Below are 115,343 nucleotides of genomic sequence, written 5' to 3'. Positions count from 1 at the left end.
CCGGAAACAGCGGCGCCCCAGGACTTGGTGCGGCTCCTTCAGGACTTCACCCTCGAAGCCAACCACTATGTCGACGCAGCAGGCGGCCGGAACGATATGCACCGGACGGATCTCAATGCCCTTGCCGTGATCATGCGCCATTCTGCCGCAGGTCGGGTCGTCACGCCTGGCGTCCTGCGCAACGAACTACGCCTGAGTTCGCCCGCCACTACCGCGTTGGTGGACCGGCTTCACGCGTCGGGACACGTAGTGCGCGAACGTGTCGGCACGGACCGGCGCCAGATCCAGCTGGTTATGACTCCAAAGGCCTACAAGGATGGAAGTGCCATGTTCATGCCGCTGGCCATCCGTATGGGCCAGGCCATGGGCGCGTACAACGCTGACGAACTGGACGTTGTCCGGCGCTTCATGACAGACATGATCGAGGCCACCATAGCGGCCCGCACGGGAACCGCGGAGAACGGCAACTAACCGCATTCCGCCGAAATCCCCTGGCGAAGTTGTAGCGTTTCCCTATGAACGCGCAGCAGCCTGAAGATGTTTACACTCACGGGCACCACGAGTCGGTTGTCCGGGCCCATGCCTCGCGGACGGCCGAGAATTCGGCCGCGTTTGTCATTCCGCATCTCACCCCGGGGACGTCGGTCCTCGACGTCGGGTGCGGACCGGGCAGCATCACGTGCGATTTCGCGGGGCTGGTTGCACCCGCGCAGGTCATCGGCTTGGATCGCTCGGCGGACATCGTCGCCCAGGCAACGGAACTGGCAAAGGACCGCGGCGTAGACAACGTGGAGTTCCGAACCGGCAACATCTACGATCTCGAGTTTGAGGACGAGACCTTCGACCTCGTCCACGCCCATCAAGTCCTCCAGCACCTCACCGATCCCGTCGCCGCGCTGCGTGAGATGCGCCGCGTGGCAAAACCGGGCGCGATCGTGGCCGTCCGCGACGCCGATTTCCACGGCATGAGCTGGTACCCGGAAGTCCCCGAGCTCGATGACTGGATGGAGCTCTACCAGAAGATCGCACGGCGTAATGGTGCCGAACCGGATGCCGGCCGTCGATTGGTCTCGTGGGCGCAGCAGGCAGGCTTTGCCCAGGTGGCGCCCAGCAGCAGCAACTGGCTCTACGCCACAGCCCAACAACGGGCATGGCAGTCCCGCGTGTGGAGCGAACGTGTCCTCCACTCCGCCTTTGCCGAGCAAGCCCTCGAATACGGGTTCGCCAATGAGGCCGACCTCGCCCGGATCGCTGCGGGCTGGCACCGCTGGGGAGCCACGGACGATGGCTACTTCCTCATTCCCAACGGCGAGGTGATCGCCCGGGCATAGGTTGCGCGTGAAGGAACTTTCCCAAAAAACTTTGCCGAACCATGTAGAAAAGCGCCCCGCAGTTCCGACCCATGAGTGAAAGCACCCAAACAGGGTGCCACTTCATAAGGAGTTTGAGATGAAATACATGATCATGATGTTCGGGTCCGCCGAGGGCATGATGGAAACCGCCGATCCGGAGTGGGTCAAGGAAATGATCGGGTTCATGATCCAGATCGACAAGGACCTCCGCGATTCCGGTGAACTCGTCTTTAACGCAGGGCTGGCTGATGGCAGCACCGCGAAGCTCGTCAAGCAGACCCCGGACGGCGTCATCACCACGGACGGCCCATACGCCGAGTCGAAGGAGTCGCTGATCGGGTACTGGGTGGTGGACGTGGCCAGCGAGGAACGCGCCGTGGAAATCTGCTCGAGCATCGTCAAGTACTCGCAGGTGGTGGAGCTGCGCGCTATCCCGGACGGTCCCCCGGAGGTCTAGTTTGGCCGTTCTCCCACGCGAGGTTCCCCCACGCGACATTGAGGACCTGCTGCGCACCTTGGCGCCGCAGGTCCTCGGCGTGCTTGCACGCAACCACGGACAGTTCGACGCCTGCGAGGATGCAGTGCAAGAAGCCCTCATTGAGGCCGCCCTGCAATGGCCATCCGGGCTGCCAACAAATCCCAAAGGATGGCTGCTGGCTGTCGCATCGCGCCGGCTGGTTGATGTGTGGCGCAGTGAAAGCGCACGGCGTGCGCGGGAAGAACGCGTCGCCGCCATGGAGGTCAACTTCCAGGACAGCACCGTGTCCGAAGCCGACGACACCCTGACCCTGATGTTCCTGTGTTGCCACCCTTCGATCAGCGCACCGTCGCAAATCGCCTTGACGCTCCGGGCCGTAGGAGGACTCACGACGCCGGAAATCGCCTCCGCTTTCCTCGTCCCCGAAGCGACCATGGGACAGCGCATCAGCCGTGCGAAACAAGGGATCCAGAAGGCGGGCGCCCGCTTCGACATGCCGCCGGCGTCCGAGCGCAAGGCGAGGCTCGGCGTCGTACTTCACGTCCTGTACCTGATCTTCAACGAAGGCTACGCCGCGAGCTCGGGCGACTCACTGCAACGCGAAGACCTCACCACCGAAGCGATCCGGTTGGCACGCCTGCTGGTGAGCGCGGCGCCGGCCGAGTTCGAGGCCACCGGTTTGCTCGCTCTGATGCTGCTGACGGACTCCCGTCGTGCCGCGCGAACCCTGGCTGACGGGATGCCCGTGCCGCTGTCCGAACAGGACCGGAGTTTATGGAACCGCGGGCAGATAGAGGAAGGGATCGCACTCCTGTCTTCCGTACTTGGACGTGGCGCGGCTGGGCCGTACCAACTCCAAGCCGCCATCGCCGCCGTTCATGCGGAAGCGCCGTCTGACGCCGAAACCGACTGGCCGCAGATCCTCGCCTTGTACACGGTCCTGGAAGCCGTAGCGCCCAGTCCCGTGGTGACGCTGAATCGTGCTGTGGCTGTGGCTATGGTCAATGGGGCAGCCGCTGGGCTTGAGCTGCTCGTCGGGCTGGATTCGGCGATCGGTCGGTCGCACCGCCTGGATGCGGTGCGGGGCCACCTATACGAGATGGCGGGCTCATATAAGGAAGCCCGTGCCGCCTACCTCGCCGCCGCCAAGAAGACGGGCAGCCTGCAGGAGCGGCGGTACTTGATGGGGAAAGTGGCGCGAATGGACGAGCACTGACCCCATATAGTCGAATCCATGGAACAGCGCATACTTGGTAAGACCGGCCGGTCGGTGTCCACCGTTGGACTGGGCACGTGGCAACTCGGAGCGGACTGGGGCGACGTCACAGAGGAAGACGCACTTGCCGTCCTGGAAGCCTCGGTTGACGGCGGCGTCACTTTCTTCGACACAGCCGACGTCTACGGCGATGGCCGAAGTGAGCAGCTGATCGGACGCTTCCTGCGCGCCAACCCCGGGCTGGACCTGATGGTTGCCACCAAGATGGGCCGGCGCGTGGACCACGTGCCCGAAAACTACACCCTCGCCAACTTCCGTGAGTGGACGGACCGTTCGCGGCGGAACCTGCAGCAGGACACCCTGGACCTCGTCCAACTTCATTGCCCGCCCTCCGCCGTCTACACGCGGGATGAGGTGTACGACGCACTGGATACTCTCGTCAGCGAAGGCGTTATCCGTAACTACGGGGTCAGTGTGGAGCGGACTGATGAAGCCCTTGAAGCCATCAACCGCGGGAATACGGCGTCCGTTCAGATCATCCTGAACGCCTTCCGGCTGAAGCCGCTCGATGAAGTTCTCCCGGCAGCCGAGCAGGCCGGAGTCGGCATCATCGCCAGAGTGCCGCTGGCCTCCGGGCTATTGTCCGGAAAGTACACGCCGGAAACCGAGTTCGCGGAGAACGACCACCGCAACTACAACCGCGACGGCTCCTCATTCGACGTCGGCGAGACCTTCTCGGGCGTCGATTTCACCACCGGTGTAAAAGCCGCACAAGAGTTCAGCGCGTTAGTGCCCGACGGCGTCAGCACCGCCCAGGCGGCCCTCGCCTGGGTGATCGCCCAGGACGGTGTCAGCACGGTCATTCCCGGTGCTCGTTCGTCAGTCCAAGCACATGCGAACGCTGAGGCGGGAGCCATGCAGCACGTCGGGGCAGGGCTCACCGCCGGGGTCCGGGACATCTATGGTCGGTATTTCCGCGAAGCGATCCACCCGCGCTGGTAGCCGGCCTACCGCCGTCGTGCCTTGCCCAGGCGCTGTGCTGTCACCATCCGCTGCGGGTGGGGGTGTGTCCCTTTCGGGCGTCATCGGGCATCGACATTTCGGCGCGTAGTCCCAGAAGCCGGATGGGACGGTCCGGCTCGATCCGCGCCGTGACGTCCAAGGCTTGCGCGAGGACTTCGTCGCGGTCGAAGGTCTCTGGAATCTTCCTTGCGTAGGTCTTGGTGAAGAACGGGGCGTACCGGACTTTGAGGGTCAGCCCGACCACGGGTCGCCCCTCGGCTGCCACGTCTTCAAGGACCCGCGCTGTCAGCTCCTTGATGGCGTCGCTGATCTGGGAGGGTTCCGTGAGGTCCTGCTGGAACGTGGTCTCGCGGCCGTGTGCGCGGGCAACCCACGGGGTGTCGTCCACCTCGTTGGCGCCCTCGCCTCGTCCGAGCTGCGCATACCAAGGGCCCATCTTGGGGCCGAACTCCGGGACCAAGTCCTGGGGATCGGACGCGGCAAGCTCGGCGACTGTGGTGATGTGGTGCTTTGCCAGCCGTTGCGACACTTTGGGCCCGACGCCCCACAGCTCCTTAGTGGGCTTGCTGCCCATGACGTCGAGCCAGTTCTCTTTGGTCAACCGAAAGATGCCCGCTGGTTTGCCAAAATCTGTCGCATTCTTTGCGCGGACCAACGTGTCGCCGATGCCCACGCTGCAGTGCAACCGGGTTTGCTCCAGGACGGCAGCTTGGATCTGCCGGGCATATGCTTCCGGGTCCTCAGCCTCGATGCCAACAAAGGCCTCATCCCAACCGAGCACCTGAACCTTGGCGCCCGGCTGTGCGCGCAGGGTGGCCATCACTACGTGCGACGCCGCCAGGTAAGCCTCCTGGTCGACGGGAAGGATCACGGCGTCCGGCACTTTCCGGGCCGCTATGCGCAGTGGCATTCCAGAACCCACGCCGAACGCCCTGGCTTCATATGATGCCGTGGATACCACAGCACGTTCCGTGGGGTCCCCGCGGCCACCCACAATGATCGGTTTTCCCGCAAGCTCGGGGCGTCGGAGGACCTCGACAGCCGCAATGAACTGGTCGAGGTCAACGTGCAGTACCCATGGGATTCCGCTCACGGCACCAGTTTGCCCTAAGCCGTGGCCTCCTGACCCTGTTTGGGCTCACGATGCCGGGAAATCAACCCATTTGGGCTTCAACCGGCAGTCTTGGCGGCCAAACAAGGTCAGGACCCAACGCTGGGATTGTCCACATAGGCCAAGAGCATTATTTTCTGCCTGCCAGTCAGGCCATAGCGTCAAATTATGATTATTCAAGCTGGCTTCGACATCCAGGTGCTCGCGCGTCCATACATAGTTCCCAATGAGATACCGCTCAGCAGGCTTGTTGTCATCGGCCTCAATTCCGACATGTGTTTAACCAGCATTGGCATCGCCAGTTATCAGTTTGATGGTTCGCTGGAGCCGCTCTTCGACGACATTTTCGAGGTTCTTACGACGGAAGGGATCAAGTACTTTGCCATCGCCTACGGCGGTTGTTGGCAACATTTCGATTTTGAAAGCGCTGAGCCTTCGCCTGCTGAGACGGAGAAGCTTCGGAGACTGGCAATAGCACGTGGGCTACTCATGATCGGGAACTACGGCATCGATGAGTCGCGGGCAACGGCCGTCGAGCTCCACTCCTTCTTTGACCAACACCGAAGGGATCTGCCTGAAACCATGCTCCACTGGCGCCATTCGAGCCTGTCCAAGTATCCCGAATGCCACTGGTGGCAGGATTTCGTGAAGAGGTACGGACACCTATTGAACTCAAACGGCAACTGAGTCAACGCCCTGGGGTCATTCTGTTGTCCCGAGCGCCAGACTATGTCAGGAAGCAACGCGTCCAAACCACGCACCTCACCGGCATAAGCTGAGATGGTGCAGTTTTCACTTTGGCTGGCCCTGGTTGGCGCCGGCACCCTGATCAGTTTCACTCCCGGCGCCGGAGCCATCTTCACCATGAGCAACTCGCTGAATTCCGGTTTCCGACGCTCCATCTGGGGCATCCTCGGCCAGCAATTGGCCTTGGTGATCCACATCGTCATCGTGGCCTTGGGCGTCGGCGTGCTCGTCTCGAATTCGCCTGTGATCTTCAACATCGTCCGCTACGCCGGCGCGGCGTATCTGGTGTACCTCGGCATCCGACAGTTCCTGCGCAAGCCGGACCTGGACGAGGAAAAGGTGGACAGCCGAAAGAACGAGTCCGGCCTTTCCATGTTCCAACGCGGCGTCTGGGTGAACCTGCTGAATCCCAAGGCAATCGTGTTCTTCCTGGCCTTCATGCCGCAGTTCATCCGGCTGGACCAGCCGCTGCTTCAGCAATATGCCGTGCTGACGGCCACCGTCCTCGTTATCGACATCTTGGTTATGTGGTTCTTCTTCGCTCTGGCCGCGCGTTCATTCCAGCGTTTCACCCACGACGAGCGCGGCCAGAAGGTCCTCAACCGTGTGTTCGGCTGCCTGTTCGTGCTGGTTGGCATCTTGCTAGCGACCATCCACTAGGCACGGCGGCCGGGACACGCTGCTACCGTCGAGGTATGGAAGCGGACTGGATCGAGCACCGACGTTCGGACGATGGCGAGCACGTGGGGTGGATGAAGCCCGCAGGTGACGGATTCGTCGCAATCGACATGCTGGGACGTCCACGCACGGACGAAGTGGATTGGTTCACCGCTGAGGAAACACTCGATGACCTCGGCCTGCGCTACCTCGCCGACCCCCACGAATTGCTACTCGACGACGGCACGTGGCTGCGCGTCCGGATCGCCGAAGTAACACCTGACGCTGTACGGGTGAAGAAGGAAGACTGGGGCGATATGACGGCGCCCCAGATCTATTTCACGGTGTCGCTGCCCGTGACCGATGACCAGCTCCGCCCGCTCTCCCCTCACCCACAGCGGTCACTGCGCTGAACCCATTCGTCAGATGGTGCGGCGCCCGCTCTCGTAGGGCCCGCCTTAGGCAATTGCGTCAGCCGTGGATCGAGGACAAGGGAAGATAAGGCCTTGCCCACTCCGCCGACGGGTGATGCTCCGCTTGCTCCAGACATATTCGCCGCGATTCCACCTTCATCGCGAGCGGCGAGTTTCTGTTATGAGTGTCCAGGGGTCATCTGTTGTCAGCCTTTATTAGCTGACTTACGAACCCACCAGGGCTTTCTGTGGATGTCTGGGCGAACGTGTTCGAGTAGAGCTTCTCGATGTTCTAAGTACCTCTGGCCCGCGATCTTGAAGTCCTCGGAGGGGCCACCCGAGTTATCGTGGACCCAAACATCCGCGGCGCGGCTGACATCGGTTGAGGCATTCGCCAACTCTTCGACCTTTACCCGGATTTTATAAGGCGCCGTTAGTTGCAGATACTGCGCCTGATGTCCCACCTCCCCTATGGCCGCGGTAAGGTCACCCGCCACTTCTCGGGCCTTTTCCTTGTTCTGCAACCGTACTAGCCGTTTCAACCGTCTGGCCGACAAATGGACGTCATCGCAGGCCTTCAAGAGACTGGCGATTCGTTCGAGCAGGTCTTTGCGTCTCTGCTCTTTTCGGTTGCTTCCCTGACCCAACAGGCCGATGCAGGCCCCGACGACAGCACCTATGATTCCGACAAACGGCACGAAGTCCACTAACCCACCCTTATCCCAAGCTGCCGTCCCTCGGCCCAACTTGATCCTAGCCAACGACATCGACCCGGCCTGGGCGATCAAACCTCCTTTATCGAGCCCATCAGGTCAGATGGGTGTCCGGTCAACTCTCACGCTAGCCCCAAGGCAGACGTGAGCTCGGAGATGTAACGGCCCGCGATTTTACTCACGCGGTAACCAAATCAAAACCAGGGGCCGAACTCAGCCAGACGGTTCCCACGACGACGGGCTACTGCGTGAGATGTGGTCGGCTCCCGAGTACCACCTCCGCTGCTAGCCGGCGTTAATCCATGTCGACCCGAAGGCCTCCGTATTACCGTTACCGAGGGATGAGACCCGCTCCGGTCTCGGGCTGAGGAAAGGGACACTGTGTTTGGGCTTCTATCAAACCCGATTTAACGACCCTCTGCGAAGCCGGCGGGACTATCCACTTCGGCCATCCTCCGTAACATTCGACGTGTACCGAAAACGATGAACATGTCGACCAGAATTTACTGTCTCTAAAGGAATCTCTGGCTCACCCCTCGTCTCCCACGCGCCTTTGTTGACGTCGTGGACTTTTACGTAGCTAAGACGTAGAACCCCGCACCACCAGCGAGCTCTCCAGCGTCACGTGCGGCTCCTCCAAATCCAGGCCTTCCATGAGTCCGCGGAGTTGCTCCCCGGCCTTTCGTCCAAGCGGCGTCGCCGGCAGGTGCACGCTCGTGAGGCTGGGATTGCTGGTGGCCGAATACGGGAGATCGTCGAAGCCCGCAACGGCCAGTTCGGCAGGAATCAGGACGCCCGCCACACGCGCTTCCTGCAGCACGCCATACGCATGGGTATCGGTACCGCAGACGACGGCGGTCACCCCCTCACGCTGCCAGGTGGGCCAAGCGTCGGCGAACGCGGCGGCGGCAGCACCGACGTCGATCGCGGTGCTGATGACATGCCCATCGGCAACCAAAAGCCCGCACGCTGCGGCCTCCTCCAGGAAGGCTTCCCTGCGCAGGTGGAAAGTGGTGGTGCCGGTAATGCCGTCCACGTAGGCGGCCCGGGTATGTCCGGACGCGGAGAGGTGCCGGGCCAACTCACGTGCGCCTTGGGCGACGTCGAGGTTTACGGACGGGGCATAGGACTCGAGGCCCGGCGCGTCAAGGAGCACAAGCGGTGCAGCCGCGGACAGGTCCTGAAGAAACTCAGCACTGGGGGCGCCCACGAGCAAGCCGGCCGGACGGAGTGCCAACAACCTGCGGACATCCTCGGCCTGCGGCGACTCCCCTGCGTCGGTCACCGAGAGCAGCAGTTGGTAAGCCGGGCCGAGTGATTCCCGGACGCCTGCGATGACGTTGGCGAAGAACGGGTTGGACACGTCCGGCGTCACGAGGATGACGATGGAGCTGACTCCGCGAGCCAGCGAACTCCCAATGCTGTCAACCACATAGCCAAGTTCGGCGATCGCTGATCGGACGCGTGAGATGTTGTCCTCGGATACTCGTCCTTGCGTCTTACCGTTGGCTACCAATGAGACGGTGGCAGTGGAAACCCCGGCCCGGGCAGCCACCATCGCAGCCGTTACACGGGGCGAGCGGGGGTTCCGCCGATCCAAGGTATCCATGCATCGATCGTAGCGTTGCTGCAGCGCGAACAAGTGGCTCAAGGCATTAAGCGCTTAACTCTCGTCACGTTAAGCGTTTGACGTAACCCCTGAAGCAGTGCCAGAATTCCCATGAATGCTTACCGCCCTGCTTCGGGCAAGAACCTGGCAGGCCCCAATGACGTGGAGACAAACGTGGACCCCAATCCCATGACATCACGCAAGAAGATCATTCTTGACTGCGACCCCGGCCATGACGACGCAGTGGCATTGCTGCTGGCCCACGGCAACCCGGACATCGAGCTGCTCGCAGTGACAACGGTGGTGGGCAACCAGACCCTCGAAAAAGTCACGCGCAACGCCCTCTCGGTAGCCACCATCGCTGGCATCACCGGCGTTCCGTTCGCCGCAGGTTGTGACCGCCCCCTGGTTCGAACCATCGAGACGGCCCCCAGCATCCACGGCGAATCCGGCATGGATGGTCCGGAACAGCCCGAGCCCACCATCGAACTGGACCCGCGCCACGCCGTCGACCTCATCGTTGAAACCGTCATGGCACATGAGCCGGGCACCATCACCCTGGTGCCTACCGCGGGCCTGACGAACATCGCCATGGCTGCCCGCAAGGAGCCGCGCATCGTGGAGCGCGTGAAGGAAGTTGTCCTCATGGGCGGCGGCTACCACGTGGGCAACTGGAGCGCAGTGGCGGAGTTCAACATCATCATCGATCCCGAGGCCGCGCACATTGTGTTCAACGAAAAGTGGCCCGTGGTGATGGTCGGCCTGGACCTCACGCACCAGGCACTGGCCACAGATGAGGTGGTGGACCGCATCGCAAAAATCGGAACCAAGCCGGCCAAGTTCGTCATGGAACTCATGGACTTCTTCCAGAAGACCTACAAGGATGCCCAGGGCTTCGATTTCCCGCCGGTCCACGATCCCTGCGCAGTTGCCTACGTCATCGACCCCACCGTGATGACCACACGCAAGGTGCCGGTGGACATCGAACTGCAGGGCAAGCTCACCCTCGGCATGACGGTGGCGGACTTCCGCGCGCCCGCCCCGGAGGACTGCCATACGTCCGTGGCCGTGGATCTGGACCACAAGAAGTTCTGGGATCTTGTCACCGATGCGATCGAACGGATCGGTGAACCAACCCTCGACGGCGGGGCTGACGCCACCGCCGCGGTTAACGTCGCAGCCGGAGAGGCAAAGTAATGTCCATCCTCGTACCAGAAACCAAGTCCACCCGGGGTAACGTCACCGCGCTTATGGTCGCCCTTCTGGCAGCCTGTGTTGCCTTCCAGCTCAACGCCTCCATGCTCAGCCCCGCCTTGGTCACCATGGGCAATGAGCTCCAGACGGACCAAGCCACCATCGGCCTGTCCCAGACCTGGTTCTTCACCGCCGCAGCACTGTTCTCCCTCTTCCTCCCCCGGCTCAGCGACATCGTGGGCCGAAAGAAGATCCTTGTGGGCATGATGCTCCTGATGGCTGTCGGTTCGGTCATCGCGGCACTCGCACCGGATGTCACGTGGCTCTTCGTAGGCCGCATCATCCAGGGCGTCAGCGGTCCCACTGTCCCCCTCTGCCTCATCATGCTCCGCTCTGCAGTGAGCAACCCGCGCAAATACGGCACCCTCATGGGCCTCATCACCGCAGTGAACGGTGGCGTGGCTGGTGTCGACTCGTTCGTGGGCGGCTACTTCGCCGAGAACTTCGGATTCCGCAGCATTTTCTGGCTCATGGTTGCCCTGGCCCTTGTGGCAACGGTCCTTATCGCCGTCCTGGCAGGAGAGAGCAAACCTGCTGCCGGAACCACCATGGACTGGCTGGGCGTGTTCTTCATCGTGATCGCGGTAGGCGCCCTCCTGACAGCCTTGAACGAAGGCTCCAAACTGGCCACGGCCTTCAATGCGGGGACGTTAACGTTGGCCATTGGCCTGATCCTGGTTGCCGGCGTCGCGTTCTTCGCTTTCTGGACTGTTGAAAAGCGCGCCAAGCAGCCCATGGTGGAAACCGTGCACCTGCGGCAGCGTTCCACATGGGCGCCGCTCTTGACCACCACACTGACCATGACCGGTATCTTCGCGGTCATCAATGGGATCGTCCCGGCGTTCGTTCAGGCGGCCGAACCCGGCTTCGGCGTGGGCCCCACCGAGATGTCGCTCATGATCCTTACGCCCTACGCACTGCTGGGTTGGCTCTTCGGCCCGATCAGCGGCAGGCTCGCCCCGGTCCTCGGCTACACGAAGGTCCTTCGTATCGGACTGCTGGGCAGCCTCGTGGCCTTGGCGATCATCGCGTTCTTCGGCCTGAACAACCTGCCGATGATGATCGTGGGCACAGCCTTGCTGGGCATCATGTACGCCGGTACCGTCAACATCATGCTGAACGGACTGGGCGTGGTCCTCTCGCCCCAAGGCAACCCGGGCTTCCTCCCCGGAATGAATGCGGGCGCCTTCAACCTCGGCGCCGGCCTGAGCTTCCTGGTCCTGCCCGCGGTCCTCGTTGCGACGTCCACACTGGGTGACGCAAAGGCGTCGTACCTCACTGTTGTGGTGGCGGGTCTCGCCATCACCCTTGCCGCCTTCGCCGCCTCACTGTTGATCCCGAAACCTCTGGATGCAGAAGTCGCAGAGGTCGCAGAGGCAGAGGCGGCGAATGTGGAGGCAAGCAAATGAGCACAGAAGCCGGGGCACCCACGGCGGGGATCGTCGTCGTCGGCTCCCTGAACGCCGATCTGACGATCTACTGCGACCGCCTTCCCAAGCCCGGCGAGACGGTCCACGGAAATGGTTTCGCGGTCAACCCCGGCGGCAAGAGCGCCAATCAGGCGGTGGCGGCCAGCAAGCTCGGCGCCCAGGTCAGCCTGGTGGGCGCAGTGGGCGATGACGCCAACGGAAGCATGCTCCTGGACTCGACCGCCAACGCCGGAGTGGACGTCACCCGCGTCCGACGCTCGGACGCCGCGACGGGCGTCGCGGTCATCTCGGTGGATGCCAGCGGCGAGAACAGCATCATCATCTCGGCCGGGGCAAACGGGACTCTAACCCCGGCAGACGTGCGCGCGGCAGCGGACGCCATCAACAATGCTGCGGTGGTCTGCCTCTGCCTTGAAGTCGCGATCGATACTGTGATCGCCGCTGCACAAGCAGGGCACGACGCCGGCGCTACCGTCATAATGAACCTCTCGCCTTACGCGGAGGTACCGGAGATTCTGGCCGACTTGACCGACGTGCTGCTGGTCAATGCGCACGAGGCCTCCCTGTTCCTGGGCGGGGAAGCCGACGTTCCTGACGCCGACGCGGAGGCCGAAGCATGGGAGCCGGTACGGAGCCAGTTTGCCGACAGGGGTTTGCAGCGCGTGCTGGTAACGCTGGGCGCCCACGGGTCTGTTGTGCTGGATTCGTTGGCCCGCGGGAGCCAGGACCAGATCACGCGTATCGCCCCGACCCGCGTTTCGGCCGTAGACACCACCGGTGCCGGTGACGCATTCACGGGAGCTATCGCTGCACGCCTTGCTGCAGGCGATTCCCTCGCGGACGCGGCCTCCTTCGCCTCGGTAGCCGCAGCGTTGGCCGCCACGAAGAAGGGCACCCAGGCCGCCTACCCCAGCATCGCGGACGTCCAGCGCCTGCGGGGCGTTTAGTCCCAGCGCTCCCACCCAACTGACTGGCAGTTGTGGTTGTTCCCAGCGCTGAGAACAACCACAAATGCCAGTCAGTTGGTTTTTAAGCGGACCTACGGGCGGCGCGCTCAGCGGCCTTGCGGCTCAGTACACCGTGGCCGGCAAACAGCTTGGGGACCACAAAATAGACTGCTGCCGGAACCACAAGCGCAGTCAGCACAAGTGCCCGCAGAACCGGGTGCCACGGCTCCATGATCGGCCCCAGCAAGAGCATGCCGATGGAGACAAGGGGGAAGATCGCGATCCATGTGATGAGGGCCCGCATGTGCACGGACGGTGCCTTCGGGGCTTGCGAGGGTCCATGTGCACGGACGGGGGCAGCGGCCTCACCGGGGTCGATTTCGGTAGTAGCTTGAGCGTTCATGGCATTCTCCAACCAGATAGTTGCAATTGGCTTTGTCTCACAATAACCACACTCGCCAACAATTACAACTACTTAGTTGGAAAATGGTAATCTGTACTTATGGCATGGGACACAGAGCGCACCAAGTCACTGCTTCTCGAGGCGGCGACGTCCGAGTTTTGCACGCGGGGACTTGCTGGGGCCCGGATTGATCGCATCGCCGCAGAGGCGGGCGTCAACAAAGAACGCATCTATCAGTACTTCGGCAACAAGAACGGCCTTTTTGACGCGGTCATCGTAGCCGCTCTCAGCTCCCTCATGGATGAAGTGCCCATCCACGGTGAGGGCCCAGAGGCCATGGCGAACTATGCGGGCCGCCTGTTCGATCATCATCAAGAGGACGCCACCGCGCCACGCCTCCTCTTCTGGGAAGGCCTGGAACGCGGCACCGAAGTTGTGGGCCTGCCCAAGCGAATGGCGAACTGTGCATCCAAGGTCAACAGCACCATTGCAGCCCTTCCCGGAATCTCAAAGGAAGACGCCGGTGATCTCCTCATCACCATCGTGAGTCTTTGCGATACCGCGCCCGTGCTGCCTGCACTCGATGGCCTCATGGCCGGGAACGACCCCGGCCGCCTCGAGAGGCGACGCGCCGCCGTCGTACGCACCGTCTACTTGGCTGCCTCCGCGCTGGCTGCCGAAGCAGCGTCTGCCGGGTCGGCGACCGGGCCAGCGGCCCCGGAAACGGCGCCTGCTCCAGCGGTCCAGTAGCCACCTTCACCGCCCGCCCCTACACCCTGTGACAGCTTTGACAGGAAAAGTGACTCCGTTGTGAAGTGGCCCCTAGCCAAGAAGGGGTGCCATCAACCATGCTTGCTGCATGTACTCAACGACGAGCCCATACCGCATCATCACGGTCTGCACTGGAAACATCTGCCGCTCGCCCATGGCAGCGCTCATGCTTACCGAAGCCTTCGAAGCGGAAGGGCTCGGCAAGTTGGTAGTGGTCGACTCAGCGGGCACCACCGGGTACGAGGTGGGGCACCCGATCGATCCCCGGGCGGCCCGCAAACTGACCGCCCACCACATCGCTTCGGAGGACCACGTCGCACGCCAGTGGAGGCGCGAGTGGTTCGCTGAGCGGGACCTCATCCTGGCACTGGACGTCGATCATTTCGGCTGGCTTCAGGAGGGCGCTCCGGATCGCGAATCGCTGGCCAAAGTCCTAATGCTGCGCAGCTTCGATCCCATGATGGTTGGACGCAGTTCACTGGATTTGGGCATCGAGGATCCTTGGTACGGCGGCCACACCGACTTCGACAACACCTGGACCCTTATCAAAGCCGCTATTCCAGGCATTGTGCGCTACGTGAGCGATGCACTTGCGCAAGACTCCGGGAGTAGCGCCAGCGACGTCCGAAACGGAGCCACCGAGCACCAGCAGGTAACCTCTATGTCATGACCCCTGCACCCGTGATCATCGCCGTCGACGGGCGGTCCGGCGCGGGCAAGACCACGCTGGCCGTCGAGTTGGCGGCCCGCCTTCGGGAGCACCACAAGGTTTCCCTTTTCCATCTGGAAGACATCTATCCCGGATGGAACGGCCTTGCCACAGGCATCGAAAGGTACGTCGCAACGGTGTTGACGCCTTTGAGCCAAGGCGAGGCAGCAGAGTGGGTCAGCTGGGATTGGGAACGGCACTACGACGGCGCGCTGCACGTAACGCTGCCAGCCGAAATCGTGATCGTGGAGGGCGTCGGCGCCGCAGCAGACGCCGCGCGTCCCATGCTGGACGCCATCGTCTGGGTCGAATCCCCCGGCGACGACCGCCGTCGTCGGGCTTTGGCCCGTGACGGAGACACCTACGAACCTTATTGGGACAGCTGGGCGGCCCAGGAGGATGTTTGGCTGGAAGCCGACGCTGTCATCGGCGCAGCAGACATCCGTGTGCAGAACCTCGCGGATGGCAACGCCCCGGATGATGTCCTGCAGGCCATGCGGTACCTGCCGTCGTTGTCAGCGATCCTCTCGCCGGAACTCAGCGCGCGCCGAGGCTTGCAGCTCCGGTCTGAAAAGATCAGCGCCGCTCCTGATGCCGAGGCCCTCTTTCAGGACCTCTACGGCTCCTCGACCAATGCTGTCTGGTTGGATTCCTCCAACGCGTCCGCGGTTTCAGGGACGTCCCAGGCTGCTGCCCGCAGCCGCTTCAGTATCCTGGCGGACGACGGCGGCACGTTCGGCCAGTCCGTCCAACACCGCGCGGGAACCACCCAAGTAACCGCCGGAACAGCCACTGTTGAAACCTCCGGCCCCTTCTTCCGCTGGCTCGATTCCGTATGGGGACGCCGGGCCGTGCGGGCACCCCGGGGCTACGATGGCCAGTTCACGCTCGGCTGGTTGGGCTATCTGGGCTACGAGCTCAAACGGGAAACCGGGGGCAACGACGTCCAAGCCGGTACCCCCGACGCCGCCCTGCTCTTCGCTGGGCGGGCCGTGGTGCTGGATCATCGCGAGCACACTGTGTGGCTGCTCGCCTTGGACGCACCCGACGCCGATGAGTGGTTGCGCGAGGCTCGCACCGCCGTCGGAACTGCTTCAGCCGCTCAGGCTTCCGCCGTCGAGCCTGTTTCCGAGGCGGCTCCGGAATTCACTTGCCGTGACAGTGCAACGGACTATAAGCGCAAAATCGCCGACGCCCAGCATGAAATCAGCGAAGGCAACTCGTACGAGGTCTGCCTGACCACCATGCTTGAAGCCCCTGCCGGCGGGCTGGACCCGTGGCAGAGCTATCGGGCGCTGCGACGCCGCAATCCAGCACCGTTTGCCAGTTACCTTCGGTTCGGCGAGCTGGTTGTCGCGAGCACTTCTCCTGAGCGTTTCCTGCGGATTCTCTCCGACGGCGGCATGCGGGCCGAGCCGATCAAGGGGACGCGTGGGCGTTCCGCCGATCCCACTGAGGACGCGGAGCTGCGCCGCGACCTGGAGACCTCGCTGAAGGACCGCGCGGAAAACATCATGATCGTGGACTTGTTGCGCAATGATCTGAGCCATTTCGCCATTCCCGGCTCGGTGACGGTCAGCCGGCTGTGCGCGATCGAAAGCTACGCCACGGTGCATCAGATGGTCAGCACCGTTGACGCGCACCTTCGCCCTGGCGCTCCGCGTGCAGAGGCACTGGCTGCGGCCTTCCCGGCTGGGTCCATGACCGGGGCGCCGAAGATCAGCACCATGGACATTCTTGACCAGCTTGAGGCGGGTCCCCGCGGTATCTATTCGGGAGCAATCGGCTACTTCTCGCTGAATGCGGCCACGGACCTCGCCGTCGTGATCCGTACCCTTGTGGTAAATCCCGACGACGACGGCGGGCGCACGCTCAGCCTGGGTATCGGAGGGGCAATCACCGCCGATTCCGTGGCCGACGACGAGTACGAAGAGATCCGGACCAAGGCTTTTGGCGTGTTGTCGACGCTCGGGGCTGACTTCCCCGGCTGAGCACCCTATTGGAGCGTCGCGGTCAATCTCGCGACGTTATCCACATACTTGGCCAACGGGGGTCTGTCCATCCAGTCATCCAACGTAAGCTCACGGGATACCTCGCGATACGTGGACTCCACGGCCCGCATGAGGTTCACGGTTTCGGCGCCCAGGAGCATCACCGAGACCTCCATGTTCAGGGAGAAGGAGCGCATGTCCATATTGCTGGAACCAAGAACCGCAACCTCGTCGTCGATGGTGAAGTGCTTGGCGTGGAGTACATACGGCGCGCGGTACAGGTAGATGCGGACGCCTGCTCCAAGGAGCGCTTCGTAATACGAGCGTTGGGCGTGGTGGACGAGGAATTGATCACCCTTTTCGGAGACGAAGAGTTCCACATCAACGCCTCGCTGGGCCGCCGTGGTGATGGCATAGAGCAGGGAGTCATCAGGCACGAAGTAGGGGCTGCAAATGGAGATCCTGTGCTGCGCCGAGTAGATCAGCGTATTGAACAAGCGCAGGTTGTTCTCCGTGGCGAACCCCGGACCGCTTGGGACCACCTGGGCGGTGACGTGCCCCGGGGAGGGTTGGGAGGGCAGGCGAAGCTGGCTTTCGAGTGACTCGTCGGTTTCGCTGAGCCAGTCCGTGGCGAAAACTACGTTCAAGGTGGCTACGATGGGGCCCTCGAGCCGGGCCATGAGCTCAACCCATTGACGACCCGCACGGCGATGCTTGGGGTTGTTGTAGGACGGCTCGATCAGGTTCTGCGAGCCCGTGAACGCCAGTGTCCCGTCGATGACCAGGATCTTGCGGTGGTTCCTGAGATCCGGGCGGCGCCATTGGCCGTGGATAGGCAGCAGCGGCAACATTCGCTTCCACTGGATCTGGCCTGCCTTGAGCCGGCGGACCAGGCGACGGTAGCCCTTGATGCGCAGCGTTCCAATGTGGTCGAAGAGCAACCTGACGGTGACTCCGCGCTCGGCAGCCTTCTCGAGTTCGGTGAGTAACTCGTCCGTCACGGAGTCGCTGCTCATGATGTAAAACTCCGCGTTGACATACTCTGTGGCGCCCCGCACGGCCTCGGCCATGGCTTTGATGGACTCCTTGTAACCAGGAATGAGCTCCACCTTGTTGCCGTCGACCATGGGCAGCGAACCAAGGCGGTGGTTCAGCTCACCCGCTGATTTCACCCACTCCGGACCGGAATAGGTGCTCACGGGATCGGACAGGTCAGAGGTGACGGCGCGAACGCGATGATTAACTTGTTCCTGCTGTTCACGCCGCCGCTTGGACAAGCGGAAATTGCCAAAAAGCAGGAAGAGCACGAACCCAATGGTCGGGACGAGGAAAACAGCCAGGAGCCAGGCCATGGCTGTTGTGGGGCGACGGTTGCCGGGGATGATCCCCAGCAGCACGATGCGCATGATGACTTCCGCAATGGCCCAAGCACCTAGAAGCCAGGTCCACTCCAAGCCAATCGGAAAAGGAAAAAGCACTCCATAACCCCCACGGTCCAAGAACTAACGGTGACCACAGCCTATCGGCCCGCCCCTTTGGAGGGCCGCACTAAGCTGGGAACATGACTTCTCCTGCCCCCACGGTCCTCGTTTTCCTGGACCCGGCCTTCGAAAACGGCCGCATTGCCGATTCCAGCCAGCCCCAGCTCATGGCCACTGACCTCGGCGCTACCCGTGGCGACGGCGTGTTCGAGTCCCTTCTGGCCGTCCAGGGCAGGGCGCGCAAAGTGCAGGCACACCTGAACCGGTTAGGCACTTCCGCAGCGGCTTTGGACTTGGCGATCCCGGAGCAGGACGTCTGGCGAAGGGCGATTGACACGGCGATCACCGAGTTCCGGGCCTCCTACCCGGCGCCGACGCCGGAAGAGGACGAAGTCGTCGTCAAGCTGATCGTGACCCGTGGCATTGAAGGTGCGGCGAGCCCCACATGCTGGGTACAGGCTTCGCCTTCACCCGCGGGAAGCCGCCGGCAGCGCGAGACGGGTATCGACGTCGTACTTCTGGACCGCGGCTTTGATACTGAGGCCGGCGAGCGCGCGCCGTGGCTGCTGTTGGGAGCCAAGACGCTGTCCTATGCCGTGAACATGGCCGCGCTGCGCTACGCGCACAAGCAGGGTGCCGATGACGCCATCTTCACCTCAACAGATGGCCGTGTTCTTGAGGGGCCAACGTCCACTGTGTTGCTCGCCCATCTGGAAACAGTAGACGACGGCGACGGTTCCGTCAGGACCGTTCGACGGCTCATCACGCCGCAGCACGATAGCGGGATCCTTCCGGGCACATCGCAGGGCGCGCTGTTCGCCGCCGCGAAGGCTGCAGGGTGGGAGCTGGGCTATGGGCCGCTGGTGCCGCAGGACCTGTTCGACGCAGACGCCGTTTGGCTCATTTCGAGCATCCGTTTGATCGCGCCGGTGAACCACATTAACGGCCACGAGATCGGTACTCCCGCTGTCCGGAAGCAGCTCACGGAGGAACTGAACGAGTTGTTTGCCGGAATCGAGTAATTCCGGCCGGCCAGACTGGGGCCTACTCTGCTCCGCTTGGAACTTAGCAGATGACAAGTAGAGTAATTGCTCGCATGACTCATTGATAAGGAACTCTTGGCCTCAGCATTGAGCTTCACAGGGGTTCAATCGCGTTCCTTATCCTCCTTGAAATGGGTGTCCGTCATGTGATGAATCTTGTTCTCGTGTTAGTTGGATCACGTCCTCCCGACACCATTTCAGACTTTGCTGGCTAACTTCCCGGAGGGAATATGGGACACAGCTCCCCCACAACAGCCGAGGCATCGGCACCCGAGGCGCAGTCGGAGACTGGCGCCTCACAGACAGGACTTCGCCGGTCCATGGAGGCCCGGCACCTGGTGATGATTGCCATGGGCGGCGTCATCGGCTCAGGCCTGTTCGTCAGCTCGGGTTACACCATTGCCACCGCGGGCCCCTTGGGCGCCGTTCTCGCGTTCCTCATCGGAGCCGTGGTGGTCTACCTGGTGATGGCATGCCTCGGGGAACTCGCCGTTGCGTTCCCCGTTTCAGGTGCCTTCCACATCTACGCCGCCCGAACCATCGGACCCGCCACCGGCTTCGCCACAGCCTGGCTCTACTGGCTTTGCTGGGCGGTGGCGCTGGGTTCGGAATTCACTGCTGCCGGCCTGCTCATGCAACGCTGGTTCCCGGGCGTCGACGTCTGGATCTGGTGCTTCATATTCGCCAGCGTCCTGTTCACACTGAATGCCATCTCATCGCGCGTCTTCGGTGAATCAGAGTTCTGGTTCGCGCTCATCAAGGTTGCCGCCGTCGTCGGCCTGATTATCCTGGGCGGCGCCGCTTTGATGGGCTTCCACCCGCTCGCCGCAGGCGAATACCCGTCGCTCACCAGCAACTTCAGCACACCCGAGGGGCTGTTCCCCAACGGCTTCACGGGCGTCTTCGTCACCTGCCTGGCAGTGTTCTACGCCTTCTCAGGCTCCGAACTGATCGGTGTGGCCGCCGGCGAAACATCCAATCCCGGCGCCAACATCCCCAAGGCCATGCGGACCACGGTCATCCGTCTCATGATCTTCTTTGTCGGCGCGATTACCGTCATCGCGGCGACCATCCCCTACGAGAAGGTCAGCGTGGACGAAAGCCCGTTCGTCACCGTCTTCTCCATGCTCGGCATTCCGTTCGCTGCAGACATCATGAACTTCGTGATCATCACTGCCCTGTTGTCTGCTGGAAACTGCGGACTCTACTCCTGCGCCCGCATGCTCTTCTCGCTGGCCGATGAAGGACACGCACCCAAGGCATTCAGGAAGCTGACCAAGCGTGGGATCCCGATGATTGCCCTGTGCGTCAGCATGCTCGGCGGCCTGGCGTCCCTGATCAGCAGCATTGTTGCGCCGGCAACCGTGTACCTGGTGCTTGTCTCGATTGCCGGCTTTGCGACCGTGGGCGTGTGGATGTCCATTGTGGCCTCGCACTTCGTGTACAGGCGCACGTTTATCAAGAACGGCGGCGATCTCAGCACGCTCCCGTACAAGGCGCCACTCTTCCCCTTGGTTCCGATCCTGGCGTTCGCCCTGTGCGTTGTGTCCTTGATCGGCATCGCGTTCGACCCCAACCAGGTGGCGGCACTGCTCTTCGGCGTCCCGTTTGTGGGGGCATGCTACGCGTTCTTCTACTTCAAGTACGGACGACGCCGGTCGCTCAAGAAGGCCGTCGGCGCCTAGCCGCCGTAGCTTCCTGACCTTCTTTGCCTGCAGATCAGCCCCTCGGCAACCTTTTCGGGTTGCCCAGGGGCTGATGCTGTTTGAAAGTAGGTCAGGTCCCCACAGGGCCCGCTGAATTCAGGACTTGGGCTTGACCACACGCACAGGGTGCTCGCTCAGAATCGACAGCCGGTTGAAGGCGTTGATCCCAATGGCTGCCATGCAGAGGACACTGATTTGCTCGTCGTTGTAGTGTTCACGGGCCCGCTCGAAGAGTTCGGGGCTCGGCCGTGACGTGCTCATCCGGGTAATCTGCTCAGTGATTTCCATGGCCACCCGCTCAGCCGGCTCAAACAGCGTCACTTCCTTATAGACAGCTACCAAGGACAGACGCTGTTCCGTTTCGCCGTACCCCAAGGCCCGGCGATGGTGCAGGTCCAGGCAGAATGCGCAGCCGTTGATCTGCGACGCAAGGTAGTTGAGAAGTTCGATGGTCCGGCGTGGGACACCTGTGCGGTCGGCTTCCCCAATCACCTGCTGGGCATAGTGGCTCAGCGTTGCGTAGAGCTCGGGCTGTTGCTTATCCAGATAGCCGGCGAGACGTGCTTTTGTTTCCTGTTCAGGCATGCTTGGAGCCTAGCGCAACAGGCACGGGGTGCTGACTGCACAGAGACATGCTCCCGCTGGGCTGCCCCACCGTCCCGCAGCGGGGGGAAGCGGGAGAAGAACCGTCAGAAAGCCGTTGGATGTGAGAGAAGATCCGCCCGAAAGCCGGTGGATGTGAGAGAGGGTGCTATTCGGTGGCGTCGCGGGCCAGGTGGATTCCGTTCTCTGCCAGCCACACCGGGTTGAAGGCCTTGCTCAGGTAGTTGGTTCCGGCGTCGGGCGCTATGGCCACTACTACTGAGCCGTGGGGTGCGGCCCGGGCTACCCGCAGGGCAGCGGCCACAGCGAGTCCGGATGATGGACCCAGCGCAAGCCCTTCTTCGTCGAGGAGCCGGTGCACGGTGGAGTAGACCTCGTCGTTGGGGATGCGCAGGAAGCGGTCAACAATGGAGCGGTCAAAGGCCTTGGGCCATTCAGCCTGGGGCCAGGAGTTACCCACACCGTCCACCAGGATCTCGCCGGGGTGTCCACCACTGTAGGCGGAGCCGTAGGGGTCGGCGCCCACAACTTCAAGGTGCCCACCGGGCCGCGATGCTGCAACCTTCTCCTTCAGGAACCTGCCATTGCCGCTGATGGTCCCGCCGGTTCCGATTCCAGCCACGAAATGCGTCACCAGTCCGTTGGTCTGCTCCCAGATCTCCGGCCCGGTGGTTTGGTAGTGCGCGGCCGGGTTGGCAGGGTTGTCGAATTGCATGGGCCGCCAAGCACCAGGCGTCTCGGCCGTGATTCGCGCTGCCACAGCGCGGGCGTTCTCCGGCGATTCGGAGGGCGCGCTCCAGTCCGTCAGGACCACGCGCGCACCGTAGCTGTGGAGCGCGGCGAGTTTCTCCTGGGAGATGGTGTCGCCGGTAACCACCACCACGGGATGCCCCGTCAGCCGCCCGATGAGCGCCAGCCCGATCCCGGTATTGCCGGAAGTGCTCTCCACAATGGTTGCGCCTGGCTGTAGCTCTCCTGATTGCTCGGCCGCCCGGACCATGCTCAGCGCAGTACGGTCCTTGATGGATCCGCCGGGGTTCTCGGACTCAAGCTTGATGTGGATGGTGCTGCGCAATCCACGGCCCAAGGCCTCCAATTTCACCAGCGGAGTGTTGCCCACTTTGTCCAGGACGCTGGCATCCAGGCCGTCCGGCAGCCCTGCCGCCGGGTGTGCGCCTTGTTTGCGGATTGCGGTACTCACGTGGTCCCCTCCCCTTCAGCCGTAGCCGGCAATTCCTGCGCCACCACATCACGCAACTCACGTCGCGCACGCTCCACAAGGTCCGGAGCCGACGGCCGGTCTGCCAGCACATCAGCCAGCCGGCCCGCGACGGCGCCAGTCCCCTTCCCGAGCGGCTGCGCGGCGCCCGCTTCAAGCAGCAGATACGACGCCGTCAGCGCCTCAATCGCAAGCAATTTCTCCAAGGCCTCCAACGACCTTTCGAGTTGCTGCAACGCCAGCGGCGCCAAGGTGGAGTGGTCCTCGACGTCGGCCGAGAGGGTGGGTGCCCCGAGCGTCGCCGGCGCTGCCAGGAACTTCAGTTCGGACAGCAGTCCCGCTGCTGAGTACCAGAGCAGCCCGGGCAACTCCTCCTGCACAAGGCCTGCGGCCGGTCCTGATTCAGAAACCGCATTCGACGACGAGGCCTCCAGGTGCCTGGCGGCAGCCTCCAGATGCCTGGCGGCAGCCTCCAGATGTCTGGCCCGGATCACCCGTTGTGGCGGATACAGCTTGGCGATGCGCCGCTCGCTGGAAATCCCCACGTGGGCCAGGGCAAGCCGCAGGCCCTCAAAGGAAAGAGCCAACTGCATCGGTTGGAAGTTCCCGCCGGACACCATGTGCCCGGTTTCGACATCAACCAAGGGGTTGTCGCCACGTCCGTTCAGCTCCACCGTCAACGCAGCGCCGAGCTGTGAAACCAAGGAGCGAAAAGCCCCATGAGTCTGGGGCGCAGAACGGAATGACAAAGCGTCCTGCACCGAGGCTTCGGGACGAACGTCCTCCAACCACCCGCCGCGCAAAAGGTAACGTACCGCGGCCGCCGAATCCTTCTGCCCGTCCACCGCCTTGCCCGCTTGGATAGCCGGCGAAAACGGACTGAGGTTTCCGCCGCCGTCGTACCTTGCAATGGCCTCAAGCGAGAGGGAAAGCGCGACGTCGGCTAGTTCCGTCAGCTGTTGCAGGCGCGCGAAGGCGAGGGTGCCGGCCCCTACCGAGTAGGCGTTGGCGCTGACCAGGGCCAGGGCCTCACCGGGCGCGAGCCGCAGCGGCTGGAGACCGGCGTCGGCGAGCGCTTTCGCCCCGGGTACCAGGGTGCCGTCCGCATCGATCGCTTCACCTTCACCGATGGCGACGGCGGCGACGGCGGCGAGCTGGGTGAGGTCCGACGAGCCGACTGAGCCTTCGCGGGGGATGGCGGGAAGAACTCCACGGTTGAGTAGTTCCGCATAGAACTGGGCGGTCTCCGGGCGCACACCGGAGCCGCCGCGGCTGAATCCGATGAGCCGGGCGAGGATCACGGCGCGAGCGGAGGGCCGGTCCAGATGGTCGCCCACACCACTGTTGTGGTATCTGACTACTTGGATTTGATAGGCAAGAACCGACCTCTCCTCCACAGCCGTATCCCGTCCGGATCCGAGGAGTGTGTTGAGGCCGTAGATTTTCTGCCCTGAGGTCGACGCGCGCTCCAGTACTTCGCGTGAGCGGCCGATTAAAGACAACGCATCGTGGTTGAGTTTCACGTGAAACGCCGGATCCAGCGCAGCCTGCGCCACGCTTTCAGGGTCCACCGGCGATGTGCCGATCAGCAGGGTTCTGGACTCGGAGGAAATGTGCTCGGAGGCCATCGTCAGAAGTCCAGAAGATTCTGGCGGAAGCCGCCATCGCCGTAACTCTTCCTCAACAGGCCGCGGCGGCGCAGTTCGGGAGTGAGCTTGTCCAGCACGCCGTGCACGGTGACGGGGTCCACGAAGCCAGAGAAGAGGAAGCCGTCGCCACCCACGGCCTCCCCGGTCTCCTCAAGGTAGTCCGCGATTTCGTCAACCGTGCCGATGATTGAATCACCGGCACCACCGCTGCGTGCCTGAAGGATCTGGCGCAGGGTAGACCCCGGAGGGGCTGCCTTGGCGAAGTGCTCCAACGTGCCTTGGTTGCTGTTGGTGCTCAATTCAGGCAACGGCGCATCGAGGTCGAACTGCTTGAAGTCGATCACGGACAGGTAGGAGATCGAGTTGAGTTGGCTGTCGATATCACGCTGGGTAAGCTCCCGGCGCTGTGCACGCAGCTCCTCGGCCTCGGCTGATGAACCAACTACGGTGGGCTTCAGCACGAAAAGGACCTTGAGGTCGTCGGGGTTCCTGCCCGCCTTGGCAGCCTCGGCACGGATGGAATCCCGGTAGGCCTTCATGCCGTCAACGCCACGCGCCAAGGCGATCGCCACATCTGCATGCCCGCCCGCGAACGCTTTGCCCCGAGGAGAAGCACCGGCCTGCACCAGTACGGGCTCCTCCGGCAGGGGTGCAGTGTTCAGCGGACCGCGGACCTTGAAGAAGTCACCCTGGTGGTTAATGGGGTGCACTTTGGTGTGGTCGGCGAACACGCCGGCCTCAACGTCCTCAAGCACAGCGCCGGGTTCCCAGCTGCGCCAAAGCTGCCGGACGACGTCGACGAATTCCTCCGCCTTCTCATACCGAAGGTCGTGTTCAATCTGCTGGTCCAACCCGTAATTCTGTGCCGCCAGGTCACTGCCGGAGGTGACAACGTTCCAGCCGAGCTGGCCCTCGGAGAAATGCTGCAGCGTGGCCAGGAGTCGTGCGGCTGTGAAGGGCGGATAGAACGATGCGCTGACCGTCGGCACAATCCCAAGGTGCTTGGTGGCGGACAGAAGGTACGGGACCAGGGCCAAAGGGTCATGCTTGGGCGCAAAGGAGGCGTGTGCCAGCGAAACCTCGGCAGTGCCGCCATAAGTATCAGGAACAGTAAGGGAGTCCTCGATGATGAAAAGGTCAAGGCCGGATTGCTCAAACGCGCGGACGGCGTCTTGATACAGGGCAGGTTTCTTCCAGTCGAAACCCAGGCTGTAGCCGGGAGTTCCCCACCCCTGGACACCAAAACCGTGCCCCACGAACCATCCAAAATGCAGCATGGGCTTGAGTGTAGAGCTGCCTTGTCCGTTCACCGCGACCTGATTTCTTGCGAAGTTACAGGGGGTCGTACTGCGTCAATTATGCTCCCGGGACGTCACATTTGGGCTGCTACCCCAGCGCCGGCCGGTTACGCAACATGACGAGCGCGTAACCGCTTGCAAGTGCGGGCCGCCGCCGCGGGATGTTACGTTTTTCTTGAGTAATGAGCACCAGCGCCAAGCCCTGACTTGCTGGTCGGCAACCCTCTCTCCGGCGGGGTGCCTCAGGTGACTACTCGGCGTATCGACACTTCGAACTGCAAGCGTGACTGAGGAGCACCAGCCAATGCCTGAACCCACTGAAGAAAAACTCTCCTACCGCCTGATTACAGGTCCGGATACCCGTGAATTCTGCGAGCGGATCACCACCGCCCTCGCCGACGGCTACGTGCTCCACGGCAGCCCGGCAGCCACGTTCAATGGCACGGATGTCATCGTGGCCCAGGCAGTCGTCCTGCCTGCTGCCATCGCCAACGCAGACGCCGCCGTCGCGAATGCTGTTGACCAGTTGGAGAACGACGACGACGAAGAAGCATTCGAGGGACACGCATGAGTTACGCAGGTGACCTGACCCCGCAGGACGCGTGGGCCAAGCTGGAAGAAGGCGCCATCCTGGTAGATGTCCGCACCGAGGCCGAGTGGGCCCACATCGGCATTCCGGACACCAAGGCCACCGAGAACGATCCCCTGTTCATTCAGTGGAACCTCGCCGGTGGCATTCCCAATTCCCGCTTCCTTGAGGACCTGCAGCAGCAGGCACCCGAAGGTGACGGCGTGGAACTCGTTTTCATCTGCCGCTCAGGCCAGCGCTCCATCTCGGCCGCCATCGCCGCGACGCAGGCCGGGTTCACCGCCTACAACGTGCTCGAGGGCTTCGAAGGTGACCCGGACCGCTACGGCGAACGCACCATCAACGGCTGGAAGAACCGCGGCCTGCCAACCAACCTGGGGAACGACTAAGTGACTTTCAATCCCGATGCCGCCAGCTGGAGCCCTGACACCCAGGCAGTTCGCGGTGGCCTTGACCGTACCAACTTCCAGGAGACGTCCGAACCCGTCTTCCTGAACTCCGGCTTCGTCTACGAATCCGCTGCCGCCGCCGAACGCGCCTTCACCGGCGAGGACGAACGCTTCGTTTACTCCCGCTATGGCAACCCGTCCGTAGCCACGTTCCAGGAGCGGTTGCGGTTGCTCGAAGGAACCGAAGCGTGCTTTGCGACGGCGTCCGGCATGTCCGCGGTGTTCACCGCCTTGGGTGCCCTCCTGGCTGCCGGTGATCGCGTGGTTGCCGCCCGGTCCCTGTTCGGCTCGTGCTTCGTGATCCTCAACGAGATCCTGCCGCGCTGGGGCGTAGAGACCGTGTTTGTCGACGGTCCCGACCTCGACCAGTGGCGTGCTGCCCTCTCCGAACCGACCACCGCCGTGTTTTTCGAGTCGCCCTCCAACCCCATGCAGGAAATCGTGGACATCGCCGCCGTCAGCGAGCTGGCGCATGCTGCGGGAGCGACCGTCGTCGTCGACAACGTCTTTGCCACTCCCCTGCTGCAGCGTTGCGGTGACTTGGGCGCGGACGTGATCGTGTACTCCGGCACCAAACACATCGATGGCCAGGGACGTGTCCTTGGCGGGGCGATCATGGGCACCAAGGAATTCATCGATGGCCCGGTCAAGCAGCTGATGCGGCACACCGGACCGTCGCTCTCCGCGTTCAATGCCTGGGTGTTGACCAAAGGCCTGGAGACCATTGGCTTGCGCGTGAACCACAGTTCAGCCTCCGCTTTGAAGATCGCGGAATGGCTTGAGCAGCAACCGGCCATCAGCTGGGTCAAGTACCCCTTGCTGAAATCGCACCCACAGTACGAGCTCGCAGCCAAGCAAATGAAGGCCGGCGGCACCGTGCTGACGTTCGAGTTGCTGCCCTCTTCGGGGCGTTCGGCCAAGGACGCCGCGTTCGCGTTGCTGGACGGCCTGCGCGTCATCGATATCTCCAACAACCTGGGCGACTCCAAGTCCCTCATCACCCATCCGGCCACCACCACCCACCGGGCCATGGGGCCCGAAGGTCGCGCGGCGATCGGGCTGAGCGACGGCGTGGTCCGTTTGTCCGTGGGCTTGGAAGATGTAGACGATCTCATCCTGGATCTGGAGAAGGCCCTCAAACAGGTCTAGCCTTGCTGCCATGAGCGGGAATCATCCCTATCGCCGTGCCGGAACGGTCATCGTTGCCGGCACGGCGGTGTGGTTTGCAGGGATCTCGCCGGTGTCGCGTGTCTATATCACTCCCGACGCCGCCGAACGTCTTCGTATGCTCAAGGCCGGCCAGCGTGGCTGGGTGATTGGGCAGCACCTCGCTGCTGCTGGAACCGTCGCGGTGCCGGTGGGATTCGCCGCCTTTGCCCGCAGTGTTCCGGGCGGTCGGGCGAAGCGATGGGCTACTGTCGCCGCGGCCGCTTTGCTCGCAGGAGCCCCGCTCTTTGTTTCCAGTTTGTCCCGCCGGGCCTCGGACCTGGAACGCTTTGCCTATGGCCGGGGTTCCAATGCGCCATTCCTTGCCTACTCCGGGCTCCACGTTCTTGCCTTGGCGGCGCTGGGCGGAAGTCTCCTGGCATCGCCCGCCAAACGATGGATCGGGGTCACGGCCGCAGCCAGCGCGCCCATCTACGGCGCCATCCTTGTGGCCAAGAAGGACATCCCGCCGCTCGTGTTCTACCTCGTTGAAGGCTTAGCGGGGGCGTACCTGATGACGTGGGAAGAGACTGACTCTGCAGAAGCCTAGGGCCTGCGGACCCTGGTCAGGATGGGCGCCGGATCCTTGTGCGAGTCTGCGGTAGCGCCACGAATCGTCGCCTTCACCGCATGCCCAACCACCGCCCCCAAGGCCTCATTGCTGGGCGGACTCCCCGGCGGATTTTGTGCTTCACCTTGCCGATTGTTGAAACGCTCCGCTGCCTCGCGTTGCTCCCGGGCTCCGTTCCCGCGCTCAAGAATGTCCGCGATTCCGGCCTTCACGAGCTCCAGTTCACCTTGGTCGTCCAGGACAGGACTCAGGTAATCCACCAAAGCCCAGACCACGTCCGCTGCCGGTTGGGGACGGAAGTCGCCAAAGTCCAGGAGGTCTCCGCGAAGTCCCGAATTGCTCGCTTGCCAACTCGCCATCCGGAGCAGGGCCGTCGGCACCGAGGCGGGTTCGACGCCGTCGAGCATTTCCAGGGAAGCGGTCTCAACCAATGCCCTCACAAGCACCGCAATCAATGCCGCGTCTTCCGAGCGGAGGCACACGTCAGCCACCCTGACTTCCACGGTGGGATGGTTACGGGAGATGCGGGCGTCGAAGTAGATCATGCCCTCGTCAAGGAGCACTCCCGTTTCCAGGAGGCGCTGAACCATGCGCCGATAGGCAGTCAGCGAGCCAAACACGGCAGAAGGCCCGGACGTCGGCCACCGGTTCCACGCCTGGATCCGGTAGCTTTCGAAACCCGTGGGCAACCCACGCCAGTATGGGGAATTGGCGCTGATGGCCGTCAAAACAGCAAGTTTGTCGCGGATGTGATCGAGGACCACGACGCCCTCTTCGGGTGACTCCACGGCGGTGTGTACATGGAAACCGCAGGTCAGTTGCTCGTGGGCCGTCAACCCGAAGCGCTCAAGCATCACGGCGAAGCGGGGATCCGGGGTGGTGTGGGTGTTCTTGGCCAGGGGCGAGGTGGCAATCGCGGCTACCCGGGCGTTGTGTTTCCTGGCGGCGTCATTGGCCATCGCACGTCCACGCCGGATCTGCTGTAGGAGCTCGCCGTAGCTATGGCAGGGACGGGTCTGGGTTTCGATCTGTTCCAGCTTCAGTTCGTGGCTGAGCCCCATCCCGGTTTCAGGCGCCGCTTCCGGTCCTGCAAGCAGAGCATCCGCGAGCAGAGCGTCCGCGAGGGCCAAGGGCTCGCCCGTCACAGGATCGACGATGAGTAGCTCTTCCTCCACCCCGAAAGTCCGCATGGCACCATTCTGCTTCATGCGGCCGGAGAAATTCTGCTGGATCATCTCTCCATTGCCGACGTGGCGGCCCCTAAAACCAGGCTCCCCGCCCCGTGGCGAGCAGGATGATCCAGCAGAAACGCGTGCCTAGTCCTGGAAGTACTCCACCTTGGCGCCAATGGTGTTCAGACGTTCGGCCAGGTCCTCGTAGCCGCGTTCGATCACGTAGATGTTGCGAAGCTCCGAGGTTCCACGGGCAGCCAACATTGCCAGGAGCAGGCAAGCGGCCGGACGCAGGGCGGGCGGGCAGCCGATCTCCGCGGCCCGCCACTTGGTGGGTCCGTTGACGTAGATCCTGTGGGGGTCCAGGAGTTGCACTTGGGCGCCCAGCTTGTTGAGCTCCGTCAGGTAGATGGCGCGGTTCTCGTAAACCCAGTCGTGGATCATGGTCTGGCCCTCGGCGTTGCCCGCGATCACGGCGAAGAAGGGCAGGTTGTCGATGTTGAGCCCCGGGAACGGCATGGGGTGGATCTTGTCCTGTGGCGCGTGGAGCTCAGAGGGCTTGGTGGTGACATCCACCAAGCGCGTCCTGCCGTTGCGGGCCATGTATTCACCCGAGATTTCCAGCTTCTGGCCCATCTGTTCCAGGGTGGCCAGCTCGATTTCCATGAATTCGATGGGAACACGGCGGATGGTGACCTCGGAGTTCGTCACGATACCTGCGGTGATCAGGCTCATGGCTTCGATGGGATCCTCGGACGGGAAGTATTCGATGTCCACGTCTATGGCTGATCGGCCCGTGATCTTCAATGTCGTGGTCCCGACGCCCTCGATGGTCACACCCAAGCCCTGCAGGTAGAAGCAAAGATCCTGGACCATGTAGTTGGGGCTCGCGTTGCGGATCACTGTGGTGCCCTCGCGGTGCGCGGCAGCCATGATCGCGTTCTCGGTGACGGTGTCGCCACGTTCGGAGAGAACGAAGGAACGGTCGTGCCCATCGGCAGGGGGTGCCACCACGGAGTAGAAGCCGGACTTTGCCCCCACCGTGAGGCCGAACTGGCGCAATGCCTGCATGTGGGGCTCAACGGTGCGCGTGCCGAGGTCGCATCCACCGGCATAGGGAAGCAGGTACTCGGCGGTCTCGTCAAGGAGCGGGCCGAGCAGCATGATGACGCTGCGTGTGCGGCGAGCCGCCTCCACGTCCATCGATTCAAGGTCAAGGACTTCGGGCCTGCGGATACGGAGGTCGCTGCCGTTGAGCCAGGTGCATTCGACGCCGATGGACGTCAGCACCTCAACGATCCGGTTGACTTCCTCAATGCGGGCCAAGCGTCGCAGCGTGGTGGTGCCCCGGTTGATCAGGCTGGCACACAACAGGGCCACGCCGGCATTCTTGCTGCTGTTGACATCCACTTCTCCGGAGAGCGTATGGCCGCCTTCCACGCGGAGGTGCGTCATCTGCGGCTTGCCGACCTTGACGATGGAGCGGCCGAAGATGGCCTCCAACCGTTCGATCATTCGGAGGCTGAGATTCTGTTTGCCCTGTTCCATTCGGGCGATAGCGCTCTGGCTGGTTCCCAGCTCAGAAGCCAACTGCCCCTGCGTCCAGCCCTTTTCGCTTCGCGCGTTGCGGAGCAGGAGGCCTACATGTTCGGCGGTAGGTTGCGTCATACTCAAGAAATATCACAAATGAGTTAGAAGTGGACAACAAATCTCCGATTGAGCGGCAAACATCACACTCTACCCGTATCGTGCGATATCTGGTTCGAGAAGGTCCAACAGAAGCGCTAACGCCAGACGAAACTCCACGTTCCAGCGCCGACGGCCGTCAGTACCGCAGCGGCAGCGATGACGAGGCCGCCCAGGAGCACCCAGACGTCCAGGAGGGAGTAGGTGGATTCACGGGCCCACGTTCTCTGCCCGCCGCCGAAACCACGTGCCTCCATCGTGATGGCCAGCCGGGAGGCCCGCCGGACTGCCTGGACCAACAGTCCGAAGCTTTGTCCAAGTGTTGCCTTCAGCCGTTGCAGCGGGCTGCCCTGCGAACCCACTCCGCGGGCGCGCCTGGCCATGCCGATGGTCTGCCATTCCTCAGCCATTAACCCCACCAGGCGCATGGCGGCCAGCGAACCGAGGACAAAGCGGTGTGGCAGCTTCGCCTTCTGCGCCAGCGCGTCAGCAAGGTCGGTGGGGTCGGTGCAGGTCATCAGCAGGATTGCCGGCAGTGCTATCGCCAGGCCGCGCAGCGTGAATCCCAGTCCCAGCTGAAGGGAACCTTCGCTGATGGACCAGAGTCCGACGTCGAGCAGTACGGCCCCGCTGTCAGCCGCCACGATTGCGGTGCTCCAGCCACCAATCGCCGCAGCGATGATGAGCGGCCAGGCCCGCTGCCATAGAATCCCCAGCGTGAGGCCAGCCAACGGGAACAGGGCCAGCTCGGCGACGAGCGCCGTTGAAGCGGACACCCAGTCGATCGACAACGCCAGCACCAGCGAAATGAGAAAGACGGACACGAACTTCACCAGAGGATTGGCCCGCGTGAGGAGGGCGTGGTTGCCGCGCAGGTTCAGGGCGTCCCTCATGCGGCACCGGCTTCCTGGCGGGCTGCGTTGCTGTGCGGGTCCGGGACGTGCGGGTCCGGGACGCGCTGTGCCGCCGGATCCAGCCGCAGCTCTGTACCGCCAAGGACCGCACTGAATTCTTCGTCGTGCGTCACGGACACAACGGCCGTTCCGGCGTCCAGCAGTTCCGAGAGGAACGATGCCAACTCTGCCCAGGTGTTGGCGTCCTGGCCGAACGTGGGCTCGTCAAGCACCAGCACCTTAGGGTGGGCCGCCAGGACCGTGGCCACGGACAACCTGCGCTTCTCGCCACCGGACAATGTGTAAGGGTTCGCGTCCACCAAATGCGTGAGCCGCAAACGCTCCACCAATTCATCCACGCGTTCTTCACCGTGTCCCAGATGCTTTGGTCCGAACATCAGCTCGTCCAGGACCTTGCCCGTCACGAACTGGTGCTCCGGTTCCTGGAACACGGTGCCAATGCGCGAAATCAACTGATCCGCCTTCCACTTGAACGGGTCGATTCCAGCTCCTTCTGAAAGCTCGACGGCGGCACTCACTTTGCCGTCCACGGGCGCCAGAAGGCCGGCCAATGTGAGCGCAAAAGTAGATTTGCCGGCACCGTTCGGACCCGTGATGGTGAGTGCCTGGCCAGCCCGTACTTGTGCGCTGATACCCGATTGCACGGGGACGGGTGGGATGGTTTTGAAGCGGCGACGGCGCGACTTCTCACGGGAGACAGCCAGGTCCTGTGCAACGAGGAGGAGCTGCGCTGCGGATTCAGCGCCGCCCACTTCCTGGGTTGTGGTCCTGCGGGCGCGAGTAGCCGGAACGTACCCCGGCACCCACACTCCCGCTGCCATCAACATGGTGCGGGCCTCTGTGAGCACCTGATCCGGCGGGCCGTCCAGGAGCACTCCGCCGCCGGCCGAGGGTGGCTGGAGGACCACGATCCTGTCCACCAGGTCCTTCCAGACGGACACACGGTGTTCCACGACAACCAAAGTGGCACCGGTCTTTTCCAGGCACCGCTGCACGGCGTCGCGAACCTCAAGCACGCCCACCGGATCGAGGTTGGCCGTGGGTTCGTCAAGCAGGATCAGCCCCGGCCGCATCGCCAGGATGCCAGCCAACGCAAGGCGCTGCTTCTGCCCGCCGGAGAGTGCCGCCGTCGGGTGATCCAGTGCCAAACCGCCGCCTGCAGCCGTGCGCAACCCAACGTCGTCGAGCGCTTCATGGACGCGGGCCCAAACTTCATCCCGGGGAACGGCAAGGTTTTCGGCGCCAAACGCGACGTCGTCACCCACCCGTGAGAGCACCACCTGGGTTTCCGGATCCTGCTGCATCAGACCTGCACGGCCGCGTTGTTCGCGGGGAGCGAGGCCGTCGATCAACAGCGAGCCGGTCTCGTCCGAATCGTCTTCCTCGTCACCCAGCACACCGGCGAGGGCATGGAGCAGTGTCGACTTCCCTGCGCCCGATGGACCCAGCAAGAGCACACGCTCGCCGGGCTCGATCCGGAGATCGAGGTCCTGGATGGCGGGTGTGGAACGCCCGGCATGCCGCCATCCCCACCCTTGGGCGGTGATGGCGGCAGGCCGCACCTGGCCGCTGCCTTCTTTCGCAGGCATTAGTTGAAGACGGGCTCCGAAGCAGCCTTGCGCGACGCGAAGGAGCTGAGGACGCCGGTCTTGGCCAGCCCGCGGGTGGCAACCCAGGACAGCGCGCCGGCGATGATCGCACCGGAGAGCGTGGTGAAGGCGATGTAGGCCAGCTTGTCGATTGCTTCGTAGGCGATGTTCCAGCCCCAAGGCAGGAAGGAATCGTTGAGACCGCAGAAGAGGCCCGAGCCCGCACCTGCGAGGAGTGCAGCGGACAGGTCGAACTTCTTGTACCGGAACGCAGCGAAGACGAGTTCCGCGCCCAGCCCCTGGAGGATGCCGGAGATGAGGACGGTGGTGCCGTACTGGGAACCCATGATGAGTTCGCCGGTGGCGGCGACGGCTTCGCAGAACAGGGCTGCGCCCGGCTTGCGGATGATGAGCATGCCCAGGACGGCGGGGATCATCCAGCCACCGGCAATCAAACCGGTAAGCGGCGGATACGTGGCGTTCATGGGGATGGATACGATTGCGGCGCCCTGGGACCAGGCCCAGAAGATCACGCCGCCGGCGATGGCAATCAAAGCTGCCACCACGATGTCTACAACACGCCAGTTATAACTGGTTTTCTTCACGCTTGCCGTGGTCATTTTTCTGCCTCCTGAGGTACAGGAGGGGAAAGTGCTCCCCGGAAACCCCCGGTCGGCCTGCGCCGCCCGGATCCGGACACTCTGAGAAGCTCGACTCCCTTGCGCCGGTACTAACCGGATCAGGTTCGAGGGTCTGCGGCTGTCCGCACTCTCAGCGCCCTCGCGTCTCCTGCATCTCTGCAAGGTCCGACGGCGGCGCTCCCCTGTCGTTATTAGATCTGCCCTTATGGGCGTGGTTCAGTTTACACCTGTGGGTGTTCGTGGGAGGTGGGGGTTAGTCACAAAGCGGCTGGCAACCACACCTGAGAGAATGATCCAGCAGAATCGACGCGGCAAAGGGGTATTTCATGACGGACCTTCCCACGACGGACATCCCAGTTCCCCAAGCCCGCCTTGCCGCGAGCGTCATCCTGCTCCGCGACTCCCCGGCCGGGCTCGAAGCCTTCGTGCAGCACAGGGTTGCCACCATGGACTTCGCCGCCGGCATGGTGGTCTTTCCGGGAGGCCGGGTTGACGCCGCAGACCAGGACGGATGGGATTACCCGGCTGAGCTGCTGGAACAGCACGCTGCAAACTGGCATCTGAGCTCCATCGCCGTTGATCCCGAACAGGCCCCGGCAAAGTCAGGCATGGTGCTTACCGCTGCACTGCGGGAGGTTTGGGAGGAGGCCGGACTTCGCCTTGATTCCTCAGACCTTCGCCCCTGGGCCAACTGGGTCACGCCGACGGACATGCCCAAGCGCTTCGACACCTACTTCTATGTTGCCAAGCCTGCTCCGGAAGCAGCACCCCAGCACCAAACCACTGAAGCTTGGCAATCACTCTGGATGCCGGTGGATGGGATCCTGGCGGCCGAGGCGGCCGGTACATTGCAGCTGATGCCACCCACGTATTACCTGCTCAAGGAAATTGCCGGTCTCGGAACAGTAGATGCCGTCTGGGAAGCCGATCACGATGTTGTCCCTGTCCTTGCACCACGCGGTTCCATGGCAGCTTTCCTCAAGGAACGGGAAAACCGCCGCTAGTCCCAAGCCGCCTGCATGTGAGGCTAGGCTGGGGGCATGAACCTCTTTTTCAAGCTGCTGGGTGCCGGAGTAAGCCTTGCAGCCGGATTCGTCGGCACCAAGTTGGTCAACAAGGGCTGGGAAAAGGCCACGGGCAACAAGCCGCCCACAGGCCACGACGATATGGAAACGAGCCTTCGCTCAGCCTTGTCGTTCGCGCTGATTTCGGCCTTCGTCAGTACGCTCATCCAGGTTTTCGCGAGCCGTGGCACACAGCGTGCCATCGCCCGCTTCGCCAAGACGCAGGATATCGTCTAGGCCGCGCATAGGCATTCCAACGCGGGAATCCTAAGCGTCCGGCGTGGAACCGTCGCCGGCCGCCCTTTGGACAACCGCTTCAAGCTCATCCTTGGTGAGCAGTTCGCGGTGCCCATGCTTGGTTCGGTAAGCGGAGCGGCCCACCATGTGTGCGGAGACCGGTGCGGTGAGTAGCTGGAAAATCCAGGCCACCACGAGAACCGGCCAAACCCACCATGTGCGCATTTGCAGACCCATGGCCGCAAGCATGAGAAAAAGGCCCAGGACCTGCGGCTTGGTTGCCGCGTGCATGCGGCTCATGAGATCGGGAAAACGCAAAAGACCAATCGCGGCGCCGAGCGACATCAGGGCACCCACCACAAGAAACACGGCCGTCACGGCGTCGATCACGGCATCCACACCAGTGGTTTCAGGAGTCATTGCTGTGATCCCTCCGATCGGCCACAAATCGAGCAAATGTTACGGAGCCGACGAAGCCGATCACCGCGAGAGCCACGAGTAACACCAGGTTATTCAGGTGCCGGTTCATCGCCATATCGATCGCAAGCGCGGCGCCAAGAATGGCCAGCAGGACATCCGATGCCAAAACGCGGTCCAACAAAGAGGGGCCGATGGCGATGCGGATGATCGCTCCCACAGCAGCCAAGCTCAGGATGACAGCCGTCACCAGCAGAACGAGTTCTTTCACAGAGCTGCCCCTTCCAAGCTCGGACCGGGTTCAGCCTGGAGTGCGTCGAGTTCCTCGCGCGTTCCCATGATCCGGATCAGCGTGGCCTCGATGTTCTGGACTTCCTGACGGATCTTGGCGATTCCGGCTTCCTCGTAAATATTGAGCGCGTGCAGGTAAAGCGTGGACGTCGAGCGGTCCACTTCCACCACCAGCGAGCCCGGGATCAGGGAGATTACGTGCCCGGTTGCCGTCACGATGAGGTCCGAATGGCTGCGCAACGGAACAGCGACGACGGCGCTACGCACCTTTGGCCCCTTCACTACGGCCAGGTAGAGGACCAGGAAGCTCGCTGCCGCCACTTTGCCCAGGAATACCATGGCGAAGGAAATGGCTCGGAGAACATTGAACCTGCCGCTAAGCTCCACCGGCGGAAGATAGAAGAACTTGGCGACGAGCACAGCGATGAGCACACCGAACAGCAGGTTGCCCGGGCTGAAGTCCCGCCACAGGGCTCCCCAGACGATGACCAGCCATACCAGCAGTGGCAGTTCAGTGCGGAAGGAGATTGGTTTTCGGCTCATTTGGCAGCCCCTGACTGACCCACTGCTGGCACCTGTGCGGAGTCCCCCAGGACTGAATGGATGTAGGCAGTGCGGTCCAACATGATTTCCGCCGAGCCGTCGGCGAGGTGGAAGAGTGGGCCCGCAAAGACTGTGAGCGCAACACCGAAGGCCACAAGGCCCGCGGTGGAGCCCACCATTGTCCGGGGAAGTACCCCCACGTTGCCTGGGGCCTGAAGCACCGGATCAGGGTACTCGGCGTCCTCGGGCTTGCGCCAAAATGCCCTGTTCCAAACACGGGCAATTGCCAACAAGGTCAGGAGGCTGGTGACGACGCCGCCCACTACCAAAACGATGGCCAGCGGCGTACCCAGTTGCACGCCCGCCTGGAGGAGCCCGAGCTTGCCCAGGAAACCCGAGAACGGCGGGATGCCCGCAAGGTTCATCGCCGGGACGAAGAACAACAGGGCAAGGAGTGGCGAGAGCTTGGCCAGGCCACCCAAGCGGTCAATGGACGAGGAACCGCCCCGCCGCTCAATCAGGCCGGTTACCAGGAACAGGCTGGTCTGCACGGTGATGTGGTGCGCCACGTAGAAGACGGCCGCGCCAAGGCCCATGACAGACGACATTGCCAAGCCGAACACCATGTAACCGATGTGGCTGACCAGGGTGAAGGACAAGAGACGTTTGATGTCGCTCTGCGCCAAGGCACCCAGGATGCCCACCACCATGGTCAGCAGCGCCACCACCATTAAGGGCACGTTGAGGGTGTCGCCGGGAAAGAGGAGCGTCTCGGTGCGGACCATGGCGTAAACACCCACCTTGGTCAGCAAACCGGCAAACACGGCTGTGACAGGGGCGGGTGCGGTTGGATAAGAGTCTGGAAGCCAGAACGACAGCGGGAACACGGCCGCCTTGATTCCGAACGCCACCAGCAGCATCACGTGCAGCAGATTCTGGGTTCCTTGATCCAGCTCGGCCAGCTTGATGGCGAGGTCCGCCATGGTGATGGTCCCTGTCGCTCCGTAGATCATGGCGATAGCGATGAGGAACAGGACCGACGACACCACGGACACCACCACGTACGTGACGCCGGCACGGATGCGGGGCCCCGTCCCGCCAAGGGTCATCAGCACATAGCTCGCCGTCAGCAGGATTTCGAAACCCACGTACAGGTTGAAAAGGTCACCTGTCAGGAAGGCATTGGATACGCCCGCCACCAGGATCAGATAGGTGGGGTGGAAGATCGAGACGGGCGCTTCCTGGTCGCCGTCGGCCATGCCTTGGCCGGTGGCGTAGATCAGGACGGCGAGGCTTACCACGGTGGAAACCACCAGCATGAGCGAGGAGAACTGATCCACCACCAACACCACGCCCCACGGCGGCAGCCAACCACCCAGCGTGACGGATGTAGTGCCTCCCTCCCACACGGACGCCAGGAGCAGGCATTCGAGCAGGAGTGTCGCGCTGAGGATCACGATGCTGACTACCCGCTGCGCAGCCGTGTGCCGGATCAGCACGAACGCCAGGGCTGCGCCGAGGATCGGTAGGAGGACAGCCAGTGGCGACAGGTTTGCGAGATTCACGCGCTGCCTCCTTCCTTGGTTCTTACCGTGTTGGGCTTTTCGGTCGCGTCCGGTTGGGCACGGTCTTCGGGGCTGGCCGGAGTGATCGCGAACTCCGATGTTTCCAGCGGGACAATGGCGTCGTCTTCCGCGTCGAAGCTCGGAGTCCGGGCTACGCGGCGGTCTTCGATGTCATCCTGGATCTCGTCTTGCCGTGCCAGGGCCCAGGTCCGGTAGATGATGCCAAGCATGAAGGCGGTGACGGCGAATGAAATGACGATGGATGTGAGGATCAACGCCTGTGGCAGGGGGTCGTTGTACTCACTGGAGGCTGTTTCCTTGTCGAACAGAGGAGCCAGGCCGGCGTACCCTCCCGTACTGAGGATCAGCAGGTTGGTGGCGTTGGCAAGCAGCATCAAGCCAAGCAGGACGCGCGTCAGGCTCCGCTCCAAAATCAGGTAAATGCCGCAGGCATACAGCACACCCATGACGATCAGGAGGGTCAGGTTGATGCTCATGGGTTGCCCTTCCCGGACGCGGCAGTTTCAGCGGGCGCAGACTCGGCGACTCTGGTCTTTCCGGCCTTCGCCCCCTTCTCTTCAAAATGTTCGTCGATCTCGGCGCCCAGGCTGCGTAGAACGTCGAGCGCCAAGCCCACCACCACGATGTAGACGCCGATGTCGAAGATCGTGGACGTGACGAACTTGACGTCCCCGAATACGGGCAGCCAAAACTCGATAATGGCGCTCTGGAACACCTGTCCGCCCAGGAGGAGAGGCACGAAACCGGACGCTGCCGCCGTCGCAAGTCCCGTCCCCAACAGCGTTCCGGCACTCACTGTCGCCGCCTCGCTCAACTCGAAGCGTCCCCCGGCGAGGTAGCGGATGGTGAGGGCTAGGCCTGCGGTCAGGCCGCCTGCGAAGCCGCCCCCGGGCAGGTTGTGGCCCGCAAGGAGAAGATAGATGGAAAAGACGATCATGGAGTGGAAAATCAGCCTGGTGACCACTTCGAAGATGATGGACCTCCGCTCGGGGGCCAGCGTCCTGCCTGCAACGAGCCAGGCATCCCGGGTTACGTCCGTGAACTTCCTCGCAACGGCCAGCCGGGCACCGTCGCGGGAGTCACGGTCGACGCCGGTGCGCCGCCCCACACTGCCTTCCGGCACCGCCTCTGAGGTTTTGATGCGATCGCCGCGGCTGCGCACGAAGATCAGGCTTGCAACGCCGGTTGCGGCTACGGCAAGGACCGAGATTTCGCCGAAGGTGTCCCATGCGCGGATGTCCACGAGGGTCACGTTGACCACGTTCAGGCCACCGCCGCCTTCGTAGGCCAGGCGTGGGAATTCAAGGGAGACAGGCGTGGCAACACGGGCACCCATGGCGTAGATGGCAACAAAGATCATGGTGATGCCGAAGGCGGCACCTACGATCACGCGGATTACCCGGAGTCGGCCACCCGTTCGGTCCCGTAGTTCGGCGGGTAGGCTGCGCATTGCCAAAACGAAGGCCACCAGCACGATGGTCTCCACCAGCATCTGGGTCAGTGCGAGATCAGGCGCACCTTGCAGGGCGAACATGAGCGCGATGCCGTAGCCAGTAACAGACACCATGAGCACCGCCAGGAAGCGCTTGTTGGCGCGGACAGCAGCCAAGGCGCCCACCACGATGCCCACTCCCGCGATCAACTGCAACGGAGAGTTCGGATCGATGAAATAGACGCCGTCGGGTAACGGCTTGTTGTTCAGAAGCAGAGCCGCGAGCGGCACTGCGAAGGCAACCGTGAGGATGACCGTCAGATAGAAATACAGCGAACCACGCTGGGTGCGTCCCGTCACCCACACTGCGACGTCGTCCAAAGCGCCAATCGTGTGTTGGTAGGCGCGGTCGCCATCCACCCAATCGGGAACCAGGCTTTGCAGGCGTGAAACAACGTTGCGGCCGTAGAACATTGCGGCACCGGCTACGAAGGTGATCGCGGTGAGGCCCAAGGCGGGAGTGAGCCCATGCCACAAAGCCAGATGTCCGGCGTCGACGGCTTCCTCTCCGCCCCCAAACAGCGCTGCGTAAGGCTGGATCCAACTATCCACCGGCGCGGGCCACAGCCCGTAAACAATGGTGAGGAAACTCAGGAGCGCTGGCGCGGCAAGGAAGGCGGGCTTGATGGCCTTGAATGGCGTGCGTTCAATACCCGGCTTCGTGGCAAAGGCACCCCACATGAAGCGGGCGCTGTACGCGAAGGTGAGGATGGAACCGATCACGAGCCCGACGAGGATCCAGATGCCCCAGACAGGCGCGTCCTGGCCATTTCCATAGTGCACGAAGGCTTCAAAGACGGACTCCTTGGCCACGAAACCCGCCAGCGGCGGCACCCCCGCCATGGAGGCGGCCGCAATCGCGGCCACAACCCCGAGGGCTCGTGAGGAGCGGAAGACGCCGGAGAGTTTCCGGATATCGCGTGTCCCGGACTGGTGGTCGATGATGCCGACCACCAGGAACAGCGCAGCCTTGAACAAGCCGTGGGCCAGCAGAAGACCAAGCCCGGCAAGGGCGGCGTCAGGTCTGCCCAGGCCCACCACCATCGTGAGGAAGCCCAGTTGGCTCACCGTTCCGTAGGCCAGGATGAGCTTGATATCGGTCTGGCGGAGGGCTCGGTATCCGCCCACCAACATAGTGGCCAAGCCGAGGCCCAGGACCATCGGGAGCCAGAACTGCGATTCCGCGAAACCCGGCGCCAGGCGCGCGACGATGTAAATACCGGCCTTCACCATGGCTGCGGCATGCAGGTAGGCGCTCACCGGCGTTGGAGCCGCCATGGCACCCGGAAGCCAGAAGTGGAAGGGGACCAGCGCCGATTTGGTCACGGCACCCACCAGGACGAGAACGACGGCGGCCCCCACCATCCCACTTGTGGTGCCGTTAACGAGCGTCCCGGCTTGGTCCAGGATGGTGGAGATCCGGTAGGTTCCTGCGGCTTGGCCCAGGATGATGAGACCCACCAACATCGCCAGCCCGCCCGCCGTGGTAACCATCAGCGCCTGCAGGGCAGAACGCCGAGCGGCCAGGCGGGTGCGGGCATAGCCGATGAGCAGGTAGGACAAGACAGTGGTGAGCTCCCAGAAGATGAACATCATCAGGAGGTCATCGGACGTCACCAGGCCGAACATGGCGCCGGCAAAAGCCAGGAGTTGGGCGCCGAACCCACCGAGCCCAGCGTCCTTGTTCGTGAAGTACCTGGCGCAATAGACCAGCACCAGGGAGCCAACACCGAGGATGAGAAGTGACATGACCCAGGCGAGTGCGTCCATCCTGAAGGCAAACTCGAGCTTCAGGTTCGGAATCCAGGGGAATACTTCTTCTATGCCGCCACCGGAATATACGGGAGCGTGCTGGAGAACCAGCCAAACGAAGGCCGCGGCAGGAACCGCTGCCAGGACATAGAAGGCGTTCCGACCAAGTTTGCTGAAGATCAAGGGCGCCACAGTTGCCGCTACAAAGGTGATGGCGAGAACTGTGATCACTGTTTTCTCCGCAAAGTCAGAAACGAATTGTCAAAAGTTGGAGCAGGCGGTCATACGTTGGGTTCAGTTGGACCAGTTTATCAAGGGGCCCGGACAGTTTTTGGCCGGAGCCGATGGGGCCAGGGGATGAATTCCCCCTGCGTTATTCACATAGCGGTCTGTCATCTGCCCGCCACTGTCAGAGTCCCGATAGCATTCAGGCTATGAACGCGGCCGCAGTTCCCGAAGCCTCCCACCCAGCATCCGAGCTTGCCTCCGGACCTGCTTCCTCCAAGAAGGGCCAAATCCTTGCGTGGGCGTCCTGGGACTGGGGCTCGGCTGCCTTTAACGCCATCATGACCACGTTCGTCTTCACCGTTTACCTGACCTCGTCTGCCTTCGGCGGCGAGGACGCTGCATCTGCCGCACTTGGTGCTGCTTTGGCCGTAGCGGGCTTGGCCATCGCGTTGCTGGCACCGGTGACCGGCCAACGTTCGGATGCCGGCGGCCGGCGCAAGCTCTGGCTCGGAGTCAACACTGCGGCCACAGCCGTCCTCACGGCCCTGTGCTTCTTCGTGTTCCCGCAGCCGGGATTCCTTCTCCTTGGTGTCTGCCTGATCGCGCTCGCCAACATCTTCTTTGAGTTCGCCGGCGTGAACTACAACGCCATGCTGGCCCAAATCTCCACACCCAAAAACATCGGCAAGGTCAGCGGTTTTGGCTGGGGTATGGGATACCTCGGTGGGATTGTGGCGTTGTTGCTGGTCCTGCAACTCTTCGTCCAGCCGTCTTTCGAATGGTTCGGTGCATCCACTGAAGAATCACTGAACATCCGGCTTGTGGCCATTTTCTCCGCCCTGTGGTTCTTCATTTTCGCCCTGCCCGTGCTGTTCGCCGTTCCGGAAGTTTCCGTGAAGAAGGACACCGCGTCCTTGGGCTTCATAGCGTCGTACAGGCTGCTGCTGCGGCGCATCGTGGCGATCTATCGCACCAGTCCCCACACCATTTACTTCCTGCTGTCCAGCGCGATCTTCCGCGATGGCCTTGCTGCAGTCTTCACGTTCGGCGGGGTGATCGCGGCCGGGACCTTTGGTTTCGAACTTAAGGAAGTGATCTTCTTCGCCATTTTCGGCAACGTCGTGGCAGCGGTTGGCGCCATCATCGGGGGCTTCCTTGACGACAAGATCGGTCCCAAGGCAGTCATCGTGCTTTCCTTGGTGGGTCTGCTGATCGCGGGAACGTTCATCCTGGTTCTCGGCAATGGAAACTACGTGTTCTTTGGAAACAGCTGGCCTGCCGCCAATACGTTCTGGATCTTCGGCCTGCTGCTGTGCCTTTTTGTTGGCCCAGCCCAGTCTTCGTCAAGGGCGTTCCTGGCCAGGCTCGCCCCCGAGGGCGAGTCGGGAGAACTCTTCGGGCTCTACGCCACCACGGGCCGGGCTGTCAGTTTCCTGGCACCCACCCTCTTCACCCTGTGCATCACAATTGCCGCTCCGATTGTTGAAGAAGGTGGAGCCCAGCGATGGGGCATCCTCGGCATTATGGTTGTCCTGCTTGCCGGCCTCCTGGTGATCCTGCCAGTGAAGCCGCCCACCAAGGTGGAAATAGCCGTGGTACCAGAACGTTAACTACATAAGACCGGCTGAATACGAACTCCGTACCAGACGGTACAACAGAGTTAGGGTGGAGATATGAACGTGGATGAGACTGAACTCCCGGGCCTTGGGGTCCGTAAGGATTTCGTCACGGCCTCGGGCCGTCGCATCGGTGTCGTGGAGCTTCGCGAAGGCGAAACCGAGCTCTTCGTGTCCACATGGGATGACCCGGACACCTGCCAGGCTTCCATTCCCCTCACGGCCGATGAAGCCGCAACCCTGGGCAACCTCTTGGGCGGGCAGCACATCGCCATGCGCCTGGCAGAAGAGCACCGGGAGATACCCGGCATCGTGACCCGCCAGTTCTCCATTACGCCTGATTCCCCGTTCGTGAACCAGCCCATGGGCAAAGCCCAGGTGCGTACCCGCAGTGGCGTTTCGATCGTTGCGATTATGCGCGAAGGCGAGGTCGTCCCCTCGCCCGCACCCGACGTCGTACTTCACATAGGTGATTTGCTCGTTGCGGTTGGCACCCAGGAAGGCCTCGACTCGGCGGCCGATATCCTCCGCAACGGCTGACCCGCAATGGATCCGCTCGCACTAGCCCTCGTTGAACTGGGGGCCGTCGTCTTCTGCCTCGGTCTCCTTGCTCGACTAGCGGGCCGGATCGGCATGTCTCCCATTCCGCTTTACCTGGTGGGTGGCTTGGCCTTCGGTGCAGGCGGCTTCGTCAAATTGGATGGCATGCATGAATTCGCCCATCTTTCCGGCGAAATCGGCGTCATCCTGCTGCTGTTGATGCTCGGGTTGGAATACACCGCATCTGAACTGGTCACCGGACTCAGACGTTCATGGCAGGCCGGCGTCCTGGACTTCGTCCTGAATTTCCTGCCCGGCGCCGGGATTGCCGTTCTTCTGGGCTGGGGACTTGTGGGCGCCATCGTGATGGGTGGCGTTACTTATATCTCGTCCTCAGGAATCGCGGCGAAGGTCATCACTGACCTCGGCCGGATCGGTAACCGCGAAACTCCCGTGGTGCTTTCCATCCTCGTTTTCGAGGACCTCGCCATGGCCATTTACCTGCCCATTCTTACTGCCATCCTGGCGGGTGTCGGGTTCCTGGGTGGCCTGCAGACGGTGGGCATCGCGCTGGCGGTGGTCACGGTGGTCCTGATGATCGCGCTCAAACATGGGCACCGCGTCTCCCAAGCCGTTCACAGCGAGAACTCGGAAGTGTTTCTGCTGAACGTGCTCGGCCTGGCGCTCCTGGTAGCCGGCATCGCCTCCGCCCTCCAGGTCTCAGCCGCAGTGGGTGCATTCATGTTGGGCATCGCCATCTCCGGTGCCACGGCCCACAACGCTACCCGCATCCTTGAACCCCTGAGGGACTTGTTTGCCGCAATCTTCTTCGTCGCCTTCGGCCTCAACACGGACCCCACGTCCATCCCACCGGTCCTGGGCTGGGCACTGCTGCTCGCCCTGCTGACAACTGCCACCAAAATGTTCACGGGATTCTGGGCAGCCAAACGTGCAGGCATCGCAATGCCGGGCCGCTTCCGTGCGGGAGCGGCCCTGATTGCGCGTGGTGAATTCTCCATCGTCATTGCTGGCCTGGCGGTGGCCTCGGGAGCCGTACCGGACGAGGTCGCAGCCTTGGCTACGGCTTACGTCCTCATCATGGCCATCACGGGTCCGCTGGCCGCTCGCTTCGTGGAGCCTGTGGTCAAGGCACTGCGCAGGAGCCCCCGCACACCGCCGCGGGCTGCCGAGCGCGCCACGGCCTGACTGGTCAGCGCCTGACGGTTTGCGCCTGACGCCCAGTCTGTTTCCGGCTAGATGGCAGTCCGGTGGAAATTCTGGTGGCTTCGGCTGGCGGTCGGTCCGCGCTGGCCCTGGTAGCGGTTGCCGTACTCACCGGAACCGTAGGGGTGTTCCGCTGAGGACGTCAGGCGGAAGAAGCACAACTGGCCGATCTTCATGCCCGGCCACAGCTTGATAGGCAGCGTCGCCACGTTGGAAAGTTCAAGCGTGACGTGTCCGGAGAAGCCCGGATCGATGAAGCCGGCGGTGGAGTGCGTCAACAAACCAAGCCGGCCGAGGGAAGACTTGCCCTCAAGCCGGGCAGCGATGTCATCGGGCAGGCTGACGGTTTCGTACGTTGAGCCCAGTACGAATTCACCCGGGTGAAGGATGAAAGGCTCATTGCCTTCCACCTCCACCAGCCGGGTCAGTTCGGGCTGCTCCTCGGCGGGGTCGATGTGGGCATATTTGTGGTTGTCGAAGAGCCGGAAAAACCGGTCAATCCGCACGTCCACGGAAGACGGCTGAACCATCGCGGGATCGTACGGTTCAAGGACAATCCGTTGGGAGTCTATTTCGGCACGAATATCGCGGTCAGAGATCAGCACAGCATCAAAAATACCCCATGCATTGTCCGGGCCATGCATTGTCCGGGCCGCCCCATGGGACTATAGTTCCCGGACATGTAAAGCCGCGCCCGTACTTGGGGGCAACGAGCATTCGCGGGGTAATTGTGGGGAAATTGTCAGCGCCTGCGGCTATCGTGCTGGCTGGCGCGCTTGCCATATTGGTAGCCGCGTCCAGCCAGATCCTGCCAGCGACAGAGTCCCTACCGGGCGGCGGCACTACTTCTTCGGGCAGTGTCCCTTCCAGCCTCACGGTTCCTGAAACAAATACGACGCCGGACCCCGCCCCTTTGGACGCGACCCCCACCGCCAGCGAGGAAGCTGACGACGGCCCTACGCCGGGCCCGGGTTCGGGGACGAGTCCCGGTTCCGAAAACATTGTGCCGACTAGACCAATCGCAGTAGATCCGACTGTTGAGACGCCCCCTCCGGTGCCCAACATCGGGCCTTCATGGGGCCCGGACGGTCCCTCCTCGGACGGCACTCCCTCCGGGAATCCAGAGGCCACCGAACCAGCCGCCCCCGGTCCTCCCGCCGCGTCTGCACCGTCGTCGGCTTCCCCCACGTCGGTTCCGACGCCAACTGCACCCGCTGCAGGACCTGGCCCGTCGGAGTCACCCACGCCAACGCCGCCACCGACTCAAACGCCATCGCCAGCCCCCTCACAGACTCAAACGCCGTCCCCGTCACAAACGGCATCCACTCCGTCACCAACGCCAGCCCCACCCACGCCCACTCCATCTTCACCGACCTCCACGCCCACACCCTCACCCACCCCCTTCCCCGGGAAGACCCCGACCAGCGATGCGGATCCGGACAACGGTGCCCTCGCGCTTCTCCCGGACGACAACACCGCGGCCATCCTGACCGTGTTCAACGCCATCAACAGCTACCGCGCTTCTTTGGGCCTGGCCCCGGTGAAGTATCACGCAACGGTGGCGAGCATGGCGCAGGAATGGTCGAACAGCATCGCCAGCCGTGAAGTGATCCAACACAGGGCGAACTTTTGGACGGATCCGCGTGCGCTCAACCCGAACAACGGCGCTGGTGAGGTCATTGCCGTCCGATGGGATCGTGACGCTGCCCAACTGGTGGAGTGGTGGAAGGGCTCCCCCGGTCATGACGCCCTGCTGCGCGATCCACGCTTCAATGTGATGGGCATTGGAATCACGTACACCGACGGCAATTGGCAAACGACGCCCAACCGCTACACGCTGTGGGGTGTGGTGAACTTCTTCGGCTACACCACGCTGCCCGCCGGAACCACCACGCGGCCTGGCGGGACGGTCACGCCGCCCACGGATCCTGTGGGTGTGTGCGAACCCGGCGGCAAGTACCAGCCGCCTACCGTGGATCTCAGCGCGGCGGCCATCCGCAGCGCTGCAGACCTTGTATCCATCAGCCCGGAGGGAACGGTTTATTCCTACCCATCGTTGGGTAACGCCAAGTACGGCGCCGCCCGCAAGATAGGAGTCGGTTTCACCGGACTCAAGGAGTTGTTCGTATCCGATTGGGACCGCGACGGCGTCTTTGACCTCATCGCCCAACGTCTGGACGGAGCGCTCCTGGTGTACCCGGGCAGGCAGTCAGGCGGCTTCGGATCGCCCGGAGTCCTGGGCCAGGGGTGGGAGTCCCTGAACATAGCCGTGGGTAATTGGTGCGCAAACAACCGCCTCCCACAAATTGTGGCCATGGATCCATCCGGCGGGCTCTGGTTCTACAAGAATTCCGGAATGACGTACATACGGACCCAGGCGGCAATCGGAACAGGGAACAAGGCCGTCCGGCTCAGCATGGTGGACTACAACGCCGATGGTTTCCAGGATCTCCTCACGGTCGAGCCCAACGGATATCTGAGGCTGTATCGCGGCAGTGGGCTGGCCATCCCGAAGCAGGAGGCCAGGCCTGTGGTGGGTGCGGCCTGGACCGACTACTCCGGCTTGCGTTCACTTCAAGGAGTGACTGGCGCAAACACGACGGGCGTCGCGGGCCTGGGCACCAATGGAGTATTGGAGTATTGGGACCTCACCTCGGGAGGACTGACGACGCCGGTCAGCGTCGGTGGCGGTTGGAGCGGCTTCAAGCTCGCCCAGTAGGCAATCGCCCAGGAGTCAAACCGCCGGATCGGACTCAATGACAGTCTTGAGTTGCTCCAACTGGGCAACTTCGCTTTCCATGGTCTTCTGGATCATGCCGTTCATGAGTTTTTGCAAGCCCTTGGGATGGTACTCCAGCGCGAACCTGAGCCGCGTCGTCTTGCCCTCGGTGCTGAGGTAATAGCCGCCCGTGGGCCGGGCGGGTCCGGCCACCACTGCGAAGCGCACTTCCGCGCCCGGTCGAGCCTCGGTGATCTGGAAGTCAGCCGCGATGGGCCGTCCTCCCGGCCCAGTCAGCGTCTGCTGATAGACCGCGCCCTTCTGGCCGCGAACACCGGATCGGAGCGAGATGCTGCGGATGCCGGAACGCCAGAGGGAGTTGTTCATACCATCCATCAGGAATCCATAAACGGTCATGGCATCCCGGCTGATCACCACTTCGTAAGCTGCAAATGCCACGGAAACCTCTTTCGGCGTACGGTTCGAATGTCGTAGCCCGGTTCCCCATACACTGCAGCTAACACCTTCAGAATAGTCAGCCGCGCTTCCCTGCGACACACGACAAACGAGCCTTGACCGAATGGTTACCTGGCGGCGTATCTGAGACACAGCTGACACATAGTCCCGGGCCGGGTAGAGTTCGTGCCGCTGGCAAAAACCAAATTGGGGGCGTAATGCGAGTACTGAAACATCCGTTTGTCCACGGCAACGCACGACGACGGCTGGCTGCTTGCGCGGCATTCCTCATCATGGCTGTGGCTGGCGGAGTCATGACCGCTGCGCCTGCGTCGGCAAGGCCGCTTCCAACAACCGCGCCCATGGCAGCGGCATCTACCGTGGCATCCACAAGCGCGAACAAAGTGGCAGCGCCCACCACGGTGAATCCCCTGCCCAGCGTGGATCCCATCGGTAACCCTGCAAGCTTCTCTGTCCTGGTCAATAAATCCAGGCCGCTGAATCCCGTCAGCTACGCCCCCAACGACCTCATCAATGCCCGTGGCTCCGGCCAGTACATGCGGGCCGAAGCCGCCGCCTGGCTCAACGGCCTGTTCCAGGGAGCCGCCGATGCTGGTACCGGTGGCCTGTCGATAGTGAGCGGCTACCGTTCGTATGCCCAGCAGCAGGAAGTGTATGCCTACTACGTCAGCATTTACGGCCAAGCCTATGCGGACACCATCTCGGCACGTCCCGGGTACAGCGAACACCAGACGGGCCTCGCCATGGACATCGGCAATGCTGCTGGTTCCTGCGGCCTAAGCACCTGCTTCGGAGATACAGCGGCCGGCAAATGGGTGGCAGCGAACGCGCACAAATACGGCTTCATCGTCCGGTACCCCAACGGCTACACGGGCACCACCGGGTACAGCTATGAGCCTTGGCATTTGCGCTACGTTGGCGTCGCGCTGGCCACTGATATGAACCGGCGCGGATTCCCGACGCTGGAGCATTACTTCGCTGGAAACCCGGCGGCCGCCGCGAGCATCAAGTCCGGCGCCGACCTCGTGGCCACCGACTCTTCAGGCCGGATGCTGCGTTACCCCGCGACGGCGGCAGGCGGGTATGCGGCGCCCGTCCAGATCGGTTCGGGCTGGACCGGCTTGAAGCAGGGCTTCGTGGTGGACTGGGACATTGATGGCGTTTACGACATCCTTGCGCAGTGGAACAACGGCGTCCTGGGCGTTTACCGCGGCCTTCCCGACGGCGGCTTTGCTGGCCAGGTTGTTGTAGGCAATGGCGGCTGGGATCGCATGACCATCACCGTGGGCAAGTGGACGCACGCGCACCCCCGGCCCGGCGTCGTCGGGTATTTTCCGGATGGTGTGCTGCGCTACTACCCCAACACCTTCGGCGGTGCGCTGAGCGCTCCGCAGGTTATCGGCAAGGGCTGGAACGGCATGGAACTGACCATGGCCGACTGGGAGGGCGATGGAGCCAATGACATCCTGGCGAGGACAGCTTCCGGTTCGTTGATCAATTATCGGGGAGACGGCTGGGCTGGTTTCTTTGGCCCGGCCACCACCGTGGGCACGGGTTGGCAGTACATGCGCACGCTGCTGCCGAGCTTCGGGCTGACCGGCGCGGGCACTCGCGGCATCACTGCGCAAACTGCTGATGGCGGCCTCTACAACTACGGCCTCGGCAGGGGTTCCTGGACTACCTACGCGCAGGTTGGATCCGGTTGGAACGGCCTGAAGCTCTTCAAGTAGACATGGTTGCGCGCCTGTCATGAGGACCCCCGCAACTGCGCTAAGCTAGGACTCGCTCCGGCGAATAGCCGACAGCGACGCGGGCGTAGCTCAATGGTAGAGCGCTAGCTTCCCAAGCTCGATACGCGGGTTCGATTCCCGTCGCCCGCTCCATCATGACCCCTTGCCTCCGGGCAGGGGGTCATCTTGTTGAAAACCCTGTATGGTCCTGACCTTTTTTGCCGGTGAAACTCGGCGATATCCGGGGAAATCAACGCATTGCGGTTGCCGTCGAATTCACAGTGGGTCAGGAAGCCACCAAGCTGAAAATTACGACGGCGGCGCTCACCAGATAAGGCCCCGCACCCGTCGACCCGGGCGGCCACCGAGCCTAAACTCGTAGATACATCCACCTATCCGGGAGGTCCTCCAATGACTCTCACCGACGATGCTGAGGCGGCTCCACTCGCCGTCATCCACCGCCTGCTGGAAGCCACGAACAAGCATGATTTGGAAGCCTTGGCCGAATGCTTCGCGCCTGGCTACGTCAATGAGACGCCTGCCCACCCCACCAGGGGCTTCACGGGCAGGGACGCTATCCGCAGCAACTGGGAGCAGCTCTTCACAGGGGTGCCGGACATCAAGGTTCGAATGGTGTCCCATAGCGTGACCAGCAGCCAGGTCTGGACGGAGCTGCACATGCAGGGCGCGTGGCGGGATGGCACGCCGCATGAGCTCACCGGCGTCATCATTTTCGGCGTGGAAGAAGGCGTCATCAACAGTGCCCGGTTCTACATGGAGCCGGTGGAGCACTTCGTTCGTGTTGACGACACCGCGGATCGCGTCAGCCACCGGGTAACCCATGGCCGGCCCGCCGTCGAGCCGGCACAGTGAGCCGGCCCGATACACAGCGGCTCAGGTGCTGGGTGTATCGTCAGAAGTCAGGAGCCATTTCGGCTCCGCTCTAGGGAGCGATCATGGGCGACAAATCACCGCGCCAAGCTGCATCGAAGAAGTCCAGTAAATCCATCAAGGAAAAGCGCGCGGACAAACGGGCCGCCGAGTCGCCGGACACTGCGGCCGCGAAACCCGCAACCGGCAATAAAAAGTGATTGGGGCGCAAAGTCCGCTAAGCATTGGCGTCCTGGGTTCTTCGCTGAAGCCCAACGAGCAACGGCTACCGATCCACCCGCAACATCTTGAGCGCATTGCTCCGGAACTGCGCCAACGGCTCCATCTTGAATATGGCTATGGCGAACGCTTTGGTGTTCCGGACAGCAAACTCGCCGGGCTTGTGGGCGGGCTGGGCACGCGGCGCGAGCTCATTGCCCAGAACGACGTTATTCTGCTGCCCAAGCCGCAGGCCGAGGATCTTGCTGAACTCCGGGACGGGCAGACCCTCTGGGGTTGGCCGCACTGCGTTCAAGACGAAGTCATCACCCAGCTCGCGATCGATAAAAAACTAACGCTCATCGCTTTCGAAGCCATGAACCACTGGGCTGCTGACGGCGGCTTCGGACTTCACGTCTTCCACAAAAACAACGAGCTTGCCGGATACTGCTCCGTGCTGCATGCGTTGGCTTTGACCGGTTCCACGGGTGATTACGGTCGTCGCCTGACGGCAGTGGTCATTGGTTTTGGTGCCACTGCCCGCGGAGCGGTGACAGCGTTGAATGCCCACGGCGTCCATGATGTCCAGGTGCTGACGAACAGGGGTGTTGCCGCTGTCGGTTCCCCGATCCACTCAGTGCGGATCGTGCAGTTCGACCACGACAACAATGCACCGTTCCTGAGCGAAGTCATCACAGACGGTGGCCGCAAGCCACTGGCCCCGTTCCTTGCTGCCGCGGACATTGTGGTCAACTGCACCTTGCAAGACCCAAACTCGCCGCTGACGTACCTACGAACCGAGGACCTGGCCGATTTCCGGCCGGACAGTCTGATCGTGGATGTGTCCTGCGATCCCGGCATGGGATTCAGCTGGGCAAGGTCCACAACATTCGATGAGCCCATGTTCCGGGTGGGCGGGCATGTGAACTACTACGCCGTTGATCACAGCCCCTCCTACCTGTGGAATTCGGCCAGCTGGGAGATCAGTGAGGCCTTGTTGCCCTTCCTGGAGACAGTGGCCGCCGGTCCAGACGCATGGGACGCCAACGAGACGATCTCCCGTGCCATCGAGATTCGCGACGGCGTCATCCGCAACCCGGATGTGCTCGAGTTCCAGGGACGCTCAGCGGAGTACCCACACCTGCCGGCTGCGGTCCAAACGCCCGTAGCCTAAAGGCTCCACGAAAAAGGCAGTGCATGCGGGCTTCACCGCAGGCACTGCCTTTCTGTTTGCGTGCGGTTATGCCGCTGCGTCCGTTATGCAGTCTGTGTCCGGTCCACAATCCGGAGCACCCGACGCCTGTCACGCAGGTCCACCTTGATGTGCAGGGATGCCTTCCGGGCCAGCACGACGGCGACAACAGCCGCCGCCGCTGCCGGCACACCGCCGGCCACAAGGATGGCCAAGTGCGGTCCCAGGTGCTCGGCGAGCCAACCCATGACGGGGCCGCCAATTGCCTGGCCGCCGATGAGCACCACTAAGTACAGGCTCATCACCCGGCCTCGAATGCTCATGTTGGAACTGGTCTGCACCATCTGGTTTGCGGCTGTGAGGAACATGAGGCACCAGAATCCAGCCAGGACCATCGAGACGCTGAACCAGACCATGGACGGCATCACGGACGATAGGCAGAGCGTCAGCCCATACAGTCCGGCCAGAGCACCACCGACCGCAACCGGAGCTGACGACGTCGAGTGGACGTCACAGCGCCCGTCAGTGCACCGAGCGCAACCATCGCGTTCAGCAGGCCGTAGCCTCCGGCCCCGGCGTCGTACACGTGGTCCGCAAAGGCGGCCAGCAGCACCAGGGAGGCTCATAGCGAAAACGGCCACGAACCCGGCCATCAACCATGGCCAGTAGATGGTGGGTTTGCTGAGCGCGTACTGGAGGCCTTCGCGCAGCATTCCCTTCTTGCGCGGCGTCGGCCGGCTAAGGTGCAGCTGGTCTTTGCGGAGGATCAGGAGCATGGCCACGGTGGAGCAGCATGCCACGGCATTGGCCGCGAATGCCCAACCAGCGCCCACAGCAGTGAGCAGCCATCCCGCCAGTGCCGGGCCGATCAGGCCACCGAGCTGGAAGGTTGTTGAGTTGACGCTGATGGCGTTGCGCAGGTACTTGGGACCCACGAGTTCATTGACGAACACCTGCCGCGCCGGCTGGTCCAGGACCGTCACAAAGCCCAGAACCAGGGCGATTGCGTAGACGTGCCAGACTTCCACGCGCTGGCTGAGGGAAAGTGCCGCCAATGTGGCAGCAAGCACGGCTGCCGCTGACTGGCAGATGATGAGGATCTTTCGCTTTGGCGAAGCGGTCGGCCATCATGCCGCCCCACGGGCCAAGGAACAACGAAGGCATGAACTGCAGCGCCACGGTAATTCCGACGGCGGTGACGGAGCCTGAGAGCTGGAGCACCATCCAGTCCTGGGCGATGCGTTGCATCCAGATCGCAATCACGGCAATGAAGTGGCCTATTGCGAAGATCCTGAAGTTGGGTACCTTCAGGGAGATAAAGGTGTGCCGCCAGGGCAGCTTTTCGCTTACGACGGCGAGTGGCTGGGTGACGGTGTCCGGCGTCTGCGGCGCGGACAGGGAATCGATGACGGGCTGGCTGACATTTGCCGCTGAAGGCGGTGGGGGTGCCAAAGGTAGTCCTCGGATCGAGAGTTTCGGTGGGATGCCTTAACGCTATGGTTGCCAGCAGCAATTATGGAAGCGTATTGCGCCTATAACTAGCATTGCAGATCGCAATGAGGCTCCCGCGCTTCCGCAGCAATTCGACCCAGTGCTTGAGGAGTTCCGTGTTTGAACCTGTCCAGCTCCGCTCCTTCCTTGCCGTCGCTGAAACGCTGAGTTTCACCAAGGCGGCCGAGCGATTGGGGCTTGCCCAGCCAACAGTGAGCCAGCACGTTCGCAAGCTCGAAGCCGCTGCAAAGCGGGTCCTCGTGGCCCGTGACACCCGGGAGGTCCGGCTGACGGACAACGGTGACGCCATGGCTGGTTTTGCCCGGAGCATCCTCGCAGCCCACGACTCCGCTGCACGCTACTTTTCCGGTTCCGCAATGCGGGGCCGCCTCCGGTTTGGCACTGCGGACGACCTCGCCATCACAGGCCTCCCTCGGATCCTCCGCGAATTCCGGCAACTGTATCCACAGATCAACCTTGAATTGACCGTCAGTCAGAGCGACCAACTCTACAAGCGCCTTAACGCGGGTCAGCTGGATCTCGTATTCGTGAAGTGGGTGGCTGGCGCCAAGGAAGGCACCGTGGTCCGGCATGACAACTTCGCGTGGGTCGGCGTTGAGCAAACCGTCCTGGAACCCGGCGCGCCCGTGCCGCTGATTGCCTACCCCGCGCCAAGCCTGAGCCGAAAGTTGGCCATCGATGCTTTGGAAGCCGCCGGCCGCACATGGCGCATCACGTGCAGCACCAAGCAGATCAGCGGCGTGCTGGCCGCAGTCCGGGCAGGCATTGGCGTTGCCGTGATGCCCGCGTCCCTGGTTCCCGAAGACCTCAAAGTCATCACCCAACGGTTCGACCTCCCGCCCGTGGGAGACGTCGACTTCACGTTGATCCGGAATCCCCTGGCCAACGCTGAAGTCATTGATGCGTTGACCCAGGCGATCATGGGCAGGGCGCTGAGTAAGTCGAACTAACGCGCAACATTCAATGAAGTTCTTAGATCTCTTCGCGTCACGCCTATTTGGGTAAGCGCATTCCGGCTATCCTGAACCAATGATCGACCTCACTACGTTGGCGGACCTCACGCCCGGCATTTGTTCCGTCACCCTTCGGGACTCGGGGATCGACGACGTCGTCCGCATTTCTGCCGACGCAGGCTTGGCAGGCATCGAGTGGGGCACTGATGTCCACGTCAGTGACGCCGCATCCGCGGCCCATGCCAAGGAAGCCACGGAAGCGGCTGGCCTCACGGTCCTTTCGCTTGGTTCGTACTACCGTGCTGGCGACTTCGGCGATTTCGGCCCAACTTTGGAGCTGGCGGCGACCTTGGGCGCACCTCGAATACGCATCTGGGCTGGGGAGCTTGGTTCGGCAGACGCCCAGGACAATCATTGGGATGCTGTCGTAAAGGACGCGCAACGGGTGGCAGACCTGGCGGCCGAGCGAGGAATAGCCATCGCCTTCGAGTATCACGGCAACACCCTCACCGACTCCCCCGAAACAACACTTGAACTCCTGCGCCGCGTAAACCACGCCAACGTCGGCACTTACTGGCAACCCGCCGTCGGGCTTTCCGACCAACAGGCGCTTGAGTCGCTCCACCGGGTGTTGCCTCACGTCATTGGCGTCCACTGCTTTTCCTGGGGACCCAAAGCCGAACGGTTCCCGCTCCGGAACAGGAAGCTGTTGTGGCAGACAGTGTCGGATGCCCTGCGGGGAAACGGCAAGGACATGGACATCATGTTGGAATTCGTCGAGGACGACCTCCCGGACAACGTGCTCAACGACGCAGCATTCCTGCACACCATCACGCTCGGGGAAGACTAGCGCCACTTCGATTCAAAGGTCGGAGGCCCGGACCCACTTGCGCCGATTACATATTCCTAGCAGTTTCGCCACAAATGTGTAATCCCTGGCCAAAGAGCGCTGCGAACAAGCACCGGCGCCGTCAGCATCTTCTTTTCGACGGCCTACGCCTTAATGAACTCAGTGGACCATCACCGCGGGGGGCTCCGGTTTGGGCCAACTGCAGCAACTAGCCTGCTTGGCTCTCCACCGGCAATTCCGTGCTGCGGCGGAGCTTGACGGAACCAACAACAGAACCACCGTCCGGGTCGCCGGCCGCAAGCCTCCCAATGTCCTCCAGCGGCAGATACACCGTGGACAGGGCTGGGCGGAAGTCCCGCAGGGTTTCGATGTCGTCAAAACCGGCGATGTTTGCGTCACGGGGAATCCACACGCCCTCTGACCGCAGTGCGGCGGTCACGCCGATGGCCATGACGTCGTTCACCGCGAAGATGCAGAGGCGTTCTTCGGAGGCCTTGATTCGTTCGGCAAGCGCCAGCCCAGCATCGTATCCTCCCGCACGGTTGAAGCCTGTACGGATAACCTCGGCACGGGGCCGACCGGCGTCGGCGAGTCCACGCTGGAAGCCGCGGATCCGGTCATCGGAGGTAAAGAGCCCTTCAGGGCCGCCAACAATGACGAAGGCGCCCTCGTGCGACGCGGCCAACTCGTCAGCGAGCTCCGCGGCGAGGTCCTCGTTGGGCACCTCAACTACGTGGTAGCCCTCGTCGGTGGTGGAGCCCACGATCGGGTGACCTACTACGCCGACATGCCCGCCATTACGGCAATAGCGATCCAACTCGGCAGCGAGCTCCAGATTGCTTTGCTCGTCCTTGAGCCGTGCCGAGCGTGAACCTGCAATGACGATTGAATCTGCGCGGCGGGCAGCGAAGGCTGCCACAGCTTCCCGCTCATCCGAAGGAGCGCCGGAGGTACTGGCCAACAGCACCATGCGGTTCTGTTGGCGGGCCGCCTCCTGGACACCGCGCGCAATGGCAGAGAAGTAGGGGTCTGCGATGTCGTGGACAATCAGGCCGATCAGTCCTGAGCTGGACTTTGCGAGCGCCTGGGCCTGGGCATTGGGGACGTAGCCAAGCTTTTCCGCGGCCTCCCGGACGCGCTCCGCAATATCCTCTGCGGGTTTACGCGTGGAACCGTTGAGGACACGGGACGCCGTGGCCAGGGAGACCCCTGCCAAACGGGCAACTTCACTCAGTGTGCTGGCGGCCACGAGGCCCTCCTTTTCTGCAAGCCTTCGAGACTGGCGCTAAAGAAATTATGGCAGTCTTCACCCATTTTTGGGAAAGCGCTTGCCAAGCCAGCGCGGCATAGTGCATGATCGATCCAGCGGGAATGCGCTTTCCCACACTCTCGAATTGCAAACACCGGCAACCTACAGAGGCCGGCACAAGGACCTGGAGAAAACATGGGCTACGAAACAAAGACGATCCGCATCGCCATGAACGGCATCACCGGCCGTATGGGTTACCGCCAGCACCTGCTGCGGTCCATCCTCCCTATCCGCGACGCCGGTGGCTTCACGCTCGAAGACGGCAGCAAGGTTCAGGTCGAACCTATCCTCGTTGGCCGCAACGAAGCCAAGATCCGCGAGCTCGCCGAACTCCACCAGGTCTCCGAATGGTCCACCGACCTGGACGCCGTCATCGCCGACCCCACCGTGGACATCGTCTTTGACGCCTCAATGACCAGCCTCCGCGCCGCCACCCTGAAGAAGGCCATGCGCGCCGGCAAGCACATCTTCACCGAGAAGCCCACGGCTGAGACCCTCGAGGAAGCAATCGAGCTCGCCCAGATCGGCAAGGAGTCCGGCGTCACCGCAGGCGTCGTGCACGACAAGCTGTACCTCCCCGGCTTGGTCAAGCTCCGCCGCCTCGTGGACGAAGGCTTCTTCGGCCGCATCCTCTCCATCCGTGGCGAATTCGGCTACTGGGTCTTCGAAGGCGACGTCCAGGCAGCCCAGCGTCCGTCATGGAACTACCGCAAGGAAGATGGCGGCGGAATGACAACGGACATGTTCTGCCACTGGAACTACGTGCTCGAAGGCATTATCGGCAAGGTCAAGAGCGTCAACGCCAAGACCGCCACCCACATCCCCGCACGCTGGGACGAGGCCGGCAAGGAATACAAGGCCACCGCTGACGACGCTTCCTATGGCATCTTCGAACTCGAAACTCCGGGCGGCGACGAGGTCGTCGGCCAGATCAACTCCTCCTGGGCCGTTCGGGTCTACCGCGACGAACTGGTTGAGTTCCAGATCGACGGCACGCACGGTTCCGCCGTCGCCGGTTTGAACAAGTGCGTTGCGCAGCAGCGCGCCCACACCCCCAAGCCCGTCTGGAACCCGGATCTGCCCGTCACCGAATCCTTCCGCAGCCAGTGGCAGGAGGTTCCGGCCAACGCTGAACTGGACAACGGCTTCAAGCTGCAGTGGGAAGAATTCCTGCGCGACGTAGTGGCCGGCCGCGAGCACCGCTTCGGCCTGCTCTCCGCCGCCCGCGGCGTGCAGCTTGCCGAGCTCGGCCTGCAGTCCTCGGCAGAGCGCCGCACCATCGACATCCCGGAGATCACGCTCTAATGACGTCACTCATTCTTCCTACCAACGACGGCGGCACCCGCGAGTACCGCCTTCAGCCCGCCACTGCTTGGGTCAAGCCAAGCGCACCCCTGACGGCCCGCCGCGCGTACGCCGCAGCCCACGTCATCCCGGAGGTTTCGGCTGACAATACTCCCGGCGCCCCGGCGCAGCTCGACTGGGATGCCACGCTGGCGTACCGGCACGAACTCTGGTCCTACGGACTGGGCGTCGCTGACGCCATGGATACAGCGCAGCGCGGCATGGGTCTTGACTGGGCAGCCACCCAGCAGCTCATCAAGCGCACTGGTGCCGAGGCCGCTTCCGTAGTGACAGCAGGCAATGCCGCGACAGCAGGCAAGTCGGTCCGCGACCTTGTCTCGTGTGGCGCAGGCACGGACCAGTTGGACATCTCTGCACTCCCTGAGGGCGCTGCCGGCATCCAGGCCGTTATCGATGCCTACCGCGAGCAGATCGCCGTGGTCAGCGAAGCCGGCCCCAAGGTCATCCTCATGGCCTCCCGCGCCTTGGCAAAGGTGGCCAGCGGAGCCGACGATTACCTGCACGTCTACTCGACGCTCCTGCAGGAAGTGGACCAACCCGTCATCCTGCACTGGCTCGGCACCATGTTCGATCCTGCGCTGGCCGGCTACTGGGGCTCCGACGACGTCTCAGTCGCAACCGAAACGTTCCTCAGCCTGATCCGCGAGCACGCGGACAAGGTGGATGGCGTGAAAGTCTCCCTTCTGGACGCTTCCCATGAAGTCGCCCTCCGTGCCAACCTTCCGGAAGGCGTCCGCCTCTACACAGGCGACGACTTCAACTATCCGGAACTGATCGACGGCGACGACACCCACCACTCGGACGCCCTGCTGGGAATCTTTGCGGCCATCTACCCCGCCGCTTCGGTTGCCTTGCAGAAGTACGACGCCGGCCAAGGTGCAGAAGGGCGCGCCATCCTGGACTCCACCCGTGAGCTCGGAAAGCACATCTTCAGCGCACCGACGTTCTACTACAAGACCGGTATCGCCTTCATGTCCTGGCTCAACGGCAAACAGCCCGGATTCCAGATGGTCGGAGGACTGCACTCGGGACGATCCGTCCTGCACCTGGCTAAGACCTTCGAACTTGCCGATCAGGCCGGCTTGCTGAAGGACCCGTCGCTGGCAGCATTCCGGATGTCCGATTACCTGCGGATCAACGGAGTGGGCGCATGAGCGACTTTTCCAGACTCTCGCTGAACAGCGCGACTACTAAAAAGTGGACCCTTGCCGAAGCCGTTGACGGTTGTGCCCGCGCGGGCATCCCCGCAATCGGCCCATGGCGTGATCGAGTAGCGGAAGCCGGACTGGACAAGGCAGCCAAGCTCATCAAGGACGCTGGCCTCCGTGTTTCGTCCCTGTGCCGCGGGGGCTTCCTCACGGCGGCTGATGCTGAAGGTCAGGCAGCGGCCCTGGCCGACAACTTCGACGCCGTCCGTGAAGCTGTTGCCTTGGATACCCAGGAGCTCTTCCTGGTGGTCGGAGGGCTCGCTCCCGGTGAGAAGGACGTGGTTGCTGCCCGCCAGCGCGTTGCGGACCGCCTCGAGGAACTGGTGCCGTTCGCTTCCGAGAACGGTGTGCGCCTGGTGCTGGAACCCCTGCACCCGATGTACGCAGCAGACCGCGCCCTCATCTCCACTCTGGGTCAGGCCCTGGACCTTGCGGCACCCTACGACGCGAAGTCAGTGGGCGTCGCCGTCGATACTTTCCACGTCTGGTGGGATCCGGAACTGAAGGCCCAGATTGAACGTGCCGGCCGCCATAACCGCATTGCCTCCTACCAGGTATGTGATTTCAACCTGCCGATCGCTTCAGACGCACTGCTGTCCCGCGGGATGATGGGCGACGGCGTCATTGACTTCGCGACCATCGGCACCTGGGTGCGGGACGCCGGTTATACGGGCGATATCGAGGTTGAGATCTTCAACCAGGAAATCTGGGACGCCGATGGCGACACCGTCCTGGAAACGATGAAGCAGCGCTACGTGGAGCTCGTCCTCCCGTACGCCTAAGAACGTGGTCCTCCCGCAGATGCCCTAAGCTCCGCGGGAGGACCGCCCCCAAAGCAAGCGAGCTCCTGCCCGGTCACGGCAGGAGCTCGCTTTTTCATACTGTTTTGTTTCAGCAGCGAGGCGCGGAATGCCCATGTTAGATAAGTGGTACATAGCTGAAACATTGCGTCGATGGGAGGAAACAATGGCCACCTACGCTGGTTTCACCTGGACAAAGAGGTCCAAGAAACCACTGAAAGGACACCACCATGATGCTCTTGAAGACACTCAACTTTTTCCTGGACGCCAGCAGCAGCCACAGCGGATCCTCAGGCGCTTCCCCTGAAGAAAACACGCCGGCGGCCACCTTCGCTTCTGAGCGCCTATCCTCCAGCGCCTGGGAGGGCTGGTGGGATGACGCCGACCAGGGCTTTCCCGCAGGGGCATAATCCGCACGGATCCTCAGCCCGGCTACAGCTTGGCGGGCACGTGGACCTGGGCGCGCGGAACACCGATCAAGGTGAGAGTGCCGCCGTCGTTGGCTTGTAACTCCACCCGGATATTCCGGGTTCCCTCCTCTGGCTGGACGGAACTGACACGGAAAACCTCACCGTGGATTTCCACTCTGTCGCCGTCCCGAACGGTCTTGAGCTTCCTGCGGGTAATGCCGGACCCCTTGCCGGGCTGAGCCTCACTTCTTGTCTTCGGCATCTGCGGCTCGTTCCCGGGCTTCGTTGGAGCGTGTCTCGTCATCGTAGTTTTCACGGAGCTCCTGCCCACGCCGGATTACCTCATCTTCCTGCTTCTGCTGCTTATCGCTGCGCTTGGTATCTTTCGGCGGGAGTTGAATGCTCTCCTCGGCTTCAATACCTCCCTGCAATTGCCGCCCGCGTTCCATTTCGGCGTCAAATTCCGCGCCGAAAAGCAGCGACATATTCAGGATCCACAGCCAGAGCAGCATGATGATGACGCCTGCCAGCGTTCCGTAGGTCTTGTTGTAATTGCTGAAGTTCGCAACGTAGAAGCCAAAGCCCAGCGATGCCAGGGCAAAAATCAACAGGGCAATGAGAGACCCCGGGCTCATCCAACGGAACTTGGGCTGCTTGACGTTGGGGGTGAAGTAGTAGAGCACCGCAATGACAACAACCACCAGCACGATCAGGACAGGCCACTTTGCGATATTCCACACGGTCAGGATCGTGTCGGACATTCCGATTGCCTTACCGATCGTCTCCGCCACTGGACCGCTCAGGACGAGCATCGCGGCGGCCAGCGCTGCGCCCACAAGCGCGACGACGGTAACGGCGAGCATCGTGCCGCGCAGTTTCACGAAACCGCGGCCTTCATCCACTTCGTACACGCGGTTCATCGCCCTGCTGAAGGCCGTGGTGTACCCGGAGGCCGACCACAACGCCACCAAGATGCCGAGGGCCAGGGCAAAACCCGCAGCGTTGGAGCGTGTCAGCTCCTCGATGGGCTGCCGCATGGCGTCAACACCGGGCCCTGGTGCGAACTGTTGCACGATGTCCAGCAATGCCGTGGTGGTTTTACCTGCGTCGCCAAAGATCCCGATGAGTGAAACCAAGGCCAACAGGGCGGGGAAGAGGGAAAGCACCGCATAGTACGTGAGACCGGCAGCGGCATCAGGACATTGATCCTTGTTGAACTCCCGCAGCGTCCTCTTGGCGATGTACATCCACGTGGGCTTCACCAGATCGTTGAGGCTGTCCGGCTTGCGGTCGTCTTCAGGGGCGGGAGCGCTGCCCGCCTTCGCCGTGCTGGTGTGTGCTGAATTTTCAGTAGTCATGGGACACCTGTTCGTGGGTTGAGCATGCGCGAACAAACTGACCACTCAATAGTAAGCATGCTGATGATTCGCATGGAAGAACCTGCGAAGAGATCCTGCGAATCCCGGAAACTCCCAAGCGGGAAGATGCCCTACGCGGGTTTGCCCAGCAGGAATTCGAAAGGCGATTCAATGACAGCGCGGATCACTTGACCCGCCGCGCCCAGCAGCGTCCCGGAGTGCTCCAAACGGGAAACGGTGAGGCTTTCCGGCTCCAGCAACCCCGGCGCGTACCTTTCCAAACTCGACAACACTGACGGTTTCAGCCAATCGGCGAGGACGGCAAAGTGGCCCCCGAGCACCACGGCTTCAATGTCCATCAGACGCGCAGAAGAGGCGAGCGCGATGCCCAAGTACCGTCCGGCGTCGCGAACAGCACGCTTGGCATGCGGCTCATCGGCGGCCAAGGCGGCGAGCAGAAGTTCGGTTCGCCCGCCAAGGGACCCCTCCGGGATGCGGGCAGCTTCAAAAATAGCTTCCTGGCCAGCAAATGTTTCCAAGCAGCCAGTCCCTCCACAGGAACATGAAGGCCCTTCGGGATGCACCACGATGTGGCCCAGCTCGCCGGCTGAACCACCAGGTCCCGTGTAGAGCTCAGAACTGATGATGACCCCACCACCAACGCCGACTTCGCCGGAAACGTAGAGGAAGTCCGCGGGGCCGTCGCCGTACCAAAGCTCACCAAGGGCAGCACTGTTTGCCTCGTTGGACAGCCTGACACCGAGCGGCGCGTCTTCCAGCAACGCCTGCGGATCCAATTGCTCGTGCTCCCAGTGAAGGTTTGGAGCGGACAGGACGATGTTGCGCTGCTCATCAACCAGGCCGGGAACCGCAAGTCCGCCACCGAGGATCGTGATGCCGGCAGAGCCGGCTGCGGCTTTCGCCTGGGCGGCCAGTTCACCCAGTTTCTCCATGACGGCACCCGGCTTGAGCCCCCGGTTGCGGGACTCCACCGTGGAACTGAAGCGCAGGTTGCCGCCGAGGTCCACCAAGCCCACGGCGAGGTAGTCGACGTTGATTTCCATTCCGACAACGCCTCGGCGGGAGCTGAGCTCAAGGCCTTGACCTGGCCGCCCCCGCTCCCCATCGCGATACAGGCCTACCTCGGAGACGAGGCCTGACTCCACGAGATCAGCCACCAAACTCGAAACCGCCGCCTTGGTCAGCCCTGTTCCAGCAGCCACTTGCGCGCGGCTGGGCTTGGCATCGCCGTTGCGCGCGATCGAATCCAGGACAAGCGAAAGATTACGACGGCGGACGTCACCTACGCGCCCAGGGGCAGCTTGCTCATTCACTCTCGCAGCCTCCTCACGGGCTTGGAAGATTTTTGCTGGTTTCCATTGACCATGATCCATCATCCCCCATATAGTTCAGATTGAAAACTAATTGGAGAGCTTTTTATCCATGGCCTCCCCGCCGCCTTGCAAAGGAGCAACAATGACCCCGCAGCCAACCCCCCAGGACCGTTTCACGTTTGGCCTTTGGACCGTGGGATGGACAGGCGCCGATCCCTTCGGCGTTGCAACCCGGGCAGCCCTTGACCCGATCGAAGCCGTCCATAAGCTCAGTGAACTCGGCGCTTATGGCATCACTTTCCACGACAACGATCTTGTCCCCTTCGACGCCAGCGCCTCCGAGCGCGACCTCATCCTGAAGAACTTCAAGGGCGCATTGGCCGAAACGGGCCTCAAGGTTCCGATGGTTACCACCAACCTGTTCAGCCACCCCGTGTTCAAAGACGGCGGATTCACCTCCAATGACCGTTCCGTCCGACGCTTTGCCCTGAGCAAGATCCTGCGCAACATCGACCTCGCCGCTGAACTCGGCGCCGAAACGTTCGTGATGTGGGGCGGCCGCGAAGGCAGCGAGTACGACGGCTCCAAGGATCTCTCCGCAGCTTTGGACCGGATGAAGGAAGGCGTAGACACCGCCGCCGGCTACATCAAGGAGAAGGGCTACGGCCTTCGGATTGCCCTGGAACCCAAGCCGAACGAGCCCCGCGGCGATATCTTCCTGCCGACTGTTGGCCACGGCCTTGCGTTCATCGCCCAGCTGGAACACGGCGACATTGTGGGCCTCAACCCCGAGACCGGCCACGAGCAAATGGCGGGCCTGAACTTCACCCACGGTATTGCCCAAGCCCTCTGGGCCGGCAAGCTTTTCCACATCGACCTCAACGGTCAGCGTGGGATCAAGTACGACCAAGACCTCGTCTTCGGCCATGGCGACCTCACCAGCGCCTTCTTTACTGTGGACCTCCTGGAGAATGGCTTCCCCAACGGCGGACCCAAGTACGATGGTCCGCGCCACTTCGATTACAAGCCCTCCCGCACCGACGGCTACGACGGCGTGTGGGAATCGGCAAAGTCCAACATGTCCATGTATCTGCTCTTGAAGGAACGCGCCCTCGCCTTCCGCGCCGATCCGGAGGTTCAGGAAGCGCTGACCACCTCGGGCGTGTTCGAACTCGGCGAGCCCACATTGAACGCCGGCGAAACCACAGCCGACCTTCTGGCTGACGCCAGCGCCTTCGACACGTTCGACGCCGACAAGGCCGCCGAGCGCTCGTTCGCGTTCGTACGCCTCAACCAGTTGGCAATCGAGCACCTCCTGGGTTCGCGCTAAAGATCAGCCATTCGCAATTCCGTCGCCGGGGCCACATAGGGTTCCTTGTTTTCCGGGCTGCCCGCCCCGGCGACGGTCCGCAACGGAACAAGTCTCCAAAGGAACAAACGCATGCCTCTCGTAGCCGGGATCGACAGCTCCACCCAGTCCTGCAAAGTGGTCATCAGGGACTCAGACACAGGTGCCCTGGTGCGGCAGGGGCGCGCTTCACACCCTGAGGGCACCGAGGTCCATCCAGATCACTGGTGGGCTGCCCTCCAGGAAGCCATCAGCCAGGCCGGCGGCCTGGACGACGTCGATGCTGTCTCCGTGGGGGGCCAGCAGCATGGAATGGTGTGCCTGGACGAATCAGGAAACGTGGTCCGCCCAGCGCTGCTGTGGAATGACACGCGCTCCGCGCTGGACGCCGAAGAGTTGATCCTTGAAGCCGGCCAAGGCGACGCCGCGGCTGGAGCTGCGTATTGGGCAGCCAGCACAGGGACTGTGCCCGTGGCATCCCTCACGGCCACCAAACTTCGGTGGCTGGCTCGAAACGAGCCCGAAAATGCCCGGCGCACTTCTGCCGTTTGTCTTCCCCATGATTGGTTGTCGTGGCGGTTGGCCGGCCATGGGCCAGGCACGGGACCGTCCTCTTTGGAGCTTCTCAGGACAGATCGGTCCGATGCTTCCGGCACAGGATACTTCTCGTCCAGAACGGGCGAATACCTTCCGGAAGTCTTGAAAGGCACCCTCGGCCATGTCCCGGTGCTGCCGGCCGTCGTCGGGCCTTTGGAAGCATCCGGCAAGACGCCGGGCGGTGCCTTGATCGGGCCCGGTGCAGGCGATAACGCCGCAGCGGGTCTGGGCGTCAGCGCCGCCGTCGGGGATGTCGTTATTTCGATCGGCACGTCAGGCACCGTTTTCGCTGTATCGGCGGTCCCCTCCCAGGACTCAAGCGGCCTGGTGGCGGGGTTCGCCGATGCCACAGGGAACTACCTGCCGCTTGCCTGTACGCTCAACGCCACCCGGATCTTCGATGCCACTGCTGCGCTGCTCGGCGTGGATTTGCCGGAACTCGGCAAGCTGGCCCTGTCCGCTGCGGAAGGAGCCGGCGGCTTGACCCTGGTGCCGTACTTTGAAGGGGAACGGACGCCCAATCTTCCGGACGCCACAGGTTCCCTCCATGGGCTCACAGTTTCCAACTACACGCCAGCAAACCTGGCCAGGGCCGCCGTCGAAGGTGTGTTGTGCTCCCTGGCCGACGGCCTTGCTGCCCTGCAATCGCAAGGCGTGGCGGCCCGACGCATCATCCTGGTGGGCGGTGGCGCCCAGTCCGAGGCTGTGCAGCAGGTTGCCGCTGAGGTCTTCGGATTGCCGGTGTTCGTACCCGCTCCTGGCGAATACGTGGCAGACGGTGCCGCACGGCAGGCCGCCGGCGTCCTCACGGGAAAGCTGCCCAATTGGCCCCTTGAAGGAATCGAGGTTGCTGCGCCGAAGTCATCCGGAACACCGGGGTTCCTGACGAGGTACCGCCATTACGCGGCCAGGGCAGCCATGGGCTGATCACCGCGCCCGTGCTCTATCGTGACAGGGTGAGCACTGATCAATCCGCACCAAGCAGGCCTCCTGTCATGGAGGACGTCGCCCGCGTTGCCGGCGTTTCCCACCAAACTGTGTCCCGTGTTCTGAATAACCACCCCAACGTGAGCCCTAAGACCCGCGAGCGCGTCGAGCAGGCCATCACTGAACTTGGGTACCGCCGCAACACTGCTGCACGCAGCCTGGTAACCCGACGCTCTCAAACAATCGGCGTCCTGGGCAGCGAGTTGGCGCAGTACGGCCCGTCCCACACCCTCCTCGGAGTGCAGCAGGCGGCCAGGGAAGCGGGCTACTTTGTCAGTGTCGCCGGCCTGCGGGAAGTCACGCCGGAGACCATCAAGGACGCCATGGCGCACTTCATGGACCAGGGCGTGGACGGCATAGTGGTGACAGTGCCGCACCCGGGGACCTTTGAGGTCCTGAAGGACATCACCGCTCAAGTACCGCTGGTGGCAGTGGGCTCTGTCGGCGACGAGCACCTCAGCGGCGCCACCGTGGACCAGCGCGGAGGAGCCCGGCTTGCTGTCCAGCACCTCCTTGAGCTGGGTCACAAGCACATCGGGCATCTTTCCGGGCCCGCCGATTGGATTGACGCCGTTGCCCGCACCGAGGGTTGGCGGGACGCCCTGCGTGAGGCCGGCTTGGAACCAGCGGCCCTGATCGAAGGCGACTGGAGTGCTGAGTGCGGCTACCGCGAGGGCCTGAAAATTGCCGCGGAGCGTTCAATGACAGCCTTGTTCGTTGCCAACGACCAGATGGCTCTTGGGGTGCTCCGGGCCTTTCATGAAGCGGGCGTGCAGGTCCCTGCCGACATCAGTGTTGTGGGCTTCGACGACCAACCCGAAGCCGCTTACTTCATCCCGCCGCTGACCACCGTGGCCCAGGACTTTGAGGAGCTTGGCCAGCGCTGCATTGGCTTGCTGCTTGACCGTTTGGAGACGGGCACTACGGGTACGCCAGTGACCGTGAAGCCCCGGCTCGTTGTCCGAGCCACGACGGCGCCCCTCTCAAGCTAACCCAAGCAGGTGGCAGCAGAGCGCGTTCTGGACGTTCAAAACGCGCTGATCTGCGACCTGGTTGGGTCGGAGTGTCTGAAACAGCCCCACATGACGCCCATCCTCTTGACATCAAAGTTGTGAGCGCTAACAATTGCATCAGACCTACTTCATTTCTTCCACCCCGACCCCCGGCAATGAGGCCTTGGCCAGCCGGATGGAGACCCCATGAATACCACTGAAAATCTCCCGCTCGACGAGCAGTTTGTCATCGGCGTGGACTACGGCACTTTGTCTGGTCGCGCCGTCGTCGTGCGCGTCTCGGACGGTGCCGAAATCGGCAGCGGCGTGTTCGAATATCCGCACGCCGTGGTGTCCGACCGCCTGCCCACAACCGGCCAGCGGCTGCCCGCCGACTGGGCGCTCCAAGTGCCCAACGACTACCGAGACGTCCTGCGCAACGCGGTACCGGCCGCCGTCGCCGACGCCGGAATCAACCCGGAACATGTGGTGGGCATCGCCACTGACTTCACCGCTTGCACCATGGTCCCGACGACGGCGGACGGCACTCCGCTGAACGAACTGGAACGCTTCGCGGACCGTCCTCACGCTTACGTCAAGCTGTGGCGTCACCACGCCGCGCAGCCGCAGGCCGACCGCATCAACAAGCTCGCCGAAGAACGCGGGGAGGCATGGCTTCCCCGGTATGGCGGCCTGATCTCTTCAGAGTGGGAGTTCGCCAAGGGCTTGCAGCTGCTCGAGGAAGATCCCGACGTTTACAGCGCCATGGATCATTGGGTTGAGGCAGCCGACTGGATCGTCTGGCAGCTGTGCGGCAGCTACGTTCGAAATGCCTGCACCGCTGGCTACAAGGGCATCTACCAGGACGGCAAGTACCCGTCGGAGGATTTCCTCGCCGCCCTGAACCCCGACTTCAAGGGCTTCGTATCTGAAAAACTGGAGCACACCATCGGCCGCTTGGGCGACGCCGCCGGCTACCTCACGGAAGAAGCTGCCACCTGGACCGGCTTGCCTGCGGGAATTGCAGTAGCCGTGGGCAATGTGGACGCCCACGTCAGTGCCCCTGCAGCCAACGCTGTTGAGCCGGGGCAACTCGTGGCCATCATGGGCACGTCCACCTGCCACGTCATGAACGGTGACGTCCTGCGTGAAGTCCCGGGCATGTGCGGCGTCGTGGATGGCGGCATCGTGGACGGATTGTGGGGCTATGAAGCCGGACAATCCGGAGTTGGCGATATCTTCGGCTGGTTCACCAAGAACGGCGTTCCCCCTCACTACCACCAAGCAGCAGCCGCCAAGGGCCTGGGCATCCACGAATACCTCACCGAACTCGCAGAGAAGCAGGCAATCGGCGAGCACGGCCTCATTGCCCTGGATTGGCACTCAGGCAACCGCTCAGTGCTGGTGGACCACGAACTCTCCGGCGTCATAGTGGGCCAAACCCTGGCCACAAAGCCAGAAGACACCTACCGCGCGCTGCTGGAGGCCACGGCCTTCGGCACCCGGACCATCGTGGATGCATTCCGTGATTCCGGAGTACCGGTCAAGGAGTTCATCGTGGCTGGCGGGCTCCTGAAGAACAAGTTCCTGATGCAGGTCTACGCGGACATCACTGGCCTCCAGCTGTCCACCATCGGCTCGGAGCAGGGACCTGCCCTCGGCTCGGCAATCCACGCCGCTGTTGCCGCCGGCAAGTACAAGGACATCCGCGAAGCGGCGGCATCCATGGCAGCTGCCCCGGGTGCCGTCTACACGCCGATCCCTGAAAACGTCAGGGCCTACGAGGCACTTTTCCAGGAATACCGCTCCCTGCACGACTACTTCGGCCGCGGGACCAACAGCGTCATGCACCGCCTGAAGGCAATTCAGCGCGCTGCCCACACCGCCATCACAGAAGGGGTCAACGCATGAGCACGCTCTTGGAAACCATCGCGAAAGTCCGGCGCGAAGTCTGCGAACTGCACGCCGAGCTGACCCGCTACAAGCTGGTCGTCTGGACTGCGGGCAACGTCTCCGGCCGGATCCCTGGCTACGACCTCATGGTCATCAAGCCCTCCGGTGTCTCCTATGATGAGCTGACGCCCGAGCAAATGGTGGTCACGGACCTCTACGGAACTCCCGTCAGGGGCATCAACATCGGAAGCGGCGGAACCGTTGACTGGGGCAACCCGGACCTCTCGCCGTCCTCTGACACCGCCGCTCATGCCTACGTCTACCGGCACATGCCCGAGGTTGGCGGTGTGGTGCATACCCACTCCACATACGCCACGGCCTGGGCAGCCCGCGGCGAGGAGATCCCCTGCGTGCTGACGATGATGGGCGACGAATTCGGCGGCCCGATCCCGGTAGGCCCGTTCGCACTGATCGGAGACGATTCGATCGGACAGGGAATCGTGGAGACCCTCAAGAACTCCCACTCCCCCGCCGTGCTCATGCAGAACCACGGACCTTTCACCATCGGCAAGGACGCAAGGTCCGCGGTCAAGGCAGCCGTGATGTGCGAGGAAGTGGCAAAGACGGTGCACGTCTCCCGGCAACTCGGCGAGCCCCTCCCCATTGACCAGGCCAAGATCGACTCGCTCTACAACCGCTACCAAAACGTCTACGGCCGCTAAAGCGGACGTCTCAACACCTTCAGGAGCCATGAAAATGCCCAGCGCCAACACCACGTCCCTTGATCAGTATGAGGTCTGGTTCCTCACCGGAAGCCAGCACTTGTACGGCGAAGATGTCCTCAAGCAGGTCGCCTCGCAATCGCAGGAGATTGCCAACGCCCTCAACGATTCTTCGGACGTGCCGGTCAAACTCGTGTGGAAGCCGGTCCTCACGGATTCCGACGCCATCCGCCGCACCGCGCTGGAAGCAAACTCAAACGACTCCGTGATCGGCGTGACCGCCTGGATGCACACGTTCAGCCCCGCCAAGATGTGGATCCAGGGCCTGGACGCCTTGCGCAAGCCGCTCCTGCACTTGCACACTCAGGCCAACCGTGACCTGCCGTGGGCCGATATCGACTTCGACTTCATGAACCTGAACCAGGCAGCCCACGGGGACCGCGAATTCGGGTATATCCAGTCGCGCCTCGGCGTGCCGCGGAAGACCGTCGTCGGGCATGTCAGCAACCCTGAGATTGCCCGCCAGGTGGGCGCTTGGCAGCGCGCCTCGGCCGGTTGGGCCGCCGTGCGGACGCTGAAGCTGACCCGTTTCGGTGACAATATGCGCAACGTCGCCGTCACCGAAGGCGATAAGACCGAAGCCGAGCTGCGCTTTGGCGTCTCGGTCAACACTTGGTCTGTGAACGAGCTTGCCGACGCCGTACACGGCGCCGCGGAGTCCGACGTCGACGCCCTGGTTGCCGAGTATGAGCGCCTCTATGAGGTGGTTCCGGAACTGCAAAAAGACGGCGCGCGCCACGAGTCGCTGCGCTACAGCGCGAGGATCGAACTCGGTCTTCGCAGCTTCCTGGAAGCGAACGGCTCAGCCGCGTTTACGACGTCGTTCGAGGACCTGGGCGAACTCCGCCAGCTCCCCGGTATGGCAGTCCAGCGCCTTATGGCTGACGGCTACGGCTTTGGCGCCGAGGGCGACTGGAAGACCGCCATCCTTGTTCGCGCCGCCAAAGTGATGGGGGCCGGGCTGCCCGGTGGCGCCTCGCTCATGGAGGACTACACGTACCACCTTGAGCCCGGCTCGGAGAAGATCCTGGGCGCCCACATGCTGGAGGTTTGCCCGTCCCTGACCGCAAAGAAGCCGCGTGTGGAGATCCACCCGCTCGGTATTGGCGGCAAGGAAGACCCCGTACGCATGGTGTTCGATACGGACGCCGGCCCCGGCATTGTGGTCGCATTGTCCGATATGCGGGATCGATTCCGCTTGGTAGCGAACGTTGTGGACGTCGTCGATCTCGACCAGCCTCTGCCCAACCTCCCCGTGGCCCGCGCACTCTGGGAGCCCAAGCCCAACTTCGCTACGTCAGCCGCAGCCTGGCTCACTGCCGGCGCTGCCCACCACACGGTACTGTCCACGCAGGTGGGCCTGGAGGTGTTCGAGGACTTCGCAGAAATCGCCAAGACGGAACTCCTGACCATCGACGAGGACACCACCATCAAACAGTTCAAGAAGGAACTGAACTGGAATGCCGCCTACTACAAGCTGGCCGGCGGCCTGTGAGCACCGAATTCACGCTGCAGTCCGGCGGCTACCGGGCTGTTATCACAGCCCGGGCCGCGGCGCTGCGTGTCTTGCAGTTCCAGGACCGCGACCTCGTGGTTCCTTTTGCGGCCGGCGAACCAATCCCGGATTACCGCGGAATCATCGCGGCGCCGTGGCCCAACCGGATTGCCGACGGCGCCTACCGCTTCGATGGCAAGGTGCATCACCTGCCCGTCAACGAACCGGACCGGGGCACATCCTTGCACGGCCTCGCCTTCCCGCTGGATTGGGTCCTGAAAGAGTCCGACGCCGGTTCACTCACGTTGACCTGCACGGTTGGGCCCACGCCGGGATATCCGTTCGTGCTGGAGCTCTCGGCTCGGTACGTGTTGGATGACGCCGGGCTGCACACGCGGGTAACTGCCCGTAACGCTGGTGACTCTCCCGCACCGTACGGCGTGTGCCCGCACCCTTACCTTGTGGCCGGTTCTTCGCCGCTGGATCAGTGGGTCCTGGATTTTGCTGCGGATAGCTTCCTTGAGGTCACCCCTGACAGGCTGCTGCCCGTTGGTGTTGTGGGAGTTGAGGGTCACGCATTCGACTTCCGGACGCGCCGCGCCATCGGCACCACTGAGATCGACCATGCGTTCACAGGAATAGCGTTCGACGGCGGCTTGGCGCGGCTTTCGCTGCGCGACCCGGCGGGCACCGGCGTCGGGATGTCCTGGGACGAAAGCTGCCCGTGGCTGCAAATCCATACGGCAGACAAGCCGGCACCGCTTCCGAACCGGTTGGGCTTGGCCGTAGAGCCGATGACCTGCCCGCCCGACTCGTTCAACAGCGGTACGGACCTGATCCGGTTGGAACCGGGCGCCGGGCACACTGCAGCGTGGAGCATCTACGCCCTCTAGTTACCCAACTGGGTCGCAGTAGTGCGCGTTTTGAGCGTTCAAAACGCGCACTACTGCGACCTACTTGGGTGCGCCGGACGTGCTTTGACGCACCACGAGTTCCGGCGTGAACACCACGGCCCGGTGTTTGGTTCCGCCGCTTTCCTGCTCCTCCGCCAGCAACTCGATCGCCGTGCGGCCCAAGGCCTCCGTGGGCTGGCGGATGGAGGACAAGGGCACCACAGCGGAGACGGCGAAGTCGATGTCGTCGTAACCAATCAGGGCAATGTCCTCGGGGATTTTCACGGTCCGGAGCATGGTCAGCGACTGCATGACGCCGAGCGCCAGGAGGTCGTTGGAACAGAACACGGCTTCCGGCCTTTCGGCTGGCTCCCGCTCCACCAGAGCGTTGCCCACTTGGCGTCCCGCAAGGACGGTTTGCCCTGCGGAATCCAGGACCTCGATGGTTGCCCCTGCTACTTCCGAGACGGCCCGCTGTGCGCCGTTGAGTCGGTTGGCTACCTGGCGAATTGATGGGGTACCAACAAAAGCCAGACGACGGCGGCCCGTGTCCAGCAGGTGCCGGGCGGCAAGATATCCGCCTTCTTCGTCATCCACAGAGACTGAGCTGCACCGGTCGGTGTCGGCGAGTTGGTCCACCAGGACAGTTGGCACGCCGCGTTCACGCAGCGTATCGATCCGATCCCCAACGTCCCCTACAGGCGAGATCAGCAGGCCCTGGACCCGCTGTTCCTGGAACAGGTCCATGTAATGCGCTTCCCGGGAAGCGTCCTGGCCGCTGTCCCCTACCAACACCACGCTACCCAGGGCTGTGGCAGCATCTTCTGCGGCACGGGCAACCGAGGAGAAGAACGGGTTGCCCACATCCAGCACAATCAGTCCGATGGTCCGGCTCTGCCCTGCCCTGAGTTGGCGGGCGGCATCGTTGCGGACGAAACCGAGTTCGGCGATGGATTTGAGGACGCGATCCTTGGTCCTTTGCGATACGCGGTCCGGATAATTCAGCACGTTGGAAACAGTTCCCACGGCTACTTGTGCGTGGGTGGCAACGTCTTTGATGCTCGCTGTCTGGGACATGCTTTCCAATCTCCGCTGGTTGTCATCGATTCACAGGAAACGCCTTGACACCCTCCTTCTCACGAGGGTAGTTTGAATCGTAACAAATGAAACGATTCAAAGACGAGTGACCTGGAGAACCGCACATGAGGGTCTGTTTCCGCTCTTCCATCCAGCCGGAGCTGATGGACGAATACAAGCGCCGGCATGCAGCCGTCTGGCCGGAAATGCTGCACGCCCTCAAGGACGCGGGATGGAACAACTACTCCCTATTCCTGGCTCCCGACGGCCAGTTGATCGGATACCTGGAATGCGATGACTACCGGGCCGTCCAGGCGCGGATGGCCATAACCGACGTCAACGCCCGCTGGCAGGCCGAGATGGCAACCCTGTTCTGGAACAGCGAGCTGCCTCCGGACCAGGGATTCGAAATCGTCGAAGAAGTTTTCAATCTTGAGGATCAACTGGCCAAGGCCAGCACCGCCGCAACCCAGCAGAAGGAACAAGCATGAACACCACAGAGTCGGCCGCCACAGAGTCGGCACTTGGCCGCTTGGGAGAACTGGCCATTGAAGTGCCATCCTGGGCCTACGGAAATTCGGGCACCCGCTTCAAGGTCTTTGGCACCCCGGGTACGCCGCGCACCGTCCAGGAAAAGATCGCCGACGCCGCCAAGGTCCACGAGCTGACCGGCCTGGCCCCCACCGTTGCCCTGCATATTCCGTGGGACAAGGTTGATGACTACTCTGCGCTGCGCGAATACGCTGCAGGCTTGGGCGTTGGACTGGGCACCATCAACTCCAACACGTTCCAGGACGACGAGTACAAATTCGGTTCCGTGACGTCCTCCAACGAGTCTGTGCGCCGCCGGGCGATCGAACACCACCTTGAGTGCATCCAGATCATGGATGCCACCGGATCAAAGGACCTGAAGATCTGGTTGGCCGATGGCACCAACTACCCCGGCCAGGACGATATGCGCGGCCGTCAGGATCGCCTCGCGGAATCCCTCCAGGAGATCTACGCAGCCCTCGGCGACGAGCACCGACTGGTCCTGGAATACAAGTTCTTCGAGCCGGCTTTCTACCACACCGACGTTCCGGACTGGGGTACGTCCTACGCCCAGACCCTTGCCCTCGGCGATAAGGCCTTCGTCTGCCTGGACACCGGCCACCACGCTCCAGGTACCAACATCGAGTTCATCGTCATGCAGCTACTTCGTCTAGGCAAGCTCGGCTCGTTCGACTTCAACTCCCGCTTCTACGCGGACGACGATCTGATTGTGGGCGCAGCCGATCCGTTCCAGCTGTTCCGCATCATGTACGAAGTGATCCGCGGCGGCGGCTTCGGCAAGGAGTCAGGCGTTGCCCTGATGCTGGACCAGTGCCACAACCTCGAAGAGAAGATCCCGGGCCAGATCCGCTCGGTCCTGAACGTCCAGGAAATGACGGCCCGCGCACTGCTCGTGGATACCGCAGCATTGTCCGAGGCCCAGCGTGCCGGGGATGTCCTGGCCGCCAACGGCATCTTCAACGATGCCTTCTACACAGACGTCCGCCCGGTCCTGGCCGAGTGGCGTGAATCCCGCGGCCTGCCCGCCGACCCGATCGCTGCCTACAAGGCCAGCGGCTACCAGAAGAAGATCAACGAGGACCGCGCAGGCGGCCAGCAAGCCGGATGGGGCGCATAAAGCATGAACGTGCAAGACACCAACAAGACTGTTGAAGACCTGATTTCCCGCTCCAACCGCCTCGGCGCCGACAAGCGGAACACCAACTTCGCCGGCGGCAACACTTCCGCCAAGGGGATCGAGAAGGACCCGGTTACCGGCCAGGACGTCGAGCTCCTCTGGGTCAAGGGCTCCGGCGGTGACCTCGGCACGCTGAAGGCGGAGAACCTCGCTGTACTTCGGCTGGACCGGCTGCAGGCACTGAAGTCCGTTTACCCCGGCGTCGAGCGTGAAGACGAAATGGTGGCCGCCTTCGATTACTGCCTCCACGGCAAGGGCGGCGCTGCGCCGTCGATCGATACTGCCATGCACGGTCTGGTGGACGCGGCGCATGTTGACCACCTGCACCCCGATTCGGGCATCGCCATCGCCACGGCGGTGGACGGCGAAGCGCTGACCTCAAAGGTCTTCGGCGAGAAGGTTGTGTGGGTTCCGTGGCGTCGCCCCGGTTTCCAGCTCGGCTTGGACATCGCCGCGATCAAGGAAGCCAACCCGCAGGCGATCGGCACCATCCTCGGCGGTCACGGCATCACCGCGTGGGGTGCCACGAGTGAGGAGGCTGAGGCCAACTCGCTCTGGATCATCGATCAGGCAGAGAAGTTCATTGCGGAAAACGGCAAGGCAGAGCCCTTCGGCGCCAAGCTCCCCGGCTACGGTGCCCTGCCCGAGGCTGAGCGTAAAGCCAAGGCAGCCGCCCTCGCCCCGGTGATCCGCGGCCTGGCCTCCACGGACAAACCGCAACTGGGGCACTTCAGTGATGACGCCGTCGTTCTTGAATTCCTTGCCTCGGAAGAGCACCCGCGGCTGGGCGCGCTGGGCACCTCCTGCCCGGACCACTTCCTGCGCACCAAGGTCAAGCCGCTGGTTCTGGACCTGCCCGCCGATGCTTCGATCGAGGATTCCGTCAACCGCTTGAAGGACCTGCACGCGGACTACCGCGAGGACTACCAGGCGTACTACGACCGTCATGCCGACGCCGATAGCCCGGCACTCCGCGGCGCGGACCCGGCCATCGTGCTGGTCCCCGGCGTCGGCATGTTCTCCTTCGGCAAGGACAAGCAAACCGCCCGCGTGGCTGGCGAGTTCTACATCAACGCCATCAATGTGATGCGCGGTGCCGAGGCAATCTCCACCTACGCCCCGATCGAGGAATCCGAGAAATTCCGCATCGAGTACTGGTCCTTGGAAGAAGCCAAGCTCGCCCGCATGCCCAAGCCCAAGTCCCACGCCACCCGCATCGCGCTGGTGACCGGTGCGGCGTCGGGCATCGGCAAGGCGATCGCCACCCGGTTGGCGTCCGACGGCGCGTGCGTGGTCATTGCCGACCTGAACCTTGAGAACGTACAGGCCGTCGCCGCGGAACTGGGCGGACCCGACGTCGCGATCGGCGTCCAGGCTGACGTGACCGACGAAGCCCAGATCGCGGCAGCGATCCAGGAAGCCGTCCTCGCGTTCGGCGGCCTGGACCTGGTGGTCAACAACGCCGGCCTGTCCATCTCCAAGCCGCTGCTGGAAACCACCGAGAAGGACTGGGACCTCCAGCACAACGTCATGGCCAAAGGCTCGTTCCTGGTGTCCAAGGCAGCGGCCAAGGTCATGATCGAGCAGGGCATGGGCGGCGACATCATCTACATCTCCTCCAAGAACTCCGTGTTCGCTGGCCCGAACAACATCGCCTACTCCGCCACCAAGGCCGACCAAGCCCATCAGGTCCGCCTGCTCGCTGCTGAACTTGGCGAGTACGGCGTGCGGGTCAACGGCATCAACCCCGACGGTGTGGTCCGCGGCTCCGGCATCTTCGCCGGCGGCTGGGGCGCCAAGCGCGCTGCCGTTTATGGCGTGGACGAGCAGGAACTGGGCAAGTACTACGCCCAGCGCACGCTGCTGAAGCGGGAGGTGCTGCCGGAACACGTTGCCAACGCAGTCTCCGTGCTCACCAGCAATGAGCTTTCCCACACCACTGGCCTGCACATCCCCGTGGATGCGGGCGTTGCTGCTGCCTTCCTGCGCTAAAGGCCGTCATGAGCAAGGGTTCAACCGCGAAGCCAGTCTTCGCCGCCATCGACATTGGCGCCTCTTCCGGTCGCGTCATGCTGGGCCGGGTCTCTCCCTCGGCAGGGGTCTCGCTTGAGACGATCCACCGCTTCCCCAACGGGGTTGTGGAGCTCGACGGCGGCCTCCGCTGGGACTTCGACGCCCTGTTCGCTGAGGTGCTCAAGGGCCTGTCCGCAGCCGCTGCCGTTGCGCGGGGGAATGGCGAGCGCATCCTCAGCATCGGCATCGACACCTGGGCTGTGGACTATGGCCTGGTGAACGACGCCGGGAAACTCACCGCGCAGCCGTACAGCTACCGGGACGAGCGCAGCCGTGCGACGGTGGGACGCGTGCACTCCGCGATCTCCCCGGAGAAGCTGTACGCCACAACGGGCTTGCAATACCTGCAGTTCAACACGCTGTACCAGTTGGCGGCCGAGCCCACACTGGAGGGGCGCCAGGCCCTCCTCATCCCGGACCTGATCGCCTTCCTCCTCACGGGAGAGCGACGAACCGAGGCGACAAACGCCTCCACCACAGGGCTCTTTGATGCTGTTGCGGGAGAGCGGGCCACACAGTTCCTGGACGCACTGGGCCTGCCCGGAGACATCTTTCCTCCCCTCATTCAGCCGGGCGAAACCGTGGGCACCCTCCTGCCGGGCATCCTCGAACAAACGGGATTGCCGGCGGACACCAGGGTGCTTGCGGTTGGATCCCACGACACCGCTTCGGCTGTGGCGGCTGTCCCCGCTGAAGAGAAGGACTTCGCCTACATTTCCTCGGGAACGTGGTCCTTGGTGGGCATTGAGTTGGACAGCCCCGTGTTGAGCGAGGCAAGCCGCAAGGCCAACTTCACCAACGAACGCGGTGTGGACGGAACCATCCGGTACCTGCGGAATGTCGGGCGGGCTCTGGCTTCTCAGCGAGTGCCAGCGTGCTTGGGCGGCACAAGGTTTCAGCCAATCGTTGACCTCGCTGCTGCACGCGGCCGCTGCTCTCCCCGCCGGCGGTCCACGAATCAACGCCGATGACCCCGCCTTCACAGCCCCGGACAACATGCCGGATCGCATCCGCGCAGCCGTGCGGAACACAGGTGCCGTGCTCGCGGACCGGCCTGCCGCCGTCGTGCGTTGCATCATGGACAGCCTCGCTGCCGGTTACGCCCGCACGCTGGCGGACGCTGAATGGCTCGCGGGCCGGAGCGTGGACGTGGTTCACATTGTGGGCGGTGGTTCGCAGAACCGGCTCCTGTGCCAACTGACGGCGGACGCCACGGGCAAACCGGTTATCGCAGGACCCGTTGAGGCGACTGCACTGGGCAACGTCCTGGTTCAGGCGCGCGCTGCGGGTGTGGTGGAAGGCGGGCTTCCTGAGCTGCGGGCATTGGTGGCTGCCGGGACGAACCTCCAACGCTACGAGCCGGCCCAGACGGTCAGTGCCGTACCTTCCTGACCCGTTGTGAACTGATGGCAGCCCCGAAACAACCGAAATAGGGTGTTTTGGGGCCGCTTCCTTGTCCAGCTCCTGTGAATGTCTATGAATGTTGTGAATCTTGTGAATCTCTACCTGTCTACAAGCAACGCCGCCGACGCCCGCCGAACGTCTGGTACGTCACAGCGCCGGATGAGGGTGCCGCGCTAAACTGATCGCATTATGATCCGCACAATGTTCAAGTCCAAGATCCACCGCGCAACGGTGACCCATGCCGATCTTCACTACGTCGGTTCGGTCACTGTCGACCTTGACCTGCTGGACGCGGCTGACATCCTTCCTGGCGAACTCGTCTCCATCGTTGACGTGACCAATGGCGCGCGGCTGGAGACCTACACCATCGCCGGCGAGCGCGGTTCCGGCGTCATCGGGATTAACGGCGCGGCTGCCCACCAGGTTCATGTAGGGGATGTCGTCATCCTCATCACCTATGCCGAGATGACCACCGAAGAGGCGCGCGCTTATGAGCCCAGGGTGGTCCATGTCAGCAAGGACAACAAGATCCTGCAGCTTGGAAACGACCCCGCGGAGGGCCACACCCCGGGACTGATGCGCCCGCCGCACGCGCTGAGCAACGCCGCGCACATGAGCTAACCCGGCCAAAAGCCAACCCTCGACGTCGGCACCCGCCTGAGTGCCGACGTCGCGCTTTGGGTGTCCGTATGACGGAACTCTCGTAAGAAAACGCTTACTCAGTACCTGAATGTGGCTAGGCTGTTGTTCGTGACCCAACACCTCCCTGCCAGTACGCCCTCATGATCGGCGTCCTGTCCGGGTTCTTCGTGGTATGGGCCATCATCCTCGTGGGCATGTTCGTTGGGCGTCGCGGGATCCTGGGGGAGAACGCCCGATCGGTCCTGAGTTCGTTGACGTTCTTCGTTGCAAGCCCGGCCCTGCTGTTCGAAACCCTGAGCAAGGCCAAGCTGCACGAAGTGTTTGCCGCCCCGCTGCTGGTCACCGCGGTGGGTGCCATCATCACGGGACTGCTGTTCTTCCTGATCGTGAAATTCTGGCTCAAGCGCACCATGCCCGAAGCCCTGATGTCATCGATGAGTGCATCACTGGCAAACTCCGCGAACCTGGGCATCCCGATTGCGGTGTTTGTCCTGGGCGACGCGAGCTATGTGGCGCCGCTGCTGATCTTCCAGCTCGCGTTCTTCACGCCCCTGTACCTGATGGCCCTCGATGCCAGCACGAGTACCCACCGCACCACTCCCCTGCGCTTCCTGCTCATGATCGTGAAAAACCCAATGATCGTGGGCTCGGGGCTTGGACTTCTGGTGGCAGGAACGGGTTTCCAGGTGCCCACGCTCATTCTGGAGCCGATCCACCTGATTGGCGGCGCCGCGATCCCGGCCATGCTGATGGCGTTCGGCATGAGCCTGAACGGATCGAGGCCTTTGCAGAAGGATGCTGGACGCCGCCTGGACACGCTGCTGGCCAGCGGGTTCAAGCTGTTCGTCCATCCTTCAATCGCTTATGTGTTTGCCCGCTTTGCCTTGGGGATGGACGGGCACGCCCTATTTGCCGTGGTGGTGACGGCGGCGCTCCCGACGGCCCAGAACGTGTTCGTGGCGGCCACCCGCTACCGCGCCGGCGTCACCGTTGCCAAGGACACCGTGCTCATCACGACGATCGTCGCAGTGCCCGCAATGATCGCCGTGGCCCTGCTCCTCACCTAGGCCTCCCCGCCCAAGTAGGGGACAGATAACGCTCCACTCGGGCCTGGGAGGAGCGTTATCTGTCCCCTAGTTGGGTTTACTCCACGTCGGCGCTGGCCAGGTAATGGTCCAGGAGCTGTGCACACCGGACGAAGCCCAGGTGCGAGTACGCCTGTGGGTGATTACCCAGGTGCGTTTCCGAGGCAGGATCGTATTCCTCCGGAAGCAGGCCGGTAGGACCGAACAAAGCAACTAGTTGGTTGAACAACTCCAGGGCATCATCCAAGCGCCCAACAGCAAGGTACGCCTCGATCAGCCAGGTGGTACAGATGTGGAAGCCGCCCTCCAAACCCGGCAGGCCGTCGTCGTACCTGTACCTGAAAACGGTGGGACCCACACGCAACTCGCGCTCAACAGCCGTTACTGTATCCAGGAACCGCTGGTCCTGGATATCCAGCAGGCCTGACAGTCCGATATGCAGGACGGCGGCGTCCAGGTCGGGGCTGTCGTAGGCCACGGTGTAGGAAGCCGCAGATGAATCCCAGCCCTCGCGGAGGACTTCCTCGCGGATCTTAGCGGCTATCGGCGACCAGTCCTCGTGTGCAACACGACCATGCAAGGCAGCGGTTCGCAAGGCCCGGTCCAGCGTCACCCAACACATGACCTTGGTGTACACGTGGTGGCGTGGCGGGCGGCGCGCTTCCCAGATTCCGTGGTCTGGCTCGTGCCAGCGGGCAATGACGGCGTGGGCCATCTGCTCCATCAGGAACCAGTGCTCATCCGGCAGGTACCCGCGCCGCTCGCCAAGATCGTGAATCAGCTCGGCAATCGGGCCAAAGACGTCCAACTGCACCTGGTGGTCGGCCGCGTTCCCGATCCTCACGGGACGCGAACCGGCATAACCTGGGAGGCTCTCGACGATCGCTTCCGTGGACAGTGGCGCACCGGTCACCGAGTACAACGGGTGGAGCCATTCCGGCCCGGGCGCAGTTTCAAGGATGCGGCCAAGCCAGCGAAGGAACCCGTCGGCCTCGTCCGTGGAGCCCAAGCTCACCAAGGAATTGACGGTCATGGACCCGTCGCGCAGCCAGCAATACCGGTAGTCCCAGTTGCGCGTCCCGCCAATTCCCTCCGGCAGGGAGGTAGTTGGAGCCGCAAGGACAGCACCTGTGGGCTCGTGCACCAGCGACCTCAGAACCAGCGCCGAGCGTCGCACCAGTGCGGTCTTGACGGTGGGCAGCTGCAGCGACTTGACCCACTCCCGGGCAGACTGCCCGACGGCGGCACGTCGGGTGGGCTCGCCAACCGGGTCCGCGGGTGGCGGCTCTGAGTCACCGCAGCGCAGGTTCAGCACAACGGGACCATACTGCAGCGGCACTTCTGCGGTGGCGGTGGCGTACCTGCCGTCACTGCTGATCTGGAAGGCAACCCCCGGCGCCGAGAGGATGATGGGATCCGAGGTGCCCATGATGTGGACTTCCTCGCCACGGATCTCCATGCTGAACGGCGCAGTGGCATAGTCCGGCCGGGGCGCGAACACTATCCGTGCCGTGCCGGTGCCGGACAGAACACGGATCAGGCTGGTGATGCCTTCAGGCGCGGGCTCAAGATAGTCCGTCACAGTGACGTCGGCCCAACGGGTCTCCACGATCATGGTGTTGTCCACATAGCGCTGGGCGAGTACTTGCGAACGCTTGACTGGCTCGATGCTGAAGTGGCCCGCCGGGTCACCGCCCAGGATATGGGCAAACAGGGACCCCGAATCCGGCAAGGGGTGGGTCATCCAGCAAACCTTGGCGTCAGGGGTGAGCAACGCCGTCGACGTACCGTTCCCGATCATCGAATGCCGCTCCAGCCCCACGGCGTCCTCGCCGAACAGCCACGCCCGCCGCAGTTCGAACAACAAAGCCAGTACGCGCGCAAAGGCTTCCGGATCCGGAATGGTGTGTGCCGCCGTCGTACTCCCGGGTCCGACGTGAAGGCCAAGGTCAGGACCGCGCAACGTGGCGAGCGCCTTTTCGTCGCTTAAAGCGTCGCCCGCGTAAAGGGCAGCGCTCACGCCCAGGCGCGAGCGAAGCTGTTCCAGGGCCTGGCCCTTGGCCGGTTCCTCAACGGTGAGGTCCAGCACGGAGCCGTCGATGATGAAGTAGAGCCCGTACTCAATGGCAATCTGCTGGGAACGGAAGATGACGCGTTCCACCACTTCCGGCGTTGCAGGCCGGGTGTGGACAGCAACGCCCACTGGCTTGCGGACGATACTAATGCCTTTCTCGAAGGCGACCGCTTCAGTCAATGCCGTGGCTACCTGCTGGAGCAGGGTTTCCGTGGCCAGGGACAAGGTGTACGCATAGCCCATGTCGAACTCAACGCCGTGCGAGCCCACCAAATGAACTTCTGCCGGCAATCTGGACACGGCAGCAAGGTCGCGTAAGGACCGGCCGGAAATGATCGCTGTATGCGTATTCGGAAGGGCTGCAAGCGCGCGGAGCGCAACGGCCGCGCTGTCCAACGGGAGAGTTTCGGTGGAGACGCCTTCAGCTGCACAGAGCGTGCCGCCATAGTTGCACGCCACCAGCAGACCCGGGACGCGGGCAATGGCCCTCAGCTCCGCCATCAACTGCGGTGTGATGCCCTGCTGCGCGTCCGTCCGGAGCAATGTCCGGAGCAGGCCAAGCGGCAGCGAGTTCATCAGCAGCGCAGAGTCTGCGGCTGATTGATTTAAGGGCGTGGGCATAGCGGATCCTTCCACTGCGGATAGCTATAGTCTCCGCCTGTGGAGTTTCGGCGTCATGCCTAAATCATTGCAAATGCGTAAAGCTTTCGAATTTATTTTCGATGCCTGCCCCTACGCCGTTACAAGCCCCGCAACCTCGGCAACCAACTCCACCGAGCGCAGGCGTTCCTGGGTGCCAATGCTCTGGTGGGCAACGATGAGTTCGTCCGCGTCTGCGTGCTTGGCGAACTCGTCAAGGTAGTCGCGCACAACGTCCGGCGTACCGACGGCGGAGTACTTCATCATTTGGGAAATGTGCTGGCCCTGCGGGGAATCCAGCACCATATCCGCTTCGTCGTCCGTGAACTGTCGGCCGCCGCCAAAGAACAGCGAGACACGGGCGCGCTTCACGGCAAGGTGGATCGCCTGGGCCTCAGCATTGCTGTCCGCTGCGGTGACGTTGACCCCTGCGATCACGTGCGGTTGGGACAGCTGTTCCGAGGGCTTGAAGTCCCGGCGGTAGATGGCCACGGCATCCTGCAAGGCGGTGGGCGCGAAGTGCGAAGCGAAGGCGTAGGGCAGCCCAAGCTGTGCAGCCAGCTGTGCTCCAAACAGCGAGGAACCCAGGATGTACAGCGGCACGTTGGTGCCCTTTCCCGGAGTCGCCTCGACGCCCTGGATGCGGGTAGGTCCGGTGAGGTAGCCCTGCAGTTCCAGGACATCCTGCGGGAAAGCATCCGAGGACGTATGGTCACGGCGAAGCGCACGCATGGTGTTCTGGTCACTGCCCGGCGCACGGCCAAGTCCCAGGTCAATGCGTCCCGGGTGCAGCGTCTCCAAGGTGCCGAACTGCTCGGCAATGGTCAGTGGCGAGTGGTTCGGAAGCATGACGCCACCTGCACCAAGCCGGATGGTGTTCGTGTGCGCGGCGACGTGCGCGATCAGCACACTCGTGGCCGAGGAAGCGATGGCTGACATGTTGTGGTGCTCGGCGTACCAGACCCTGCGATAGCCCAGCTCTTCGGCCTTCTGCGCCATGGCCACGCTGCCGGCGAGGCTTTCCGCCACGGTCTGGCCCTTTCCGATGGTTGCCAGGTCCAGGATGGAAAGAGGAACAGTCACGGGGAATGCCTTTCGGTACGTTTCGCGGCACCCGCACTGTTGGTTGGCGGGCACTCTAGCGACAACGACGGCGGCCCCCGGCTTATTTCTGTGAGTTGCGTCGCGCAGGGGCTTCTTCCGGTTTTCCTCCGGACATTTGTGACCTCGTTCGACTCCCGATTAACTGCAATTACCCCCTGTATCCCAGCGTTTCAGAGTGCTTTGACCGCGTTCCCGCCCTGCTGGATAGTTGCAGCCACAAGTACGCATCAGACACCCCCGGTAGGGGAAAAATAAGGGGAAACCATGGCACGTTTTGCAGCCAAGACCGGCCTGACCGCGGCGCTGGCCGCTACGGCTCTACTGGGGCTCGCGGCCTGCTCGGATCCGGGCGCAACGGCGGCGACAGCACCGTCGTCGGGCTCTTCAACGGCGTCCTCCAGCGGGGCCAAAGACTTCAACCTGTCGCCCGAACAGGACCGCATCAAGGTGACCGTCGACTCCGCGGCCGCGGCCCTGGTTCCCGAAGCCATCAAGGCCGATGGCAAACTGACGGTGGTCTCAACCGGCGGGACGCCGCCGCTGAGCCTGTTCGCCACGGACAACAAGACCCTGATCGGCAGCGAGGTTGACCTTGCGTACGCCATCGGCGAGAGCCTTGGCCTGCAGGTTGAGGTGCTGCCGGTGGCGTGGGCCGATTGGCCCCTCGGCATCGAATCCGGCAAGTATGAGGCCGTCCTCTCTAACGTCACAGTCACCGAAGCACGCAAGGAAAAGTTCGATTTCGCGACCTACCGCAATGACCTCCTGGGCTTCTATGCCAAGGCCGATTCGGATATTTCAGAGGTCAAAGAGGCCAAGGACGTCGCTGGCAAGCGCGTGATCGTCGGCTCCGGCACCAACCAGGAAGCCATCCTGGTGCGGTGGGACGAGGAGAACAAAAAGAACGGTCTGAAGCCGGTTGAGTTCCAGTATTACGACGACGACTCCGCCTCCCAGCTCGCCCTCCAGTCCGGACGCGCGGACCTGACGTTCGGGCCCAACGCCTCCGCTGCCTACAAGGCAGCGAAGGACGGTAAGACCAAAGAAGTGGGCACCCTCAACGGCGGCTGGCCGCTGAAGGCTGAGATCGCGTTCACCACCAAGAAGGACAACGGCCTGGCTGCGGCTGCGCAGGCGGCCATCAACCACCTCATCAAGGACGGCAGCTACGGCAAGATCCTGGACCGTTGGGGCCTCTCCTCCGAGGCCATCCCGACGTCCGAATTGAACCCGGCAGGCCTGCCCAAGAAGTAGGAACCGCTGTGGCAGGGCAGACCTGCCGACGTCGAATCCCCGCCGGACACCAACCGGCGGGGATTCTTGCGCTGGACTCTGCTAGAAGTGTGCTGGATCGGTGTTGGCCCCACAAAGAATGACCGCGACCGTCTCACCATCCTTGGGCACGTAGGCGCCGGAAAGCAGGGCGGCGTAGGCTGTCGCCGCACCGTGTTCCACCACCATTCGGTAGTCCTCCCACAGCTTGCGGCGGGCCTGGACGATGTCTTCGTCGCTGACCAGCACGCTCTGCACGCCCGTGCGACGGGCAACACCAAATCCAATCTCGCCAATTCGCCGTGCGCCCAGGGAATCCACAGCGATACCGGAGACGGCCACATCCACCGGCTCTCCCTTGGCCATGGCCGTGTGCAGCGTGGGAACCGTCTCGGGCTCGACGCCCACCACATGGGCCCGGCCTTCAACCGCCGCGGCAATGCCACCCATCAATCCGCCGCCGCCTACAGCAACGAGGATGGTATCGACGTCGGGCAGTTCGTCCAGCAGTTCCAGGCCAACGCCGCCTGCGCCAGCCACAATCTCGGGTTGGTCATAGGCGTGGCAATAGACCGCGCCGGATTCCTCGGCGAACTTCACGGCTGCAGCGTAGGCCTCGGCGTACTCAGAGCCTCCTTGGACCACGCGGGCCCCGCTGGCGTACAACTTGTGGACCTTGGTGGCGGGTGCAGCCTCGGGGACGAACACCGTAGCAGGGACTCCGAGCTTGGACGCTGCGTAGGCGTTGGCCAGGCCCGCATTGCCCCCGGACGCCACCACAATGCCAACCTCCGGGTCCAGTTCGCCATTCTCGCGCGCCGTCAGCAAGCGGTTGAAGGCTCCCCGGGCTTTGAACGTTCCCGTGTGCTGCATGTACTCGCACTTGAACCACAGATGATACGGCTCCTGGTTGCCGCTCTCAGCCACCGGTGTATGCCGTACCCAGCCTGCCGTCCGTGAGTACGCTGCTTCTACTTCTTCGCGTGTGACCATCGTGTGCTGCACCTTTCGTCCGTTTCATCCTATGGTTCGGGCGGTGGTGCTGGGGCTGTGCGGTGGTGCTGGGGTTGGAAGTTTCGGCGTTCGGCGCTCAGGCCTCGGGGATCACCATAGCGAAGCGCTCAGGGCGGGCGACGTCCGGATCCGGGCCATTGCGGACGCCGAGGTCCAATCCGTCGATGGCCGCGAGTTCTTCTGTGCTGAGCTCGAAGTCAAAGACATCGAAGTTCTCCGCGATGCGTTGTGGGTTGGTCGACTTGGGAATGGCTGAGCGGCCTTGCTGCAAGTGCCAGCGGATCATGACCTGGGCCGGTGTCTTGGCGTGGGTCCGCGCGATCGCTGCAATAGCGGGATCTTCCATCACGTTCCGTCGGTCTCCGCCCCAGCCCGGGTAGAAAGTGATTCCGCCAATGGGTGACCAGGCCTGGGTGAGGATACCGTTTGTTGCATCCGCGTCCTGGACATCGGGCTGCGTGAAGTAAGGGTGCAGCTCGATCTGGTTTACCGCTGGCACGATGTCAGTTGAGGCGAGCAATTCCTTGAGGTGGTGCGGCATGAAGTTGCTGACACCGATTGAGCGGACGCGCCCGTCCTCGAGTAATCGCTCCAGCGCCTTGTACGCTTCGATGGTCTTCTCGAACCGGTCCGGGGCGGGCTGGTGCAGGATGAACATGTCCAGGTAATCGACACCGAGCTTGCCGGCTGCCTTGTCCCAGGCATGCAGTGTTTGCTCGTAGCCGTAGTCACTGACCCAGACCTTGCTCTCGATGAAAACTTCCTCCCGCCGCAAGCCTGATGCACGGATGCCCTGGCCTACCTCCCGTTCGTTGCCGTACGCGGCGGCGGTGTCGATGTGCCGGTAGCCTGTGGCCAGGGCTGTCTCGACGGCGGCGGTGGTTTCCTCGGGTGCGCTCTGGAAGACGCCCAAGCCGAGTGCCGGCATCGTGATGCCGTTGTTGAGGGTTAGTTCAATAGTCATGGTGTTCACGCTATTCAGCCCTGGCCCGCTGCGGGAGTGCCCGTCATTACCCCCTTGGGCGTTCCAAGTAATACCAGGCCCTCCCTCGCTCCCTTGCTGACGGCGTAGCGTTGCTCTCATGAGTCATAGCGAGGACGTACGGAAGTTCCTGACCTCCCGGCGTGCAAGGATCAAGCCCGACGCCGCAGGATTGCCGGCCTATGGGGGCAACCGCCGCGTGGCCGGGCTGCGCCGCGAGGAAGTGGCGATGCTGGCCGGGATGAGCATCGATTACTACATACGGCTCGAGCGAGGAAACCTTTCCGGAGCCTCGGACAGTGTCCTCGAGGCGCTGGCTCGCGCCCTGCAGCTTGACGACGCCGAGACAGCGCACCTCTTCGACCTGGCACGCGCGGCCACGGCCGCGCCGCGGGTGAGGCGGAAGCACAGCCCAAGGACGGTCCGGCCAAGCGTGCAGCGGGTCATTGATTCCATCACCGCGGCACCGGCGTGGGTTCGGAACGACCGCGGCGATGTCCTCGCTGCCAACGAACTTGGCGCAGCTCTCTACATGGACCTGATGGCCGAAGAAACCACCCCTCCAAACAGCGCACGGTTCACCTTCCTCAACCCAAAGGCACGCCAGTTCTTCGCAAATTGGGAGCGCAGCGCCGACGATATTGTTGCCGTCCTGAGGTCTACCGCCGGGAAGAATCCTTACGACAAGGACCTTACTGACCTGATCGGGGAGCTCTCCACGCGCAGTGAGGAATTCCGGGTCAGGTGGGCCAGGCACGATGTGAAGTACCACCGGACGGGTCGGAAAAGACTCCACCACCCGATCGTCGGCGATCTTGACCTGAGCTTCGAAGCCCTTGAGCTGTCCGCGGACCCCGGGCTGCGGATCAACGTGTACACCGCGGATCCCGGCACACCTTCGGAAGACGCATTGAAAGTGCTCGCCAGTTGGGTGGTTACCCAGCGGATTAGCGAAGAGGCCAGCCAAGACGCCTCCCTTCAGGAATGAGGCCTGTTCAGGAATAGTGCCCGTCCGAAAACATGGCTGAACCATCTAGGCTGGGAAACGTGCTTCCAGAGTTCACCTTGCGCCCCTCTTACAGTTCCGATGCCATCTGGATCGCCGAGCTTCGTGCCGTGGTGATGCGTCCGGACCTCGAACGGCTGGGTCGCTGGGATCCGGTGCGGGTCCGGGAGCGCTTCCTGACAGCCTTCCAGCCGGAGCACACCTATGTGATCCATACTGCAGGTGTGGATGCCGGGGTGATCGCAGTTCGCCAGGAGCCGGACGCCCGGTGGATTGAGCATTTCTATGTGGCTCCGGCGCATCAGGGCAAAGGGCTGGGCGGTGCTGTACTTCGGCACGTCATGGCGGCCTCCGTGGATGAGAGGCCATTCCGTTTGAACGTACTGCAGGGAAGTGCGGCACGGAACTTGTATGAGCGGCATGGTTTTGTTCTGGAATCCGAGGACCAGATCGACGTCTTCATGCTGGCGGCCGGCAACCCCTAACCAACGCAACCCCTGATCAGCGCACCCCAAATACGGTAACGTCAACACATCGACGCCAGCTTCCGGGGGGAACACAATGGGGAACGTTCAAGCGCGCACCAAACGATTTACAACGGGCTCAGCGATCGCGGTGGCCATGGCGTTGGCAGCGGGGCTGCTTGCCGCCGGAGCGCCGCCCTCCGTCGCGGCGTCCCAGCCGACACCCTACATCGACGGCGTACCGTATGTCGGCGCGGAACTGCGCCGCCAGTACAATTACGACTACTCAGCTTGCAGGAATCCCGACGGCACGGGTGAGGGCATCACCTTGGAGTGGTTGAGGGACGGCGTGCCGCTTCCTGCTGAGCGGCAGGGTGAAACCCTGCCGGTCCTTCCCGAAGACCAGGGCCACCGCATTTCGATGAAGGTCTACCCGCTCACCCCGGGCCAGTCGGGTTGTCCGACGGGTTCCCAGGTAAGCCCGGAAACACTGCCCGTCAAAGCCTCCAGCAGGGCCATGGGCTGGACCGGTCGCGGCAACTTCGAACCACTCGCTCGAACCCACGATGGCCGCCTCATCCTGTATCCGCGGACTTACACCTATTACAAGGGAAGTTGCGAGGGCGCGTGCCCTACCTACTGGGGTGCGTGGGAGGAGCCCGTGCAGGTTGGCCAAGGCTGGAACGTGTTCAACATCGTCTTCTCACCCGGCGACTTCGATGGTGACGGCTTCAATGACCTCCTCGGCAGGGATGCGGCAGGCAACCTCTTCCTCTACCCGGGCGATGGCGAGGGTGGCTGGCTTGATCGCCAACAGGTGGGCCAGGGTTGGAACGTTTTCAACATGATCGTCGGACCGGGTGATTTCAATGGCGATGGAACCAATGATGTCCTCGCGCGAAACCCGGCGGGAGATCTCTTCCTTTACCCCGGCGATGGCAGCGCAGGGTGGCTCGCCCCCACGAAGGTGGGCCAAGGCTGGCAGAGTATGAACAAGATCATCACTGCCGGCGACATGAACGGCGATGGCCCCGTGGAGGTCTATGCAAGGGATGGCAATGGGCGCCTCTTCCTCTACCCGGCTGATGACGCTGGCGGCTGGCAGCCATCGTCCATCATCAGCGGCGGTTGGGATGTCTTCTCCGAGATTGCGGGACTCGGCAGTTTTCCGCACTCCAAGTACAACGACCTCGCGGCCATCAACGGGAACGGAGATTTGGTCACCTATTCTGCGGGAGCGTCCACCACAGTCCTCTGGGGCCCCTATGGTCCCGTAGGCCGCGGTTGGGATGTCTTCAAGGAACTCCTCTAGTTTCCTGCGTTTAGAGCGTTTGCCCCCACACCGCTAACTGCAGGCGGACAGTTGCTCGCGACTCGTCAACCCCTGCTGAACGATTTTGCTGGATCATTCCACCATCCACGCGACGGAACCCGCGTGGATTCGGGCGCCTTCCGAGCCGCCGAAGGAATGATCCAGCAAAAAATGCCGCCAACATCAGGCCGGCACCGACTCAGTGGAACGCACAGGTGTCTCAAGCCCCAGGTTTTCGCGCAGCGTGGTTCCGCGGTAGTCCGTAGGGTAGACCCCGCGTTCCTGAAGTTCAGGTACCAAGTGGTTCACGATGTCGTCCAGGCCAGTAGGGATAAGCCACGGTGAGATGTTGAACCCGTCCACTGCGCCAACGCGGGCGTACTCGGAGAGGTGGTCGGCAATGGCGGTATAGGAACCGGTAAAGGTCGCATCCACCCGCGCTGTGCGTGAGGTGACGAACTGGCGGATTGAGAGCCCCTTGTCCTTGGCCTCAGCCCGCCACTGGTCCGCGAGCTGGCGCGCCTTCGCTCCATGGAAGCCGCTGCCGCGCGTCTCCGATGTCTCCTCGACTGCCGGATCAATCTCCGGAAGCGGACCATCGGGATCGTACTCAGTGAGTTCGCGGCCCCAGAACTGCTCCAGGTACGCGATGGCTTGCTGCGGCCCAATCTGGAGGCTGCGGACCCAGGCCTTCTTCTCTTGGGCTTCCTGATCGGTGGCGGCCAGGATGAACTCGCTGGCCGGCATAATCTGCACCGCGTTGGCTCCGCGGCCGGCAGCGACGGAGCGCGCCACAATGTCGCGGCGGAACTCCACGGCGTCATCGAACTTTGGGTGGGCGGAGAAGATCACGTCAGCCTGGCGAGCTGCGAAGTCGCGGCCATCCGGGGAGTCGCCCGCCTGGAAGAGCACCGGACGGTACTGGGCGCTGCGGGGCAACCGCGGGGTGACGTCCACCGTGTAGTGCTGGCCCTCATGAAGCACAGGGCGTGCCGGCCCCGAAGAGGTCTCCCACGAGTCCCAGATGCGTTTGGCGGTCTCAACAAATGCTTCGGCATGCTTGTACCGGTCGGCATGATCGAGGTATCCCCCGCGACGGAAATTGGCTCCAGTCCAGGCGTTGTCCGTGGTGACCACGTTCCAGGCAGCCCTTCCGCCGGAAATCAGGTCCAGGGAGGACAAGCGGTGTGCAAGGTCCGCCGGATCGTTGTATGTGGTGTTCTGCGTTGCTACGAGTCCGATGTTCCTGGTGACCGCTGCCAGGGCCGCGAGCATGGTCTGCGCATCGGGCCGGCCAGCGACGTCCAAGGCATGTGGGCGGCCGAGGTGTTCGCGCAGGCGCAACCCCTCTCCGAGGAAGAACGCCGCGAACTTCCCCCGCTCGGCGGTCTGGACTATGCGGCGGAAGGATTCGAAATCGGTTTGCGAACCCGATTCCGCCGCCTTCCAAATCGTGCCGGAGTTGACGCCCTGGAAGAAAATGCCGAACTGGATCTGACCCGTCGGCTGGAAAATAGCACGGTTGTGCTGTGTCATGGTGATCCCCTTTAGTTTTCCGAGCCAACGGCTGCAATGGTCGTATTCGCGTAGCGGCTCGCCGGACGTTCCAGGCCCAGCAGATCGCGGAACGTCCCATCCTGCAGAGGCGCACGCAAGGATCCACGCTGGCGGAGTTCTGGCAGCACCAGGCGGGACAGTTCTTCCAATTCCACGTCCAAGACGGCCGGGTGGAGACGGACGCCGTCGGCCTCCTTGAGGAGCGAATCGAGCACGTCAGCCAGACCAGCCGACGAACCAACAAACCGTGCCCGGCCCGCTTCTGCAGACGAACCGCTTTCCGCCGAGGAAGCGAAACGTGAAACGGCAGGCTGCCCGCGCGAGTCAAGAACGACGTCGAGCTCTGCAACAACCGCAACCGCAGCTCCAAGCCGGGCCCGCACATCGCGAACCTCGGCAACGAGCAGTTCGGGCGTCGGAGCAGACACCAGCACAGCATCCACGGAATCCACCGGAACCAAGCCTTCGCCCACCAAGGAGGCAGCGGCGAGCACAGGCAGCTGACCTTGCAACGGCCGGGGGATGATGGACGGACCCTTGACGGAGTAAGCGGGACCGGCGAAATCGGCAGGAGTTTCGAAGTCCACATAGTGCAGCTTGTCGACGTCAAGGTAGCGACCCGTGGCGACATCGCGGATCACGGCGTCGTCCTCCCACGAATCCCAAAGCCGGCGGCCGACTTCGACGGAGGCCGCCGCTTCCTGCGCCAGCGCTTCGCCGCTCACATGGGAACGCCCGACGGCGGCCGCGGCCTCGGACGAGTCCGCTGCGGTGACGATCCACCCGGCGCGCCCGCCGGATACGTAGTCCAAGCTGGCAAGCTGCGTGGAGATGTGGAAGGGCTCCGTATATACAGTGTCGACTTCCGGTACCAGTGCAATGTTCCGCGTCACCGGCCCGGCAAAGGCTGCACGCTGCAGGGCGTTAAGCCGCCCCGGGGCCGGCGCCTCGGCGAAGGTTGCCGCGTGGAAACCAGCGGACTCCGCTGCCAGGACGGCGGCTGCAAGGTTCTGGTACCCCGCGCCGTCGAGTTCAATGGCCAGGAACCCGGCGCTGCGTTCTTCGAAGGTACTCACTTCTGGTCCTGCCGTTCGTAGGGAACCTTTTCGCCGGCGTCAATGGCAACTGGCAGTCGGTTTTCTGCCGGCGGCAGCGGGCACGTGGCGAGGTCGGTGTAGGCGCAGGGGAGGTTGACGGCACGGTTGAAGTCCAGCTGCACGGAGCCATCAGCCGCAGGGACCACGGAGAGCGAGCGGTTGGCCACGTAGGTTGTCTTGCCGGAGGTCTGGTCCGTGAACAGCACAGACAGCGAACCCGGGGCGTGGCCGTTGAACGCCGTCAACGCCAATTCCTGGCCCGCGAGCTTGAAACGGATCTCGCCAGGGGCCTCGTACACATGCTGGATGCCCTCCACCGCGGCACCCACTGTGGTGGGGCGCGGTGTTTCGAACGACACGAACGTACCGGCAACGGCAAACGACGCATTCGGTGCGTAAGCGGGCGTGCCTTGGTACTCCTGCAAGAGGGCATTCGACGGGTTCCGTGGCCGCACGATGTACTCGCCGCCGCGCTTGGCCAGCTCGATCACGGTGTCGCCGGAGGCCAGGTTGATGCCCCCGCGCTCCTCGATAGGCCCGAATTCAAGGGGCTCTGCCTTGCCTGTGTTCAGTTCAACGCCGTCCTGCTGCAGGCTTTCGCCTGGTTCCAGAACAACGCGTACGACGTCGGCTTGCACACTCCAGGTACCAGGCGCACCTTCCAACGGGGTCGGGTTGCTGTCCAGCCAATGGAGATGGGTCACGGCGAGGAAGCCGTGCGGATGTGCCCGTTGGCGCTCATGGGCGGCGTGCCACTCCTGCCATTCCTCGGCAAAGGAGTCGGCGGCAGTTGAGGCGTGGGTAGCTGTTTCAGTGTGCGTAGACATGTGCGTAATCGCTCCTGTTGAAGGCGTGGTCTGCTGTGACGGTTGCTGCGGCGTCGGGTTCGGTGGCGCCGGCGAACTGGGGTCGTCCGGCGAACGGGTCTCCGGATTCCCACAACGTGGTTGGGGCTGCGGCGCGGACGGCCGGGATGACCTCCAGCGCGAAGCGTCCCAGGATGTCGAGCTGCTGTTCGAACGGCAGCGTGGTGGGCAAGGAGATCGACTGCAGGTCATGCTGATACAGCGAGTGGTAGCTGAGGATCTTGTCGATCACCTGCTCCGGGCTGCCCACAAGGGCGGGCCCCTCGGCCACAGCGTGCTGGATGTCCCGGAAGGGTGTGTTGTTGCCCGGAACGTTGCGGCTGGCGGTCAACGCCTCATACACGGGCCCGTACTGGCGGATGGCTTCCTGCGTGGTGTCGGCGATGAACACACCGCCGGCCCCACTGCCTGAGCCCAGATACTGGTGCCGGGGATCGTGACCGTGGCGCTGGTATTCCGCGCGGTAGTGGTCGATCAGGACCTTGTAGTTCTCCCGGGGCTGGATGGCGTTTGCGGTGAACAACGGATCGCCCCACTTGGCCGCCAGCGCCGCTGACGTAAGAGTTGTAGCCGAGCCGTGCCAAATCCGCGGCGAGCCCGCGAAGGGGCGTGGCGTCGTCGTGGTTGGTTCAATCAGAGGTGACCTGAAGCGGCCTGACCATGTGACACTCTCCTCGCGCCAGAGGGTGCGGAGCAGGTCGTACTTCTCAGCGAGCAACTCCCACTGGTCGTCCAAAGACAGGCCAAAGAGGGGGTACTGCAGCACCTCATTGCCTTTGCCTATCACCAGCTCCAAGCGGCCGCGGCTCAGTTGGTCGATCGTGGCGTAGTCCTCGGCCACCCGGACAGGGTCCAGGACGGACAAGACAGCGACGCCGGTCTGAAGCCGGATTCGTTGAGTGACTGCGGCAATGGCGGCGAGGACCGTCGCCGGGGACGAGGAAACAAACTCACCGGCGTGGCGTTCCCCCACGGAGAAGCTGTCGAAGCCCAGTTCCTCGGCCCGGCGGGCCGTTTCCACCACCTGGTTCAGACGGTCGGCGGTGGAGACGATCTCCCCCGTCACCGGGTTCTTCAGGTGGGGAATGATGTCAAGGACCTGGAACTTCATTTTCCGGTCCCAAAACTTGCCTCGGTAATGGTCTTGGATTCGGGCAGGGCTTCTTCGGAGAGGCCCCAGCGTTCCAGGACCTTGGCGTAGGAGCCGTCCTTGATGGTGGAGTTGAGGGCATCGGTGATGGCTGGGGCCAGCCCGTTGCCCTTGAGCGTGGTGGCGGCAACCAGGGTTTCCGACGGCCAGCCGGCGTTGACCTTGCCCACTACTTTGAGGTCGTCACGGGTATTCTCGCGGTACGTCACCGACGGGTAGGGCGCCAGGTTCAGGTCCGTGCGGCCGGAGGACAATGCCAGGATCGTATCGGCGTCGGACGAGTAGTACTGCAGCGTCGCCGGGGTTTTGCCCTTGGCCTCAAGCTCCTTGTTCCACGCCAGCAGGATCTTCTCCTGGTTGGTGCCGGAGCCCACGGAGATTTTCAGCCCGGAGATATCGTCCGAACCCTTGATGTCGTAGCTGGAGCTCTTCTTGGCCTCAAAGCCCATGTATGCAGCCCTGTAGGTGGAGAAATCGAACAGCTTCACCCGCGCGGCGTTGATGCCCACATTGGAGAACACGGCCTCAAAATCACCGGACTGGGTCTTCAACGGCCAGTTCTCCCAAGAGGTCACTTGGAGGTCCAAGTCCAGGCCCAGCTTGTCCGCCACGAGTTGTGCGATGTCCACCTCCACACCGATCGGCGTTTTGTCGTCAGTCGCGTGGAACGACAGTGGGATGGAGCCCGCGGTGGTGGCAACGGTCAGCTTGCCATCCTTGGCGATGGCAGCCGGAACAGTGGCGGCCGCAGCGGAATCTTTTTCACCACGGATCCGGTTCTGGTCCACTGAGGTGTTGTAGACGACGCCGTTCTTTGCGGCTTCGCTCCCGGGTTTGGCTGCTGAAGCGCCAGGATCGGAGCATCCGGCGAGCGCAGGAAGTACGACGGCGGGCAGTACAGCAAGTGCCAGGAGTTTGGTGCGGGTGATGCGAAACATGGAGGACTTCTTCCTAGATGTTGAAAGCCGGTTCGATGACCTTGGAGAAGAAACTTCGGGTGCGTTCTTCACGGGGGTTGCCGAAGATTTCCTGGGGCGTGCCGGACTCAACGATCTGGCCCTGGTCCATGAACACCACGGTGTCCGCGACGTCCCGGGCAAAACCCATCTCGTGGGTCACGATGATCAACGTGGTCCCTGACTTGGCGAGTTCGCGGATGACGTCCAAAACCTCGTTGACCAGTTCGGGGTCCAACGCTGAGGTGGGCTCGTCGAAGAGCAGGATCTTGGGGTCCAGTGCCAGTGCCCGCGCAATCGCGACCCGCTGTTGCTGGCCCCCGGAGAGCTGCCGCGGGTACGCATCGGCCCGGTCCTTCAGGCCCACCCGGTCCAGGAGTTCCAGGCCACGCTTCCTGGCATCGGCCTTGGATCGCTTTTGGGCGACAATTGGCGCCTCGATGACGTTTTCCAGGGCGGTGAGGTGCGGGAAGAGATTGAAGCTCTGGAAGACCATGCCGATGTTGGTGCGCTGCTTGAGGATGTCTTTCTCACGCAGTTCGTGGAGCTTGTTCCCGCGGACGTGGTAGCCCACCAGCTCGTTGTCGATGGTGATGAAACCGCCATCCACCTTCTCCAGGTGGTTGATGGTGCGCAGCAGCGTGGACTTTCCGGAGCCGGACGGACCCACGATCACCGCGACACCGCCTGGCGGCACGGACAAGGAGACACCCTTGAGGACTTCGGTAGTGCCGAAGGACTTTCGGACGTTCGTGATATCGACCTGCCCGCGGGTGGTGGTGTTGTCCGTCGTGGCGGGCTTGTCCCTCAAGGCGGGCCGTGCTGCCGTCGGACTGGCCCCTGTCGGACTGGCGGAAACTGACCCAGCCAGGGCGTCAGCCTGCGTTTCGTCGGCAGCCTGGGCCGCCGTCGTGGTTTCTTTGCGCGCGGCGAGGATGCTCATCGGCTTTCCTTGGTCTGTGAGACTGCAACGTGGGTAGCGAAGAACCTGCGGGCCTTCTGAAGTGGAGTGAGCGGCAGGTTCCGCAAGGCACCCTTGGAGAAGTGCCGTTCGATGTAGTATTGGAAGACACTGAGCACAGACGTGATGACGACGTACCAGAGTGTTGCGACCAGCAGCAGCGGCAGCACCTGCTGGGTCCGGTTGTAAATGACCTGGACTGTGTAGAAGAGCTCCGAGTACGCCAGGACGTAGACGATCGAGGTGCCCTTGACCAGGCCGATGATCTCGTTGAAAGCGTTGGGCAGGATGGCGCGCATGGCCTGTGGCAACACGATCCGTGTGGAGCGTTTCCAAGCGGGAATGCCCAGTGCGGAAGCTGCCTCGAGTTGGCCTTGGTCCACCGAGAGGATGCCGCCACGAATGATCTCTGCGGAGTAGGCGGCCTGGTTGAGGGTCAGGCCCAGCACTGCCGCAGCGAACTGGCTGATCAGCGTGGTGGTCTGGGCTTCGAAGAAGCGGACATCCGTGAAGGGGATGCCCAGACTGATCTTCTCGTAGAGGTAGCCAAGGTTGTACCAAAGGAGCAGTTGGACCAGCAGGGGCGTGGAACGGAAGATCCAGGAGAACGTCCAGGAAACCGAGACCAGCAGCGGCGACGCGGACAAGCGCATGAGGGCAAGGATGAATCCCAGGACGAATCCCAACACTCCGGAGATCGCCGTGAGCTTGAGCGTCTCCACCAGGCCATTCACCACGGACTGGGCCGTGAACCACTGCGCCACCACTCCCCACTCCCAACGCGGGTTTGTGACAAGCGACCATGCAATGGCTGCGACGCCCGCAGCCACCAGGACAGTACCCACCCATCGCCACGGATGCCGGGCAGGGACCAGTTTGTAGTCGGAGTAATCCGTGGTGGCAGGTGCAGTTTCTGCCGTGGCAGGCGGTGCGATCGCACTCATGCGCCACCTCTTTTCAGATCGGTTGTTGACTATCGGATGGCTGCCAATCTAGGTGCGCACAGGACAGCCAGCAAGGCGGAAATTTGCACTTCTTCACTGGACTTAGCGCGGGTTCACGGGACTTCACGCAACGCCATATGAGTCCGAATTTTGCGCCCGTTAACGCTGGATGACGCGCAGTGAACGGCCGTTACCAGCTCCTCGACCGGGGCGGCATCGCCTCCCTAGATTGGGCTGCACCACCCGATGTATTTTCAGGAGATTCCATGCCGTCACCAGTTCCCGCCATCGCCTTCATCGGCGGCGGCCCGCGCACGGCCGGCGTGCTGGAAAGACTGGCAGCGAGCCGGCCCGGATTATTCGATGGGCCGCTGCACATTCACATTGTGGAGCCGTACGAGCCGGGCTCCGGGAGGATCTGGCGCTATGACCAGAGCCCGGGCCTGCTGCTGAACTCCACCGCCGCGGACGTCACCATGTTCACCGACGCGTCCGTGGCGTGCGACGGTCCTCCCGTTGACGGCCCCGGTCTGGCCACCTGGGCAGCAGATGTGCTGGATGGGAGCATCCGCGACGTCCCTGCGCTGGAACCGCACTTGCTGGCGCAACTCCGTTCGCTCACACCTTCTTCATTTCCCACCCGGCAGCTCCAGAGCAAATACCTCGAATGGTTCTTCCGCCGGTCAGTCGCCGCCCTGGGGCCCGATGTCACTGTGACGGTCCACCGGGACACGGCTACAGCGGTCACGCCAGTTTCCGCTTCCGTGCACGGTCCCACAGCGTCCGACGCCGGCGCGCACCGCGTGCGGTTGGCTTCCGGCGCCGAGGTGCTGGCCGACGTCGTGGTTTACGCCCTGGGTCATACCGATTCGTTGCCGGACGACGAGTCCGTCCGCCTCAGCGATTTCGCTGCTCGCCACGGTGGGTTCCATGCGCCGCCGTCGTACACGACGGACGTGGACTACTCGGGCATCAAAGCCGGCCAGGACGTGATCGTATCCGGCATGGGGCTCGGGTTCGTGGATCTCCTGGTGCTGCTGTTCGAGGGCCGCGGCGGGCGCTTCGAGGAAGTAGCCGACGGCGAACTTAAGTATGTGCCCTCCGGCGCCGAACCGAGCCTCTGGGTAGGTTCACGACGCGGCGTGCCTTACCACTCCAAGATTTCCTCCGTTGTGCGCGGCGAGCCGTTCAGCCGGCCGCGGTACTTCACCGCCGAGGCAGTTGATGCGTTGTTGGCGAACCATCAGGAACTGGACTTCCGCTCACAGCTGTGGCCGTTGATCGCCAAGGATGCCGGCTATGCCTACTATCGGGAGCTCTTCACCGGCTACCCAGCGCGTGTGTCTGGCAGCTGGAAGGAATTCGAGGCCCGATTCGATGCAGTCGACTGGTACAGCCCTGCCCGGGAAGAGCTGGTTGCTTTCTCCATCCCTGATGCCGCGCTGCGGCTGGACCTGGAGGCCCTGGACCACCCCCTGAGCGGTTGCGCGTTCGCGGACCATGAGGCGGTGCAGCGTTCGGTGGCCGCGTACATCCAACACGATCTCGCCCTCCGAACCAGCCCGGACCATTCCGAAACACTCGCGCTCTTCACCGCGTTGTTGTTCGTCTACATGGACCTTGGCTGGCTGGTCCCGCAGGAGCGGCTCAATGCACCGTCCCAACAGGCGATCCACGGCTGGTGGCACGGTTTCTTCAGCTTTGTGGATTCCGGGCCGCCGTCACACCGTCTCCGTGAGATGCTCGCGCTGCACCGTGCCGGGTTCCTGAAGTTCCTGGCGCCGGGAATGTGGGTTCGCACCGACGAATCAACGGGCCGGTTTGTAGCCGGCTCATTCCAGTCACCCGTGGTGGTGGATGCGTCCGCGTACATCGAGGCACGGTTGCCCTCAGCGTCCGTGGAACGTTCGGCGAATCCCGCTTTGGCAGACCTGCACGACGCCGGATGGGGCACCGAGCAGAGGCTAATCACCTCGGAAGGTCCCCACTCCACAGGCAAACTCCTGGTCTCCGGGAATCACCAGGTCCTGTCCCCTGTTGGTACAGCACAGAAGACTTTGTTTGCGGTGGGACCGTGGACGTCCGGTTGGGGCGCGGGAGCGTTTGCCCGCCCCAACACCAATGCGGCACCATTCCGGGAGAACGATGCCCTGGCCCGGCAGATCCTGACCACCGTTGCTGCTGCCCGCCCAACTACGAAAGGCCTGACATGACCACAACGCCAACCCTGCCGACGTCGGGCCTTTCCGTCCTCAGCCTGCCCATGCGCGATCCCCGCGTTCGTCCCCTCCTGGACGAACTCGCCGTCGAATATGACACGCGGTACGGGACACTCTTCGGCACCGGGGGTGCTGCGGAGGAACTGAACAGGTACCCAGCCGAGGAATTCGCCGCGCCCCACGGAGCACTGATCATCATCCAGGAAAACGGCGAATCCGTGGCTGGCGGCGCATTCCGGCGTTACGACGAGCACACCGCAGAGCTCAAGAGGATATGGACCCACTCTGCGCATCGTCGTCGCGGCCTGGCACGGCGGGTGCTCACAGAGTTGGAGAATGAAGCACGACGCCGCGGCTACAGGAAGCTCTACCTCACCACCGGTCCACGCCAGCCCGAGGCCAGGAATCTGTACCTCGCCACGGGCTATAAGGCGCTCTTCGACCTCGCCGCCGACCCCGAAGACATCAAGCATTTGGCCTTCAGTAAGGATCTTGCCCGGCCCAGCTAAGCTATGCGCATGGCCAACAAACCCACCGCAACAACTGCTGAAAAACTTGCCACCATCCAGCAGGGGTACGCCCTGGAAGGTGCCACCATCGAGCTGGGCGCGGCGATCGTCGATGGTGAAATCCACAAGGAGGCCCAAGTCCGGCTCCCCTTGGCCATGATGAACCGGCACGGCTTGGTCGCTGGCGCCACCGGTACTGGCAAGACGGTCACGCTGCACATGATTGCCGAACAGCTCTCGACGGCGGGTGTTCCGGTTTTCCTCGCGGACATCAAGGGTGATCTTTCCGGACTGGCCACGGCTGCAACGGGCAGCGAAAAGTTGAGCGCACGAACAGAAGCGCTCGGGCAGCAGTGGCAGGGAAAGAACTTCCCCGTCGAATTCCTCAGCCTGGGCGGTGACGGCAACGGAATCCCGATCCGCGCCACCATTACCTCGTTCGGGCCCATCCTGCTCTCGCGAATCATGGACCTCAACGACACCCAGGAATCCAGTCTTCAGCTGATCTTCCACTTTGCGGACAAGAACAAGCTGGAACTGATCGACCTCAAAGACCTCAGGGCCGTGATCCAGTTCCTCACCTCGGACGAGGGCAAGGAACAGCTGGAGGACCTTGGCGGACTCTCCAAAGCCACAGCCGGCGTCATCCTGCGGGAACTCGTCACCCTCGAGGCACAGGGCATGGAGAAGTTCTTCGGCGAACCGGAGTTCGATACCGCCGAGCTCCTCCGCACCGCCCCCGACGGCCGGGGCGTGATCAGCTGCCTTGAGCTGCCCACCCTGCAGACCAAGCCCCTGCTGTTCTCCACGTTCCTCATGTGGCTCCTGGCGGACCTTTTCGAAGACCTCCCCGAAGCCGGCGACCTCGACAAGCCCAAACTGGTGTTCTTCCTGGACGAGGCGCACCTGCTCTTCAGCGACGCCTCCAAGGCCTTCCTCGAGGCCATCACCACCACGGTCCGGCTCATCCGTTCCAAAGGCGTAGGCATATTCTTCGTCACCCAGACGCCCAAGGACGTCCGCCGATGTCCTGGGCCAACTTGCCAACCGGATCCAGCACGCCTTGCGCGCGTTCACCCCGGAGGACGCGAAGGCCCTCAAAGCCACGGTTTCCACATTCCCCGTCAGCGATTACGACCTCGAAGAGACGCTCACCTCCGCCGGCATCGGTGAGGCCGTCATTACCGTGATGAACGAAAAAGGCGCGCCCACACCTGTTGCCCTCACCCGGCTCCGTGCCCCCGAATCCGTGATGGGCCCCAGCGCCGATGACCTGATCCGCAGCACCGTGGCCTCGTCTTCCCTTCTGGTCAAGTACGGGACGGCCGTAGACAACGTGTCCGCCTACGAGAAACTCACTGGCAACGCCGCGCCCTCCACCGGCGACGCCGCACCCGGATTGCCGCCGGTTCCCGCCAGCGCTTCAGGTTCTGGCGCTTCAGGTTCTGGCGCTTCCGGGGGTACGCCCTACGACATCGACGCCGAAGCGCGGCGCATCGAGGAAGAGATCCTCGGCCGCCCGAGTTCCCGTCCGGCGCCTGCACCCTCCTCGTTTCCTGCGCCGGCTCCCGCGCCCCAGCAGGCGCCGCAACAGTCATCCCAGCAGGCGTCGCAACAGGATAGTGGCATGTTCGGCGACCTCGCCGGGGCACTCGGCGGAGCCTTGGGCGGCGGGCTGAAGAGCATGGTCCGCTCCATGGGGACACAGCTGGGCCGCGACCTCATGCGCGGCGTTTTCGGTACCTCCTCGCGGCGCCGCCGCTAGCCCTTTTTGACTGTCAAAAGCCCGACGGCGGGTGGCGGCAAAGCTTGCTGCCACCCGGCGTCGGGCCCTCCAGGAAGTGTCTTCGCAGGTCACGCTGACGCCCTCATGCACAGCTATCGCTGCCGCGGCAGGTAACGTAAAGGGCGTGCAGTTGAGTCAAGCGATAGTCAGGACCGCAGCCGGATGGCTGCTCGGTCTGATGCTTGCTGCCGCCGGAGCCATCGTCTGCATCAACCTGGTGAGCTCCTCCGTGGCCAGTCCGCAACAGCCTGTCCGGGAGTATTTGGAGGCCTTGCAGAAGGGCGAAGGCGAGCAAGCCCTGGGTCTGTTGCGGGCAAAAGTTCCCAGTGCAAATGCCGCCATGCTCGACGGCACGGCACTGCAAACTGCTGCTTCCAAACTGTCCGACATCAAACTCGGAAATGCCGAGTCCAGGGGCAGCAACCGTGTCGCCGTTCCCGTGGATTACACCTTGGACGGCAACCGGCTCCACACCGAATTCCTGATGGAGCGCACCGGGACCCAATGGTTGTTCTTCGGCAAATGGGCTTTCGTTCCCACCACGCTGCCCACCCTTGAAGTCACCGTCGTCAACTCCAATGAAGCAGCACTCAACGGCGTCCCTGTGAACATGCCCAATGGTCACAACACTTTTGCCGTGTTCTACCCCGGCAAATACGAAGCCAGCCTGAACGGCACCTACTTCGAGGCTCCGCCGGCCTCGTCCCTCGTTTCAAGCCGCGATGGCGGCCAGGCTCCCTTGAACCTGCAGACGCGGTCAACCAAGGCCATGAACGAAGCCGTTGCCGGTAAAGTCCGGGAGTTCCTGGATACTTGTGCCGCCCAAGCCACCGAGCAGCAGCGCCTCCAACCTGATTGCCCGTTTTACCACGCCAGCAATGCGCGCGTCGTCGACGGAACCATCAAGTGGGAAATTACCGAATACCCCAAGATCACCATTGAACCCTTCGGCGGCAAATGGGTTGTAGCCCCGCTCAATGGCAAGGCAAGGGTTTCCGCCCGCGAGATCAATTTGTTCACCGGCCTGGTCAACGACCTCAACGTCGAGCACGATTTCAGCTTCACCACCCAGCTGGACACTGACAACAACACCGTGACGGTCACCCCGATGCTAACTTTCTAGGCGCCGCCGCCGCAGTGGCCCACCTTATCCCAACATCCCTGAACAGGACACGCGCCAAGGTTTCGATCAAGGAACCCGCCCCACGATCAACTTTTGCAAGGACTTCACGGGCCCGCCTAGCCCAGTTCCGGAGAGGCTGGGGGTATGAAGAAGGCCCGGGTCCTCCCCCTCAAGGGTCAAACCCGGGCCAGTTCAGCAGGCTTAGTCCATGCCGCGGAGATCGAGCACCAACTCTGATTCACCGTCAGCCTGCAGAATAACTGGGATGCCCCAATCCTGCTGGTACAGGTGGCAGGCCGCGTGGTCCGGAATCTCTCCGTCCGCGGTTTCAGGTCCGTCACAGGCGGCCGCACGGGCAGTGATGTGAAGGATGCCCTCGGGCACATCGGGCGACAATTCGATGGTACGCAACAAGCCCACCGACGTCCCGCCCCCGGAGACCAGCAGTTCAGGCGGAGTGGAAGAGACCTTCATCTGCGTGGGGTCGCCCCAGCGGTCATCAAGCTTCTGCCCGGTGGGGGCCTTGAAGCGAACAGCAAGCTCCAGGATTCCAGGTGTCACGGGGCTCTTGGGACGGTGGGTCTGGGATGCGCCCTCGTCCACCTGCTGGGCTTCCTTGGGGATCGGCACCAAAACCAGTTGATGCTTGTTTGACTCCACCACCACCAGCAGCGGCTCACTGTTGCCGTGATTAACCACGACGACGTCACTCGGCTCAGCCAGGCCACGCGCCAACGTTGACACAGTCTTCGTCGCGGGATCGTACCGGCGAACGGCACCGTTGTAGGTATCGGCGATCGCTACGGAACCGTCCGGCAGTACTGTGACACCCAAGGGGTGCTGCAGGCGTGCCTCAGTGGCGTCGCCATCACGGAATCCGAAGTCGAACAGCCCCTGGCCAACGGCCGTCTCCACCGTTACCCCGGTTTCGCCGAGCACCAAACGTCGCAGAGAGGAAGTCTCCGAATCGGCCACCCAGATGTTCTCATCGGCATCAATGGCCAAGCCGGACGACTGGGCGAACCAAGCTTCCTCCGCCACGCCGTCCAACAGCCCCTCCAGGCCCGAGCCCGCCAGAATGGAAACCTCGTTGCTCACGGGATCGAACGCAAAGATCTGGTGCGTTCCCGCCATCGCGATGACAACACGCTGCAACTTCGCGCTCCACACCACATCCCACGGCGAGGACAAAGAAACCCCGGTACCGAGGCCAAGCACCCCCACGTCGATTGCGTCGGCAGCAAAGTCAGCCGGACCGCCGTCGTGGTGTTCGGACCAGGCGCCTGCGCCCGTCTCGGTGACACGGGCAGGGCCGGCGTCAAGCAGGCGCTGCACACCGTTGCCTGCAACAGTCCGGACATGCCCTGAACTCAACGTCACACCCCGAAGGCGGTGATTCACGGTGTCTGCGACCACGGCGTCATAACCGAGCGTGGAAGCGAGCTCCGCCGGAAGAACAGCTACGCCTTGCGGCTCGTTGAACTGGGCCGTGTCCGTCTGGCCGTCCGCATACCCCTTGGTCCCGGAGCCAATAACCCGCTCAACGGTTTTCAGGTCTGGGTGCAGCTCCACCAAGCGGTGGTGCCCGGAGTCGACGACGAGGTAGTTGCCGTTGGCCAACTGCGTCGTTTTGCCGGGGAAGCGCAAAGTTCCCGACGTCGGGACTGGAGCAACGTACGGACCGTCGCCACGGTGAAGGGTCCCCTTTGCTTCGTGCTCCGCAACAAGTTCCTCAAGCAGCACAGCGAGGCCGTCTGCGTGGCCTTCGCCGGAAAGATGCGCCACGATGTAGCCCTCCGGATCCACAACCACCAGCGTGGGCCAAGCACGGGCTGTGTACGCCTTCCACGTGGCCAGCTCAGGGTCGTCCAGAACCGGGTGGTGGATCTCGTAACGTTCCACGGCAGCGGCAAGGGCAACAGGATCGGCTTCGTGCTCGAACTTGGGCGAATGCACGCCGACTGTCACCAGAACATCAGAGTACTTTTCCTCGAGGGGCCGGAGCTCGTCGAGGACATGCAGGCAGTTGATGCAGCAGAAGGTCCAGAAATCCAGCAGCACAATTTTGCCGCGCAGGGATTCCAAGTCAAGGGACTTGCCGCCCGTATTGAGCCAGCCGCGGCCCTCCAGTTCGGAGGCCCGGACCCGGAGTTGGGTGCGTACGGTTTCGCTCATCAGCGTCCTTCCAGCTTCGTGTTTCGTTCGGTCTTGCTGCTTGCTTGGTCAGCGTTTTCCTCTGGGGTGGCGCCTGCCGGGGCGTCACCTGTTCGGGTAGCTTCACTCGTTTGTGTAGTCGCGGCCGCCGGGGTGGCTGAGGCCGGTCGGCCGGCCAATTTGGCATCGCGGTCAGCGAGCCGGGCAAACATATCGTTATAAGCACTGAGATCGGCGTCGTTATTCCTATCGGCCGCGCGGTCCACCCGTCGGGTCTCCCGCTCGTCCGAGCGCGACCACATGACGGCCACGCCGATTGCCACCAGCAAGGTGGGAACTTCACCAATGCCCCAGGCCACAGCGCCGCCCATTTGCTGGTCTGCAATGGCCGAGGCACCCCAGGTCCGGCCCAAGTTGCCAAAGTAGTCAGCAGCCAGCAGGCCAGTACCGCCCATGATGGCCACGCCAAAGAACGCGTGGAACCCCATGGTTGCGAGCAGGAGCAGCAGGCGCATGGGGTACGGCGCCCGGCGCGGCAAAGGATCACTGCCGATCATGCTGAGCACAAAAATGTAGCCGGTCAGCAGGAAGTGCAGATTCATGAGCTCATGCCCGACGTGCTCCCGCATCGCCAGGCCGAAAAGGTCTGAGTAGTAGAACAGCACGATGGATCCCGCGAAGTTCGCAGCGGCGAACAGCGGATGAGTCACCACCTGCGAGAACCGGGAATGGACGAACAGGAGCAGCCACTCCCGCAGACCCCGCGAACCGTGGGCGCCTTCACCCCGGGAAGGGAGTGCACGCAGGGCAAGGGTCACGGGCGAACCCAACACCAAGAAGATCGGTGCCACCATGGTCAGGGCCATGTGATCCACCATGTGGGCAGAAAACAGTACGCGGCCATAGACCGCTGGCGGACCCGAGGTGATGTAGGTGAGAATCACCAGTCCAATCATCCAGTTCACCGTCTTGAACCAGGACCAGCTATCCCCGCGCTTGCGGATCTTGATGATCCCGAGGACGTAGGACACGGCGCCGAATAAGGCGACTCCCACCCACAGCCAGTCAAAACGCCATTCCGTAAGCCAGCGTTCTGGCGTAAGTTCAGGCGGAATCTCATAGCCGGACAGGATGAAGGCCGGCGAGGCGTCGGGTGCGTATGTAGTGGGCTGTGGCGGGGCCGAGCGCCCGAGCGCCACGGCGAGGCCCGACGTCGCGCCCATCACCAGTAGCTCAACCAGAACCAACTGCCACAGCACCCGGCGGGCAGACATCGAACCGCTCTTCCCCAGCTGAGGTATGACCCACTGGCGATGCATGAAGCCGATGCCACCCAGCACCAGGGTGGCAAGTGCTTTGGCAAGGATGAGCTGGCCATAGGCAGAGCCAAACAGATCGCCCAGGTTCGTCACGCGGATGGCTGCGTTTATCACACCGGACGCAAACACGAGGACGAAAGCAAAGCCTGCCAGGGCCGAGAACCTTCGGAGGGTCGGTTCGGTGATGTCGCTCGTCCCGGACCTCCTGGAAGCAACGAGCAATCCGGAAAGGACCGCGAGCATGATGATGCCTCCCACCCACACGGAGACTCCAACCAGGTGAAGGCCCAGCGAGTTGATGGCGCCTTCGTGATCACTGGAGCTGGAGGAGTGACCGATCAGGGCGGTCGGAACCAGCCCGATCAGGGCAAGCAGCAGCGTAAAGGCGAGGCCAGTCAGCGATCGGACTCCGAAGAGCGCGGTGGTGACTACCGCAGCAATGATAGTGATGGACAGCCAAGCCTTGCCCGTATCTATGTCCGTCATGAAGTACACCAGCGAGCGGGTGAATTCAGCGTCGCCGGAGAGTCCCTGACCCGCGACATCCGCGTAGGTCAATACCAGGACCGCTACGGCGGACAGTGTCCAAGCGGCACCCGCCGCAGCAGCAACGGCAAGGGCCCGCGCAAAAGCCGGATGCTCCTGAGCCTCCAGATCCTTTTCACGGGATCGAGACGCCTTGAGGTTCTTGGGCAGGATGCCGACTGCGAAGATCAGGCCACCAATAACTGTGGCGATGGAAACGTTGTGGACGGCTTTCGCCACCGGCAAGCCCCACCGGACCAGCGCTCCGGGGTCTGAGACCTGGCGGGCAGCAGAAGCACCGGAGAAGATGAGGGCCGCAGCCAAAGTCAGGAAGAGCACCGCCAGTCCAGCAAGCTGCCATGGGATGGAAATGCCCGTGACGGCATTGCCTCCCCGCGCTCCCGGCTTGGGAACAGGCGATGGGGCAGTTGCGGAGCTTCTTGCTGATGGCACCTATCCATTGTCCGTTACGTGTGGCTGGGCTGCGAATCGGGAAGCATTTGGGGAGGAGAAGTGGGCACGGGCGTGAGGATGCCGCCTTTGGCGTGCGGGACAAGTGAATGCTTAACGGCAAAAGGGGCGGCAACCAGTTGGTTGCCGCCCCTTTCAGGCGTTCGCCGAAGCGGAATTACTTCTTCTTGGCGACAGCAGCCTTCAGCTTGGAGCCTGCGGTCAGCTTAACGCTGTGGCCAGCGGCGATCTGGATGGTTTCGCCCGTCTGCGGGTTGCGGCCGGTGCGTGCTGCACGGTCGGTGCGCTCAACTGCGAGCCAGCCCGGGATGGTGATCTTCTCGCCAGCGGCAACAGAAGTCTCGAAAACTTCGAACAGTGCATCGAGCACGGAGTTGACGGCTGCCTGGCTCGTGCCAGCCTTGCCTGCTACCTCTGCAACGAGTTCACTACGGTTCTTAGCCATTTACGTCCTCCTGGACTAATACGTTTTTTGAGCTTTCAAGCGGAATGCGAGCAAGCCACTGCTCGAAAACTTACCAGCTTGCACCGGCTTGGCCAGCAAATTCCGCGTGTTTCCGCGCTTTTTTGACCAAAATCACCGGTTTTTCAGGGTTTTTGGGGCTGTGGACCACACATGGCGTACCCTTCGGCGTTGAATAGGCCTCCAGCCATGCGTACGAAATCACGACGCCGACAGCCACCGCCGGGAGTTGCAGGCGGCTAGTCATCCCGGCTTCAGAGCATCCAACCGCCGTGGATCAGAAGAGAATTCGCTGATACAGGACATGGTCCTGCCACTCGCCTGCTATGTGGAGATACGACGGCGCCATGCCGATCCGCTCAAAGCCGGATCGTTTGAGGACTGCCTGCGAGGCTGCGTTGTGCATCAGGGTTGCAGCTTGGATACGGTGGAGTCCCAGATCGTCGCTCGCCATGGAGAGAACCGCCGCCACCGAAGAAGTGGCAACACCCTTGCCGGCGAACGCTTGGTCAACCCAATAACCCAGGTTGGCGTTCATGAACGGTCCGCGGACTATCCCCGTCAAAGTGATCATGCCAATGACATCCCCGTCATGGAGAACTACCCACGGCACCTCCGTGCCTGCGGCATATTGGTTCAGTTTGCTCCGAACAACAGCCTCTTGCCCTGCCGTGCTATAGAACGCCTCGCTGCGCCGTGGTTCCCATGGGGCGAGGTACTCTGCGTTCCGGGAATACGCGGCCGCCAAGGGTCCGACGTCAGACAGGGACAAAGTCCGAAGGTGGACTTTCCCGTTCACGGCGTTCCCAGAGGGGACATCCAAGATTCGGGTCAGGGTCATCCTGCGACTCTAGCGTGTTTGATTGTCTCTTAAATGTGGGAGACCCCCCGACCCGTGGTGTGGGTTGGGGGGTCTCGACCTAATGTGTGTCCGGCGGTGTCCTACTCTCCCACACCCTCCCGGGTGCAGTACCATCGGCGCTGTGGGTCTTAGCTTCCGGGTTCGGAATGGGACCGGGCGTTTCCCCCACGCTATGACCGCCGTAACCTTGTTACCCGTTCCCCGCACCGGTTTGGGTGGCGGGGTGGGAAGACTGTGGTTACAACATGTGTGTTCCCTCGATGTTGAGGGTCCTGTGGTGTTGTGTATTCAGTTGTGGTTTGGTTCCTGTGAGCAACGGGTTGTTGTTCGGGAACCACATAGTGGACGCGTGCAGTGTTTTGTGTGTGGTGTAAGTTGTTGGCCTATTAGTACCGGTCAGCTTCACGAGTCTTTGGTCCTCGCTTCCACATCCGGCCTATCAACCCAGTGGTCTGGCTGGGGGCCTCTCACACAAATTGTGTATGGAAATCTCATCTTGAAGCGAGCTTCCCGCTTAGATGCTTTCAGCGGTTATCCCATCCGAACGTAGCTAATCAGCGGTGCACTTGGCAGTACAACTGACACACCAGAGGTTCGTCCGTCCCGGTCCTCTCGTACTAAGGACAGCCCTTCTCAAATTTCCTGCGCGCGCAGCGGATAGGGACCGAACTGTCTCACGACGTTCTAAACCCAGCTCGCGTACCGCTTTAATGGGCGAACAGCCCAACCCTTGGGACCTACTCCAGCCCCAGGATGCGACGAGCCGACATCGAGGTGCCAAACCATGCCGTCGATATGGACTCTTGGGCAAGATCAGCCTGTTATCCCCGAGGTACCTTTTATCCGTTGAGCGACGGCCATTCCACAATGTACCGCCGGATCACTAGTCCCGACTTTCGTCCCTGCTTGAGATGTCTCTCTCACAGTCAAGCTCCCTTGTGCACTTACACTCGACACCTGATTGCCAACCAGGCTGAGGGAACCTTTGGGCGCCTCCGTTACTTTTTAGGAGGCAACCGCCCCAGTTAAACTACCCATCAGGCACTGTCCCTGACCCGGATCACGGGCCGAAGTTAGATGTCCAAAGTGACCAGAGTGGTATTTCAACGATGACTCCACCCGAACTGGCGTCCGGGTTTCAACGTCTCCCACCTATCCTACACAAGCCACTCCGAACACCAATACCAAACTATAGTAAAGGTCTCGGGGTCTTTCCGTCCTGCTGCGCGTAACGAGCATCTTTACTCGTACTGCAATTTCGCCGAGTTTATGGTTGAGACAGCGGGGAAGTCGTTACTCCATTCGTGCAGGTCGGAACTTACCCGACAAGGAATTTCGCTACCTTAGGATGGTTATAGTTACCACCGCCGTTTACTGGGGCTTAAATTCTCAGCTTCGCCCCCGAAGGGGCTAACCGGTCCTCTTAACCTTCCAGCACCGGGCAGGAGTCAGTCCGTATACATCGTCTTGCGACTTCGCACGGACCTGTGTTTTTAGTAAACAGTCGCTTCCCCCTGGTCTCTGCGGCCCACACCCGCTCCACAGAGCAAGTCTGTATCACGGGGCAGGCCCCCCTTCTCCCGAAGTTACGGGGGCATTTTGCCGAGTTCCTTAACCATAATTCTCTCGATCGCCTTGGTATTCTCTACCTGATCACCTGTGTCGGTTTGGGGTACGGGCGGCTAAAACCTCGCGTCGATGCTTTTCTAGGCAGCATAGGATCACCGGATCCCCCCGAACGGGGGTCCCATCAGATCTCAGGAGCGTGCTCGAAGCACACAGGAACGGATTTGCCTATCCCTGACCCTACATCCTTGGACCGGGGCAACCATCGCCCGGCCCGGCTACCTTCCTGCGTCACACCTGTTAATACGCTTACCTCCCGGGATCAGGTCCCGCGCTCGGCCAAAACCCACACACCACAAGGGTGGGCGGGCAGGCTCCGGGCGGTTAGTATCCCCCGCTTGGCATGGGCGGTTTTTCGCCGGTACGGGAATATCAACCCGTTGTCCATCGACTACGCCTGTCGGCCTCGCCTTAGGTCCCGACTTACCCAGGGCAGATTAGCTTGACCCTGGAACCCTTGATCATTCGGCGGACGGGTTTCTCACCCGTCTTTCGCTACTCATGCCTGCATTCTCACTCGTGTAGGCTCCACCGCTGGTTTCCACCGCGACTTCACTGCCCACACGACGCTCCCCTACCACTCCACACCCCTGAACCACGAAGGCTAGGGTACTGTGTGAAATCCACAACTTCGGCGGTGTACTTGAGCCCCGCTACATTGTCGGCGCGGAATCACTTGACCAGTGAGCTATTACGCACTCTTTCAAGGATGGCTGCTTCTAAGCCAACCTCCTGGTTGTCTTCGCAACTCCACATCCTTTCCCACTTAGCACACGCTTAGGGGCCTTAGTTGGTGGTCTGGGCTGTTTCCCTCTCGACTATGAAGCTTATCCCCCACAGTCTCACTGCTGCGCTCTCACTTACCGGCATTCGGAGTTTGGCTGACGTCAGTAACCTTGTAGGGCCCATCGGCCATCCAGTAGCTCTACCTCCGGCAAGAAACACGCAACGCTGCACCTAAATGCATTTCGGGGAGAACCAGCTATCACGGAGTTTGATTGGCCTTTCACCCCTACCCACAGCTCATCCCCTCCATTTTCAACTGAAGTGGGTTCGGTCCTCCACGACGTCTTACCGTCGCTTCAACCTGGCCATGGGTAGATCACTCCGCTTCGGGTCTAGATCACGCCACTACACTCGCCCTGTTCAGACTCGCTTTCGCTACGGCTACCCCACACGGGTTAACCTCGCGACGTAACACTAACTCGCAGGCTCATTCTTCAAAAGGCACGCCGTCACCAGAATCAGACTGGCTCCGACGGATTGTAAGCACACGGTTTCAGGTACTGTTTCACTCCCCTCCCGGGGTACTTTTCACCTTTCCCTCACGGTACTGGTCCGCTATCGGTCATTAGGAAGTATTTAGGCTTATCAGGTGGTCCTGACAGATTCGCACGGGATTTCTCGGGCCCCGTGCTACTTGGGATCCTCTCCAGGCGGTACACAACATTACGGTTACGGGGCTCACACCCTCTCTGGCCGGCCTTTCAAGACCGTTCACCTATGCCTGCACTACACACCCCACCAGTCCGGCAGAACCAGTACGGAAAGTCCCACAACCCCGCCCATGCAACGCCCGCCGGCTATCACACATGGAAACGGTTTAGCCTGATCCGCGTTCGCTCGCCACTACTAACGGAATCACTCTTGTTTTCTCTTCCTGCGGGTACTGAGATGTTTCACTTCCCCGCGTTCCCCCCACGCACCCTATGTGTTCAGATGCGGGTCACACAATCACCATGACAGCGTTGTGCGGGGTTTCCCCATTCGGACATCCTGGGATCAACGCTCGGTTATCAACTCCCCCAGGCTTATCGCAGATTCCTACGTCCTTCTTCGGCTCCTAATGCCAAGGCATCCACCGTGTGCCCTTAAAAACTTGACCACACAAAGATCAAACTCTCGTTTGACCATGCATCATCTATTCGAGAGAACCACGACCACAAGGGCCAGGTTCATTCATAAGAAATTGCTGTAGGAACACACACACGTGTGTGTTCCAGATGCTCGCGTCCACTATGTAGTTCTCAAACAACAACCCCATCAACCAGACCCCCGGACACCACAACCCACACACCCACAAAAGGAGCGGAGCCGCTAAACAGTGACCGGTGATACCGGAAGCAGGAACAAAAGAAACACCAGAAGATGCCCCAAATGCATTGCTGCAAAAAGGTCCTGTTGCCTCAGGACCCAACAGTGCGCCAAACACAACCCACACAAACCACGCCCCAGCGCGTTCCTGACACCACCACACCCCCAAAGGGACGCGGCACTGCCGTACTAACACCAGGACACAACCGGAAAGGCCATGCCAAAAAAGTTTGATTCGTTGATGTTTCCACCCATGAGCACCCACCGCAGAACAGACGCCTGCGCAATGGGCAACACTGACAACCCGTCATCCACCCATGCAGGCAAACAACACAGCTGTTAGCAGCTCCTTAGAAAGGAGGTGATCCAGCCGCACCTTCCGGTACGGCTACCTTGTTACGACTTAGTCCCAATCGCCGGTCCCACCTTCGACGGCTCCCCCCACAAGGGTTAGGCCACCGGCTTCGGGTGTTACCAACTTTCGTGACTTGACGGGCGGTGTGTACAAGGCCCGGGAACGTATTCACCGCAGCGTTGCTGATCTGCGATTACTAGCGACTCCGACTTCATGGGGTCGAGTTGCAGACCCCAATCCGAACTGAGACCGGCTTTTTGGGATTAGCTCCACCTCACAGTATCGCAACCCTTTGTACCGGCCATTGTAGCATGCGTGAAGCCCAAGACATAAGGGGCATGATGATTTGACGTCGTCCCCACCTTCCTCCGAGTTGACCCCGGCAGTCTCCTATGAGTCCCCGCCATAACGCGCTGGCAACATAGAACGAGGGTTGCGCTCGTTGCGGGACTTAACCCAACATCTCACGACACGAGCTGACGACAACCATGCACCACCTGTAAACCGACCGCAAGCGGGGCACCTGTTTCCAGGTCTTTCCGGTTCATGTCAAGCCTTGGTAAGGTTCTTCGCGTTGCATCGAATTAATCCGCATGCTCCGCCGCTTGTGCGGGCCCCCGTCAATTCCTTTGAGTTTTAGCCTTGCGGCCGTACTCCCCAGGCGGGGCACTTAATGCGTTAGCTACGGCGCGGAAAACGTGGAATGTCCCCCACACCTAGTGCCCAACGTTTACGGCATGGACTACCAGGGTATCTAATCCTGTTCGCTCCCCATGCTTTCGCTCCTCAGCGTCAGTTACAGCCCAGAGACCTGCCTTCGCCATCGGTGTTCCTCCTGATATCTGCGCATTTCACCGCTACACCAGGAATTCCAGTCTCCCCTACTGCACTCTAGTCTGCCCGTACCCACTGCAGAACCGGAGTTGAGCCCCGGTCTTTCACAGCAGACGCGACAAACCGCCTACGAGCTCTTTACGCCCAATAATTCCGGATAACGCTTGCGCCCTACGTATTACCGCGGCTGCTGGCACGTAGTTAGCCGGCGCTTCTTCTGCAGGTACCGTCACTTTCGCTTCTTCCCTACTGAAAGAGGTTTACAACCCGAAGGCCGTCATCCCTCACGCGGCGTCGCTGCATCAGGCTTTCGCCCATTGTGCAATATTCCCCACTGCTGCCTCCCGTAGGAGTCTGGGCCGTGTCTCAGTCCCAGTGTGGCCGGTCACCCTCTCAGGCCGGCTACCCGTCGTCGCCTTGGTAGGCCATTACCCCACCAACAAGCTGATAGGCCGCGAGTCCATCCAAAACCACAAAAGCTTTCCACCACCATGACATGCGCCAGATGGTCGTATCCGGTATTAGACCCAGTTTCCCAGGCTTATCCCAGAGTCAAGGGCAGGTTACTCACGTGTTACTCACCCGTTCGCCACTAATCCCCCAGCAAGCTGGGATCATCGTTCGACTTGCATGTGTTAAGCACGCCGCCAGCGTTCATCCTGAGCCAGGATC

97 protein-coding genes, 1 tRNA gene, 3 rRNA genes, 3 pseudogenes and 2 riboswitches (2 of these 106 only partly in view) are annotated in these 115,343 nt (G+C 62.5%); of the genes and pseudogenes, 58 read left to right on the top strand and 46 right to left on the bottom strand.

The annotated features are described in order from the left end of the window. The 5 genes from ACTAQJ_RS19665 to ACTAQJ_RS19645 form a co-directional block, all read left to right on the top strand. On the top strand, nt 1-471 hold the 3' portion of the coding sequence (locus ACTAQJ_RS19665) for a MarR family winged helix-turn-helix transcriptional regulator (protein WP_498698666.1). It extends 39 nt beyond the left edge of the window; the window shows 471 of its 510 coding nt (coding positions 40-510); its start codon lies beyond the left edge, outside the window; it ends in the stop codon at nt 469-471. Nucleotides 472-515: 44 nt separating this feature from the next. Further along, nucleotides 516-1,331, top strand: coding sequence for a methyltransferase domain-containing protein (locus ACTAQJ_RS19660; RefSeq protein WP_431116851.1), 816 nt, complete (start codon nt 516-518; stop codon nt 1,329-1,331). A gap of 118 nt (nt 1,332-1,449) precedes the next feature. Next, nucleotides 1,450-1,809: a YciI family protein gene (locus ACTAQJ_RS19655; RefSeq protein WP_216926769.1), complete on the top strand. Its 360-nt coding sequence runs from the start codon at nt 1,450-1,452 to the stop codon at nt 1,807-1,809. Nucleotide 1,810: 1 nt separating this feature from the next. Next, the gene (locus ACTAQJ_RS19650) at nt 1,811-3,046 is read left to right on the top strand and encodes an RNA polymerase sigma factor (protein ID WP_498698663.1); all 1,236 of its coding nucleotides are present in this window, start codon (nt 1,811-1,813) and stop codon (nt 3,044-3,046) included. An 18-nt stretch (nt 3,047-3,064) separates the two neighbouring features. After that, entirely contained in the window at nt 3,065-4,048 is a 984-nt protein-coding gene (locus tag ACTAQJ_RS19645; RefSeq protein ID WP_498698660.1) for an aldo/keto reductase, read from the top strand. Between the two features lie 40 nt (nt 4,049-4,088). Here ACTAQJ_RS19645 and ACTAQJ_RS19640 read toward each other — a convergent pair whose 3' ends face one another. Beyond that, nucleotides 4,089-5,162 carry a DNA polymerase IV gene (locus tag ACTAQJ_RS19640; RefSeq protein WP_498698659.1) on the bottom strand — a complete coding sequence of 358 codons (1,074 nt, stop codon included), beginning with the start codon at nt 5,160-5,162 and terminating at the stop codon, nt 4,089-4,091. Nucleotides 5,163-5,348: 186 nt separating this feature from the next. Here ACTAQJ_RS19640 and ACTAQJ_RS19635 point away from each other — a divergent pair, with 186 nt between their 5' ends. From ACTAQJ_RS19635 to ACTAQJ_RS19625, 3 genes are all read left to right on the top strand, one after another. Next, entirely contained in the window at nt 5,349-5,867 is a 519-nt protein-coding gene (locus tag ACTAQJ_RS19635; RefSeq protein WP_498698657.1) for a hypothetical protein, read from the top strand. 93 nt (nt 5,868-5,960) lie between these two features. Next, on the top strand, nt 5,961-6,587 hold the full coding sequence (locus ACTAQJ_RS19630; RefSeq protein WP_498698655.1) for a LysE family transporter: 627 nt from the start codon (nt 5,961-5,963) through the stop codon (nt 6,585-6,587). Nucleotides 6,588-6,622: 35 nt separating this feature from the next. Next, a complete protein-coding gene (locus ACTAQJ_RS19625; protein ID WP_498698652.1) occupies nt 6,623-6,997 on the top strand; it encodes a hypothetical protein in 375 nt (124 codons plus the stop codon). A 206-nt stretch (nt 6,998-7,203) separates the two neighbouring features. On the opposite strand, the gene ACTAQJ_RS19620 is transcribed toward ACTAQJ_RS19625, so the two are convergent. Together ACTAQJ_RS19620 and ACTAQJ_RS19615 are read right to left on the bottom strand one after the other, a co-directional pair. Then, on the bottom strand, nt 7,204-7,704 hold the full coding sequence (locus tag ACTAQJ_RS19620) for a hypothetical protein (protein ID WP_498698650.1): 501 nt from the start codon (nt 7,702-7,704) through the stop codon (nt 7,204-7,206). 586 nt (nt 7,705-8,290) lie between these two features. Continuing rightward, the gene (locus tag ACTAQJ_RS19615; protein WP_498698647.1) at nt 8,291-9,319 is read right to left on the bottom strand and encodes a LacI family DNA-binding transcriptional regulator; all 1,029 of its coding nucleotides are present in this window, start codon (nt 9,317-9,319) and stop codon (nt 8,291-8,293) included. A 189-nt stretch (nt 9,320-9,508) separates the two neighbouring features. Here ACTAQJ_RS19615 and uriH point away from each other — a divergent pair, with 189 nt between their 5' ends. From uriH to ACTAQJ_RS19600, 3 genes are read left to right on the top strand one after another with little or no spacing between them, the layout of a single operon-like run. Next, nucleotides 9,509-10,516 (top strand): uridine-preferring nucleoside hydrolase UriH, encoded by a 1,008-nt coding sequence (gene uriH / locus ACTAQJ_RS19610; protein WP_498702226.1) that lies wholly within the window; start codon nt 9,509-9,511, stop codon nt 10,514-10,516. Beyond that, nucleotides 10,516-11,982, top strand: coding sequence for a uridine transporter UriT (uriT, locus tag ACTAQJ_RS19605; RefSeq protein WP_498698644.1), 1,467 nt, complete (start codon nt 10,516-10,518; stop codon nt 11,980-11,982). The genes uriH and uriT overlap by 1 nt, the downstream gene beginning before the upstream one ends. Beyond that, the gene (locus ACTAQJ_RS19600) at nt 11,979-12,950 is read left to right on the top strand and encodes a ribokinase (RefSeq protein WP_498698643.1); all 972 of its coding nucleotides are present in this window, start codon (nt 11,979-11,981) and stop codon (nt 12,948-12,950) included. Before uriT ends, ACTAQJ_RS19600 begins: the two co-directional genes overlap by 4 nt. A gap of 82 nt (nt 12,951-13,032) precedes the next feature. Here the strand turns inward: ACTAQJ_RS19600 and ACTAQJ_RS19595 are convergent, their stop codons facing one another. Next, nucleotides 13,033-13,353: a putative antibiotic biosynthesis monooxygenase gene (locus ACTAQJ_RS19595; RefSeq protein ID WP_498698640.1), complete on the bottom strand. Its 321-nt coding sequence runs from the start codon at nt 13,351-13,353 to the stop codon at nt 13,033-13,035. 99 nt (nt 13,354-13,452) lie between these two features. Between ACTAQJ_RS19595 and ACTAQJ_RS19590 the strand changes: the two genes are divergently transcribed. The 3 genes from ACTAQJ_RS19590 to pabB all read left to right on the top strand — a co-directional run bounded on the left by ACTAQJ_RS19590 (nt 13,453) and on the right by pabB (nt 16,824). Beyond that, a complete protein-coding gene (locus ACTAQJ_RS19590; RefSeq protein WP_498698637.1) occupies nt 13,453-14,103 on the top strand; it encodes a TetR/AcrR family transcriptional regulator in 651 nt (216 codons plus the stop codon). A gap of 109 nt (nt 14,104-14,212) precedes the next feature. Then, the gene (locus ACTAQJ_RS19585; protein WP_498698634.1) at nt 14,213-14,794 is read left to right on the top strand and encodes a low molecular weight protein-tyrosine-phosphatase; all 582 of its coding nucleotides are present in this window, start codon (nt 14,213-14,215) and stop codon (nt 14,792-14,794) included. Next, the gene (gene pabB, locus ACTAQJ_RS19580) at nt 14,791-16,824 is read left to right on the top strand and encodes an aminodeoxychorismate synthase component I (RefSeq protein ID WP_498698630.1); all 2,034 of its coding nucleotides are present in this window, start codon (nt 14,791-14,793) and stop codon (nt 16,822-16,824) included. The genes ACTAQJ_RS19585 and pabB overlap by 4 nt, the downstream gene beginning before the upstream one ends. A gap of 5 nt (nt 16,825-16,829) precedes the next feature. On the opposite strand, the gene cls is transcribed toward pabB, so the two are convergent. Next, entirely contained in the window at nt 16,830-18,302 is a 1,473-nt protein-coding gene (gene cls / locus ACTAQJ_RS19575; protein ID WP_498698629.1) for a cardiolipin synthase, read from the bottom strand. An 83-nt stretch (nt 18,303-18,385) separates the two neighbouring features. On the opposite strand from cls, the gene ACTAQJ_RS19570 reads away from it, so the two are divergent. Then, nucleotides 18,386-19,327 (top strand): aminodeoxychorismate lyase, encoded by a 942-nt coding sequence (locus ACTAQJ_RS19570; RefSeq protein ID WP_431116865.1) that lies wholly within the window; start codon nt 18,386-18,388, stop codon nt 19,325-19,327. 251 nt (nt 19,328-19,578) lie between these two features. Beyond that, nucleotides 19,579-21,033, top strand: a complete 1,455-nt coding sequence (locus ACTAQJ_RS19565) for an amino acid permease (protein WP_498698628.1) — start codon at nt 19,579-19,581, stop codon at nt 21,031-21,033. Between the two features lie 117 nt (nt 21,034-21,150). On the opposite strand, the gene ACTAQJ_RS19560 is transcribed toward ACTAQJ_RS19565, so the two are convergent. The 4 genes from ACTAQJ_RS19560 to ACTAQJ_RS19545 form a co-directional block, all read right to left on the bottom strand. Further along, nucleotides 21,151-21,639, bottom strand: coding sequence for a carboxymuconolactone decarboxylase family protein (locus tag ACTAQJ_RS19560; protein WP_431116867.1), 489 nt, complete (start codon nt 21,637-21,639; stop codon nt 21,151-21,153). Between the two features lie 166 nt (nt 21,640-21,805). After that, on the bottom strand, nt 21,806-22,858 hold the full coding sequence (locus tag ACTAQJ_RS19555; protein ID WP_498698626.1) for a PLP-dependent cysteine synthase family protein: 1,053 nt from the start codon (nt 22,856-22,858) through the stop codon (nt 21,806-21,808). Then, nucleotides 22,855-24,504 carry an aromatic amino acid ammonia-lyase gene (locus ACTAQJ_RS19550; RefSeq protein WP_498698625.1) on the bottom strand — a complete coding sequence of 550 codons (1,650 nt, stop codon included), beginning with the start codon at nt 24,502-24,504 and terminating at the stop codon, nt 22,855-22,857. The genes ACTAQJ_RS19555 and ACTAQJ_RS19550 overlap by 4 nt, the downstream gene beginning before the upstream one ends. A gap of 2 nt (nt 24,505-24,506) precedes the next feature. Then, a complete protein-coding gene (locus ACTAQJ_RS19545) occupies nt 24,507-25,835 on the bottom strand; it encodes an NtaA/DmoA family FMN-dependent monooxygenase (protein ID WP_498698623.1) in 1,329 nt (442 codons plus the stop codon). A 166-nt stretch (nt 25,836-26,001) separates the two neighbouring features. After that, nucleotides 26,002-26,113, top strand: a riboswitch (SAM riboswitch). Between the two features lie 14 nt (nt 26,114-26,127). On the opposite strand from ACTAQJ_RS19545, the gene ACTAQJ_RS19540 reads away from it, so the two are divergent. The 4 genes from ACTAQJ_RS19540 to ACTAQJ_RS19525 are packed head-to-tail and all read left to right on the top strand — an operon-like array spanning nt 26,128 to nt 28,617. Then, on the top strand, nt 26,128-26,394 hold the full coding sequence (locus tag ACTAQJ_RS19540) for a DUF1737 domain-containing protein (RefSeq protein ID WP_216926788.1): 267 nt from the start codon (nt 26,128-26,130) through the stop codon (nt 26,392-26,394). Then, a complete protein-coding gene (locus ACTAQJ_RS19535) occupies nt 26,391-26,801 on the top strand; it encodes a rhodanese-like domain-containing protein (protein ID WP_431116872.1) in 411 nt (136 codons plus the stop codon). Before ACTAQJ_RS19540 ends, ACTAQJ_RS19535 begins: the two co-directional genes overlap by 4 nt. Continuing rightward, nucleotides 26,802-28,010 (top strand): O-succinylhomoserine sulfhydrylase, encoded by a 1,209-nt coding sequence (locus ACTAQJ_RS19530; protein ID WP_431116873.1) that lies wholly within the window; start codon nt 26,802-26,804, stop codon nt 28,008-28,010. A 10-nt stretch (nt 28,011-28,020) separates the two neighbouring features. Next, complete coding sequence (locus ACTAQJ_RS19525; protein WP_498698621.1) at nt 28,021-28,617, top strand: hypothetical protein; 597 nt, start codon at nt 28,021-28,023, stop codon at nt 28,615-28,617. Here the strand turns inward: ACTAQJ_RS19525 and ACTAQJ_RS19520 are convergent. From ACTAQJ_RS19520 to ACTAQJ_RS19500, 5 genes are all read right to left on the bottom strand, one after another. Then, the gene (locus tag ACTAQJ_RS19520; RefSeq protein ID WP_498702225.1) at nt 28,614-29,828 is read right to left on the bottom strand and encodes a glutamate--cysteine ligase 2; all 1,215 of its coding nucleotides are present in this window, start codon (nt 29,826-29,828) and stop codon (nt 28,614-28,616) included. The genes ACTAQJ_RS19525 and ACTAQJ_RS19520 overlap by 4 nt on opposite strands. Before the next feature lie 126 nt (nt 29,829-29,954). Then, the gene (locus ACTAQJ_RS19515) at nt 29,955-31,478 is read right to left on the bottom strand and encodes a UDP-N-acetylglucosamine 1-carboxyvinyltransferase (protein ID WP_431116875.1); all 1,524 of its coding nucleotides are present in this window, start codon (nt 31,476-31,478) and stop codon (nt 29,955-29,957) included. A gap of 116 nt (nt 31,479-31,594) precedes the next feature. After that, complete coding sequence (locus ACTAQJ_RS19510) at nt 31,595-32,389, bottom strand: energy-coupling factor transporter transmembrane component T family protein (protein ID WP_431116876.1); 795 nt, start codon at nt 32,387-32,389, stop codon at nt 31,595-31,597. Beyond that, complete coding sequence (locus ACTAQJ_RS19505) at nt 32,386-33,999, bottom strand: ABC transporter ATP-binding protein (RefSeq protein ID WP_498698616.1); 1,614 nt, start codon at nt 33,997-33,999, stop codon at nt 32,386-32,388. Before ACTAQJ_RS19505 ends, ACTAQJ_RS19510 begins: the two co-directional genes overlap by 4 nt. Continuing rightward, nucleotides 33,999-34,619, bottom strand: coding sequence for an ECF transporter S component (locus ACTAQJ_RS19500; protein ID WP_431116878.1), 621 nt, complete (start codon nt 34,617-34,619; stop codon nt 33,999-34,001). The genes ACTAQJ_RS19505 and ACTAQJ_RS19500 overlap by 1 nt, the downstream gene beginning before the upstream one ends. A 78-nt stretch (nt 34,620-34,697) precedes the next feature. Further along, nucleotides 34,698-34,834: riboswitch (TPP riboswitch) on the bottom strand. Between the two features lie 132 nt (nt 34,835-34,966). Between ACTAQJ_RS19500 and ACTAQJ_RS19495 the strand changes: the two genes are divergently transcribed. Further along, complete coding sequence (locus ACTAQJ_RS19495) at nt 34,967-35,644, top strand: NUDIX hydrolase (RefSeq protein ID WP_431116879.1); 678 nt, start codon at nt 34,967-34,969, stop codon at nt 35,642-35,644. A gap of 36 nt (nt 35,645-35,680) precedes the next feature. Then, the gene (locus ACTAQJ_RS19490) at nt 35,681-35,941 is read left to right on the top strand and encodes a DUF4235 domain-containing protein (RefSeq protein WP_216926797.1); all 261 of its coding nucleotides are present in this window, start codon (nt 35,681-35,683) and stop codon (nt 35,939-35,941) included. 30 nt (nt 35,942-35,971) lie between these two features. Here ACTAQJ_RS19490 and mnhG read toward each other — a convergent pair whose 3' ends face one another. Genes mnhG through ACTAQJ_RS19460 form a run of 6 tightly spaced genes read right to left on the bottom strand, consistent with a single transcriptional unit; the run spans nt 35,972 to nt 42,253 of the window. Next, entirely contained in the window at nt 35,972-36,361 is a 390-nt protein-coding gene (mnhG, locus tag ACTAQJ_RS19485) for a monovalent cation/H(+) antiporter subunit G (RefSeq protein ID WP_431116880.1), read from the bottom strand. Next, nucleotides 36,351-36,629, bottom strand: coding sequence for an MrpF/PhaF family protein (locus ACTAQJ_RS19480; RefSeq protein WP_431116881.1), 279 nt, complete (start codon nt 36,627-36,629; stop codon nt 36,351-36,353). The genes mnhG and ACTAQJ_RS19480 overlap by 11 nt, the downstream gene beginning before the upstream one ends. Continuing rightward, nucleotides 36,626-37,192, bottom strand: a complete 567-nt coding sequence (locus tag ACTAQJ_RS19475) for a Na+/H+ antiporter subunit E (protein WP_498698609.1) — start codon at nt 37,190-37,192, stop codon at nt 36,626-36,628. The genes ACTAQJ_RS19480 and ACTAQJ_RS19475 overlap by 4 nt, the downstream gene beginning before the upstream one ends. Further along, nucleotides 37,189-38,757 (bottom strand): Na+/H+ antiporter subunit D, encoded by a 1,569-nt coding sequence (locus tag ACTAQJ_RS19470; protein WP_431116883.1) that lies wholly within the window; start codon nt 38,755-38,757, stop codon nt 37,189-37,191. The genes ACTAQJ_RS19475 and ACTAQJ_RS19470 overlap by 4 nt, the downstream gene beginning before the upstream one ends. Continuing rightward, nucleotides 38,754-39,254 carry a Na(+)/H(+) antiporter subunit C gene (locus ACTAQJ_RS19465; RefSeq protein ID WP_477514025.1) on the bottom strand — a complete coding sequence of 167 codons (501 nt, stop codon included), beginning with the start codon at nt 39,252-39,254 and terminating at the stop codon, nt 38,754-38,756. Before ACTAQJ_RS19465 ends, ACTAQJ_RS19470 begins: the two co-directional genes overlap by 4 nt. Beyond that, a complete protein-coding gene (locus ACTAQJ_RS19460; protein ID WP_498698606.1) occupies nt 39,251-42,253 on the bottom strand; it encodes a Na+/H+ antiporter subunit A in 3,003 nt (1,000 codons plus the stop codon). The genes ACTAQJ_RS19465 and ACTAQJ_RS19460 overlap by 4 nt, the downstream gene beginning before the upstream one ends. 203 nt (nt 42,254-42,456) lie before the next feature. Here ACTAQJ_RS19460 and ACTAQJ_RS19455 point away from each other — a divergent pair, with 203 nt between their 5' ends. The 3 genes from ACTAQJ_RS19455 to ACTAQJ_RS19445 all read left to right on the top strand — a co-directional run bounded on the left by ACTAQJ_RS19455 (nt 42,457) and on the right by ACTAQJ_RS19445 (nt 45,612). Beyond that, the gene (locus ACTAQJ_RS19455; RefSeq protein ID WP_498698605.1) at nt 42,457-43,860 is read left to right on the top strand and encodes an MFS transporter; all 1,404 of its coding nucleotides are present in this window, start codon (nt 42,457-42,459) and stop codon (nt 43,858-43,860) included. A gap of 63 nt (nt 43,861-43,923) precedes the next feature. Next, nucleotides 43,924-44,406, top strand: a complete 483-nt coding sequence (locus ACTAQJ_RS19450) for a cation:proton antiporter regulatory subunit (RefSeq protein WP_431116887.1) — start codon at nt 43,924-43,926, stop codon at nt 44,404-44,406. A gap of 6 nt (nt 44,407-44,412) precedes the next feature. Next, entirely contained in the window at nt 44,413-45,612 is a 1,200-nt protein-coding gene (locus ACTAQJ_RS19445; protein WP_498698601.1) for a cation:proton antiporter, read from the top strand. A 47-nt stretch (nt 45,613-45,659) separates the two neighbouring features. On the opposite strand, the gene dcd is transcribed toward ACTAQJ_RS19445, so the two are convergent. Beyond that, nucleotides 45,660-46,235, bottom strand: a complete 576-nt coding sequence (gene dcd / locus ACTAQJ_RS19440; protein ID WP_216927188.1) for a dCTP deaminase — start codon at nt 46,233-46,235, stop codon at nt 45,660-45,662. A gap of 398 nt (nt 46,236-46,633) precedes the next feature. On the opposite strand from dcd, the gene ACTAQJ_RS19435 reads away from it, so the two are divergent. Next, nucleotides 46,634-48,349 (top strand): CAP domain-containing protein, encoded by a 1,716-nt coding sequence (locus ACTAQJ_RS19435; protein WP_498698599.1) that lies wholly within the window; start codon nt 46,634-46,636, stop codon nt 48,347-48,349. A gap of 15 nt (nt 48,350-48,364) precedes the next feature. On the opposite strand, the gene ACTAQJ_RS19430 is transcribed toward ACTAQJ_RS19435, so the two are convergent. After that, nucleotides 48,365-48,808 (bottom strand): SRPBCC family protein, encoded by a 444-nt coding sequence (locus ACTAQJ_RS19430; protein WP_498698597.1) that lies wholly within the window; start codon nt 48,806-48,808, stop codon nt 48,365-48,367. Nucleotides 48,809-49,023: 215 nt separating this feature from the next. Here ACTAQJ_RS19430 and ACTAQJ_RS19425 point away from each other — a divergent pair, with 215 nt between their 5' ends. From ACTAQJ_RS19425 to ACTAQJ_RS19405, 5 genes are all read left to right on the top strand, one after another. Further along, a complete protein-coding gene (locus tag ACTAQJ_RS19425; protein WP_498698594.1) occupies nt 49,024-50,556 on the top strand; it encodes a M15 family metallopeptidase in 1,533 nt (510 codons plus the stop codon). Between the two features lie 79 nt (nt 50,557-50,635). Further along, nucleotides 50,636-50,709: transfer RNA gene (locus ACTAQJ_RS19420), tRNA-Gly, on the top strand. A gap of 258 nt (nt 50,710-50,967) precedes the next feature. Further along, entirely contained in the window at nt 50,968-51,429 is a 462-nt protein-coding gene (locus ACTAQJ_RS19415; RefSeq protein WP_431116892.1) for a YybH family protein, read from the top strand. 83 nt (nt 51,430-51,512) lie between these two features. After that, on the top strand, nt 51,513-51,647 hold the full coding sequence (locus tag ACTAQJ_RS19410) for a hypothetical protein (RefSeq protein WP_263422337.1): 135 nt from the start codon (nt 51,513-51,515) through the stop codon (nt 51,645-51,647). After that, a complete protein-coding gene (locus ACTAQJ_RS19405) occupies nt 51,644-52,819 on the top strand; it encodes a N(5)-(carboxyethyl)ornithine synthase (protein ID WP_477514031.1) in 1,176 nt (391 codons plus the stop codon). The genes ACTAQJ_RS19410 and ACTAQJ_RS19405 overlap by 4 nt, the downstream gene beginning before the upstream one ends. Nucleotides 52,820-52,902: 83 nt before the next feature. Here the strand turns inward: ACTAQJ_RS19405 and ACTAQJ_RS19400 are convergent. After that, nucleotides 52,903-54,289: pseudogene (locus ACTAQJ_RS19400) on the bottom strand (MFS transporter). A 155-nt stretch (nt 54,290-54,444) separates the two neighbouring features. Between ACTAQJ_RS19400 and ACTAQJ_RS19395 the strand changes: the two are divergent. Next, nucleotides 54,445-55,299: a LysR substrate-binding domain-containing protein gene (locus ACTAQJ_RS19395; protein ID WP_223934726.1), complete on the top strand. Its 855-nt coding sequence runs from the start codon at nt 54,445-54,447 to the stop codon at nt 55,297-55,299. 79 nt (nt 55,300-55,378) lie between these two features. Next, nucleotides 55,379-56,152, top strand: a complete 774-nt coding sequence (locus ACTAQJ_RS19390) for a sugar phosphate isomerase/epimerase family protein (protein WP_498698592.1) — start codon at nt 55,379-55,381, stop codon at nt 56,150-56,152. A gap of 208 nt (nt 56,153-56,360) precedes the next feature. Here the strand turns inward: ACTAQJ_RS19390 and ACTAQJ_RS19385 are convergent, their stop codons facing one another. After that, nucleotides 56,361-57,401, bottom strand: a complete 1,041-nt coding sequence (locus ACTAQJ_RS19385; protein ID WP_498698590.1) for a LacI family DNA-binding transcriptional regulator — start codon at nt 57,399-57,401, stop codon at nt 56,361-56,363. Nucleotides 57,402-57,596: 195 nt separating this feature from the next. Between ACTAQJ_RS19385 and ACTAQJ_RS19380 the strand changes: the two genes are divergently transcribed. The 4 genes from ACTAQJ_RS19380 (at nt 57,597) to ACTAQJ_RS19365 (ending at nt 61,244) form a co-directional block, all read left to right on the top strand. Then, a complete protein-coding gene (locus ACTAQJ_RS19380) occupies nt 57,597-58,766 on the top strand; it encodes a Gfo/Idh/MocA family protein (protein ID WP_498698585.1) in 1,170 nt (389 codons plus the stop codon). Next, nucleotides 58,766-59,980, top strand: coding sequence for a dihydrodipicolinate synthase family protein (locus ACTAQJ_RS19375; RefSeq protein ID WP_498698584.1), 1,215 nt, complete (start codon nt 58,766-58,768; stop codon nt 59,978-59,980). The genes ACTAQJ_RS19380 and ACTAQJ_RS19375 overlap by 1 nt, the downstream gene beginning before the upstream one ends. Beyond that, nucleotides 59,977-60,816 carry a sugar phosphate isomerase/epimerase family protein gene (locus ACTAQJ_RS19370; protein ID WP_498698582.1) on the top strand — a complete coding sequence of 280 codons (840 nt, stop codon included), beginning with the start codon at nt 59,977-59,979 and terminating at the stop codon, nt 60,814-60,816. The genes ACTAQJ_RS19375 and ACTAQJ_RS19370 overlap by 4 nt, the downstream gene beginning before the upstream one ends. A gap of 248 nt (nt 60,817-61,064) precedes the next feature. Next, entirely contained in the window at nt 61,065-61,244 is a 180-nt protein-coding gene (locus tag ACTAQJ_RS19365; protein WP_498698580.1) for a hypothetical protein, read from the top strand. Between the two features lie 22 nt (nt 61,245-61,266). Here ACTAQJ_RS19365 and ACTAQJ_RS19360 read toward each other — a convergent pair whose 3' ends face one another. The 3 genes from ACTAQJ_RS19360 to ACTAQJ_RS19350 form a co-directional block, all read right to left on the bottom strand. After that, nucleotides 61,267-61,506, bottom strand: coding sequence for a hypothetical protein (locus ACTAQJ_RS19360; RefSeq protein ID WP_477514040.1), 240 nt, complete (start codon nt 61,504-61,506; stop codon nt 61,267-61,269). After that, complete coding sequence (locus ACTAQJ_RS19355) at nt 61,487-62,602, bottom strand: YihY/virulence factor BrkB family protein (protein WP_498698578.1); 1,116 nt, start codon at nt 62,600-62,602, stop codon at nt 61,487-61,489. Before ACTAQJ_RS19355 ends, ACTAQJ_RS19360 begins: the two co-directional genes overlap by 20 nt. 131 nt (nt 62,603-62,733) lie before the next feature. After that, on the bottom strand, nt 62,734-63,996 hold the full coding sequence (locus ACTAQJ_RS19350; RefSeq protein WP_498702224.1) for an ROK family transcriptional regulator: 1,263 nt from the start codon (nt 63,994-63,996) through the stop codon (nt 62,734-62,736). Nucleotides 63,997-64,078: 82 nt separating this feature from the next. On the opposite strand from ACTAQJ_RS19350, the gene xylA reads away from it, so the two are divergent. The 7 genes from xylA (at nt 64,079) to ACTAQJ_RS19315 (ending at nt 72,923) form a co-directional block, all read left to right on the top strand. Continuing rightward, nucleotides 64,079-65,266: a xylose isomerase gene (xylA, locus tag ACTAQJ_RS19345; RefSeq protein WP_431116906.1), complete on the top strand. Its 1,188-nt coding sequence runs from the start codon at nt 64,079-64,081 to the stop codon at nt 65,264-65,266. Between the two features lie 111 nt (nt 65,267-65,377). Beyond that, nucleotides 65,378-66,808, top strand: a complete 1,431-nt coding sequence (gene xylB / locus ACTAQJ_RS19340) for a xylulokinase (protein WP_498698574.1) — start codon at nt 65,378-65,380, stop codon at nt 66,806-66,808. 68 nt (nt 66,809-66,876) lie between these two features. Further along, nucleotides 66,877-67,860 (top strand): LacI family DNA-binding transcriptional regulator, encoded by a 984-nt coding sequence (locus ACTAQJ_RS19335; RefSeq protein ID WP_498702223.1) that lies wholly within the window; start codon nt 66,877-66,879, stop codon nt 67,858-67,860. A 207-nt stretch (nt 67,861-68,067) separates the two neighbouring features. Beyond that, entirely contained in the window at nt 68,068-69,771 is a 1,704-nt protein-coding gene (gene araB / locus ACTAQJ_RS19330; protein ID WP_498698573.1) for a ribulokinase, read from the top strand. Then, nucleotides 69,768-70,475, top strand: a complete 708-nt coding sequence (locus tag ACTAQJ_RS19325) for an L-ribulose-5-phosphate 4-epimerase (protein WP_216927092.1) — start codon at nt 69,768-69,770, stop codon at nt 70,473-70,475. The genes araB and ACTAQJ_RS19325 overlap by 4 nt, the downstream gene beginning before the upstream one ends. Before the next feature lie 34 nt (nt 70,476-70,509). Next, a complete protein-coding gene (gene araA, locus ACTAQJ_RS19320; RefSeq protein ID WP_431120334.1) occupies nt 70,510-72,030 on the top strand; it encodes an L-arabinose isomerase in 1,521 nt (506 codons plus the stop codon). Beyond that, the gene (locus ACTAQJ_RS19315; protein WP_498698570.1) at nt 72,027-72,923 is read left to right on the top strand and encodes an aldose 1-epimerase family protein; all 897 of its coding nucleotides are present in this window, start codon (nt 72,027-72,029) and stop codon (nt 72,921-72,923) included. Before araA ends, ACTAQJ_RS19315 begins: the two co-directional genes overlap by 4 nt. 60 nt (nt 72,924-72,983) lie before the next feature. On the opposite strand, the gene ACTAQJ_RS19310 is transcribed toward ACTAQJ_RS19315, so the two are convergent. Beyond that, complete coding sequence (locus ACTAQJ_RS19310; protein ID WP_498698568.1) at nt 72,984-74,000, bottom strand: LacI family DNA-binding transcriptional regulator; 1,017 nt, start codon at nt 73,998-74,000, stop codon at nt 72,984-72,986. A gap of 125 nt (nt 74,001-74,125) precedes the next feature. Between ACTAQJ_RS19310 and ACTAQJ_RS19305 the strand changes: the two genes are divergently transcribed. The 6 genes and pseudogenes from ACTAQJ_RS19305 (at nt 74,126) to ACTAQJ_RS19280 (ending at nt 80,915) form a co-directional block, all read left to right on the top strand. Continuing rightward, the gene (locus ACTAQJ_RS19305) at nt 74,126-74,491 is read left to right on the top strand and encodes an L-rhamnose mutarotase (RefSeq protein ID WP_498698566.1); all 366 of its coding nucleotides are present in this window, start codon (nt 74,126-74,128) and stop codon (nt 74,489-74,491) included. Beyond that, a complete protein-coding gene (gene rhaI, locus ACTAQJ_RS19300) occupies nt 74,488-75,669 on the top strand; it encodes an L-rhamnose isomerase (RefSeq protein ID WP_498698565.1) in 1,182 nt (393 codons plus the stop codon). The genes ACTAQJ_RS19305 and rhaI overlap by 4 nt, the downstream gene beginning before the upstream one ends. 3 nt (nt 75,670-75,672) lie before the next feature. After that, a complete protein-coding gene (locus ACTAQJ_RS19295) occupies nt 75,673-77,721 on the top strand; it encodes a bifunctional aldolase/short-chain dehydrogenase (RefSeq protein WP_498698564.1) in 2,049 nt (682 codons plus the stop codon). Between the two features lie 8 nt (nt 77,722-77,729). Beyond that, nucleotides 77,730-79,194, top strand: a pseudogene (locus ACTAQJ_RS19290) (rhamnulokinase). 201 nt (nt 79,195-79,395) lie between these two features. Then, the gene (gene panD, locus ACTAQJ_RS19285) at nt 79,396-79,827 is read left to right on the top strand and encodes an aspartate 1-decarboxylase (protein WP_431116915.1); all 432 of its coding nucleotides are present in this window, start codon (nt 79,396-79,398) and stop codon (nt 79,825-79,827) included. Nucleotides 79,828-79,988: 161 nt separating this feature from the next. Then, nucleotides 79,989-80,915: an AEC family transporter gene (locus ACTAQJ_RS19280; RefSeq protein ID WP_498698560.1), complete on the top strand. Its 927-nt coding sequence runs from the start codon at nt 79,989-79,991 to the stop codon at nt 80,913-80,915. A gap of 76 nt (nt 80,916-80,991) precedes the next feature. Here ACTAQJ_RS19280 and ACTAQJ_RS19275 read toward each other — a convergent pair whose 3' ends face one another. Both ACTAQJ_RS19275 and ACTAQJ_RS19270 read right to left on the bottom strand, forming a co-directional pair. Then, a complete protein-coding gene (locus tag ACTAQJ_RS19275; protein ID WP_498698557.1) occupies nt 80,992-83,628 on the bottom strand; it encodes a trehalase-like domain-containing protein in 2,637 nt (878 codons plus the stop codon). Nucleotides 83,629-83,739: 111 nt separating this feature from the next. Further along, on the bottom strand, nt 83,740-84,729 hold the full coding sequence (locus ACTAQJ_RS19270; RefSeq protein WP_498698556.1) for an LLM class flavin-dependent oxidoreductase: 990 nt from the start codon (nt 84,727-84,729) through the stop codon (nt 83,740-83,742). Between the two features lie 285 nt (nt 84,730-85,014). On the opposite strand from ACTAQJ_RS19270, the gene ACTAQJ_RS19265 reads away from it, so the two are divergent. Further along, entirely contained in the window at nt 85,015-86,004 is a 990-nt protein-coding gene (locus ACTAQJ_RS19265; RefSeq protein ID WP_498698554.1) for an ABC transporter substrate-binding protein, read from the top strand. 81 nt (nt 86,005-86,085) lie between these two features. On the opposite strand, the gene ACTAQJ_RS19260 is transcribed toward ACTAQJ_RS19265, so the two are convergent. Next, nucleotides 86,086-87,015, bottom strand: a complete 930-nt coding sequence (locus ACTAQJ_RS19260) for a threonine/serine dehydratase (protein ID WP_431116920.1) — start codon at nt 87,013-87,015, stop codon at nt 86,086-86,088. A gap of 97 nt (nt 87,016-87,112) precedes the next feature. Next, the gene (locus tag ACTAQJ_RS19255; protein ID WP_498698551.1) at nt 87,113-88,000 is read right to left on the bottom strand and encodes an aldo/keto reductase; all 888 of its coding nucleotides are present in this window, start codon (nt 87,998-88,000) and stop codon (nt 87,113-87,115) included. A 118-nt stretch (nt 88,001-88,118) separates the two neighbouring features. On the opposite strand from ACTAQJ_RS19255, the gene ACTAQJ_RS19250 reads away from it, so the two are divergent. The 3 genes from ACTAQJ_RS19250 (at nt 88,119) to ACTAQJ_RS19240 (ending at nt 90,800) form a co-directional block, all read left to right on the top strand. Beyond that, on the top strand, nt 88,119-89,006 hold the full coding sequence (locus ACTAQJ_RS19250; protein WP_498698549.1) for a helix-turn-helix transcriptional regulator: 888 nt from the start codon (nt 88,119-88,121) through the stop codon (nt 89,004-89,006). Nucleotides 89,007-89,038: 32 nt separating this feature from the next. Then, complete coding sequence (locus tag ACTAQJ_RS19245; RefSeq protein ID WP_498698548.1) at nt 89,039-89,509, top strand: GNAT family N-acetyltransferase; 471 nt, start codon at nt 89,039-89,041, stop codon at nt 89,507-89,509. 76 nt (nt 89,510-89,585) lie between these two features. Continuing rightward, nucleotides 89,586-90,800 (top strand): FG-GAP repeat domain-containing protein, encoded by a 1,215-nt coding sequence (locus ACTAQJ_RS19240; protein WP_498698545.1) that lies wholly within the window; start codon nt 89,586-89,588, stop codon nt 90,798-90,800. A 183-nt stretch (nt 90,801-90,983) separates the two neighbouring features. Here ACTAQJ_RS19240 and ACTAQJ_RS19235 read toward each other — a convergent pair whose 3' ends face one another. Genes ACTAQJ_RS19235 through ACTAQJ_RS19205 form a run of 7 tightly spaced genes read right to left on the bottom strand, consistent with a single transcriptional unit; the run spans nt 90,984 to nt 98,331 of the window. After that, complete coding sequence (locus tag ACTAQJ_RS19235; RefSeq protein ID WP_498698543.1) at nt 90,984-92,336, bottom strand: NtaA/DmoA family FMN-dependent monooxygenase; 1,353 nt, start codon at nt 92,334-92,336, stop codon at nt 90,984-90,986. Nucleotides 92,337-92,347: 11 nt separating this feature from the next. Next, nucleotides 92,348-93,433, bottom strand: a complete 1,086-nt coding sequence (locus ACTAQJ_RS19230; RefSeq protein WP_431116926.1) for an LLM class flavin-dependent oxidoreductase — start codon at nt 93,431-93,433, stop codon at nt 92,348-92,350. Continuing rightward, complete coding sequence (locus ACTAQJ_RS19225) at nt 93,430-94,281, bottom strand: DUF1684 domain-containing protein (protein WP_431116927.1); 852 nt, start codon at nt 94,279-94,281, stop codon at nt 93,430-93,432. The genes ACTAQJ_RS19230 and ACTAQJ_RS19225 overlap by 4 nt, the downstream gene beginning before the upstream one ends. Continuing rightward, nucleotides 94,265-95,431, bottom strand: a complete 1,167-nt coding sequence (locus tag ACTAQJ_RS19220; protein ID WP_431116928.1) for an LLM class flavin-dependent oxidoreductase — start codon at nt 95,429-95,431, stop codon at nt 94,265-94,267. The genes ACTAQJ_RS19225 and ACTAQJ_RS19220 overlap by 17 nt, the downstream gene beginning before the upstream one ends. Beyond that, nucleotides 95,428-96,408: an ABC transporter substrate-binding protein gene (locus ACTAQJ_RS19215; protein ID WP_498698541.1), complete on the bottom strand. Its 981-nt coding sequence runs from the start codon at nt 96,406-96,408 to the stop codon at nt 95,428-95,430. The genes ACTAQJ_RS19220 and ACTAQJ_RS19215 overlap by 4 nt, the downstream gene beginning before the upstream one ends. A gap of 13 nt (nt 96,409-96,421) precedes the next feature. Further along, nucleotides 96,422-97,369, bottom strand: a complete 948-nt coding sequence (locus ACTAQJ_RS19210; protein ID WP_498698539.1) for an amino acid ABC transporter ATP-binding protein — start codon at nt 97,367-97,369, stop codon at nt 96,422-96,424. Continuing rightward, a complete protein-coding gene (locus ACTAQJ_RS19205; RefSeq protein ID WP_477514067.1) occupies nt 97,366-98,331 on the bottom strand; it encodes an amino acid ABC transporter permease in 966 nt (321 codons plus the stop codon). The genes ACTAQJ_RS19210 and ACTAQJ_RS19205 overlap by 4 nt, the downstream gene beginning before the upstream one ends. A 266-nt stretch (nt 98,332-98,597) precedes the next feature. On the opposite strand from ACTAQJ_RS19205, the gene ACTAQJ_RS19200 reads away from it, so the two are divergent. The 4 genes and pseudogenes from ACTAQJ_RS19200 to ACTAQJ_RS19185 all read left to right on the top strand — a co-directional run bounded on the left by ACTAQJ_RS19200 (nt 98,598) and on the right by ACTAQJ_RS19185 (nt 103,968). Next, nucleotides 98,598-100,544 (top strand): FAD/NAD(P)-binding protein, encoded by a 1,947-nt coding sequence (locus ACTAQJ_RS19200; protein WP_498698536.1) that lies wholly within the window; start codon nt 98,598-98,600, stop codon nt 100,542-100,544. Next, nucleotides 100,541-101,059 (top strand): GNAT family N-acetyltransferase, encoded by a 519-nt coding sequence (locus ACTAQJ_RS19195; protein ID WP_498698534.1) that lies wholly within the window; start codon nt 100,541-100,543, stop codon nt 101,057-101,059. Before ACTAQJ_RS19200 ends, ACTAQJ_RS19195 begins: the two co-directional genes overlap by 4 nt. 3 nt (nt 101,060-101,062) lie before the next feature. Then, nucleotides 101,063-102,824, top strand: a pseudogene (locus ACTAQJ_RS19190) (helicase HerA-like domain-containing protein). Nucleotides 102,825-102,939: 115 nt separating this feature from the next. Then, nucleotides 102,940-103,968: a hypothetical protein gene (locus tag ACTAQJ_RS19185; RefSeq protein ID WP_431120335.1), complete on the top strand. Its 1,029-nt coding sequence runs from the start codon at nt 102,940-102,942 to the stop codon at nt 103,966-103,968. Nucleotides 103,969-104,169: 201 nt separating this feature from the next. Here ACTAQJ_RS19185 and ACTAQJ_RS19180 read toward each other — a convergent pair whose 3' ends face one another. The 7 genes from ACTAQJ_RS19180 to ACTAQJ_RS19150 all read right to left on the bottom strand — a co-directional run. Then, complete coding sequence (locus ACTAQJ_RS19180) at nt 104,170-106,143, bottom strand: NHL domain-containing thioredoxin family protein (RefSeq protein ID WP_498698532.1); 1,974 nt, start codon at nt 106,141-106,143, stop codon at nt 104,170-104,172. Continuing rightward, nucleotides 106,143-108,419: a bifunctional copper resistance protein CopD/cytochrome c oxidase assembly protein gene (locus ACTAQJ_RS19175; protein WP_498698531.1), complete on the bottom strand. Its 2,277-nt coding sequence runs from the start codon at nt 108,417-108,419 to the stop codon at nt 106,143-106,145. Before ACTAQJ_RS19175 ends, ACTAQJ_RS19180 begins: the two co-directional genes overlap by 1 nt. A gap of 175 nt (nt 108,420-108,594) precedes the next feature. Beyond that, a complete protein-coding gene (locus ACTAQJ_RS19170; protein ID WP_011776355.1) occupies nt 108,595-108,882 on the bottom strand; it encodes an HU family DNA-binding protein in 288 nt (95 codons plus the stop codon). A 295-nt stretch (nt 108,883-109,177) separates the two neighbouring features. Next, nucleotides 109,178-109,741, bottom strand: a complete 564-nt coding sequence (locus tag ACTAQJ_RS19165; RefSeq protein WP_498698529.1) for a GNAT family N-acetyltransferase — start codon at nt 109,739-109,741, stop codon at nt 109,178-109,180. A gap of 88 nt (nt 109,742-109,829) precedes the next feature. Further along, nucleotides 109,830-109,946, bottom strand: a 5S ribosomal RNA gene (gene rrf / locus ACTAQJ_RS19160). 181 nt (nt 109,947-110,127) lie between these two features. Beyond that, a 23S ribosomal RNA gene (locus ACTAQJ_RS19155) occupies nt 110,128-113,273 on the bottom strand. A 563-nt stretch (nt 113,274-113,836) separates the two neighbouring features. Beyond that, nucleotides 113,837-115,343, bottom strand: a 16S ribosomal RNA gene (locus tag ACTAQJ_RS19150); it runs 14 nt beyond the window's last position. The 16S, 23S and 5S rRNA genes sit together here, the layout of an rRNA operon.

The sequence above is a fragment of the Arthrobacter sp. alpha11c genome (genome assembly GCF_054149985.1).
The sequence above is the reverse complement of the archived record's forward strand: the minus strand, read 5'-3'. Positions and strand labels throughout refer to the sequence as shown.

Bases quoted from the DNA above. Each gene is read 5' to 3' on its own strand.
- ACTAQJ_RS19660 (WP_431116851.1), top strand. From the start codon at position 516: ATGAACGCGCAGCAGCCTGAAGATGTTTACACTCACGGGCACCACGAG.
- ACTAQJ_RS19655 (WP_216926769.1), top strand. From the start codon at position 1,450: ATGAAATACATGATCATGATGTTCGGGTCCGCCGAGGGCATGATGGAA.
- ACTAQJ_RS19645 (WP_498698660.1), top strand. From the start codon at position 3,065: ATGGAACAGCGCATACTTGGTAAGACCGGCCGGTCGGTGTCCACCGTT.
- ACTAQJ_RS19635 (WP_498698657.1), top strand. From the start codon at position 5,349: ATGATTATTCAAGCTGGCTTCGACATCCAGGTGCTCGCGCGTCCATAC.
- ACTAQJ_RS19630 (WP_498698655.1), top strand. From the start codon at position 5,961: ATGGTGCAGTTTTCACTTTGGCTGGCCCTGGTTGGCGCCGGCACCCTG.
- ACTAQJ_RS19625 (WP_498698652.1), top strand. From the start codon at position 6,623: ATGGAAGCGGACTGGATCGAGCACCGACGTTCGGACGATGGCGAGCAC.
- ACTAQJ_RS19615 (WP_498698647.1), bottom strand. From the start codon at position 9,319: ATGGATACCTTGGATCGGCGGAACCCCCGCTCGCCCCGTGTAACGGCT.
- uriH (WP_498702226.1), top strand. From the start codon at position 9,509: ATGACATCACGCAAGAAGATCATTCTTGACTGCGACCCCGGCCATGAC.
- uriT (WP_498698644.1), top strand. From the start codon at position 10,516: ATGTCCATCCTCGTACCAGAAACCAAGTCCACCCGGGGTAACGTCACC.
- ACTAQJ_RS19600 (WP_498698643.1), top strand. From the start codon at position 11,979: ATGAGCACAGAAGCCGGGGCACCCACGGCGGGGATCGTCGTCGTCGGC.
- ACTAQJ_RS19595 (WP_498698640.1), bottom strand. From the start codon at position 13,353: ATGAACGCTCAAGCTACTACCGAAATCGACCCCGGTGAGGCCGCTGCC.
- ACTAQJ_RS19590 (WP_498698637.1), top strand. From the start codon at position 13,453: ATGGCATGGGACACAGAGCGCACCAAGTCACTGCTTCTCGAGGCGGCG.
- ACTAQJ_RS19585 (WP_498698634.1), top strand. From the start codon at position 14,213: ATGTACTCAACGACGAGCCCATACCGCATCATCACGGTCTGCACTGGA.
- pabB (WP_498698630.1), top strand. From the start codon at position 14,791: ATGACCCCTGCACCCGTGATCATCGCCGTCGACGGGCGGTCCGGCGCG.
- ACTAQJ_RS19570 (WP_431116865.1), top strand. From the start codon at position 18,386: ATGACTTCTCCTGCCCCCACGGTCCTCGTTTTCCTGGACCCGGCCTTC.
- ACTAQJ_RS19565 (WP_498698628.1), top strand. From the start codon at position 19,579: ATGGGACACAGCTCCCCCACAACAGCCGAGGCATCGGCACCCGAGGCG.
- ACTAQJ_RS19560 (WP_431116867.1), bottom strand. From the start codon at position 21,639: ATGCCTGAACAGGAAACAAAAGCACGTCTCGCCGGCTATCTGGATAAG.
- ACTAQJ_RS19550 (WP_498698625.1), bottom strand. From the start codon at position 24,504: ATGGCCTCCGAGCACATTTCCTCCGAGTCCAGAACCCTGCTGATCGGC.
- ACTAQJ_RS19540 (WP_216926788.1), top strand. From the start codon at position 26,128: ATGCCTGAACCCACTGAAGAAAAACTCTCCTACCGCCTGATTACAGGT.
- ACTAQJ_RS19535 (WP_431116872.1), top strand. From the start codon at position 26,391: ATGAGTTACGCAGGTGACCTGACCCCGCAGGACGCGTGGGCCAAGCTG.
- ACTAQJ_RS19525 (WP_498698621.1), top strand. From the start codon at position 28,021: ATGAGCGGGAATCATCCCTATCGCCGTGCCGGAACGGTCATCGTTGCC.
- ACTAQJ_RS19520 (WP_498702225.1), bottom strand. From the start codon at position 29,828: ATGCGGACTTTCGGGGTGGAGGAAGAGCTACTCATCGTCGATCCTGTG.
- ACTAQJ_RS19515 (WP_431116875.1), bottom strand. From the start codon at position 31,478: ATGACGCAACCTACCGCCGAACATGTAGGCCTCCTGCTCCGCAACGCG.
- ACTAQJ_RS19510 (WP_431116876.1), bottom strand. From the start codon at position 32,389: ATGAGGGACGCCCTGAACCTGCGCGGCAACCACGCCCTCCTCACGCGG.
- ACTAQJ_RS19505 (WP_498698616.1), bottom strand. From the start codon at position 33,999: ATGCCTGCGAAAGAAGGCAGCGGCCAGGTGCGGCCTGCCGCCATCACC.
- ACTAQJ_RS19500 (WP_431116878.1), bottom strand. From the start codon at position 34,619: ATGACCACGGCAAGCGTGAAGAAAACCAGTTATAACTGGCGTGTTGTA.
- ACTAQJ_RS19495 (WP_431116879.1), top strand. From the start codon at position 34,967: ATGACGGACCTTCCCACGACGGACATCCCAGTTCCCCAAGCCCGCCTT.
- ACTAQJ_RS19490 (WP_216926797.1), top strand. From the start codon at position 35,681: ATGAACCTCTTTTTCAAGCTGCTGGGTGCCGGAGTAAGCCTTGCAGCC.
- mnhG (WP_431116880.1), bottom strand. From the start codon at position 36,361: ATGACTCCTGAAACCACTGGTGTGGATGCCGTGATCGACGCCGTGACG.
- ACTAQJ_RS19475 (WP_498698609.1), bottom strand. From the start codon at position 37,192: ATGAGCCGAAAACCAATCTCCTTCCGCACTGAACTGCCACTGCTGGTA.
- ACTAQJ_RS19465 (WP_477514025.1), bottom strand. From the start codon at position 39,254: ATGAGCATCAACCTGACCCTCCTGATCGTCATGGGTGTGCTGTATGCC.
- ACTAQJ_RS19455 (WP_498698605.1), top strand. From the start codon at position 42,457: ATGAACGCGGCCGCAGTTCCCGAAGCCTCCCACCCAGCATCCGAGCTT.
- ACTAQJ_RS19450 (WP_431116887.1), top strand. From the start codon at position 43,924: ATGAACGTGGATGAGACTGAACTCCCGGGCCTTGGGGTCCGTAAGGAT.
- ACTAQJ_RS19445 (WP_498698601.1), top strand. From the start codon at position 44,413: ATGGATCCGCTCGCACTAGCCCTCGTTGAACTGGGGGCCGTCGTCTTC.
- ACTAQJ_RS19425 (WP_498698594.1), top strand. From the start codon at position 49,024: ATGCGAGTACTGAAACATCCGTTTGTCCACGGCAACGCACGACGACGG.
- ACTAQJ_RS19415 (WP_431116892.1), top strand. From the start codon at position 50,968: ATGACTCTCACCGACGATGCTGAGGCGGCTCCACTCGCCGTCATCCAC.
- ACTAQJ_RS19410 (WP_263422337.1), top strand. From the start codon at position 51,513: ATGGGCGACAAATCACCGCGCCAAGCTGCATCGAAGAAGTCCAGTAAA.
- ACTAQJ_RS19390 (WP_498698592.1), top strand. From the start codon at position 55,379: ATGATCGACCTCACTACGTTGGCGGACCTCACGCCCGGCATTTGTTCC.
- ACTAQJ_RS19380 (WP_498698585.1), top strand. From the start codon at position 57,597: ATGGGCTACGAAACAAAGACGATCCGCATCGCCATGAACGGCATCACC.
- ACTAQJ_RS19375 (WP_498698584.1), top strand. From the start codon at position 58,766: ATGACGTCACTCATTCTTCCTACCAACGACGGCGGCACCCGCGAGTAC.
- ACTAQJ_RS19370 (WP_498698582.1), top strand. From the start codon at position 59,977: ATGAGCGACTTTTCCAGACTCTCGCTGAACAGCGCGACTACTAAAAAG.
- ACTAQJ_RS19365 (WP_498698580.1), top strand. From the start codon at position 61,065: ATGATGCTCTTGAAGACACTCAACTTTTTCCTGGACGCCAGCAGCAGC.
- ACTAQJ_RS19360 (WP_477514040.1), bottom strand. From the start codon at position 61,506: ATGCCGAAGACAAGAAGTGAGGCTCAGCCCGGCAAGGGGTCCGGCATT.
- ACTAQJ_RS19355 (WP_498698578.1), bottom strand. From the start codon at position 62,602: ATGACTACTGAAAATTCAGCACACACCAGCACGGCGAAGGCGGGCAGC.
- ACTAQJ_RS19350 (WP_498702224.1), bottom strand. From the start codon at position 63,996: ATGGATCATGGTCAATGGAAACCAGCAAAAATCTTCCAAGCCCGTGAG.
- xylA (WP_431116906.1), top strand. From the start codon at position 64,079: ATGACCCCGCAGCCAACCCCCCAGGACCGTTTCACGTTTGGCCTTTGG.
- xylB (WP_498698574.1), top strand. From the start codon at position 65,378: ATGCCTCTCGTAGCCGGGATCGACAGCTCCACCCAGTCCTGCAAAGTG.
- ACTAQJ_RS19335 (WP_498702223.1), top strand. From the start codon at position 66,877: ATGGAGGACGTCGCCCGCGTTGCCGGCGTTTCCCACCAAACTGTGTCC.
- araB (WP_498698573.1), top strand. From the start codon at position 68,068: ATGAATACCACTGAAAATCTCCCGCTCGACGAGCAGTTTGTCATCGGC.
- ACTAQJ_RS19325 (WP_216927092.1), top strand. From the start codon at position 69,768: ATGAGCACGCTCTTGGAAACCATCGCGAAAGTCCGGCGCGAAGTCTGC.
- araA (WP_431120334.1), top strand. From the start codon at position 70,510: ATGCCCAGCGCCAACACCACGTCCCTTGATCAGTATGAGGTCTGGTTC.
- ACTAQJ_RS19310 (WP_498698568.1), bottom strand. From the start codon at position 74,000: ATGTCCCAGACAGCGAGCATCAAAGACGTTGCCACCCACGCACAAGTA.
- ACTAQJ_RS19305 (WP_498698566.1), top strand. From the start codon at position 74,126: ATGAGGGTCTGTTTCCGCTCTTCCATCCAGCCGGAGCTGATGGACGAA.
- rhaI (WP_498698565.1), top strand. From the start codon at position 74,488: ATGAACACCACAGAGTCGGCCGCCACAGAGTCGGCACTTGGCCGCTTG.
- ACTAQJ_RS19295 (WP_498698564.1), top strand. From the start codon at position 75,673: ATGAACGTGCAAGACACCAACAAGACTGTTGAAGACCTGATTTCCCGC.
- panD (WP_431116915.1), top strand. From the start codon at position 79,396: ATGATCCGCACAATGTTCAAGTCCAAGATCCACCGCGCAACGGTGACC.
- ACTAQJ_RS19280 (WP_498698560.1), top strand. From the start codon at position 79,989: ATGATCGGCGTCCTGTCCGGGTTCTTCGTGGTATGGGCCATCATCCTC.
- ACTAQJ_RS19275 (WP_498698557.1), bottom strand. From the start codon at position 83,628: ATGCCCACGCCCTTAAATCAATCAGCCGCAGACTCTGCGCTGCTGATG.
- ACTAQJ_RS19265 (WP_498698554.1), top strand. From the start codon at position 85,015: ATGGCACGTTTTGCAGCCAAGACCGGCCTGACCGCGGCGCTGGCCGCT.
- ACTAQJ_RS19260 (WP_431116920.1), bottom strand. From the start codon at position 87,015: ATGGTCACACGCGAAGAAGTAGAAGCAGCGTACTCACGGACGGCAGGC.
- ACTAQJ_RS19255 (WP_498698551.1), bottom strand. From the start codon at position 88,000: ATGACTATTGAACTAACCCTCAACAACGGCATCACGATGCCGGCACTC.
- ACTAQJ_RS19250 (WP_498698549.1), top strand. From the start codon at position 88,119: ATGAGTCATAGCGAGGACGTACGGAAGTTCCTGACCTCCCGGCGTGCA.
- ACTAQJ_RS19245 (WP_498698548.1), top strand. From the start codon at position 89,039: ATGGCTGAACCATCTAGGCTGGGAAACGTGCTTCCAGAGTTCACCTTG.
- ACTAQJ_RS19240 (WP_498698545.1), top strand. From the start codon at position 89,586: ATGGGGAACGTTCAAGCGCGCACCAAACGATTTACAACGGGCTCAGCG.
- ACTAQJ_RS19235 (WP_498698543.1), bottom strand. From the start codon at position 92,336: ATGACACAGCACAACCGTGCTATTTTCCAGCCGACGGGTCAGATCCAG.
- ACTAQJ_RS19225 (WP_431116927.1), bottom strand. From the start codon at position 94,281: ATGTCTACGCACACTGAAACAGCTACCCACGCCTCAACTGCCGCCGAC.
- ACTAQJ_RS19220 (WP_431116928.1), bottom strand. From the start codon at position 95,431: ATGAAGTTCCAGGTCCTTGACATCATTCCCCACCTGAAGAACCCGGTG.
- ACTAQJ_RS19215 (WP_498698541.1), bottom strand. From the start codon at position 96,408: ATGTTTCGCATCACCCGCACCAAACTCCTGGCACTTGCTGTACTGCCC.
- ACTAQJ_RS19210 (WP_498698539.1), bottom strand. From the start codon at position 97,369: ATGAGCATCCTCGCCGCGCGCAAAGAAACCACGACGGCGGCCCAGGCT.
- ACTAQJ_RS19205 (WP_477514067.1), bottom strand. From the start codon at position 98,331: ATGAGTGCGATCGCACCGCCTGCCACGGCAGAAACTGCACCTGCCACC.
- ACTAQJ_RS19200 (WP_498698536.1), top strand. From the start codon at position 98,598: ATGCCGTCACCAGTTCCCGCCATCGCCTTCATCGGCGGCGGCCCGCGC.
- ACTAQJ_RS19195 (WP_498698534.1), top strand. From the start codon at position 100,541: ATGACCACAACGCCAACCCTGCCGACGTCGGGCCTTTCCGTCCTCAGC.
- ACTAQJ_RS19180 (WP_498698532.1), bottom strand. From the start codon at position 106,143: ATGAGCGAAACCGTACGCACCCAACTCCGGGTCCGGGCCTCCGAACTG.
- ACTAQJ_RS19170 (WP_011776355.1), bottom strand. From the start codon at position 108,882: ATGGCTAAGAACCGTAGTGAACTCGTTGCAGAGGTAGCAGGCAAGGCT.
- ACTAQJ_RS19165 (WP_498698529.1), bottom strand. From the start codon at position 109,741: ATGACCCTGACCCGAATCTTGGATGTCCCCTCTGGGAACGCCGTGAAC.